General features: G+C 32.8%; 118 protein-coding genes, 1 tRNA gene, 1 pseudogene and 1 other annotated feature (1 of these 121 running past the window's edge). Of the genes and pseudogenes, 95 read left to right on the top strand and 25 right to left on the bottom strand.

The features are described from left to right. Positions 1–567: 567 nt before the first annotated feature. From polA to RYK07_RS00030, 6 genes are all read left to right on the top strand, one after another. Positions 568–3,222 (top strand): DNA polymerase I, encoded by a 2,655-nt coding sequence (gene polA, locus RYK07_RS00005; protein ID WP_314851934.1) that lies wholly within the window; start codon positions 568–570, stop codon positions 3,220–3,222. Between the two features lie 29 nt (positions 3,223–3,251). Then, entirely contained in the window at positions 3,252–4,358 is a 1,107-nt protein-coding gene (proB, locus tag RYK07_RS00010) for a glutamate 5-kinase (RefSeq protein ID WP_314851810.1), read from the top strand. Between the two features lie 10 nt (positions 4,359–4,368). Then, positions 4,369–5,616 (top strand): glutamate-5-semialdehyde dehydrogenase, encoded by a 1,248-nt coding sequence (locus tag RYK07_RS00015; RefSeq protein ID WP_314851935.1) that lies wholly within the window; start codon positions 4,369–4,371, stop codon positions 5,614–5,616. Further along, positions 5,617–6,414 carry a pyrroline-5-carboxylate reductase gene (gene proC, locus RYK07_RS00020; protein ID WP_314851811.1) on the top strand — a complete coding sequence of 266 codons (798 nt, stop codon included), beginning with the start codon at positions 5,617–5,619 and terminating at the stop codon, positions 6,412–6,414. A gap of 192 nt (positions 6,415–6,606) precedes the next feature. Beyond that, entirely contained in the window at positions 6,607–8,457 is a 1,851-nt protein-coding gene (typA, locus tag RYK07_RS00025; protein ID WP_314851812.1) for a translational GTPase TypA, read from the top strand. 289 nt (positions 8,458–8,746) lie between these two features. Continuing rightward, a complete protein-coding gene (locus RYK07_RS00030; protein WP_314851814.1) occupies positions 8,747–9,430 on the top strand; it encodes a hypothetical protein in 684 nt (227 codons plus the stop codon). 37 nt (positions 9,431–9,467) lie between these two features. Here the strand turns inward: RYK07_RS00030 and nrdI are convergent, their stop codons facing one another. Beyond that, positions 9,468–9,932, bottom strand: coding sequence for a class Ib ribonucleoside-diphosphate reductase assembly flavoprotein NrdI (nrdI, locus tag RYK07_RS00035; RefSeq protein ID WP_314851815.1), 465 nt, complete (start codon positions 9,930–9,932; stop codon positions 9,468–9,470). 190 nt (positions 9,933–10,122) lie between these two features. On the opposite strand from nrdI, the gene RYK07_RS00040 reads away from it, so the two are divergent. The 7 genes from RYK07_RS00040 (at position 10,123) to RYK07_RS00070 (ending at position 18,250) form a co-directional block, all read left to right on the top strand. After that, complete coding sequence (locus RYK07_RS00040) at positions 10,123–11,700, top strand: peptide chain release factor 3 (protein ID WP_314851816.1); 1,578 nt, start codon at positions 10,123–10,125, stop codon at positions 11,698–11,700. Between the two features lie 134 nt (positions 11,701–11,834). Beyond that, positions 11,835–12,326 (top strand): Cys-tRNA(Pro) deacylase, encoded by a 492-nt coding sequence (gene ybaK, locus RYK07_RS00045; RefSeq protein WP_314851817.1) that lies wholly within the window; start codon positions 11,835–11,837, stop codon positions 12,324–12,326. A 13-nt stretch (positions 12,327–12,339) separates the two neighbouring features. Continuing rightward, entirely contained in the window at positions 12,340–13,128 is a 789-nt protein-coding gene (locus RYK07_RS00050) for a YutD family protein (protein ID WP_314851818.1), read from the top strand. 2 nt (positions 13,129–13,130) lie between these two features. Continuing rightward, complete coding sequence (locus RYK07_RS00055) at positions 13,131–13,910, top strand: TIGR01457 family HAD-type hydrolase (protein WP_314851819.1); 780 nt, start codon at positions 13,131–13,133, stop codon at positions 13,908–13,910. Positions 13,911–13,912: 2 nt separating this feature from the next. Continuing rightward, positions 13,913–14,542, top strand: coding sequence for a TIGR01906 family membrane protein (locus RYK07_RS00060; protein WP_314851820.1), 630 nt, complete (start codon positions 13,913–13,915; stop codon positions 14,540–14,542). Positions 14,543–14,694: 152 nt separating this feature from the next. Further along, complete coding sequence (pgfS, locus tag RYK07_RS00065; protein WP_314851821.1) at positions 14,695–15,636, top strand: glycosyltransferase PgfS; 942 nt, start codon at positions 14,695–14,697, stop codon at positions 15,634–15,636. After that, positions 15,629–18,250, top strand: a complete 2,622-nt coding sequence (locus RYK07_RS00070) for a YfhO family protein (protein ID WP_314851823.1) — start codon at positions 15,629–15,631, stop codon at positions 18,248–18,250. The genes pgfS and RYK07_RS00070 overlap by 8 nt, the downstream gene beginning before the upstream one ends. 161 nt (positions 18,251–18,411) lie before the next feature. On the opposite strand, the gene RYK07_RS00075 is transcribed toward RYK07_RS00070, so the two are convergent. The 3 genes from RYK07_RS00075 to RYK07_RS00085 all read right to left on the bottom strand — a co-directional run bounded on the left by RYK07_RS00075 (position 18,412) and on the right by RYK07_RS00085 (position 20,260). Next, positions 18,412–18,831 (bottom strand): thioredoxin family protein, encoded by a 420-nt coding sequence (locus RYK07_RS00075; RefSeq protein ID WP_399546127.1) that lies wholly within the window; start codon positions 18,829–18,831, stop codon positions 18,412–18,414. Between the two features lie 265 nt (positions 18,832–19,096). Next, entirely contained in the window at positions 19,097–19,354 is a 258-nt protein-coding gene (locus RYK07_RS00080) for a hypothetical protein (protein ID WP_314349040.1), read from the bottom strand. Positions 19,355–19,627: 273 nt separating this feature from the next. Further along, positions 19,628–20,260: a thioredoxin domain-containing protein gene (locus tag RYK07_RS00085; RefSeq protein ID WP_314851825.1), complete on the bottom strand. Its 633-nt coding sequence runs from the start codon at positions 20,258–20,260 to the stop codon at positions 19,628–19,630. Positions 20,261–20,599: 339 nt separating this feature from the next. Here RYK07_RS00085 and RYK07_RS00090 point away from each other — a divergent pair, with 339 nt between their 5' ends. The 4 genes from RYK07_RS00090 to RYK07_RS00105 all read left to right on the top strand — a co-directional run bounded on the left by RYK07_RS00090 (position 20,600) and on the right by RYK07_RS00105 (position 23,610). Continuing rightward, positions 20,600–21,283, top strand: a complete 684-nt coding sequence (locus RYK07_RS00090) for a 5-bromo-4-chloroindolyl phosphate hydrolysis family protein (RefSeq protein ID WP_314851826.1) — start codon at positions 20,600–20,602, stop codon at positions 21,281–21,283. A 12-nt stretch (positions 21,284–21,295) separates the two neighbouring features. Next, complete coding sequence (locus RYK07_RS00095) at positions 21,296–22,489, top strand: toxic anion resistance protein (protein ID WP_314851827.1); 1,194 nt, start codon at positions 21,296–21,298, stop codon at positions 22,487–22,489. 147 nt (positions 22,490–22,636) lie between these two features. Next, entirely contained in the window at positions 22,637–23,152 is a 516-nt protein-coding gene (locus tag RYK07_RS00100; protein WP_314851828.1) for a DUF6115 domain-containing protein, read from the top strand. An 11-nt stretch (positions 23,153–23,163) separates the two neighbouring features. Beyond that, positions 23,164–23,610 (top strand): hypothetical protein, encoded by a 447-nt coding sequence (locus RYK07_RS00105; RefSeq protein WP_314851829.1) that lies wholly within the window; start codon positions 23,164–23,166, stop codon positions 23,608–23,610. A gap of 54 nt (positions 23,611–23,664) precedes the next feature. Here the strand turns inward: RYK07_RS00105 and RYK07_RS00110 are convergent, their stop codons facing one another. Next, positions 23,665–24,567: a TDT family transporter gene (locus RYK07_RS00110; protein WP_314851830.1), complete on the bottom strand. Its 903-nt coding sequence runs from the start codon at positions 24,565–24,567 to the stop codon at positions 23,665–23,667. A 297-nt stretch (positions 24,568–24,864) separates the two neighbouring features. Between RYK07_RS00110 and RYK07_RS00115 the strand changes: the two genes are divergently transcribed. From RYK07_RS00115 to RYK07_RS00140, 6 genes are all read left to right on the top strand, one after another. Next, complete coding sequence (locus RYK07_RS00115) at positions 24,865–27,012, top strand: penicillin-binding protein 2 (protein ID WP_314851831.1); 2,148 nt, start codon at positions 24,865–24,867, stop codon at positions 27,010–27,012. An 89-nt stretch (positions 27,013–27,101) separates the two neighbouring features. Further along, positions 27,102–27,641: an NUDIX hydrolase gene (locus RYK07_RS00120; protein WP_314851832.1), complete on the top strand. Its 540-nt coding sequence runs from the start codon at positions 27,102–27,104 to the stop codon at positions 27,639–27,641. An 8-nt stretch (positions 27,642–27,649) separates the two neighbouring features. After that, positions 27,650–27,859, top strand: coding sequence for a hypothetical protein (locus RYK07_RS00125; protein WP_006702989.1), 210 nt, complete (start codon positions 27,650–27,652; stop codon positions 27,857–27,859). A 346-nt stretch (positions 27,860–28,205) separates the two neighbouring features. Beyond that, positions 28,206–29,255, top strand: coding sequence for a phenylalanine--tRNA ligase subunit alpha (pheS, locus tag RYK07_RS00130; protein WP_314851833.1), 1,050 nt, complete (start codon positions 28,206–28,208; stop codon positions 29,253–29,255). A 12-nt stretch (positions 29,256–29,267) separates the two neighbouring features. Further along, on the top strand, positions 29,268–31,688 hold the full coding sequence (pheT, locus tag RYK07_RS00135; protein ID WP_314851834.1) for a phenylalanine--tRNA ligase subunit beta: 2,421 nt from the start codon (positions 29,268–29,270) through the stop codon (positions 31,686–31,688). A 333-nt stretch (positions 31,689–32,021) separates the two neighbouring features. Then, the gene (locus RYK07_RS00140) at positions 32,022–32,909 is read left to right on the top strand and encodes a PD-(D/E)XK nuclease family transposase (RefSeq protein WP_314851835.1); all 888 of its coding nucleotides are present in this window, start codon (positions 32,022–32,024) and stop codon (positions 32,907–32,909) included. Positions 32,910–32,995: 86 nt separating this feature from the next. Here RYK07_RS00140 and RYK07_RS00145 read toward each other — a convergent pair whose 3' ends face one another. Beyond that, positions 32,996–34,192, bottom strand: coding sequence for an O-antigen ligase (locus RYK07_RS00145; protein ID WP_314851836.1), 1,197 nt, complete (start codon positions 34,190–34,192; stop codon positions 32,996–32,998). Positions 34,193–34,421: 229 nt separating this feature from the next. Between RYK07_RS00145 and gorA the strand changes: the two genes are divergently transcribed. From gorA to RYK07_RS00160, 3 genes are all read left to right on the top strand, one after another. Further along, positions 34,422–35,771: a glutathione-disulfide reductase gene (gorA, locus tag RYK07_RS00150; RefSeq protein ID WP_314851838.1), complete on the top strand. Its 1,350-nt coding sequence runs from the start codon at positions 34,422–34,424 to the stop codon at positions 35,769–35,771. 128 nt (positions 35,772–35,899) lie between these two features. Beyond that, a complete protein-coding gene (locus RYK07_RS00155) occupies positions 35,900–36,601 on the top strand; it encodes a YjjG family noncanonical pyrimidine nucleotidase (RefSeq protein WP_314851839.1) in 702 nt (233 codons plus the stop codon). A gap of 138 nt (positions 36,602–36,739) precedes the next feature. Beyond that, positions 36,740–37,120 carry a VOC family protein gene (locus RYK07_RS00160; protein ID WP_314851840.1) on the top strand — a complete coding sequence of 127 codons (381 nt, stop codon included), beginning with the start codon at positions 36,740–36,742 and terminating at the stop codon, positions 37,118–37,120. Positions 37,121–37,301: 181 nt separating this feature from the next. Here RYK07_RS00160 and RYK07_RS00165 read toward each other — a convergent pair. Together RYK07_RS00165 and RYK07_RS00170 are read right to left on the bottom strand one after the other, a co-directional pair. Further along, a tRNA-Leu gene (locus tag RYK07_RS00165) sits at positions 37,302–37,384 on the bottom strand. A gap of 62 nt (positions 37,385–37,446) precedes the next feature. Next, positions 37,447–37,893 carry a SprT family protein gene (locus tag RYK07_RS00170; RefSeq protein WP_314851841.1) on the bottom strand — a complete coding sequence of 149 codons (447 nt, stop codon included), beginning with the start codon at positions 37,891–37,893 and terminating at the stop codon, positions 37,447–37,449. A gap of 130 nt (positions 37,894–38,023) precedes the next feature. On the opposite strand from RYK07_RS00170, the gene trkA reads away from it, so the two are divergent. The 4 genes from trkA (at position 38,024) to RYK07_RS00190 (ending at position 42,841) form a co-directional block, all read left to right on the top strand. After that, the gene (gene trkA, locus RYK07_RS00175; RefSeq protein WP_314851842.1) at positions 38,024–39,376 is read left to right on the top strand and encodes a Trk system potassium transporter TrkA; all 1,353 of its coding nucleotides are present in this window, start codon (positions 38,024–38,026) and stop codon (positions 39,374–39,376) included. Between the two features lie 12 nt (positions 39,377–39,388). Continuing rightward, entirely contained in the window at positions 39,389–40,855 is a 1,467-nt protein-coding gene (locus tag RYK07_RS00180; protein WP_314851843.1) for a TrkH family potassium uptake protein, read from the top strand. 11 nt (positions 40,856–40,866) lie between these two features. Continuing rightward, positions 40,867–41,784: a DMT family transporter gene (locus tag RYK07_RS00185; protein WP_314851844.1), complete on the top strand. Its 918-nt coding sequence runs from the start codon at positions 40,867–40,869 to the stop codon at positions 41,782–41,784. Between the two features lie 115 nt (positions 41,785–41,899). Further along, a complete protein-coding gene (locus RYK07_RS00190) occupies positions 41,900–42,841 on the top strand; it encodes a DUF1002 domain-containing protein (protein WP_314851846.1) in 942 nt (313 codons plus the stop codon). Between the two features lie 47 nt (positions 42,842–42,888). Here the strand turns inward: RYK07_RS00190 and RYK07_RS00195 are convergent, their stop codons facing one another. The 3 genes from RYK07_RS00195 to RYK07_RS00205 form a co-directional block, all read right to left on the bottom strand. Further along, positions 42,889–43,716, bottom strand: a complete 828-nt coding sequence (locus RYK07_RS00195) for a zinc ribbon domain-containing protein (protein WP_314851847.1) — start codon at positions 43,714–43,716, stop codon at positions 42,889–42,891. Positions 43,717–44,052: 336 nt separating this feature from the next. Next, positions 44,053–44,445, bottom strand: coding sequence for a cytidine deaminase (gene cdd, locus RYK07_RS00200; RefSeq protein ID WP_314851848.1), 393 nt, complete (start codon positions 44,443–44,445; stop codon positions 44,053–44,055). A 21-nt stretch (positions 44,446–44,466) separates the two neighbouring features. After that, entirely contained in the window at positions 44,467–44,844 is a 378-nt protein-coding gene (locus RYK07_RS00205; RefSeq protein ID WP_314680770.1) for a VOC family protein, read from the bottom strand. A gap of 240 nt (positions 44,845–45,084) precedes the next feature. Between RYK07_RS00205 and RYK07_RS00210 the strand changes: the two genes are divergently transcribed. Then, the gene (locus RYK07_RS00210) at positions 45,085–46,461 is read left to right on the top strand and encodes an aspartate kinase (protein WP_314851849.1); all 1,377 of its coding nucleotides are present in this window, start codon (positions 45,085–45,087) and stop codon (positions 46,459–46,461) included. A gap of 301 nt (positions 46,462–46,762) precedes the next feature. Here RYK07_RS00210 and RYK07_RS00215 read toward each other — a convergent pair whose 3' ends face one another. Then, positions 46,763–48,628, bottom strand: a complete 1,866-nt coding sequence (locus tag RYK07_RS00215) for a heavy metal translocating P-type ATPase (protein WP_314851850.1) — start codon at positions 48,626–48,628, stop codon at positions 46,763–46,765. A 221-nt stretch (positions 48,629–48,849) separates the two neighbouring features. Between RYK07_RS00215 and pepF the strand changes: the two genes are divergently transcribed. The 3 genes from pepF to RYK07_RS00230 all read left to right on the top strand — a co-directional run bounded on the left by pepF (position 48,850) and on the right by RYK07_RS00230 (position 53,100). Beyond that, positions 48,850–50,655 carry an oligoendopeptidase F gene (gene pepF, locus RYK07_RS00220; protein WP_314851851.1) on the top strand — a complete coding sequence of 602 codons (1,806 nt, stop codon included), beginning with the start codon at positions 48,850–48,852 and terminating at the stop codon, positions 50,653–50,655. Positions 50,656–50,888: 233 nt separating this feature from the next. Continuing rightward, positions 50,889–51,791 carry a magnesium transporter CorA family protein gene (locus RYK07_RS00225; protein ID WP_314851853.1) on the top strand — a complete coding sequence of 301 codons (903 nt, stop codon included), beginning with the start codon at positions 50,889–50,891 and terminating at the stop codon, positions 51,789–51,791. A gap of 406 nt (positions 51,792–52,197) precedes the next feature. Continuing rightward, positions 52,198–53,100: a magnesium transporter CorA family protein gene (locus RYK07_RS00230; protein WP_314851854.1), complete on the top strand. Its 903-nt coding sequence runs from the start codon at positions 52,198–52,200 to the stop codon at positions 53,098–53,100. A 250-nt stretch (positions 53,101–53,350) separates the two neighbouring features. Here the strand turns inward: RYK07_RS00230 and rnhC are convergent, their stop codons facing one another. From rnhC to RYK07_RS00245, 3 genes are all read right to left on the bottom strand, one after another. Next, positions 53,351–54,265, bottom strand: a complete 915-nt coding sequence (gene rnhC, locus RYK07_RS00235) for a ribonuclease HIII (RefSeq protein ID WP_314851855.1) — start codon at positions 54,263–54,265, stop codon at positions 53,351–53,353. 49 nt (positions 54,266–54,314) lie between these two features. Continuing rightward, positions 54,315–55,001 carry a DsbA family protein gene (locus RYK07_RS00240; protein WP_314851856.1) on the bottom strand — a complete coding sequence of 229 codons (687 nt, stop codon included), beginning with the start codon at positions 54,999–55,001 and terminating at the stop codon, positions 54,315–54,317. An 80-nt stretch (positions 55,002–55,081) separates the two neighbouring features. Further along, complete coding sequence (locus tag RYK07_RS00245; protein ID WP_314851857.1) at positions 55,082–55,672, bottom strand: CYTH domain-containing protein; 591 nt, start codon at positions 55,670–55,672, stop codon at positions 55,082–55,084. Positions 55,673–55,831: 159 nt separating this feature from the next. On the opposite strand from RYK07_RS00245, the gene RYK07_RS00250 reads away from it, so the two are divergent. The 3 genes from RYK07_RS00250 to RYK07_RS00260 are packed head-to-tail and all read left to right on the top strand — an operon-like array spanning position 55,832 to position 58,253. Then, the gene (locus RYK07_RS00250; RefSeq protein WP_314112395.1) at positions 55,832–56,494 is read left to right on the top strand and encodes a GTP pyrophosphokinase family protein; all 663 of its coding nucleotides are present in this window, start codon (positions 55,832–55,834) and stop codon (positions 56,492–56,494) included. 40 nt (positions 56,495–56,534) lie between these two features. Continuing rightward, on the top strand, positions 56,535–57,350 hold the full coding sequence (locus tag RYK07_RS00255; protein ID WP_314851858.1) for an NAD kinase: 816 nt from the start codon (positions 56,535–56,537) through the stop codon (positions 57,348–57,350). A gap of 12 nt (positions 57,351–57,362) precedes the next feature. Further along, on the top strand, positions 57,363–58,253 hold the full coding sequence (locus RYK07_RS00260) for an RluA family pseudouridine synthase (protein WP_314851859.1): 891 nt from the start codon (positions 57,363–57,365) through the stop codon (positions 58,251–58,253). Positions 58,254–58,581: 328 nt separating this feature from the next. Here the strand turns inward: RYK07_RS00260 and RYK07_RS00265 are convergent, their stop codons facing one another. Further along, positions 58,582–59,517 (bottom strand): Rpn family recombination-promoting nuclease/putative transposase, encoded by a 936-nt coding sequence (locus tag RYK07_RS00265; protein WP_314851860.1) that lies wholly within the window; start codon positions 59,515–59,517, stop codon positions 58,582–58,584. Between the two features lie 182 nt (positions 59,518–59,699). Further along, positions 59,700–61,055, bottom strand: a complete 1,356-nt coding sequence (locus tag RYK07_RS00270; protein WP_314851861.1) for an N-acetylmuramoyl-L-alanine amidase — start codon at positions 61,053–61,055, stop codon at positions 59,700–59,702. Between the two features lie 149 nt (positions 61,056–61,204). Between RYK07_RS00270 and mgtE the strand changes: the two genes are divergently transcribed. Further along, the gene (gene mgtE / locus RYK07_RS00275) at positions 61,205–62,572 is read left to right on the top strand and encodes a magnesium transporter (RefSeq protein WP_314851862.1); all 1,368 of its coding nucleotides are present in this window, start codon (positions 61,205–61,207) and stop codon (positions 62,570–62,572) included. A 44-nt stretch (positions 62,573–62,616) separates the two neighbouring features. Here the strand turns inward: mgtE and RYK07_RS00280 are convergent, their stop codons facing one another. Next, complete coding sequence (locus RYK07_RS00280) at positions 62,617–63,243, bottom strand: DUF6287 domain-containing protein (RefSeq protein WP_314851863.1); 627 nt, start codon at positions 63,241–63,243, stop codon at positions 62,617–62,619. Between the two features lie 142 nt (positions 63,244–63,385). Continuing rightward, positions 63,386–63,508: a sequence feature (ribosomal protein L20 leader region), on the top strand. Positions 63,509–63,551: 43 nt separating this feature from the next. Between RYK07_RS00280 and infC the strand changes: the two genes are divergently transcribed. The 35 genes and pseudogenes from infC (at position 63,552) to RYK07_RS00455 (ending at position 87,929) form a co-directional block, all read left to right on the top strand. After that, positions 63,552–64,055: a translation initiation factor IF-3 gene (infC, locus tag RYK07_RS00285; protein ID WP_006702953.1), complete on the top strand. Its 504-nt coding sequence runs from the start codon at positions 63,552–63,554 to the stop codon at positions 64,053–64,055. A gap of 22 nt (positions 64,056–64,077) precedes the next feature. Beyond that, complete coding sequence (rpmI, locus tag RYK07_RS00290; RefSeq protein WP_005605917.1) at positions 64,078–64,278, top strand: 50S ribosomal protein L35; 201 nt, start codon at positions 64,078–64,080, stop codon at positions 64,276–64,278. Positions 64,279–64,347: 69 nt separating this feature from the next. Next, positions 64,348–64,707, top strand: coding sequence for a 50S ribosomal protein L20 (gene rplT, locus RYK07_RS00295; RefSeq protein ID WP_006702952.1), 360 nt, complete (start codon positions 64,348–64,350; stop codon positions 64,705–64,707). A 123-nt stretch (positions 64,708–64,830) separates the two neighbouring features. Continuing rightward, a complete protein-coding gene (gene rplM, locus RYK07_RS00300; RefSeq protein WP_006702951.1) occupies positions 64,831–65,274 on the top strand; it encodes a 50S ribosomal protein L13 in 444 nt (147 codons plus the stop codon). Between the two features lie 13 nt (positions 65,275–65,287). Then, the gene (gene rpsI / locus RYK07_RS00305) at positions 65,288–65,680 is read left to right on the top strand and encodes a 30S ribosomal protein S9 (RefSeq protein ID WP_006702950.1); all 393 of its coding nucleotides are present in this window, start codon (positions 65,288–65,290) and stop codon (positions 65,678–65,680) included. Positions 65,681–66,079: 399 nt separating this feature from the next. Then, positions 66,080–66,520, top strand: a complete 441-nt coding sequence (locus RYK07_RS00310) for a hypothetical protein (protein WP_314851864.1) — start codon at positions 66,080–66,082, stop codon at positions 66,518–66,520. 11 nt (positions 66,521–66,531) lie between these two features. After that, positions 66,532–67,005: an SMI1/KNR4 family protein gene (locus RYK07_RS00315; protein WP_314851865.1), complete on the top strand. Its 474-nt coding sequence runs from the start codon at positions 66,532–66,534 to the stop codon at positions 67,003–67,005. Positions 67,006–67,093: 88 nt separating this feature from the next. Next, positions 67,094–67,429, top strand: a complete 336-nt coding sequence (locus RYK07_RS00320) for a hypothetical protein (protein WP_314851866.1) — start codon at positions 67,094–67,096, stop codon at positions 67,427–67,429. A gap of 41 nt (positions 67,430–67,470) precedes the next feature. Then, a complete protein-coding gene (locus RYK07_RS00325; RefSeq protein WP_314851867.1) occupies positions 67,471–67,872 on the top strand; it encodes a hypothetical protein in 402 nt (133 codons plus the stop codon). A 514-nt stretch (positions 67,873–68,386) separates the two neighbouring features. After that, positions 68,387–68,842, top strand: coding sequence for an SMI1/KNR4 family protein (locus RYK07_RS00330; RefSeq protein WP_314851868.1), 456 nt, complete (start codon positions 68,387–68,389; stop codon positions 68,840–68,842). A gap of 77 nt (positions 68,843–68,919) precedes the next feature. Further along, entirely contained in the window at positions 68,920–69,405 is a 486-nt protein-coding gene (locus tag RYK07_RS00335; RefSeq protein ID WP_314851869.1) for an immunity protein YezG family protein, read from the top strand. Positions 69,406–69,573: 168 nt separating this feature from the next. Continuing rightward, positions 69,574–69,699: an HNH endonuclease gene (locus tag RYK07_RS00340; RefSeq protein WP_314851870.1), complete on the top strand. Its 126-nt coding sequence runs from the start codon at positions 69,574–69,576 to the stop codon at positions 69,697–69,699. Between the two features lie 7 nt (positions 69,700–69,706). Next, the gene (locus RYK07_RS00345; protein ID WP_314851871.1) at positions 69,707–70,186 is read left to right on the top strand and encodes a DUF6985 domain-containing protein; all 480 of its coding nucleotides are present in this window, start codon (positions 69,707–69,709) and stop codon (positions 70,184–70,186) included. Between the two features lie 104 nt (positions 70,187–70,290). Further along, entirely contained in the window at positions 70,291–70,734 is a 444-nt protein-coding gene (locus tag RYK07_RS00350; RefSeq protein ID WP_314851872.1) for a hypothetical protein, read from the top strand. Between the two features lie 11 nt (positions 70,735–70,745). Next, a pseudogene (locus RYK07_RS00355) lies at positions 70,746–71,219 on the top strand (SMI1/KNR4 family protein). An 81-nt stretch (positions 71,220–71,300) separates the two neighbouring features. Further along, positions 71,301–71,645: a hypothetical protein gene (locus tag RYK07_RS00360; protein WP_314851873.1), complete on the top strand. Its 345-nt coding sequence runs from the start codon at positions 71,301–71,303 to the stop codon at positions 71,643–71,645. Between the two features lie 159 nt (positions 71,646–71,804). Beyond that, the gene (locus RYK07_RS00365) at positions 71,805–72,215 is read left to right on the top strand and encodes an immunity protein YezG family protein (RefSeq protein WP_314851874.1); all 411 of its coding nucleotides are present in this window, start codon (positions 71,805–71,807) and stop codon (positions 72,213–72,215) included. A gap of 238 nt (positions 72,216–72,453) precedes the next feature. Further along, positions 72,454–72,876, top strand: a complete 423-nt coding sequence (locus RYK07_RS00370) for an SMI1/KNR4 family protein (RefSeq protein WP_314851875.1) — start codon at positions 72,454–72,456, stop codon at positions 72,874–72,876. A 68-nt stretch (positions 72,877–72,944) separates the two neighbouring features. After that, on the top strand, positions 72,945–73,355 hold the full coding sequence (locus RYK07_RS00375; RefSeq protein ID WP_314851876.1) for an SMI1/KNR4 family protein: 411 nt from the start codon (positions 72,945–72,947) through the stop codon (positions 73,353–73,355). 65 nt (positions 73,356–73,420) lie between these two features. After that, on the top strand, positions 73,421–73,900 hold the full coding sequence (locus RYK07_RS00380; protein ID WP_314851936.1) for an Imm6 family immunity protein: 480 nt from the start codon (positions 73,421–73,423) through the stop codon (positions 73,898–73,900). Between the two features lie 30 nt (positions 73,901–73,930). Continuing rightward, positions 73,931–74,596, top strand: coding sequence for a PoNe immunity protein domain-containing protein (locus RYK07_RS00385; RefSeq protein WP_314851877.1), 666 nt, complete (start codon positions 73,931–73,933; stop codon positions 74,594–74,596). 21 nt (positions 74,597–74,617) lie between these two features. Continuing rightward, on the top strand, positions 74,618–75,277 hold the full coding sequence (locus RYK07_RS00390) for a PoNe immunity protein domain-containing protein (RefSeq protein ID WP_314851878.1): 660 nt from the start codon (positions 74,618–74,620) through the stop codon (positions 75,275–75,277). Positions 75,278–75,298: 21 nt separating this feature from the next. After that, positions 75,299–75,964, top strand: a complete 666-nt coding sequence (locus RYK07_RS00395) for a PoNe immunity protein domain-containing protein (RefSeq protein ID WP_314851879.1) — start codon at positions 75,299–75,301, stop codon at positions 75,962–75,964. A 98-nt stretch (positions 75,965–76,062) separates the two neighbouring features. Then, positions 76,063–76,602 (top strand): T6SS immunity protein Tdi1 domain-containing protein, encoded by a 540-nt coding sequence (locus tag RYK07_RS00400; protein WP_314851937.1) that lies wholly within the window; start codon positions 76,063–76,065, stop codon positions 76,600–76,602. 94 nt (positions 76,603–76,696) lie between these two features. After that, positions 76,697–77,152 carry a DUF4274 domain-containing protein gene (locus RYK07_RS00405; protein ID WP_314851880.1) on the top strand — a complete coding sequence of 152 codons (456 nt, stop codon included), beginning with the start codon at positions 76,697–76,699 and terminating at the stop codon, positions 77,150–77,152. A gap of 676 nt (positions 77,153–77,828) precedes the next feature. Continuing rightward, positions 77,829–78,890, top strand: a complete 1,062-nt coding sequence (locus RYK07_RS00410) for a DNA/RNA non-specific endonuclease (RefSeq protein ID WP_314851881.1) — start codon at positions 77,829–77,831, stop codon at positions 78,888–78,890. A 452-nt stretch (positions 78,891–79,342) separates the two neighbouring features. Next, positions 79,343–80,146: a hypothetical protein gene (locus tag RYK07_RS00415; protein ID WP_314851882.1), complete on the top strand. Its 804-nt coding sequence runs from the start codon at positions 79,343–79,345 to the stop codon at positions 80,144–80,146. Next, on the top strand, positions 80,130–80,474 hold the full coding sequence (locus tag RYK07_RS00420; RefSeq protein WP_314851883.1) for a hypothetical protein: 345 nt from the start codon (positions 80,130–80,132) through the stop codon (positions 80,472–80,474). Before RYK07_RS00415 ends, RYK07_RS00420 begins: the two co-directional genes overlap by 17 nt. A 271-nt stretch (positions 80,475–80,745) precedes the next feature. Next, on the top strand, positions 80,746–80,943 hold the full coding sequence (locus RYK07_RS00425; protein ID WP_314851884.1) for a hypothetical protein: 198 nt from the start codon (positions 80,746–80,748) through the stop codon (positions 80,941–80,943). An 814-nt stretch (positions 80,944–81,757) separates the two neighbouring features. Then, positions 81,758–83,938, top strand: coding sequence for a PTS transporter subunit IIBC (locus RYK07_RS00430; RefSeq protein WP_314851885.1), 2,181 nt, complete (start codon positions 81,758–81,760; stop codon positions 83,936–83,938). A 50-nt stretch (positions 83,939–83,988) separates the two neighbouring features. After that, positions 83,989–84,804, top strand: a complete 816-nt coding sequence (locus tag RYK07_RS00435; protein ID WP_314851886.1) for an endonuclease/exonuclease/phosphatase family protein — start codon at positions 83,989–83,991, stop codon at positions 84,802–84,804. A gap of 178 nt (positions 84,805–84,982) precedes the next feature. Further along, positions 84,983–85,618 (top strand): hypothetical protein, encoded by a 636-nt coding sequence (locus RYK07_RS00440; RefSeq protein WP_314851887.1) that lies wholly within the window; start codon positions 84,983–84,985, stop codon positions 85,616–85,618. Positions 85,619–85,692: 74 nt separating this feature from the next. Beyond that, complete coding sequence (locus RYK07_RS00445) at positions 85,693–86,223, top strand: DUF4865 family protein (protein WP_314851888.1); 531 nt, start codon at positions 85,693–85,695, stop codon at positions 86,221–86,223. Between the two features lie 18 nt (positions 86,224–86,241). Beyond that, the gene (gene yghU, locus RYK07_RS00450; protein ID WP_314851889.1) at positions 86,242–87,030 is read left to right on the top strand and encodes a glutathione-dependent disulfide-bond oxidoreductase; all 789 of its coding nucleotides are present in this window, start codon (positions 86,242–86,244) and stop codon (positions 87,028–87,030) included. A 140-nt stretch (positions 87,031–87,170) separates the two neighbouring features. After that, positions 87,171–87,929 (top strand): TraX family protein, encoded by a 759-nt coding sequence (locus RYK07_RS00455; RefSeq protein WP_314851891.1) that lies wholly within the window; start codon positions 87,171–87,173, stop codon positions 87,927–87,929. A gap of 97 nt (positions 87,930–88,026) precedes the next feature. Here the strand turns inward: RYK07_RS00455 and RYK07_RS00460 are convergent, their stop codons facing one another. From RYK07_RS00460 to RYK07_RS00470, 3 genes are all read right to left on the bottom strand, one after another. Then, positions 88,027–88,224: a CsbD family protein gene (locus tag RYK07_RS00460; RefSeq protein ID WP_314851892.1), complete on the bottom strand. Its 198-nt coding sequence runs from the start codon at positions 88,222–88,224 to the stop codon at positions 88,027–88,029. Between the two features lie 142 nt (positions 88,225–88,366). Next, positions 88,367–88,996, bottom strand: coding sequence for a DUF421 domain-containing protein (locus RYK07_RS00465; protein ID WP_399546148.1), 630 nt, complete (start codon positions 88,994–88,996; stop codon positions 88,367–88,369). Then, the gene (locus tag RYK07_RS00470) at positions 88,996–89,448 is read right to left on the bottom strand and encodes a DUF3290 family protein (protein WP_314851893.1); all 453 of its coding nucleotides are present in this window, start codon (positions 89,446–89,448) and stop codon (positions 88,996–88,998) included. The genes RYK07_RS00465 and RYK07_RS00470 overlap by 1 nt, the downstream gene beginning before the upstream one ends. Before the next feature lie 155 nt (positions 89,449–89,603). Here RYK07_RS00470 and RYK07_RS00475 point away from each other — a divergent pair, with 155 nt between their 5' ends. The 12 genes from RYK07_RS00475 (at position 89,604) to RYK07_RS00530 (ending at position 101,331) form a co-directional block, all read left to right on the top strand. Further along, positions 89,604–89,930, top strand: coding sequence for a hypothetical protein (locus RYK07_RS00475; RefSeq protein WP_314851894.1), 327 nt, complete (start codon positions 89,604–89,606; stop codon positions 89,928–89,930). 146 nt (positions 89,931–90,076) lie between these two features. Continuing rightward, positions 90,077–91,081, top strand: coding sequence for a hypothetical protein (locus tag RYK07_RS00480; protein ID WP_314851895.1), 1,005 nt, complete (start codon positions 90,077–90,079; stop codon positions 91,079–91,081). A 59-nt stretch (positions 91,082–91,140) separates the two neighbouring features. Further along, entirely contained in the window at positions 91,141–92,334 is a 1,194-nt protein-coding gene (locus RYK07_RS00485; RefSeq protein WP_314851896.1) for a protein kinase family protein, read from the top strand. Positions 92,335–92,506: 172 nt separating this feature from the next. Then, positions 92,507–92,710, top strand: a complete 204-nt coding sequence (locus RYK07_RS00490) for a hypothetical protein (RefSeq protein ID WP_314851897.1) — start codon at positions 92,507–92,509, stop codon at positions 92,708–92,710. 40 nt (positions 92,711–92,750) lie between these two features. Continuing rightward, positions 92,751–94,241, top strand: a complete 1,491-nt coding sequence (locus RYK07_RS00495) for a Sau3AI family type II restriction endonuclease (RefSeq protein WP_314851898.1) — start codon at positions 92,751–92,753, stop codon at positions 94,239–94,241. A gap of 74 nt (positions 94,242–94,315) precedes the next feature. Then, positions 94,316–95,644 (top strand): DNA (cytosine-5-)-methyltransferase, encoded by a 1,329-nt coding sequence (dcm, locus tag RYK07_RS00500; protein WP_314851899.1) that lies wholly within the window; start codon positions 94,316–94,318, stop codon positions 95,642–95,644. A gap of 4 nt (positions 95,645–95,648) precedes the next feature. Beyond that, a complete protein-coding gene (locus RYK07_RS00505) occupies positions 95,649–96,002 on the top strand; it encodes a PH domain-containing protein (RefSeq protein ID WP_314851900.1) in 354 nt (117 codons plus the stop codon). Positions 96,003–96,294: 292 nt separating this feature from the next. Continuing rightward, complete coding sequence (locus RYK07_RS00510; RefSeq protein WP_006702918.1) at positions 96,295–97,653, top strand: FAD-dependent oxidoreductase; 1,359 nt, start codon at positions 96,295–96,297, stop codon at positions 97,651–97,653. Between the two features lie 433 nt (positions 97,654–98,086). Next, complete coding sequence (locus RYK07_RS00515) at positions 98,087–99,334, top strand: FtsW/RodA/SpoVE family cell cycle protein (RefSeq protein ID WP_020991312.1); 1,248 nt, start codon at positions 98,087–98,089, stop codon at positions 99,332–99,334. Positions 99,335–99,346: 12 nt separating this feature from the next. Next, positions 99,347–99,712 (top strand): arsenate reductase family protein, encoded by a 366-nt coding sequence (locus RYK07_RS00520; RefSeq protein ID WP_314851901.1) that lies wholly within the window; start codon positions 99,347–99,349, stop codon positions 99,710–99,712. Then, positions 99,705–100,082: a glycine cleavage system protein H gene (locus RYK07_RS00525; protein WP_314851902.1), complete on the top strand. Its 378-nt coding sequence runs from the start codon at positions 99,705–99,707 to the stop codon at positions 100,080–100,082. Before RYK07_RS00520 ends, RYK07_RS00525 begins: the two co-directional genes overlap by 8 nt. Beyond that, on the top strand, positions 100,072–101,331 hold the full coding sequence (locus tag RYK07_RS00530) for a peptidoglycan bridge formation glycyltransferase FemA/FemB family protein (RefSeq protein ID WP_314851903.1): 1,260 nt from the start codon (positions 100,072–100,074) through the stop codon (positions 101,329–101,331). The genes RYK07_RS00525 and RYK07_RS00530 overlap by 11 nt, the downstream gene beginning before the upstream one ends. 256 nt (positions 101,332–101,587) lie before the next feature. Here RYK07_RS00530 and RYK07_RS00535 read toward each other — a convergent pair whose 3' ends face one another. Beyond that, positions 101,588–102,328, bottom strand: coding sequence for a gamma-glutamyl-gamma-aminobutyrate hydrolase family protein (locus RYK07_RS00535; protein ID WP_314851904.1), 741 nt, complete (start codon positions 102,326–102,328; stop codon positions 101,588–101,590). 222 nt (positions 102,329–102,550) lie between these two features. Between RYK07_RS00535 and sufC the strand changes: the two genes are divergently transcribed. The 7 genes from sufC (at position 102,551) to RYK07_RS00570 (ending at position 109,603) form a co-directional block, all read left to right on the top strand. Next, on the top strand, positions 102,551–103,321 hold the full coding sequence (gene sufC, locus RYK07_RS00540; RefSeq protein ID WP_006702912.1) for a Fe-S cluster assembly ATPase SufC: 771 nt from the start codon (positions 102,551–102,553) through the stop codon (positions 103,319–103,321). 10 nt (positions 103,322–103,331) lie between these two features. Further along, entirely contained in the window at positions 103,332–104,624 is a 1,293-nt protein-coding gene (sufD, locus tag RYK07_RS00545) for a Fe-S cluster assembly protein SufD (RefSeq protein WP_314851905.1), read from the top strand. Then, positions 104,611–105,846 (top strand): cysteine desulfurase, encoded by a 1,236-nt coding sequence (locus RYK07_RS00550; protein WP_314851906.1) that lies wholly within the window; start codon positions 104,611–104,613, stop codon positions 105,844–105,846. The genes sufD and RYK07_RS00550 overlap by 14 nt, the downstream gene beginning before the upstream one ends. Continuing rightward, a complete protein-coding gene (gene sufU, locus RYK07_RS00555; RefSeq protein WP_314851907.1) occupies positions 105,833–106,282 on the top strand; it encodes a Fe-S cluster assembly sulfur transfer protein SufU in 450 nt (149 codons plus the stop codon). The genes RYK07_RS00550 and sufU overlap by 14 nt, the downstream gene beginning before the upstream one ends. 2 nt (positions 106,283–106,284) lie before the next feature. After that, positions 106,285–107,679: a Fe-S cluster assembly protein SufB gene (gene sufB / locus RYK07_RS00560; RefSeq protein WP_006702908.1), complete on the top strand. Its 1,395-nt coding sequence runs from the start codon at positions 106,285–106,287 to the stop codon at positions 107,677–107,679. A gap of 306 nt (positions 107,680–107,985) precedes the next feature. Next, a complete protein-coding gene (locus RYK07_RS00565) occupies positions 107,986–108,957 on the top strand; it encodes an Abi family protein (protein ID WP_314255985.1) in 972 nt (323 codons plus the stop codon). A gap of 127 nt (positions 108,958–109,084) precedes the next feature. Then, positions 109,085–109,603 (top strand): cysteine hydrolase family protein, encoded by a 519-nt coding sequence (locus tag RYK07_RS00570; protein ID WP_006702906.1) that lies wholly within the window; start codon positions 109,085–109,087, stop codon positions 109,601–109,603. Positions 109,604–109,631: 28 nt separating this feature from the next. Here RYK07_RS00570 and RYK07_RS00575 read toward each other — a convergent pair whose 3' ends face one another. Continuing rightward, entirely contained in the window at positions 109,632–110,720 is a 1,089-nt protein-coding gene (locus RYK07_RS00575; protein ID WP_314255982.1) for an endonuclease/exonuclease/phosphatase family protein, read from the bottom strand. Between the two features lie 149 nt (positions 110,721–110,869). Between RYK07_RS00575 and RYK07_RS00580 the strand changes: the two genes are divergently transcribed. Next, on the top strand, positions 110,870–111,343 hold the full coding sequence (locus RYK07_RS00580) for an S-ribosylhomocysteine lyase (protein ID WP_314851908.1): 474 nt from the start codon (positions 110,870–110,872) through the stop codon (positions 111,341–111,343). Positions 111,344–111,639: 296 nt separating this feature from the next. On the opposite strand, the gene yidC is transcribed toward RYK07_RS00580, so the two are convergent. Together yidC and RYK07_RS00590 are read right to left on the bottom strand one after the other, a co-directional pair. Further along, a complete protein-coding gene (yidC, locus tag RYK07_RS00585) occupies positions 111,640–112,584 on the bottom strand; it encodes a membrane protein insertase YidC (RefSeq protein ID WP_006702903.1) in 945 nt (314 codons plus the stop codon). A 111-nt stretch (positions 112,585–112,695) separates the two neighbouring features. Beyond that, positions 112,696–112,974 carry an acylphosphatase gene (locus RYK07_RS00590; protein ID WP_006702902.1) on the bottom strand — a complete coding sequence of 93 codons (279 nt, stop codon included), beginning with the start codon at positions 112,972–112,974 and terminating at the stop codon, positions 112,696–112,698. 108 nt (positions 112,975–113,082) lie between these two features. On the opposite strand from RYK07_RS00590, the gene RYK07_RS00595 reads away from it, so the two are divergent. Together RYK07_RS00595 and RYK07_RS00600 are read left to right on the top strand one after the other, a co-directional pair. Continuing rightward, positions 113,083–113,382 (top strand): DUF1033 family protein, encoded by a 300-nt coding sequence (locus tag RYK07_RS00595; RefSeq protein WP_314851910.1) that lies wholly within the window; start codon positions 113,083–113,085, stop codon positions 113,380–113,382. Between the two features lies 1 nt (position 113,383). Next, on the top strand, positions 113,384–115,343 hold the 5' portion of the coding sequence (locus RYK07_RS00600; protein ID WP_314255976.1) for a DNA translocase FtsK. It continues 410 nt past the right edge of the window; the window shows 1,960 of its 2,370 coding nt (coding positions 1–1,960); it begins with the start codon at positions 113,384–113,386; its stop codon lies beyond the right edge, outside the window.

The following is a 115,343-nucleotide window of genomic DNA, read 5'->3' on the forward strand; positions in this document are numbered from 1 at the left end:
TAAAGGCTTAATTTGGTGTTAAATTTGATTCACCAACAGAATTTGTCGATGAGCCATTGTTTCATGCTTTTTTTGGCGTAAACAGAAACCCTAGACTAAACTTTTCAAATGTAGCAACGTCGCAAGCAGCCTCGCTTTAGCGAGTCTCATTGCTAAAATTTGAGCCTAAGGTCTCAAATTTTCCGGTAAAAGAATCTGGTAAACCAGTTTCTTTTACTACTGCTACGGGAAAAGTTTAGGCTAGGGTTTCTGTTATGGAGTTTAAGTTCATTGATAAATTTACGTTTTAAAAAATTTTATCGGAATTGAAAAGAGGCCAAGAAGATTTAAAAGCAAGAAGTAAAAATTTTTTTGTAGTGAAAGTAATGGAAGCCATGGTTGGCTTCCATTACAGGTAAAAATCGAGACCAAGGCTCGATTTTTAGCCAAGAGACCGCAAGGTCTACTGGCGACCACATAAACAAAAAATATTTTTGCTTCTTGCTGTTATTACGCATAGGCTATCAATGCAAATTTTTATAAAAATATGGTACACTGAAAATAACATTGTGAAGAATTGAGGAGCCTATCGTGAAACAAAAATTATTACTAGTAGATGGCAGCAGCTTAGCCTTTCGTGCCTTTTACTCAATCTTAGATCTAAACCGATTCAAAAATCAAAACGGATTACATACAAACGCATTATATTCATTCCACCGAATGTTTAAAACAATCTTAGAACAAGAAAATCCTACCCATGTATTAGTAGCTTGGGACGCAGGAAAAACAACTTTCCGTACAGAAATGTATGCAGAATACAAAGGTGGTAGAGCAAAAACACCATCAGAATTCAAAGAACAAATGCCATACTTTAACGTCTTATTAGACGCATGGGGAATCCCACATTATCGCTTAAACCAATACGAAGCCGACGACATTATCGGAACATTAGCCCATCAAGCAGCCAAAGAAGGCTTTGAAGTAGTTGTCTTATCCGGAGACAAAGACTTAATTCAATTAGCGACTCCAGAAATTACCGTTAAAATAACAACAAAAGGAGTGAGCGAATTAGTCGAATATACTCCTGCATTTATCAACGAAAAATATGGACTAACACCAGAACAAATTATCGACATGAAAGGACTAATGGGCGACTCATCAGATAATTACCCAGGAGTTACAAAAGTTGGTGAAAAAACTGCCATTAAATTACTTCAAGAATACGGAAGTGTAGAAGGCATTTATGAACATGTCGAAGAAATGAAAAAAAGTAAGCTTAAAGACAATTTAATTCAAGATAAAGAATTAGCTTTTTTAAGTAAAACTTTAGCACGAATCGACATCAACTCCCCATTAGAAATTACTGTAGCAGATACAATTCGAAAAGAAGAAAATCTTGAAGAACTAATAGCCTTTTATAAAGAAATGAGTTTCCAATCATTCCAAAAAGATTTACTCAATAAAAATGGCGGACAAGTTGTTCAGGAAGAAAGTATAGAACGCCCAAATGTTCAATGGATTGAAACGATTACGGAAAAAGAATTGCAAGATACAACAACTCTTCATTTTGAAACATTTGATAACAACTATCATGTTGCGCCAGTCTTGGCAGTAGCATTCGGTAATGAGAAACAAGTGTATGTTACTTCTATTGATTCAGCTGTTCAGTCTGAAGCGTTCAAACAATGGTTAGCAGATGAAACAATTGAGAAAAGTATGTTTGATACGAAAGCGATGAAAGTATTCGCAAACCGCTTTGGTTTAACAGTAGCAGGTGCAAAATACGATGTTTCTCTATTAGCTTATCTAGTGGATGCCAATGAAATCGTAAATGAGATTTATGATGTAGCGAAACGATTTGGTATTTCAATCTTGAAGACTGATGAAGAAGTATATGGTAAAGGCGTTAAAATTAAAGTTCCGGAAGAAAAAGAAGTATTTTGGAATCATTTAGCTGCTAAAATTTATGTATTAGCATCTTCTCCAAAACGTTTATTAAAACAATTAGAGGAAAATGAACAAATTCATCTCTATTGGGAAATGGAATTACCGTTGAGTGATATTTTAGCTCGTATGGAAATTCAAGGCATTCATGTTAATCAAAATCGATTGATCGAAATGGGTCAACAGTTTGAAGAACGATTAAAAGAAATTGAACAAACGATTTATGAATTAGCCGGCGAAGAATTTAATATTAATTCTCCAAAACAGTTGGGTGTTATTTTATTTGAAAAAATGAATTTACCAGTGATTAAGAAAACAAAAACAGGTTATTCAACAGCAGTCGATGTATTAGAAAAATTAGCTGCACAAGCTCCAATTGTTGAGTCTATTTTAGAATATCGCCAACTAGCAAAATTAAATTCAACTTATGTAGAAGGTTTACAAACTTTTATCAGTGAAGATGGCAAAATTCATACACGTTTTGTACAGAACTTGACGCAAACAGGTCGCTTAAGTTCTCAAGATCCGAACTTACAAAATATTCCAATTCGTACAGAAGAAGGTCGTCAAGTTCGTTCAGCATTTTTACCAAGTAAACCAGATTGGAAGATTTTATCAAGTGACTATTCTCAAATTGAATTACGTGTATTAGCGCATATGGCAAATGACGTTCATATGATTGAAGCGTTTAAAAATAATATGGATATTCATACGAATACAGCGATGCGTGTATTTGGAATCCAAAATCCTGAAGAAGTGACAAGTAGTATGAGAAGACAGGCAAAAGCTGTTAACTTTGGAATTGTATATGGAATTAGTGATTATGGACTCTCTCAAAATCTGAATATTCCTCGTAAAAAAGCAAAAGAATTTATTGATCGTTATTTAGAAGAGTTTAAAGGCGTTAAAGACTACATGGAAACGATCGTAGCGGAAGCTCGTCAAAAAGATTATGTGGAGACATTATTCCATCGTCGTCGTTATTTACCAGAAATTCATGCAAGTAATTTTAATATTCGTTCATTTGCAGAAAGAACAGCGATGAATTCACCGATTCAAGGAACAGCTGCAGATATTTTGAAAGTAGCAATGATTGAATTAGATCGAGAAATGCAAGAAAGAAATTTCCAAGCAAAATTATTATTACAAGTACACGATGAATTAATTTTTGAAGTTCCAGAAGAAGAAGTTGAAAGTTTACGAAGCTTAGTCGAAGAAGTGATGGAAAATGCTGTAAGCTTATCCGTGCCACTAAAAGCAGATAGTAATATTGGCAATAACTGGTATGAAGCAAAATAGGTTGATTATTTAGTAGAAAGGAAAACAGAATGAAGCATAAAAGAATTGTGTTTAAAGTAGGAACAAGTTCATTAACAAATCCTGATGGAAGCTTGTCACGTGCAAAAGTGAAAGCTATTACGCAACAATTAGCAGCCTTGCATGAAGAAGGACATGAATTAATTTTAGTTTCTTCTGGGGCAATTGCTGCAGGCTTCTCTTCGTTAGGATTTAAAAAACGCCCAACAAAGATTGCCGATAAACAAGCTTCTGCTGCAGTAGGACAAGGCTTATTATTAGAAGAATATACGTCTAATTTATTAATGAAAGGTATTGTTTCTGCACAAATTTTATTAACGCAAGATGATTTTGTGGATAAACGTCGTTACAATAATGCTCATCAAGCATTATCTGTATTATTAACACGTCATGCAATTCCAGTTATTAATGAAAATGATACAGTTTCAATTGAGGAATTAAAAGTGGGCGATAATGATACATTAAGTGCGCAAGTAGCTGCAATGGTACAAGCAGATTTATTAGTTTTATTAACAGATGTTGATGGCGTATATAATGACAACCCTTCGAAAAATCCAGATGCAAAACGATTTGATACGATTGATGAAATTACGAAAGAATTAGTCGAAATGGCTGGAGGAGCTGGTTCTAGTAATGGAACTGGCGGAATGTATACGAAAATTAAAGCAGCAACGATTGCGACAATGGCTGGTGTTCCTGTTTATATTTGTTCATCTTTAAAAGAACAAGCATTAATTGAAGCTGCTCACCAAACAGTGGATGGAACTTATTTTACAGCGCAAGAAAAAGTTATGAAAACTCATAAACAATGGCTTGCTTTATATGCAAAAAGTAAAGGAAAATTAGTTGTAGATGCTGGAGCAAAACAAGCTTTACAAGAAGAAGGAAAGAGCTTATTAATCTCAGGTGTAAAAGCAGTTGAGGGAGAGTTTTATGAATCCGAAATTGTGACAGTTGTCGATGAACAGTATCAAGTGATTGGAAAAGGACAAACTCGTCTAAGTAAATACGCTATTGCACAACAATTATCGAAAAATAATCGCAAAGGAATTGTGATTCATCGAGATGATTGGATGACGATTTCTGGAGAGTTAGAATTATTAGAACAAGAATTTTAAGGAGGCATGTATATTGACGACACAACAATTGTTAGAAACGGTGAATCGTTTTAAAAAAGAAATCAATATTGCTTCAACAGAGTCCAAAAATGAAGCACTAGAAGCAATGGCTCTTTCATTATTAGAAGATACAGATGCTATTTTAAAAGCGAATGCATTAGACTTGGAAAAAGCAAAAGGACATATCTCAGAAGTAATGTTGGATCGTTTGAGATTAGATGAAGCTAGAATTCAAGCAATGGCTGAAGGCATTCGTCAAGTAGCTCAATTACCAGATCCAGTTGGAGAAGTCATTGAAGAAACAGTCGGTGCACAAAATATTCAAATTAAGAAAAAGAGAGTACCATTTGGTGTGATTGGAATTATTTATGAAAGCAGACCTAATGTGACGTCTGATGCAGTAGCATTATCGATTAAGAGTGGAAATGCAGTCGTATTGAGAGGTGGGAAGGAAGCTTATCAAAGTGCTTTTGCGATTGTGACAGCCTTGAAAAAGGGATTAGCTAAAACATCAATTTCTCCAGAATGTATTCAATTAGTGAGTGATACAAGTAGGGAAAGTGCGATGGCATTAATGAAAGCAAAAGGCTTTATTGATGTGTTAATTCCTCGTGGTGGAGCTGGATTAATTCGTGCAGTCATTGAAAATGCCATTGTTCCAGTTATAGAAACAGGTACAGGAATTGTGCATATTTATATTGATAAAGATGCAGATTTAGCTAAAGCGATAAAGATTGTAGAAAATGCTAAAATGAGTCGTCCATCTGTATGTAATGCGATGGAAGTTTGTGTGGTTCATGAAGCGATTGCGCCTCAATTTTTACTGTTATTAAAAGAAACATTAGTGGATAATCATATTCCAGCAGTTGAATTAAGAGTTGATGAAAAAGCAGCTCAATACATCTCAGGAGTGAAAGCTCAAGAAAAAGATTTTGACACAGAGTTTTCTGATTATATTATGGCTGTAAAAGTCGTTAGTTCGATTGAAGAAGCAGTCGATCATATTGAAACGCACAGTACTCATCATTCTGATGCAATTATTTCAGAATCAAATGATGCGATTGAATACTTTACAACAAGAGTAGATAGTGCAGCCGTTTATGTCAATGCCTCTACAAGATTTACCGATGGTGGAGAATTTGGCTTAGGATGTGAAATGGGTATTTCTACTCAAAAATTACATGCTAGAGGACCAATGGGCTTAAAAGAAATGACAACTTATAAATACATTGTGTATGGAGAAGGTCAGGTGAGATAAATGAAAACCATTGGAATCATTGGTTTAGGAAATATGGGAAGCGTCATTGCGACCATTGCTGCAAAATATGAAACTTATCCAGTATTACTTGCGAACCGTACTCATGAAAAGGCAGTGAAGTTAGCAGAAATATTAGAAGCTAAAGCAGTCACTAATAGAGAAGTCTTTGAACAAGCTAATGTGATTTTTCTAGGAGTAAAACCAAATCAAATTCAAGCGTTATTAGAAGAAAACAAGAATATTTTAGAGCGACGAGAGTCCATTCTATTAATTAGTATGGCTGCAGGAGTGACTTTAGAACAGTTACAATCAATGACAGATATTCGTCATCGTTGGATTCGTATGATGCCAAATACACCATTAGAAGTAGCAGAAGGTGTGATTAGTTTTTCTCTGGGAGAAAAAGCATCTTTACAAGATAAAGAAGTCTTTGTTTCATTATTGCAATCAGCTGGAACAGTAGTTGAATTACCGGAAGCTCAAATAGATGCTGCTACAGCATTAGCAGGTTGTGGACCAGCTTTTGTTTATATTTTTATTGAAGCATTAGCAGAAGCAGGAGTGAGTATGGGCTTATCTAGAGAAGTTGCGTTGCAATTAGCGACTCAAACAGTAAAAGGATCTGCAAGTATGGTTGGTGAAACGAAGGAGCATCCAGCTATTTTAAAAGAAAAAGTTTGTAGCCCAGGAGGCTCAACAATCGCTGGAGTAATTTCATTAGAACAAACAGGATTTAGATCAAGTGTCATCGAGGCTACTAGACGTGCCAAAGAAAGAACAGAAGAATTAGGACAATGAAGAAGTGAACATGAACTCAATTTTTACTGATGTGAAAAAAATCATACAAATGTATGGGTTAAATAATCATATGAATTGAGTTTGTGAGATTTTTGTAGTATAATTTCTGAGTTGAAAAGAGGTTTGAGTGATGGAAATTCCCTTTTTAAGCGTATTCCATCACTTTCATTTTGTTACAAATTGGAGGAAAACATGAAATTAAGAAATGATATTCGTAATATTGCCATTATCGCTCACGTTGACCATGGTAAAACAACATTAGTAGACGAATTATTAAAACAATCAGAAACATTAGATGCACGTACAGAATTATCAGAACGTGCAATGGACTCAAACGATATTGAACGTGAACGTGGTATTACGATTTTAGCGAAAAATACTGCTGTTCAATATAAAGGGACTCGTATTAACATCATGGATACACCAGGACACGCGGACTTCGGTGGAGAAGTAGAACGTATCATGAAAATGGTAGACGGTGTAGTTTTAGTTGTAGATGCTTATGAAGGAACAATGCCTCAAACACGTTTCGTATTGAAAAAAGCATTGGAGCAACATTTAACACCAATCGTAGTAGTGAATAAAATTGACCGAGATGCTGCTCGCCCAGAAGAAGTGGTCGATGAAGTATTAGAATTATTTATCGAATTAGGAGCAGATGATGATCAATTAGAATTCCCAGTTGTTTATGCTTCAGCATTAAACGGAACTTCTAGTATGTCAGATAATCCTGCAGATCAAGAACAAACAATGGATTATTTATTCGATACAATTATCGAACATATTCCTGCGCCAATTGATAATTCAGATGAGCCACTACAATTCCAAGTATCATTATTAGACTATAATGATTATGTAGGACGTATTGGTATCGGTCGTGTATTCCGTGGAACTGTAAAAGTTGGTGACCAAGTATCTCTATTAAAATTAGATGGAACTAAGAAAAACTTCCGTGTTACAAAATTATTTGGTTTCTTCGGATTAAATCGTTTAGAAATCAATGAAGCAAAAGCGGGGGACTTAATCGCTGTTTCAGGAATGGAAGATATCTTCGTTGGAGAAACTGTAACACCAGTAGATGCACAAGAATCATTACCTGTTTTACACATTGATGAACCAACATTACAAATGACATTCTTGACAAATAACTCACCATTTGCTGGACGTGAAGGAAAATACGTAACAGCACGTAAAATCGAAGAACGTTTAATGCGTGAATTACAAACAGACGTATCTTTAAAAGTAGAACCAACAGATTCACCAGATGCATGGATTGTATCAGGACGTGGAGAATTACACTTATCAATCTTAATCGAAAATATGCGTCGTGAAGGATACGAATTACAAGTATCTCGTCCAGAAGTAATTATTAAAGAAATTGATGGTGTAAAATGCGAACCATTTGAACGTGTACAAATTGATACTCCAGAAGAATATATGGGTTCAATTATTGAATCATTAAGTAACCGTAAAGGTGAAATGCAAGATATGCAACATAGTGAAAATGGACAAGTTCGTATCGTATTCTTAGTACCAGCTCGTGGATTATTAGGATATACAACTGAGTTCTTATCAATGACTCGTGGATACGGAATTATGAACCACACATTCGATCAATATTTACCATATATTTCTGCAAATATTGGCGGACGTAGAAATGGTGCATTAGTTTCTACAGATACTGGTAAATCAACAACTTACGGAATTATGGGTGTTGAAGACCGTGGAGTAATCTTCACTGAACCAGGTACAGAAATTTATGAAGGAATGATTGTTGGGGAACACTCTCGTGAAAATGACTTAGCGGTTAACATCACGAAAGCAAAACAACAAACAAATATTCGTTCAGCAACGAAAGACCAAACTTCTGTGATTAAAACACCGAAGAAATTATCATTAGAAGAATCATTAGAATTCTTATCAGATGATGAATATTGCGAAATCACACCAGAAACGATTCGTTTAAGAAAACAAATCTTAAACAAAGGTGAGCGTGAAAAAGCAAATAAACGTAAAAAACAAGCAGAAGCTGAAAATAACTAATATTTATACTATATAGAAACTGACTTTGCTAATAGTAGCTACGGCGCAAGCAGCCTTCTTGATACGAGGCTCATTGCTTAAGCTATTATGCAAAGTCTTTTCTATTTTAAACGTATTATTATAAGAGTACGAATATAAATTGACTTTGCTAATAGTAGTTATGAATGCAAGCAAGCTTACAAAAGTGAGTCTCATTGCTAAAGCTATTATGCAAGGTCTTTTTTTTCTAGATTTCTTTTCAATCTTTCCTTAGAGGCGTATAATAAGGGCTACTAAAGGGGAGAAGTGTATGAAAGAAGTAGATTTGTATCAAACATTTGTAGATGCGGAAAAATTTTATTATGACAAGTTTTGGTTAGGAATTATTGGAGTAGCTTTAATACTATTCTTTTTGTTGGTGATGGTTTTATATGCGAATAAAAAGCAAAAGATTATTAGTTTTCTATTAGTAATGTTTTTAATTATTCCAACGGGTATTTATTTAGGGAGAAATTTTGTACAGTATCATTCTACAATTCAGTGGATGAGTCAACTTACTCCAGCTGTACGTGATTATGTACGAAAACCATTTTCAAAAGAACAGTATTCTGTTTTTGAACAGGAAAGTTATCGTGGGAAGAATAATCCGAATCAATATCCGGAACAATTGTACGAAAAGACTCAACTACAAGAAGAAGTTGTTTATCTTGGAAAAGATAGAAATTTTATTTATGTTAAAATTAGGAGTGACTCTTATAAAGTATCGAAAGATTTATTAGAAATACGAGATACAGTTTCTTCTTCTAGTAGAATTGCTACACAGTATGTTCTAAAGGATGATAGATTTAAACAAGAAGGATTTGTAAATAAATCAGCTATTTTCTTAGAAAAAATTGTAATTCCAAAAGAATTAGAGGATTTAGAAGTAGATGCTTCAATCGCTAATGTTTTAAAATCCAGTACTAAAAAGATGGGATCATGGACGATTTCATAAAGAATACAAAAAGAGACGAGTAAAATCGTCTCTTTTGTTATAGTATATTCAATTTTTCAAGTATCATTTGTCCAATTCGTTCGATATCTCTTTGAGTGCCACGTAATTCGAATTCATCTAATACAGGGAAGTTGAATCGCTCAGAATATTGACGAGCAGTTAAACAAAATTGTTTGTTAAAGTTTCGATTTCCGCTACCGACAATTCCGAAACATTTTTTGTAATTTTCATTATAGGCAAGAAAATCTCCAAGAGGATTGGTTAGAATTTCAGTGTAGCCTGTGTCTACACCATTTCCACCTTCTAAATAGGTTGGAAGAAAGGCAATAGTAGGATGTTCTACTTCAAAAAACTCTGTATCATCACGAATTAAATCTTTAACATTAATGAGTTCGATTTTTAAAGAGGATTGTTGAAATTTAAAATACTCCACTAATTTTGTAACAAAACTATGAGTATTTCCTGTTAAACTAATATATGCAATTGTTAATGATTGATCCATAAAATCCCTCCTTGATGTAAGTATGATAGCACAAAAAAGCTATAAAACCAATGGAGGTTAGAATAGAATTAAAAAGAGTTTTTATTTTTTGAAATGTGAAAAATGCATAAGACCTTGCTTTTCAAAAACTGTAAAATCAGCTATAATACTAAAGAAACGTTTAGAAAAATATAGAAGTGGAGATTTATACATGTCAAATCAATTAGCTGCAGAAGTTTCTTCACGTAAGACTTTTGCCATTATTTCTCACCCGGATGCGGGTAAAACAACGATTACTGAACAATTATTATTATATGGTGGAGCGATTCGTCAAGCAGGTACTGTTAAAGGGAAAAAGACTGGTAAATTTGCAAAATCAGACTGGATGGAAATTGAAAAACAACGTGGGATTTCTGTAACGAGTTCTGTAATGCAAGTCGAATATGATGGAAATCATATTAATATTGTGGATACACCAGGGCACGAAGATTTCTCTGAAGATACGTATCGTACATTAATGGCAGTAGACAGTGCGGTCATGGTTATTGATAGTGCTAAAGGGATTGAGCCACAAACAAAGAAATTATTCGAAGTTTGTAGTATGCGTGGGATTCCAATTTTTACATTTATTAATAAATTAGACCGTGATGGACGTGAACCATTAGAGTTGATTGCAGAATTAGAAGAAGTATTAGGCATTGATGCTTATCCAATGAACTGGCCAATGGGGATGGGAAAAACATTTTTAGGGCTATACGATATTTATAACAAGCGTGTAGAATTAATGCATCCCGAAGAAAATGGAGATAATGACTTCTTACCATTGAATGAAGATGGAGAAGTGGAAGGTGATTATGCTTTCAAACAATCGACTTTATATGAACAAGCGATTGAAGATGCTCAATTATTATTAGAAGCAGGAAATGACTTTAGTGAAGAAGCCATTGCAAAAGGAAAATTAACACCGGTATTCTTTGGTTCTGCCTTAACAGGATTTGGTGTCCAAACATTTTTAGATGCCTTTGTGGATTTTGCACCAAGTCCTTCAGCTAAGAAAACAGAATCTGGAGATAAAGTTGAACCATTAGAAGAACAATTTAGTGGATTTATTTTCAAAATTCAAGCAAATATGAATCCAGCTCACCGAGATCGTATTGCCTTTGTAAGAATTTGTTCTGGGGAATTTACTCCAGGGATGGATATTACTGTCAATCGTTCTCAAAAGAAAATGAAATTATCTCATACAACACAATTTATGGCAGATGCTCGTGAAACGGTAAAAGCCGCAGTTGCAGGAGATATTATCGGTTTATACGATACAGGAAATTTCCAAATTGGAGATACGATTTATAGTGGAAAACAAGCGATTCAATTTGAACCACTTCCACAATTTACACCGGAATTATTCAATAAAGTAGCTGCTAAAAATGTGATGAAGCAAAAATCATTCCATAAAGGAATTGAACAGTTAGTGCAAGAAGGAGCTATCCAATTATATAAAACTTATCACACAGGGGAATATATTCTTGGAGCTGTTGGTCAACTACAATTTGAAGTATTCCAATATCGTTTAATGAATGAATATAATGCGGAAGTTGTGATGACACCAATTGGCAGTAAAATTGCTCGTTGGATTGATGAAGCAGACTTAGATCCAAATATGTCTTCAAGTCGTAACTTATTATGTCGAGATAGATTCGATCAACCAGTATTCTTGTTTGAAAATCAATTTGCCTTGAATTGGTTTAAAGACAAACATCCATCGATTGAATTAAAATCATTATTCTAATTAAAATAGCCGTAGAGGAAGAACGAGAATGTTTCTTTCTCTACGGTTTTCTTTCGTGTAAGCAATGTTTTAGGGAAATCTAACTGATTTTCAAGTGAAAATATGATACACTAATGCAGTAGGAGTTGGATATAATGAAAAAGAAAGCAAATATAAAAACAAATGCCATTCGTATGGTAGAACGTCAAAAAGTTCAATATCAAATTTTTGAATATGAATGGGATGAAGAGCATTTAGATGCCGTTCATGTGAGTGAACAAATGGGCATTTCAGTAGATCAAGTATACAAAACAATTGTATTACATGGAGATAAAACAGGTTATTTAGTAGCTTGTGTTGCAGCTGATCATGAATTGAATTTGAAGGCTTTAGCAAAAACATCTAAAAATAAAAAAGTTGAGCTAATCCCAGTATCTCAATTAGAAGGTTTGACTGGATACATTCGAGGTGGATGTTCACCTGTCGGAATGAAAAAAAGTTTTCCAACTTATATTGACTTACGTGCTAAAGAACAAGAGACGATTCGAGTTTCAGCAGGTAAGAGAGGAATCCAAATGGAATTAACACCAGAAGATTTACAAAAATTAACTAGAGCAGAATGGTTTGATAATCTAGAAAATCAATAAGAAAGGAATTTATATGAGCGAAGTAAAAGAAGAAACAACTGTAACAGAATTAAATGAAGTTTTAGAAGAAATTGTCGCACCACAAGAACAGGAAGTGGAACGTGTTGTATTTTGGGTAGACGAAACTCATGTGAAAATTAAAGAAGTACATTATGAAATTGTTGAAGACTATCGTGAAGGCTTTGAATTAGATGCCTTTAATGCGCGTTATCAAGATATTTTTGAAAAATATGAGTACATTGTTGGTGACTGGGGACATGAAAAATTACGTCTAAAAGGATTTTATGAATCAAAAAATAGACTAGCAACTCCAGATAAGGATATTGCATTCTTACAAGATTATATTTACGAATTTTGTAATTTTGGTTGTCGTTATTTTGTATTAAAGAGAGATCCAAATGTAAAACCAGTTGTTCTAGAAGATGAAGGAATTCCAAAACGTCCAAAAAATAAACAACAAAAAAGAAATAATAAGCGTTTCAATAATGAACGAGTGGAAGACAAGAACTTTAAAGGAAATTCGCAAAAAAATAATCGTTTTACATCTAAAAAACGTAATTTTGATATGAAAGAAGCATCAAAACAAGATTTTGGACTGAAAGAAATGACGCATAAAGAAAGTTTGCATATGGATACGCAATCTTCTCAACAACCAGTGAAATCTAAACGTCAAGGACGTAATTTTTCAATGAAAGAAGTCGATCAAACAAAATTTCAAAAAAATGTACCAATGAAACAAAAAAATAATCATCCTAATAAGAGATTTGATATTCGAGAAAAACCACAAAAAAGAGGGAAATAAGCATGTATAAAGCATATTTTATTGATTTAGATGGAACGATGTACAAAGGAAAAGAACGTATTCCAACGGCAGAAGAATTTATTCGTCGCCTGCAAAAAGCCAATATTCCATTTTTATTTGTAACAAATAATGCTACAAAAACGCCACAACAAGTCGCTGATAATTTAAGAGAGAATTATGGAGTAGAAGTGACTAAAAATGAAGTATATACAAGTGGAGTCGCAGCTATGGACTTTTTAGAAAGTCAAAACTTTGGTAAAAAATTAATGATTGTCGGAGAAGAAGCACTGAAAACTCAAGCGGTGGAAAGAGGCTATGAACTTGTAGGGGAAAATCCAGATGTCGTATTACAATCGCTAAATCGTGATACAACTTATGCTGAATTAGAAGCTGCCACTTTAGCGATTCGTTCGGGTGCAAAATTTGTTGTAACGAATATCGACTCTAATCTTCCAAGTGAAAAAGGATTTATTCCAGGATCAGGCTCTATTACAGCATTTTTAAAAATGTCAACACAACAAGAGCCAATTGTAATGGGGAAACCAAGTAGTATTATTATGGAATCAGCTTTAAACTATTTGAATCAACAATATCCAGAGCAACATTTTACAAAAGAAGATATTGCAATGGTTGGAGATAACTACCAAACAGATATTCAAGCTGGAATTCAGTATGGAATGGATACATTAATGGTTTTAACAGGATTCTCTACAAGAGAAGATTTAGAAGGAGTAGCACAACCTACGCATCTAGTGAATAATTTAAGTGAGTGGAAGGTATAAGAATGTCTACAACCATAAAAAGATGGAGTTTTTCGATTGTCTTAGCATTGTTCTTATTGAGTACAGCAATTACCTTTGTCATCTTTTTTGAGCCACTATTTCGAGGTGTTATTTTATTATTTGGCTTAGAACAGCATAGTGGAATTTCTACAGCAAAATTAATGGAGAATTATCATGTATTGATATCGTATTTAACAAGACCTTGGATTAAGGAATTAGTCATGCCAGATTTTCCGAGTTCTCCTCAAGGATTATTTCACTTTGAAGAAGTGAAACGTTTATTTATGATTAATTTCGGTATTGCAGTGATTTCTACGATTGTTTCACTTGTTTTGATAAGAAGGTTGAAAAAAGAAAGAAAATTATTTCTATTACTTACTCCGTTAAAAGGAATATTATATGCAACACTGTTATTTGTCGTATGTTTAGTGAGCTTTTTCGATGTAATTTTTGTAAAATTCCATGAATTATTTTTCCATAATTCAGCATGGATATTTGATCCAAAATTAGATCCAATTATCGAAGTATTGCCAGAAGAATTTTTTATGATTTGCTTTTTAATCGTATTTCTATGGCTTGTCTTTGGGATTATTGGGATACAGAGATGGATTAAAAAACAGGAACAGATGTAAATAAAACTATAAAATTTCGTGATTATCTATCGTTTAGAGGTAACTTTAAGCGATAGGTATTTTTTTACACTTCTTTTACACTTTTCTCATACTCAAAAAAATTAAAACATGGTATGATAACGAGGAAGAGAATAATGACCGAGGGAGAAAGTATGAAAATATCAGTAGTGATTCCTTTTTATAATGAGGAAAGAATGATTGAAAAAATGTACAGTGAATTAGTTCATGTACTAAATCAACAAACAACAGAAGAATTTGAAATTATTTTAATTGATGATGGAAGTAAAGATAAAACTTTTGAAAAAATATTAGAAATTGCCAAAAATGATGAGAGAGTTCGCTATTTGAGTTTTAGCCGTAATTTTGGGAAAGAAGCTGGGACGATTGCTGGATTACAATACGCAACGGGCGAAGCCGTTATTTTAATGGATGGGGATTTACAGCATCCACCTGCACTTGTTCCTCAAATGATCGAAGCGTACCTGGAAGGATATGATGTCGTAAGTGGCCGTAGAACAAGAACGGGTGAAAGCCAATTTCGTACTTTTCTAGCGAATCGTTTTTATAAATTAGCCAATCGACTAATGGATACACCTTTAACGGATGGAATTTCTGAGTTTCGCTTATTTAGTCGAAAAGCAGTACGAGCGATTTTATCATTGAATGAATATAATCGTTTTTCAAAAGGGCTTTTCTCATGGATTGGGTTCAAGGAAAAAGTCATTGAATATGAAAATCATGTTCGTGAAATAGGAGAAACAAAATACTCCTTAAAATTTTCATGGAATTATGCCATTCAAGGGATTTTATCATTTAATGATAAACCATTACGTGCGTGTATTAATTTGGGATTAGGTTGTTTATTAATATCTGTGCTATATATCGTGTGGATGTTTATTAAATATATGATTGATCCAAGTTCCTTAGTGAGTGGCTATTTTACAACGATTTTTGCAGTTGTCTTACTAGGGGGAATTCAGTTAATCTCTATTGGAGTTTTAGGAGAATATATCGGGAAAATTTATTATGAAGTAAAAAAACGTCCTCATTATTTAGTGGATAAAACGAATTTTGAGGAGGAGAAAGATGAGTAAAAAGAAAGTAGTTTACTTAACGAGTTTTTTCCTACCAATTGGTATTATGCTTGTTTCGTGGATTATTAATGGATTCTTCCCATTTGGTGCAAAATCACTAATGGCAGTAGATTTTAATGCGCAATATATTGGTTTATATGCTTATTTGAAACATTTCTTCTTAAATGGGGATTGGAATAGCTTTTTCTATTCCTTTTCAAAATCCATTGGAGGAGGAATGCTGGGTATTTGGGGATTTAATTTAATTAGTCCGTTTAATGTATTGTATTTCTTCTTTTCAGAACAAAATTTTCAATGGGCAGTTATGTTAACCATTGGTCTTCGATATGGAGTAATGGGGCTTACTTGGACACATTTTTTTGTGAAGCGATATAATGGTTTAGAAAAAAATCCAGCATTTCTTCCTATGTTTGGAAGTTTATATGCTTTGAATGGATTTAATGTTAGTTATCAAATGAATCCTATTTTTTATGATGGGATGATTATGTTACCACTTGTACTAATGGGTGTAGAAGAAGTTTTGGATAGAATAGGTGCCAAACGCTATGTCCTATTGTTAGCTTTAGCTTTATTACTGCATTTTTACATGGGATATATGATTTGTATTTTTGTAGTTATCTATGCATTGTTTTATTTATTCAAATCAAAAGATAGAACGTTTAAACAAGGGTTTATTCAATTGCTTCAACTAGGCTTATATTCTATTTTAGCAGTTGGTTTAGTAGCCTTTATTATTATTCCAATTTTGATGAGCTTAGTTTCTACTAAAGGTGGACTTGAAAGTAAATTATTATTTGAATGGAAATTACAAATTGATCCTTTTGATATTTTTTCTAAATTATTTTTAGGAGCATTTGATAATTCTTCTTGGCCAGCAGGTCCAAATTTACCGAATATTTATGTGGGAACACTAGGAATGATCGGAACAGTTTATTATTTCTTAAGTTCTAACATTCAAAAAAGAGAAAAAATAGCCTCTTTAGGTGTCTTAATTGTTTTTATTCTATCTTGTGTTCATGAATTTACAAGTAAATTATGGCATATGGGACAAAATCCTGCAGGTTTCTTCTATCGATTTTCTTGGATTATGGCATTTTTCTTAGTTTATTTAGCTTATTTATCCTTAAGAGAAGTCGAGCAATTAAATTGGAAAAAATCATTAATAGTTGCTGGAGTCATGATTTTAATTTTCATTTTAGTGATGACAAGACAGTATTCCTTCTTAATTGTTCCACAAAAAATTGCGACATTGGCATTGATTTTTGTGATGTTATCTATTTTAGTGTGGCCACAAATTCATAAAAGATGGGCCTTTTTGGCAGCAGTAACTGCAATTGAATTAATGATGAATGCAACGATTGTTCAATCGAGAGTAGGGTATACGGATGCGTATAAATATCAAGATGCTGTAAAACAATTACAAACAGCAGTAGCTCCAATTCGCCCAAATGATAAAGAATTTTATCGTATTCATGGAAGCTTCCATTTAAGTAAAAATGATCCATTTATGGCGGATTATCCTGGAATGTCTGTGTTTAGTTCTAATTTGGAAAATTCAACAAGAGATTTATTTGAACAATTAGGAAATAACGGGATTAATGCGACCACTTATTATTATGGAACACCATTAAGTGATGCATTATTCAGTTTAAAATATTGGATGACGCCTAAACCGGTCTATACGAAGGATTATCCAGATACAAGTAAAATGTATGTGTTTGGAAAATATGCGACTCGTTTAGATATTACAGAAAATACTCCTGTAGTTTATGAAGAGGAGAGAACAGAAGTATTTCAAATTCCACAAACTCTTCCAATAGCATTTGGAGTAAATGAAAAATTAGCTTCATTAGAATTAAGAATGAATCAACCGATTCAAAACTATAATAAAATTACAGCAGCTCAATTAGGAGAAGATGTTAAATATTTGGAGATGTTAGCAGCAAATGAAATTACAACTGATAATTTTTTAGCAATTGAAAGAGCAGAGACGTATCAAAGAATTGATTCTTCAAAACCAGCTAGCATAACATACCGTTTTACTCCTCAAACAGATGAAGAGTATTGGGTCACTTTACCAACACGCTTCTCAAGAAATGATAAAAATAATATTAAGATGTATCTCAATGGAGAGGAATATCACTTCTTAAATAATTATCAAGCGACTCAATTAGTGAATATTGCTTCGCAGTCCCAAGGAAAATCTATTGAATTTAAGATTGAAGTGAATACAGATGAAGAATATACTTTTACGGGTGTTAGATTAGCAAAAACTTATCGTTCAGTTGCAAATAAATTTATTCAAGAACGCCAAAATCAAGCGATTCAATTAACTCATTGGGATAACTCTCATATTCGTGGAACAGTTACGATTACAGATGATAGTACTGTTATGTTTACTTCGATTCCATACGATAAAGGTTGGATTGTAAAAGTCGATGGAAAAGTCGTGGAAACAAGAAAAATTTGGAATAGTTTACTAGGTTTTGCGATTACGAATGGGGAACATACGATTGAATTAAGCTTTATTCCAGAAGGATGGAAGATAGGAGTAGGGATTTCTATCGTATCATTTATTGTATTACTTGGGTTGATTTATAAGAAATGGATTTAATGTTTAGAATAAGACTTTAATATATGTAGCAATGGACGCCAGCAGCTTCGCAAAGCGAATCTCATGGCTAAACTTTGAGCCAAGGTCTCAAAGTTTCCAGTAAAAGAAGCCACAATGATTTGTGGCTTCTTTTACGTATGCTACTAATATAAGTCTTTTCTTTACTTATGGTTCTTAAAAAATTCTTTTAAATCATTTAGGCTGATATCGCTACTGTTTGATAAAGTTTCTTGTAATTGACCGTCTTTAAAGACTAATAAAGTAGGAATAGAATCAATATGATACTGTTCTGCAAACTTCGCTAATTCATCCGTCTTATTTTCCGTATCAATATAATAAATTGTAGCATTAATACTTCTTGCAGCCTTTCTTAATTTTGGAGCAAATTCCCTACAATACGGACAAGTTTCACGTCCAACATAAACAAAACGAATCTGTCTCTTTAGATCTTTCATTTCTTCTTGAATCCTTGTATTATCTAGCTCTACAAAATGACGTGTTGCTTGAACATACTCACTGTAACGATAAACCAAAGAGTTATCATTTGAAATAAGAATACGAGGATTAACGAAACATAACATTATAACAATACCAATATAGGATGCAATCAATTTTTTTCGTGGACTCCAAGTTTTAAAGAAATGATCTTTTAGGAATAGAAAATAATATCCAGATGCTACAAGAAATTGTAAAAAAATCCATAGTAGTGAAAATTCACTAACGAAATAATTAAATATCATATAAGCTAAAAGAATAATTAAGAATATACAATCACCTTTTGTAAAAAATTTAATCTTAGGCATCATGCCCAACTCCTTTTACTATTGAATACATGAATCCTATCATTTAAAAGAAATGCATGAGGATTAATGATACAATCATGATACAACTCCAAATGAATAATACAATCATTTTTCCTTTTTGATTCCAAGTTTTAGGGATAAGATCTTTTTTTAATATGAAATAACATCCTGCTGTTGCAAGAGCTTGAAAAAAGAGCAATAGTGAGGAAGATTTGCTAGTAAAAAAACTGTATATCAGGCAACCTAAAAGAACAATGACAAATAACCAATCTCCCTTTGTTAAATATTTAACTTTTGACATTACATCCACACCCTTTACTATTTTATAATTAAAGTATAGCACTATTCCCTAAAAATGAAAGAGCTTTCTTATGTTTTATGAAAATTTTATTAGTGAAAAATAGTTTAGTAACGAGAAAAAAAGAAAAAAATTTTGTACTAGCAGTAATAAAATCTGATATATCAGATTTTATTAGAGGGAAATTTGAGACCCTAGGCTCAAATTTTAGCCATGAGATTCGCATTACGAAGCTACTGGCGTCCTTGCTAGCTACAAAATTTTTTTCTTTAATAATTATTTGTGGCTCTTTAAAAATTCTTTGAGGTCGTTTAGGTTGATATCGCTACTGTTTGATAAAGTCTCTTGTAATTGACCATCTTTAAAGACTAATAAAGTAGGTATAGAATCAATATGATATTGTTCTGCAAACTTTGTTAATTCATCCGTTTTATTTTCCGTATCAATATAATAAATTCTAGCATTAATACTTTTTGCAGCCTCTTTTAATTTTGGAGCAAATTCCCTACAATACGGACAAGTTTCACGTCCAACATAAACAAAACGAATCTGTTTCTTCTGAGCATTCATGTCATTCTGAATAGTAGAATTATCTAGTTGAACAAAATGATTTGTTGCTTGCACATATTCAGTTGTTCGGTAAATCCAAGAGTTATTTTTAGAAATAAATAATGGAGGAGCGATTAAAAGAATCATTAAGCAAATAGCAATTATGTTCTTTGCTAGAGTAGAAAATTTATCACTTAGAGGCGATTTAGTTACTAAATAGTAAGCTCCTGTTGCTATGACAAATTCATAGAGAATCCAAAGTAAGGAATTTCCACTAATAAAATAATGAAATAGCAAAAAACAAATAAGAAGAATTGAAAACAATTTGTCATCTTTCGTCAAAGACTTAATCTTACACATTAAAACCAACTCCTTTATTATTTTATACCTAGATTATAATATAAAACTCTTTTTTTGAAAAACGTTTTTATAAAAGGAGAGAATAAAAATATTAAAGAAAAAATTTTGTACTAGCAGTAATAAAATCTGACACATTAGATTTTATTAGAGGAAAATTTGAGACCAAGGCTCAAATTTTAGCCAAGAGACCCGTAAGGGGCTACTGGCGTCCTTTGCTACTACAAAATTTTTTTCTTTAATATTTTGTACTGGAAAACATGAAATCATACTTTTGTCCCATTGTAGTGGGACGAGAATATGCTATAATTTTCCTAAGAGAGTTGATAAAGGAGAAGTCTTATGAAGAAACATATTATTCAAGCTATTAAGCTATTTTTCTTTGTAGCAGTCAGTTCAAGAGTTTTTGTAAGAATGCATAGTTCTGCAGAAATGTTTTTATTTCTTTTATTATGCTATGGCATATTTTTCTATGTACTATTCCGAAAAGAAATGAATCCACCAAATTGGAAAACATACCTACATAAGGAAAAAGAATTCCAAGGTCCATCAGAGAAGCAACAAGAGATTTATGAAAAGGCAGGTTTATCAGAAAGTGATGTTGTCTTCTTTAGAGAGAAAATGAATCGAGCAAAAACTCAAATTCAACAAATTGAGGCTTATACAAAACAAAATAATAAAATCGAAGCCATTGCCAATCGCTACCAACTATTAACGATTTTAAAAGATTACTTTAAGGAAATTGTCCAACATCCAGAACGCTTGCATGCCGTTGATAAGTTTTTAAATACGTATTTACCAGGCTTAGAAGAAATTATGGGAAAATATATTGAAATAGAGAAACATATTTCTAAAACTCAAGAAACTTATCAAGTGCTAGATCAAACAATGGAATTATTAGATGATTGTTGTCTTCAAGTGGAAGCAGACTATCAAAAATTCCAAGCACAAGATTTTAGTGATTTAAATTTAGAAAGAGAACATTTTCAAAAACAATCTCAAAAAGAAGAATTTGAAGACTTTTAGGAGGAAATATAGATGACAGATAAAACTTCAACAGTAGAAGATTTAATTCAAAATCCATTTGGGGAACAAGTGAGTGTAACACCATTATCAGAAGTGTCTCACGATTTTCCAGCAACACAAACAGAAGCAAGTCCGAAGAAATTAATTGATACATTGGATGAAAAACATCAAGAACAAGCTCGTGCATTAGCGAAGCAAATTGATGAAACAAATTTACAAGCGATTATTAGTTATGGGGCTGCAGCTCAAAAACAATTAGGAGAATTTTCTCACCAAATGCTTTCTCATGTGCAAGCAAAAGATACTGGAGAAATTGGGGATATTTTAAACGACTTAATGGAGCGTTTAAATGAAACTGACCCAAATGATTTAGTAGCTGAAAATCAAGGATTCTTCCAAAAATTCTTTGGAAAAATTAAGAAGAGTATTTATGAAATGCAAGCTAAATATCAAGAAGTTGGATCTCAAGTTGATAAAATTGCGATTCGTTTAGACCATGAAAAAAATGGCTTGTTAAACGACAATTTATCATTGGAACAATTATATCAACGTAATAAAGATTTCTTTGATGCTTTAAATATTTATATTGCGGCTGGAGAATTAAAATTAGCGGAATTACAAGAAACATTAATTCCTGAAGCTTTAGAAAAAGCACGTGTAACAGGTGACCAAATGGATGTACAAGTTGTAAATGACTTAGAACAATTTTTAGATCGTCTAGAAAAAAGAAATCATGATTTAAAATTAACGAGACAAATGACGATTCAACAAGCACCGCAAATTCGTTTAATTCAAAATACAAACCAGGCATTAGCTGAAAAAATTCAATCATCCATTACTACAACAATTCCGTTATGGAAAAACCAAATTGCCATTGCAATGACATTATTACGTCAAAAAGATGCTGTAACGGCACAAAGACAAGTGTCAGAAACAACAAATCAATTAATTCAAAAAAATTCAGAAATGTTGAAAATTTCTACAATTGAAACAGCCCGTGAAAATGAACGAGGTATTATTGATTTAGAAACATTACAAAAAACTCAAAAAGACTTAATTGAAACATTAGAAGAAACATTGAAGATTCAACAAGAAGGTAGAGCAAGAAGAAGAAAAGCAGAAGTTGAATTAACAAATATGGAAGAGGATTTACGTCAAAAATTATTAGTGTTAAGTCATAAAGAAAAACAAATTCATCAAGATTAATTTGTGAAAATGTGGAACATTTTTCTTATTTTCATAGGATTTATGATTCAGTAGTAAAGATGTAATCTGCTTGTAATAAAATAAACTTGCGATTTTTTCAAACATTATTTACAATAGAGATAAATAAATTTTTTATGAGGTGAGAAAATGCACGTTTGGATCGTAGTAGTAGCATTATTAGCTTTAGCAGTATTTTTCTTATTCATTTCATTGTTCTTAAAAGACAATCAATATGAAGATGAATTAGATGAATTAAGTGAAGGCTTATTAGAATTAAATAGAGAAGTGTATTCTTTAAAGAAAAAAATTCAAGAGTTGGAAGGAACACCAATTTATCGTGCTCCTGTAGAGCATGCTCCTCAACCTGAACAGGAATTTACATTTATTCCACAACCAGTAGTTGAGCCAGAACCAACTTTCACTCCAAGATTTGAAGAAAAAGAAGAGGAAGTTCAACCAGTATTTGAACCACAACCAACATTTACTGAGCCAACTTTTTCACAGCATGAAGAAGAGGAAGATTTACACAGCATTACTCGTAAACATATCCTAACTTTATTTAGTCATGGTGCTTCTTATGAAGAAATTGCTGAACAATTAAATGTTCCAGTTTCAACTGTTCAATTAGTAATTGATAGCTATTTTGAATCAGGATCACATTAAGGAGGGGTAATATGAGTAAAACAAAATTTCGCTCTTTAGGTGTAGGTTTCCTTTTATCAGCAATTTTCTTAGCTTTAGCAACTGTGGCATGGCCATTTGTTCCTGAATCATTTAAAAGTCAATTAGATAGTGTTCATTTACCATTAGTAACAGACACTGTGAAAACGACTGAAGAAACAACAGCAGCTACAACTCAAGCTACACAGACAACTGAAACAACTACTAAAACAACTGCTAAAGTTGCAGATAAACCTGTAACGATTACAGTTGAAAGTGGAGAAGTTTCAAGTGATGTTGCTCGTAAATTAAAAGAAGCAGGAGTTATCACTGATTCTAAAGCATTTGTAGATTATTTATTAGAAAATAATATTGCAGAAAATATTTTGGCAGGAACATTTGAAATCCAACCAAATAGTAGTTTTGAAGAAATTGCTCGTACAATTGGAGCTTTACGTTAATCTATAAAAATAAGAGGTAGACACTTGAAAATAGTGTTTACCTCTTTTCTTGTTTTAGGTTGAAGATTTTCTCATCCAGATTAGATAACTAAATAAGACGAAGATTAAGATTGTTAAGCTAATGAGTATTTCAATCGTAACGAATAAATTCAATAGAGAAATTTGTAAAATTCCTTGAGCCATTTTCAGTGAAGTTGCTGTAACAATGGTTGGGAATGTTAAAGCTGAAAATGCGGGTTGAAATCCTTGTTTTAAAATTTGCGGTAAGCGACTCAAGACTAAAAAGAAAAATATTTGAGATGAGATGATCATCAAGATGATAGAGTATGTTAATAATTGATGTCCACCTACACGTACGAGTGAAGCTAGTAGTAAGGAAAATGGAGCACAATAAATTCCTTCTTGTCCTAATAATTCAACTGGTAGTGGTTTTTTCTTCAAATCTAGATAAATGCGTGGATATAAATAAAACGTTAAGATAAAGCCGAAAATAATCGTTGCATAGGCAATTTCAATGATTCCTACAACAGGATAAGTGAGTGCTGCTACTGCAATACCGACATATAATACTGTCCAAGATGGTGTTGCGTAAATTTTTTCTTTAGATTTCAATAATAGAATCGTAAAATAAGTAATTAGTCCAATATCTAATAGGAATGAGAACCACCAAAGAACTTGTGCTAAGAGAGGTACACTTGGAATTGTACGTAATAAATAAGTAGATAAAATCATTCCTGCCATAGGGAAAGTAGCCATTCCAGATAAAACAGGTGGTTTCTTTAATTCTTTCGTAGAATTTTGCCAATCGAATAAATGGGAAATCAAGAAGATAATCCATAATCCTAATCCAAGTACACTAAACACATGGGATAATTCAGGTAAGGTGTCTGAGATAAGATTTCCAGCGCCTGCTAACCCAAGAAGGCAACCAGAAAATGCTAAAGGTAACTTTTTCATAAAATCCTCCAATAATCTTTTTGAGAAAAGTATAACATAAAAATGAATGAAGGAAAATTTAAATTTGAAAGGGGTTTAATAAACTGCTTAAAATTTGCACTTAATTAAGTTTAAATAATTTTAAATTCTGATAGAAATAGTACGAAACTAAACTTAAATTATGCTATAATAGAGCAGTGAATATTAAAAGATGGATGTGAATACATGATTAACAAAAGAAAGAATCGTCCTATAAAGAAAAAATCACATATTCCATTTCGATTAAATTTATTATTTTTTATCGTGTTTTTTTCATTTATGGCATTAATCGGACGATTAGCGTATGTTCAATTAGTCAAAGGAGATGACTTCATCGCCTTAGTGAAACGTACAGAAACTTCTACTGCAAAAAAAGCAGTTCCAAGGGGTTCTATCTATGATAGTAAAGGAAAAGTTTTAGTAGGAAATAAACCAAAATTAGCCGTTAATTTCACTCGTTCGTCAGATGCTACAACAGCGAGTATGTTGGAAACCGCTAAAAAATTAACGGAGTTTATTACAGTAGATACTAGTAAATTAAGAGAGAGAGATTTAAAAGATTATTGGTTTGCAACTCATCCGGAGGAAGCTAGTAAGCTATTAACGGCAGAAGAGAAAAAGAAAGCATCCAAAGAAGGCTTATCGAATAGTAAGACTTATGAGATGCAGTTAGATCATATTACAGAAGAACAAATCAATTATTCTGATAGTGAAAAACAAGCAATTGCTATTTTTACGAAGATGAATAGTGCTTATGCCTTATCAACCGTTACGATTAAAAATGATTCTGTAACAGAACAAGAAGTTGCTCGAATTAGTGAACGTCTTGGAGAGTTAAAAGGGATTGACATTGATTCAGATTGGGATCGTGAATACCCAATGGGAGATATGTTGAAGACAATTCTAGGTTCTGTATCTTCTGAAACAACAGGTTTACCTTCTGATAGAGTGCGTTCTTTATTAACTCTAGGGTATTCATTAAATGATCGTGTAGGTACAAGTTATTTAGAAGAACAATATGAATCAGTTTTAAGTGGAACAAAAACAGTGGTTCAAAGCCAAACGAATAATCGTGGAGAAGTGGTTAACCACGAAGAACGTTATGGTGGAAAAGCTGGTTCCAATTTAGTGATGACAATCGATACGGATTTTCAAAAGAAATTGGAAGATATTGTTACTAAAGCTGTAGAAGGATTATCAGATGCCACTGCAGACCGAGTGTATGTTGTTGCAATGAATCCAAAATCCGGAGATGTTTTAGGAATTACTGGTAAAAAGAAAAAATATAATGAAAATTATCAAGTAACTGGAATTGAAGATGATGCCTTAGGAGCTATTAATGGTGCCTTTGGGATGGGGTCAGCTGTAAAAGCGGCAACAGTTATTTCTGGATATATGGATGGAGTTATTACAAGAGAAGATAATACGCTTGTCGATGAACCAATTGAGTTTGAAGCTTCTGAACCGAAAAGTTCTGTATTCAACCGTAATGGTAGTATTCCTTTAACAGATTTAGATGCGATTGAACGTTCTTCAAACGTTTATATGATTAAGTTAGCCATGAGAATGGGCGGACAATATGAGTATAAAAAAGGTGGAAAATTAAATATTAATCTTAACGTATTTGATAAATTACGTGAGTATTATGCTCAATTTGGTTTAGGGGTACGTACTGGAATTGATTTACCTAATGAAGGAAAAGGATATAATGGTGGTACAGGTGCTGCCTTCTCTGCACTGGACTTTGCGTTCGGTCAGTTTGACTTATATACGCCATTACAATTAGCTCAATATATGGCTACTATTGCCAATGGTGGAACACGTATTGCACCTCGTTTAGTAAAAGAAATTCATTCAACAGGTAAAGATGGAGGAATTGGTGATTTAGAGACAGTTGTTCCAACAAAAATTATGAATTCTCTCCAAGTAGAAGCAGGATTAATTGATCATATTAAAGAGGGATTATATCGTGTAACGCATGGAGCAAACGGAACTTCAGCTTATACGTTTAGAAATTATACGCCTTCTGTTTCTGGTAAAACAGGTACAGTAGAAGCGTTCTACGATGGACCATTACCACAATTTAAACAAAAGGAAGTAGAAAATTCTACATTTGCTTCTTATGCACCTTCTGATAATCCAGAAATTGTTGTATCAGTTGTAGCACCATATTTTTCAAATGGAATTCCTGACGATTTTGCAGCCGGAATTACAAAACAAGTGTATGATGCATACTTCCATCAAGAAAGTTCAACTTCATCAACAAATTCTACAATTGCTAATGGACAAACAAATGCTCAAGCAGGAAATCGTTCAGCGCAACAAGCTGCAAATGCACAAGTCCAACAAAATAGTCAAGCAGCAACAGTAAGACAACAACAAAATGCTACTGTTCCGGTAGCTCCAGTAAGAAGACAAGGACAATAATGGTAAAAAAGGACTTTTGAATTTTCAAAAGCCTTTTTTTATTGCTAAATTGAATAGACAAGATATAATAGTATTAAGGAGGCTTATTTATGAATGATTTTACAGAAGTAACCGTACAAAAAGAAGTGAAATACCAAGGTGGTATTTTTACAGTTGAACACCATGTAGTATCTCTTCCAAATGGTAAACAATCAACAAGAGATATTGTTTTACATAATGGAGCAGTAGCAGTTCTTGTTGTTCATGAAGGAAAGATTTTATTAGTTCGTCAATATCGTAAAGCCATTGAAGCTCATACATTAGAAATTCCAGCTGGTAAATTAGACCACGATGGAGAAAGCCCATTAGAAGCAGCCAAAAGAGAGTTAGAAGAAGAGGCACAATTAAGTGCAAATGAATGGAAAAAAGTAGTTGATTTAGTACCAACTCCTGGATATTGTAATGAAAAGATTCATTTGTATGAAGCAAAGGGAATTCAGCATTTAGAGAATGCTGCACCATTAGATGAAGATGAATTTGTTTCAATTGAGTGGATTCCAGTGGAAGAACTGATTCAAAAAATCCATAACGGAGAAATTACTGATGCAAAAACGATTATTGCTGTTCAATATGCAGCATTGCATCAATAGGAGAAAATATGTCGAAAGAACCATTATTAACACGAAAAGCTTTGAGAGAACATGTAGTAGAGCAAAAAAGGTCTCAAAATAGTGAAGAGATTGAATGGAATGATTCACCAGTTCCTAAAAAGCCTTTTTTAGAAAGATATAATCGCTTTTTAACGATTTGGATGATTGCGATGATTGTACTCATTATTGTAGCAATTGGTGTTCAAATCTTCTTATAATGGATTGTTGTGCTGAATGCTAGGTTAGGGCTAGACAATTCATAAGAGCTTTGATAAAATAACACATATATTTAAAGACATTGATGGAAAAGGGTTATAGAAATTTTCATTATTAGGGAGAAAGGTCAGCGACTGAAAGCCTTTCATGAAAATCTACAGCTTTTCACTTCCGAAGTCGCCATTGGGATTCGATAGATGAATAATGGATCGGTTCGTTACCGTTAATAACGCCGAGTGCCTGCAATGCAGGAATGAGGGTGGTACCGCGATAAATTTCGTCCCTTACAATTTTTAGGAATTGTAAGGGACTTTTTGTTTATGAAAATGATTTATAGGAGGAAATAAAATGAATTTAGCAGAAATGAAACAACAATTTGATGCGATTCGTCAAGATGTATTAGCTGCATTAGAAACAGTTCAAACGTTAAAAGAAGTTGAGCAAATTCGTGTGCAACAATTAGGAAAAAAAGGACCTATTACAGAAGTTCTAAAAAATATTAAAAATATCGTTCCAGAAGAACGTCCACAAGTAGGAGCGTTAGCAAACGAATTACGTAGTATAATTGAAGAAAAAATTACAAGTATTAAAGCTGACTTAGAAGCAAAAGCATTGGTGGAATCTTTACGTAAAGAAACAATCGATGTTACAATGCCAGGTCGTCCAATGACAGTCGGTACAAAACACGTATTAAGTCACGTGAGTGATGAAGTAGAAGATTTCTTCATTGGATTAGGATACCAAGTAGTAGAAGGTCCAGAAGTAGAATCAGATCACTATAACTTCGAAATGATGAACTTACCAAAAGATCATCCAGCTCGTGATATGCAAGATACATTTTATATTACACCAGAGTATTTATTACGTACGCAAACTTCACCAGTTCAAGCACGAACAATGGAAAAACATGATTTTTCTAAAGGGCCATTAAAAATGATTAGTCCAGGACGTGTATTTAGACGTGATAATGATGATGCAACTCACTCACATCAATTCTATCAGATTGAAGGATTAGTAATTGATAAACATATTACAATGGCGGACTTAAAAGGGACATTAGCTGCATTTGCCAAAGAATTATTTGGTCAAGAACGTGAAGTTCGTTTACGTCCAAGTTACTTCCCATTTACAGAACCTTCTTTAGAAGTAGATATTAGCTGTTTCAAATGCGGTGGACAAGGCTGTTCAATTTGTAAAGGAACAGGTTGGATTGAAATTTTAGGTTCAGGGATGGTTCATCCAAACGTATTAGAAGCTGCTGGAGTAGATTCAAGCGTTTATGGTGGATTTGCCTTTGGATTAGGACAAGACCGTATTGCAATGTTGAAATATGGAATCGAAGATATTCGTTCACTTTATACGAATGATGTTCGTTTCTTAAATCAATTTACGAAGTAAGGAGAAGAGAATATGAAATTATCGTATGAATGGTTAAATGAATATTTAGATTTAAGTTCAATTACTCCTCAAGAATTAGGGGAAAAAATGTCACGTACTGGGATTGAGGTAGATAGTGTATCTGTTCCAGGTGAAGGACTAAGTGGTTTAGTCGTAGGTCGTGCATTAGAAGTAGTGGATCATCCAGATTCAGATCATTTACATGTCGTAACCGTAGATGTTGCTGAAGAAGAACCATTACAAATCGTTTGTGGTGCACCAAATATTGCTAAAGGACAAAAAATTATCGTAGCGACTCATGGAGCACGTATTGCTGGTGGTCATAAAATTAAACGTGGAAAATTAAGAGGAGTAGAGTCTCAAGGGATGATTTGTTCTCTTCAAGAATTAGGGCTTCCTTCTTCATTAGTACCAAAAGAATATGAGCAAGGCATTTACGTATTTGAAGATGATGCGATTAAAGTTGGAATGGATGCTGTTAAAGCATTAGCATTAGATAGTGCGATTGTGGAATTAGACATTACAGCGAACCGTGCAGATGCTTTAAGTATGAGAGGTTCTGTTCATGAAATTGGTGCTATTTATAATTTAGAAAATACATTAACACCAGATGAATTTTTAGAAGGTGGGTCGTCTTCATTAGAATCATGGATGACAGTATCGGTTGAAGATGAAGTAGATGCTCCAGCTTATCATTTACAAATTATTAAAAATGTGACCGTAAAACCAAGTCCACAATGGATGCAAAATCGATTAATCGCTGCAGGTGTTCGTCCAATTAATAACATCGTCGACGTTACAAACTATGTTTTAATGGAATATGGACAACCGTTACATGCATTTGACTATGATCGTTTAAATTCAAAACAAATTCATGTTCGTCGTGCAAAAGATGGAGAAACATTAGTAACATTAGATGGTGTTGAGCGTACATTAAGTAATGAAATTGTCATTACAGATGGAGAAAAACCAGTTGCCTTAGCTGGTGTAATGGGCGGATTAGATTCAGAAATTATTGAAACTACAACAACTGTTGCATTAGAATCAGCATTATTTGATCCAAAATCTATTCGTTTAGCTTCTCAAAAACATAATTTAAGAAGTGAATCAAGCAGCCGTTTTGAAAAAGGAATTAATAAAGCGACTATTTTACAAGCTGGTAAGAGAGCTGCAGCATTAATTGCTGAATTAGGAGATGGTGAACTAGTTGAAGGAGTAGCTTCTGCTCAATCACTAACATTAGAGTTACCAGTAGTTTCTATTTCATTAGAACGCTTAAACCATGTTTTAGGAACTAGCCTTTCAACAGAAGAGGTATTACAAGTATTTAAACAATTAGCTTATCCAACAAAAGAAGAACAAGGAGTATTCCATGTAACAGTTCCTGCGTGGAGATTTGATATTTCGATTGAAGCAGATTTAGTCGAAGAAGTTGGACGTATTTATGGATATGATAAAATACCTTCAACATTACCGACAACTGCAAGTACTCAAGGTGGATTAAATGAGAAACAACGTTTTGTTCGTTGGACACGTCAATTTATGCAAGGAGCAGGTTTATCACAAGCTTATTCTTATGCATTAACAACTCCTGAAAAATCTCATTGGTTTACAGTAGAAGAAAGACCAAGTATTCGTTTAGATTTACCAATGAGTGAAGAGAGAAGTGAATTAAGACAATCAATGCTACCAAGCTTACTTGAAGCATTACAATATAATGTCGCTCGTTCTCAACAAAATGTTCGTTTATTTGAAGTTGGGAAAGTATTCTCTATTGGTAATAATGGTTCTGAAGATTTCCAAGAAAGAGAAGTTATCGGAGCTGCAGTAACAGGAGAATGGGGACATGCTTCATGGCAATCACCAGCACAACCTGTTGATTTCTTCGCATTAAAAGGAGTATTAGAAGCTTATTTTGCAGAATTAAACTGTAATGATCGTATTCGTTTTGTTGCAACAGATGCAATTCAACAATTACATCCAGGACAAACAGCTTATATTTATTTAGGCGAAGAATTAGTTGGATTTATTGGAAAAATTCATCCAGTGATTCAAAAAGAATTAGATTTATCGGATACATTTGTATTTGAATTATTAGTGGAACCTTTATTAGTTGAAGGATTACAAGAACGTGTGATTCAATCTGTACCAAAATTCCCATCAATGACACGTGATATTGCGTTATTAGTTCCTGTTACAATGGCACATGCAACATTAGAGTCAGTGATTAAAAAAAATGCAGGTCAATATTTACAATCAGTTACTTTATTTGATGTATATAAAGGGGAACATGTACAAGAAGGTTACCAATCATTAGCTTATTCGATTCGTTTCTTAAATAAGGAAGCTACTTTACAAGAGGAAGAAATTAAACAAGCAATGGATCGTATCCAAACAGCCTTAGTTGCATTAGAGGATGTAACCATTCGTTAAGGCGCTACGGAATAAAAGAATTTCCTTACGTAGTAAGGTCGCCAGCAGCCTCGCTCTGCGAGTCTCATGGCTAAAATTCGAGCCTCGGTCTCGAATTTTTCCTACAAAAAAAGCCAGAAATTTTCTGGCTTTTTTTGTTTTTACTACGAAGGAAATTCTTTTATTCCTTCGCTTGTAACGTTGAAAGAAAGAACTTTCTTTGTCTGTGTCTTTAATTTTCTTTAAATAAAAAAATATTTTTCCGCCTTTTTTTCGTATATATAAGTGAAGTGTAATTTCTAGTGAAAAGTCAATGGAAGATACTTTCAAACAATAGAGAGAGGATGAAATTATATGAAAGAGAGAATTGAAGGTGCAAGACCAATGATGGATTTAATGGCAAAGAAGATATTTAGTAATACGGAAATTACTACGCAATTTATACGAGACATATTTGATTTACCTGTCGAACAAGTAAAAATTTTAGAAAGTACACAAATACACGAGTTTTATTTGGATGAATTTCCATTTTCCACCCATATTGATGTTTTGGCAGAATTGGATGATCAAACACAAATTATTATTGAAATACAATTAGCTCTACAAATTGACTTTATCAAGCGTTTGTGTTTATATTTATGTGAACAAGTTTCTAAAAATATGAATACGCATAAAAAAGATGGCACACAAACCTATCATCTCGCAAAGGAAATGATTCCAGTATATGCCATTGCGATTACACAGGAACGATATTTTGAAGATGATCGAATGTATCATTCATTTAGCTTAAGAGATGATGATTCTTACGAAGAATTAAAAGTATATTTTAAAGGAATCAAAGAAAAGCGTAACTTAATGCGTATGGCATTTTTAGAATTAGATAAATATGATCCAACTAAAATAAAACATTATAGAAAAGTTCGATGGATTGAGTTTTTTGGTAACAAACCTTATACACAAAATCCAGAGGCAATACTAGAAACAGCAGATATGATTATGAATCGAACCGGCTGGACAGAGGAGGAACGAACGATGTATGATGATCGAACAAGAAAATTAGATGGCTACTATGCCCATTTAGAGTATGTCGCAGAAGAAAAAGAACTAGCAAGAATGGAAGGTATATCAGAAGGTGCCATTACAACTATTGTTAGCTTAATCAAAGATGGAATCCTCACAATTGAAAGTGGGGCAAAGAGATTAAACATGTCAGAATCAGAATTAACTTCGTACTTATCATAAAAATAAAAAGTTGTTACATCCTTATTAGTAGATAAGGAGTAACAACTTTTTTTGTCAAACAAGCAAAGAAAATTTTTATTCGTTCTTTATTCATGCGGTATGTCAATCGTTTCGTTTCTTTCCCACATTGGGATGCTGCACATTACAACTAGGAAAATGAAAGCTGATTGAATCCAAAATAGTGCTAAGTCGAAAATTCCGTGAACCGCAACAACGACTAAAAATGAAACATATAATCCAACAATTGGACGTTTTTGAGGTTGACGATTCATTTCAATCAAACTACGAACAGGTTTGATACTAGCAATCGCTAATAATAAAGTACCAATATATCCATAACTTAAAATCGTATCAATATAGATACTATGTGCATGTTCATGATAAATGGCACCGATTCGTTGATAGCTATGCATATACGTTAATGGCCCTTCACCGAAAAATGGATTTTGTTTGAAAAGCGTGAATCCTGCATTCCAAATGGAAATACGTTCATCCATGGACGAATCTAATGTTCCCATTCGAACTCCAATATCATTTGAAAATAGGAAGAATAGTCCAATAATAAAGACGCCAACACTTAACCAAAATGCTCGAGAACTTTTAATCGTTGTAAATAAATAGATAATAGCCCCGCAAATAATGGCTGGGAAAGCTGTTCTATTTTGAGTAAAGTTCAATCCGAATAAATTGATAAAACAAGCGATAATACAGATGACTTTCCATTTCCAATTTTTGGTCGTTGTGAAAAGGTAAAAACCAATCATAATACAGAAACAACAAATGATTCCGTAATAATTTGGATTAAAGAATGTAACCTCAGCACGATTTTGATGCCAGACTTGCATATTTGGTGCTAAAAATGCGTAGTTAAATTTATGAACAATTTCAAAATGTTCTAAAAAGGCAAATAGCGCTGCAAATATACTTCCTAATAATATCGTCTGTAATACAATGTGGAAAAAGTCTTGATTAATCCGTTTCTGGTAATAAACAAAGAATATGGCAAACCATAAAAATAAAATGGAAGCTGCAACTCCTAGTAAATTTCCACTAACTGCTGAGATAATTGTGCTATAGGTAATAAACGTTAATAACACGGGATAATTCAGTAGTTGTCTTAAAATACGTTTCATTTTTCCTGTGAAAATTAACAGGATAAAATAAAACAAGAACAATGATAAAAACAAGTAAAACGGCAAGAAGATGCTGACAATCATTAAATAGAGTGCCAAATCTTGGTTTGGGAATCGCTTGATCTTATCAAGGATATACATTAGTTTCATAATAATTCCTTTCTAAAAATGAGAATGCTCTCAAATGAATGGTATGATATCTGACTTATTTTACCATTTTTCATTGAAATGGGAAACATTTTTAAGCAGATTATAACTTTTCTCATAAAAAACATAGGCACGTGAGCAACATAGAAGACAAAAAACTTATGATAATGATATGATATTTGTAAATTAAATCGTATAGATATTTTAAATAAAGATGAAAGAGGGAAAAAACATGAGAGAATACGATATTATTGCAATTGGTGGAGGAAGCGGCGGTAGTGCTACGATGAATCGTGCAGCCATGCATGGAGCAAAAGCAGCCGTTATTGAAGGAAATATCATTGGGGGAACTTGTGTAAATGTTGGGTGTGTTCCTAAAAAAGTAATGTGGTATGGAGCTTTAGTTTCAGAAACACTTAAAAATTATGCATCAGATTATGGATATACAATTGGAGAAACTTCATTTGATTTCAAAAAATTAAGAAAAAATCGTCAAGCGTATATTGAACGTTCACGTCAAGCATTTTCAAATAACTTCAATAGAAATGGAATTGACTATATTGAAGGATATGCTCGTTTTGTAGATAAAAATACAGTAGAAGTAAATGGTGAACTGATTCGTGCAAAACATATTGTCATCGCAACAGGTTCATATGCTTTTGTTCCAAATGTTCCAGGTAGTGAACTTGGTGGAACTTCTGATGATGTATTTGCATGGGAAGAATTACCAGAATCAGTATCAATTATTGGTGCAGGATATATTGCTGTTGAATTAGCAGGAGTTTTACATGGATTAGGAGTAAAAACTGACTTATTCGTTCGTAAAGGTGGACCGTTAAGAGGATTTGACCAAGGTATTGTTGAAGTGTTAGTGGAAGAAATGAAGAAAAATGGTCAACCATTACATACACATAAAGTTCCTCAAAAATTAGAAAAATTAGACAATGGAGATATTCAAATTCATTTTGAAGATGGTACAACTCATACAAGTCAAAAAGTTATTTGGGCAGTTGGACGTAAAGCGAATGTTAGCCAATTAAATTTAGAAGCAGCAGGAGTGGCTTTAAATGAACGTGGATTTATTCAAGTAGATGAATATCAAAATACTACAACACCTGGTATTTATGCACTAGGGGATGTTTCTGGTGAAAAAGAATTAACACCAGTAGCGGTTAAAGCGGGTAGAACATTATCAGAACGTTTATTCAATGGAAAAACAGATGCAAAAATGGATTATGAATTAATTCCAACAGTTGTATTCTCTCATCCAGCGATTGGATCTATTGGTTTAAGTCAAGAACAAGCGGAAGCAAAATATGGTGCTGAAAATATTAAAGTATATGAATCAAACTTTGCAGGAATGTATTCAGCCATTACAGTTCACCGTCAAATGACAAAATTAAAATTAATTACATTAGGTGAAGAAGAAAAAATTATTGGCTTACACGGAATTGGTGAAGGCGTTGATGAAATGATTCAAGGTTTCGCAGTTGCGCTTAAAATGGGAGCTACAAAAGCAGATTTTGATGCGACAGTAGCAATTCACCCAACAGCTTCAGAAGAATTTGTAACAATGAGATAAGAACAATTTAAAAGATAAGGATGCTTTTGTTTCGGCAAAGGTATCCTTTTTTGTTTACATGATATTAGTTGAAGAATGAAGGAATTGAGTGTATGATAAATTGTCATAAGATTTTAGGAGGAAAAAAAGTGAAAAAATACCAATATTTAATTTTTGATTTAGATAATACAATTTTTGATTTTTGGGGAGCAGAAGACTATGCTTTATCTCGTATTAGCCAAGAAGATGGATTAGAATGGACTCCAGAAGTTTTAGAAGTTTACCGTACAATGAATAAAGGCTTATGGGAACAATATGAGCAAGGAGAGATTTCTCAAACTTATTTGAATGAAGAAAGATTTGTTCGTTGGTTTGCATATTATGGAATTCAGGTAAATGGAAGTGTTTGTGAGAAAAAATTCCGTCACTATTTAGCAGAAGCGAATACGATGATGCCAGAAGCATTAGACATTATTCATGAATTAAAGAAAGACTTTGTCATGGTTGCAGCTACAAATGGAATTGAAGAAACTCAATTACTACGTTTGAAAACAGCTGGCTTAGAAAACTTCTTTGAAAAGTTATTTATTTCTGAAGTAGTGGGATATCGTAAGCCAAGTAAAGAGTTTTTTGAAGCTGTAGTAGAGCAAACTGAAGGAATGACGATTGAGAACGCCTTGATGATTGGGGATAGTTTTAAGGCGGATATTTATGGAGCGAGTCGTGTTGGAATGGATACTTGTTGGTATATGGAAAATCCAGAACGACCAACTGAACCTGAGGAATTGTTGGCTGTAGAGCCAACATATCAGATTGGGCATTTATCCGAACTGAGAGAGTTTATTTATTAAAGGATTTAGTTATAGTAGCATTAGGACGCAAGCAGCCACCTGGCGGTGTCTCATTGCTGTTACTATGAGAATCCTTGGGTTCGGTCATATATATAGGGACGTATAGAATGTTAATGGATTTTTTGGGAGAGGATAAGAATGGATCATATTGAATTATATGTAAGTAATTTACAGAAGACAAAATTATTTTATTCTAAATTTTTAGTTCAATTAGGATTTGAATTGTTTCAAGAATGGGAAGAGGGATTTTCTTATAAAAAAGGACAATTTTATATCGTATTTGTTCAAGTCAAAGAAAAATATCAATCAACTAACTACCATCGTTGTCATGTAGGATTAAATCATCTGGCGTTTTCTTGCTCTGATAAAAAGATTATTTCAAATATAAGAGAACAATTGATAGAAGAGAATGTAGAATTATTATATGATGAAAAATATCCATATGCTGGTGGGAAAAATCACTATGCATTATATTTTGAAGATCCTGATAGAATAAAAGTTGAGATTGTATATCATTAGTAATTTATTTTTTAATGGATTTGTCTATAGTAGCATTAGGATGGCAGCAGCCCTGCGGTCTCTCATTGCTGTTACTATGAAAATCCTTATATCAGTCATCTGATAGAATATCAAACTACAAAACAAAAGGGATAAAATCACGTTCTATGAAACGATGATTTTATCCCTTTTCTATATTTTATGCGGCCGGCGGGACTTGAACCCGCACAGGTATACACCCACTGCCCCCTCAAGACAGCGCGTCTGCCATTCCGCCACGACCGCTCAATGTATGTAATCGTATCAAAGTTTTCCTTAGAATGCAAGTGTTAAAAATCGATGAAGGTTTACGGCTTTTCCTTTGAATCCAATACTAAACTTCCACGGCATCTACCACAACGGAATTTATTGGTATCAATTTTTCTCATACGGTGAAAAGTAGCCCCGCAAGACTTGCAAGAATAAACGTATCGATAAGGTTCCATTCGTTCTACAAAACGGAGCCCCTCAACTTCTCGTAAGAGCATTTTAAAATCTCTATCTTGGTGTCGATAACCTTTTCCTTCTTGATGTAAGTGATAATGACATAATTCATGTTTAATAACGCCAATTAAGACTTCTTTACCTAGAATCGTTTCAACTTTAGGATTAATCTCAATGTTTCCTGTTTTCAAAATATAACGTCCACCAGTTGATTTTAAACGAGCATTATAAGTGATTTGATGGCGAAACTCTTTATGAAAGTATTTTTTTGAAATTTCTTGACATAATTGTTGTAAGCCTAATTCTTTCATTTACATCCATTCCTTTATTTTAATGTATCCATTGTAATATAAGAGAGGAGATTATTGCAATTCATTGACGTTCTTCTATTATAAGAGTAAAATGACACTCGGAAGATTTTAAAGACCTGGAGGAAAATGTGTGAAAATAGTAATTGTTGGTGGAGGTAAGGTCGGCGAAGTACTTTGCCGTGAACTAACTTCAGAAGCAAATGATATTGTTTTAATTGATAAAAACCCAGTCATTGTAGAAAGAATGATGAATAAATTTGATATCATGGGAATTGTTGGAAACGGCGCAAGTTATGATATTCAACAAGAAGCAGGAGTTGCGAATGCAGATATCTTTCTTGCTGTATCAGAAATGGATGAAATTAATATTATTGCAGCCATTTTAGCAAAACAAATTGGAGCGGAATATACAGTAGCTCGTGTTCGAAATCCAGAATATTCTCAACAATTGAATTTTGTTAGAGAAAGTTTAGGAATTTCCTTATTAATTAATCCGGAATTATCAGCAGCACGTGATATTTTTAAAATTTTTAAATATCCATCTGCTTTAAGTGTGGAAAGTTTTGCAAGTAATCGCGTAAGTCTGATTGAGTTGGAAATTCAAGACCATTCACCATTAATTGGATTAAGCTTGAAAGACTTCAGAAATCGATTCGGAACTATTTTAGTTTGTGCAATTCAACGTGATTCTGAAGTATTTATTCCAAGTGGGGATTCTTTTATTCAAAAAGGTGACCGTATCCATATCACAGGAGCATATGAAGATATTTCTACCTTCTTAAAAATTACAAATTATATTACCAAACAAGTCCGTTCTAGTTTAATTGTTGGTGGAGGAAAAATTGCTTACTATTTATTAGATATGTTAAAAACGACTAAAATCCATCCAAAACTGATTGAAGTCAATGAAGAACGTGCGAAATTCTTAAGTGAACAATTTCCAAATGCAACAATCATTCATGCAGATGGAACAGATCATGATGTATTGGAAGAAGAAATGTTGACAAATTATGATGCCTTCGTTTCATTAACAGGAATTGACGAAGAAAACTTAATTTTATCAGTATTTGCTAAACACCGTGGAGTTCGAAAAGTTATTACTAAAATGAGCCGTACTGGTATTTTAAAAGTATTAAAAAATGTCGACCCACAATCTATTATTACGCCAAAACAAATTGTTGCGAATGAAATTGTTCAATTTGTTCGTGCTCGTGCGAATACAAAAGGATCAAATGTAGAGGCCTTATATCGTGTAGCCGATAATCAAGTAGAAGCATTACAATTCCGTATTGAAAGAAATAGTCGTGTTTGTGGCATTCCTTTATCAAAATTAAAAACAAAATCGAATTTATTAATTGCCTTTATCGTTCGTGGGGAAAAATTAATTTATCCGGATGGAAATGACCAATTAGAACCACATGATAGAGTAATCGTCGTAACAACTCAGAAAAACTTCGATGATATTATCGATATTTTGGAATAGGAGTTGATGATTTTGCAAAGAAGAACAGTATGTTATTTGGTAGGAAAAATTTTACAAGTAGAAGCTTTATTATTACTTCTACCATTAATCGTTAGTTTGATTTATCGTGAAAGCCTCCATCAACTGTTAAGTTATGCTGGAACGATTGCTTTGTTAGTAGTTATCGGGACACTTTGTACACTAGCAAAGCCTAAAAATATGAAAATCATGCCACGAGACGGAATTGTAACGGTAGCGTTAAGTTGGATATTATTATCATTTTTTGGTGGTTTACCATTTGTATTTGCAGGAGAGATTCCTAATGTAGCAGATGCATTTTTTGAGACGGCAAGTGGTTTTACAACAACTGGATCAAGTATTTTAAGTGATTTGTCTATTTTAGGATATTCTTCCTTATTTTGGCGCAGCTTTACCCATTTAGTTGGTGGAATGGGAGTTCTAGTATTTGCGTTAGCGATTTTACCAAGTACAGGATCTGATTCCGTCCAGTTGATGCGTGCAGAAGTTCCCGGACCAGTTTTTGGAAAATTAGTATCAAAATTAGCAAAAACTGCCAGAATTTTATATGCAATTTATTTAGTGATGACTGCGATATTAGTCATTATTTTGATGCTTGTTAAAGTTCCGTTATTTGATGCCTTATTATTATCATTCGGGACTGCTGGAACTGGTGGATTTGCGATTAACAATGCAGGATTTGCCATTTATCAAAATCCTGAGATGGTTGAGTGGATTATCGGTGTTGGGATGATGCTATTCGGTGTGAACTTTAACTTATATTATTTCTTATTATTAGGATCGATTCGAGAAGTATTGACGGATGAAGAAGGACGTTCTTATATTGGAATTATTGCATTTGCATCTGTCGCTATTTTTGCTTCATTAAGTATCGTTCAATCACAATTGGATGTTCCATTCAGAAGTGTATTCTTCACAGTTTCATCGATTATTACAACAACTGGATATTCTACAGCTGATTTTGGGTTGTGGGGTGTATTTCCTCAAGTAGTGTTATTACTGTTAATGTTTATTGGTGGATGTGCTGGTTCTACTGCTGGGGGAATTAAAGTTTCTCGTGTCGTAATTTATTTCAAAAATGCCATCGCAGAAATTAAAAAAATGGGACAACCACGTCGAGTGATTATGTCGAAGTTTAACGGAAAAGTAGTTGACGATAAAATGTCGAGTGGAATTGCGAATTACTTATTAGTATACGTGGCTGTATTTTTGGTATTGTTAATTTCTGTTTCTATTGAAGCACCTGACTTTTTAACAGCATTTTCAAGTGTTGCAGCGACTTTTAATAATATTGGTCCTGGTTTAGGAGAAGTGGGACCAACAAGTAATTTCTCTATGTATTCTGATTTTAATACGATTTTATTATCTCTTGGAATGATTGCTGGACGTTTAGAGATTTATCCAATGATTTTATTATTCTCTACCACTTCACTAGGAGCGTTCTTCATTTCTGAAAAATAGGGGGGATCGTTTTGAATCAATTAGTAAAGGGAAGAATTTACACATTAATTGGAGCCATTTCGTGGGGATTATCTGGAGCCTGTGGTCAATATTTGATGAATGATTCAGCAGTTTCTCCTATTTATTTAACAGCATTACGAATGATGATTGCAGGTTTAGTTTTAACTTTATTTGCATTTTGGAAACAACCAAAACAATTTCGTGAAGTAGTGAAGTCTCCCAAAATAATGGGAAGAATGTTGTTCTTTGGAATTTTTGGATTGATGTTATGTCAATTAACGTATTTATTTGCCATTCATACGTCCAATGCGGGAACGGCGACTGTACTGCAATATACTTGTCCGATTTTAATTGTCATTTATGTGAGTATAAAAGAGAAGACAGTACCAACGGTAATGGAATTTGTTGCAATATTTTGTGCGTTAGTTGGTACGTTTGTTATTGCAACTCATGGGAATCCATTTAACTTATCCCTTAGTCCAGCAGGATTATTTTGGGGAATTATTTCTGCATTTACCTATGTATTATATACTTTGTTGCCAGGTAAATTAATTCAGCAATGGGGAAGTTTAGTTGTAACAGGATTAGGACTATTATCTGGTGGAATTTTATTTTATATCGGAAGTGCTAGTTGGCAATATACGATTCAATGGAAACCTTACACTTTATTTGCATTTATTGGTATTATTGGGATAGGAACTATTTTTGCCTATACATTGTATTTAGAAGGAGTTTCACTCATTGGACCTGTTCAAGGGAGTTTATTGGCTTCTGCTGAACCAATTTCTTCGGTATTTTTCTCGATCATTTTATTAGGAGAAATATTTCAAGTAATAGATGTTGTGGGAATCGTACTAATCTTAATAGCCGTTTATCTCATTACAATGAAAGAACAATTGCAAGAAAAACATATGAAAATAAACCATTAGCCTATACCTCTGTGAAGTAGATTCGCAGAGGTATTTTTAGTAAATTCTTAATAAAAATCTCCACAATTTTTCAAAGAAATAGAGTAAGATAGAAAAGTCAAAGGAGGTTAATGACATGAAAAAAATAGTTCGCCCTATAGTGGTGGCTACGATGCTATTAGGACTTGTTTCTCAGCAAGTTTATGCAATTGATACAACAGCCATTAATGAGAAATGGGGGAAACCAACCGTTGTTTATGGTGGAGGATTAAATGATCAACAAATTAAAGAAACATCTAAATTACTAGGAATTAAAGATGAAAATACAGTTACAACAACAAAAGCTACAGGAGAAGATTTAGTGAAGTATTTAGGTGCAGGAGAAGCAAATACTTCAGTAATGATTTCATCGGTGATGGTTCAAAAGAGAAATAAAGGAGAAGGGGTAAAAGTTCATATTGCTACTCCGAAAAATATTACGCTTGTTACTTCTGAACAATATGCTAATGCTGCCATTACAGCAGGGGTAGCTGATGCAGAAATTGAAGTAGCGGCTGTCTCGAAAGTAACTGGTGAATCTGCTTTAACAGGTGTATATAAAGCTTTTGAAGCAAATGGTGTTGTATTAGACGGAAAACGTACAGCCGTTGCACAACAAGAATTAGAATTAACCAATCAAATTGCTCAAGAACAATCGAAAGAAAAAGGCTTTGATGCTGCAAAATTAGACCAGGCTATGATTGATATTAAGAAATCTCTTGCTGAAATTAAAGAAAAACAAGGTCAAGTAGCTACAAAAGAAGATGTTGAAAGAATTGTTAACGAAGCATTGAAAAAATATGGATTAGATAAAGTCATTAGTCCAACTCAAGTGAATAATATTATTCAGTTTGCCTTAAGTTATCAACAAACAAGTGCGATTGATTCCAAACAAGTCTTAGAACAATTAAATTCATTATCCAATACAGTAAAAGGAAAGATTGGTCAATTAGTAGATCAAGCGAATCGTGAAGGTTGGTTGGATAAAATCGTGGCATTTTTTAAAGAAATATTTAATGCTATTTTTAGTTCAAAATAGAGTGCAACAAAAAAGTCCATAGAGCGAATCTATGGACTTTTTACTGTTTAAAATAAAATAAATAATAAACTTAGAACAATAATTAATTGAATACATAAACCAATTAAAGCGATGTATGGCGTATCTAAACGAGTATCATTTTGTTCTTGAGCAATTGAAATTACAAACGTTACGATAAATGTAAACAAATGTAATGTAAAGAAGAATAAAATAACGACTAATAACGCAATTGGAGATACAAATGTCATAAATGCTGTAATGACTAATAAAATAATCGCTAGAGCATTCATAGATTCATATTGTGTTAACCAATAATGGAATACATGTTGTCGTTTTAAGAAAATATGTTTCACACCAAAAGCAATGACTGGGAATCCAAAATAAAATACCGCATAGAATAATAGTAGTTTTAAGAAAACTAAAATATAATTTGGTGTTACTGTTAAGCTAGGTAAAATGGAAATATCCGCTAGTAATTGATATTGAGACAAAACAGCTCGAATACCGTGAGTAGTAATATAAGCTGATAATAACGTCGATACAATAATCATAATGTAACCAAATAATCGACTGTTTTGACGTTTTCTTGAATAATTGTTCGTTGGGTGGATTAGTTTTCCAAAGAAAAAGCTAAAGAAACGAGTAATTCTTCTCCAAAAACTTGAATAAATGGCTTGGTTATTTTTAATACGATATTCTTGATCACTTCTGTTTTCTACAGGATTTGGTTGAGTATTTTTATTTTCTTCATCAAATAAAGATGTTTGAATCGTTGTTGAATTTTCATCTAATTGTTCTTCTTGAATAGTGCCACAGAAAGGACATAATGTTTCTTTCTCATCGATTAATTCGTGGCAGAAAGGGCATTGTTTCACGTAAATTCTCCTTTATCAATCATAATTGATTATCTCTGTTGTATTGTATCATAGAATGCAAGTGGACAAAAGAAAAAGGACTAGAAATCTCTAATCCTTTTATAGTGGCATATACATAATATATGTGTCATGGTGTTCACATCACACATGAACAAACAGCTACATCCGGTAGTGTGCAAGCACATCTGTTCCACTTGACTTAGCAGACTTCTTTGTCTGCTTGTCGCCTCATCGCATAGATAATATTATAACAGACAAGAGAGTTGCTGTCACGCAAAAATATTAAACATCCAAAAATTTTCAATATAAAAAGCACCTTAAAAGGTGCTAAGTTGATTACATTTCAGTAAATGCTAGTGGAACTAAATCACGTAAAATCGTTTCTTTTAATTCCCCTTTATTATTAGAAAGGTAAATTGGTGTATCAGCAGGGCATAGTTCTACTAATACTTGACGGCATAAGCAACATGGAGGTAAGAAGTAATCTGTTTTACCAGCTACAACAAGCATTTCCACATCTTCTTTTTGATAGCCTTTTGTTATTCCAGTGAATAAAGCTGTACGTTCTGCACAGTTTGTTGCTCCAAAAGAAACATTTTCCACATTAACTCCAGTAATCACTGTTCCATCTTTATATAAAATTGCACAACCTACTGGGAAGTTAGAGTAGGGACAGTATGAATGTTCCAATGCGTTTTTTGCATGTACATATAATTCTTCAGGTTTCATAAAAGTTCTCCTTAAATGGGATTATTTTTCACGAATAATTTCGATTTTGTATCCATCTGGATCTTTTACAAAATAGTAGTTTGCTGGATTTCCAGGTAGACCTTTTAATTCTGTTACATCATAGCCTTTAGCTACATGTTCAGCATGTAATCCTTCTAAATCAGCGCTACTAATCGCAATATGACCGTAACCATCTCCGATTTCGTATCCTGGATGTCCATAATTATACGTTAATTCTAATTCGTAATCGTCACCTTCAAAAGCTAAATAAACGATTGTAAATTTGTGTTCTGGGAAATCTTTACGACGAGTTTCTTTAAATCCAAATGCTTCTTGGTAGAAAGCTAAACTCTCTTCTAAGTTTTTAACACGAACACAAGTGTGTAACATTTTTGGCATAGTGGTCTCTCCTTTTATTGTTTTTGTCTTACTAGCATAATGGATTATAGGCTTTATTGCAAGAAATATGCAACTTAAAGGTGTGCAGAGTAAAATATGATGTGTAACCTAAAATGTAAACACTTGTATATAAAATAAATACACTTTTTGATGAAAATCGAGTAAAAATAATTGCAGTTCAAAAAAGAATTTGCTATTCTGTTACCATTATGAAAAGAATCATCTAAATGAGGTGTCAAAGTGAAAGTAATTAAATTTGGCGGAAGTTCATTAGCCAACAGTCAACAAATTAAAAAAGTATTTCAAATTGTACAAGCAGATAGTGACAGAAGAATTGTCGTTGTATCTGCACCAGGGAAACGTCATTCAGACGATGAGAAAGTAACGGACTTATTAATTCAATTAGCGACTTCTCATATTGAAGGACAATACAATGAAGCTATTTTAGAAGTAATTTTAGAACGTTATCAAGAAATTTATGATGAATTACAATTAAACTCAGATGTAATGGATAAAATTCGTCAACATTTTGCAGAGTTAAAAGAAAGTACATTAGAACCTGCTTATTTAATTGATGCGTATAAAGCAAGTGGAGAAGACAATAATGCAAAATTAATTGCAGACTACTTTACAAAAGAAGGCTTACCAGCAAAATATATTAGCCCTAAAGAAGCGAATTTATTCGTTAGCGATACTCCAGGAAATGCTCAAGTATTAGAAGAAGCGTATAAAGAATTAGAATACTTACAATTAGAAAAAGATATTATTGTATTCCCAGGATTCTTTGGAGTTACAAAAGATGGAAAAGTTGTGACATTCTCTCGAGGTGGATCAGATATTACAGGGTCAATTTTAGCGAATGCAGTTTCAGCTGAAGAGTATGAAAACTTTACAGATGTGGATGCAATCTTTGTAGCAAGTCCAAAACTAGTTCATAAACCCCTTGGAATCGATGTGTTATCGTATACAGAAATGCGTGAGTTATCTTATGCAGGATTTTCAGTGTTCCATACTGAAGCGTTATTACCAGCCATTAAAAAAGGAATTCCAGTTCATGTATGTAATACGAATAATCCTTCTGCAAAAGGAACTTATATTATGAAAGGGAAAGTCAACTCTCCTTCTATTATTTCTGGTATTGCAAGTTCATCAGGTTTCGTTAGTGTTTATATTCAAAAATATTTAATGAATCATGAAATTGGATTTTTAAGAAAAACATTACAATTATTCGAAGATGAAGGAGTAAGTGTAGAACATATTCCAACAGGGATTGATGATGCAACAATTATTATTCGTGGAGAAGATGCGACTGATGAAGTATTAGATCGTATTGTTTATCGTCTGAAAGCAGAATTAAATGCGGATGAAGCGTACTATGAACGTGGATTATGTTTAATTATGTTAGTAGGTGAAGGAATGGTTAGCATGGTTGGTACAACTGCTCGTGTTGCTAGCACATTAGCCCGTGAACAAATTAATATTGAATTATACAACCAAGGGGTATCCGAAGTTTCTATGATGTTTGGTATTAGAGAAGAGTACGAACAACGTGCCATTCAAGCATTATATGACGAGTTCTTTGGTGAAGAAGTAGAATACGAAGTTTTGGATAAATAGTAAATTAAACAATAAATTATATATGACTTTCTAATGTAGCAATGGACGGTAGCAGCCTCGCAAAGCGAGTCTCATACTCACGCTACATTGGAAAGTATTTTTTATTTTTCAGATTGTGATTGACTTCTAAGGGTATTAATACTTTTGTAAATAAAAATAAATGACTCATAATAGTAGCAAAAGTACTAGAAGCCGAGTGGCTTCTAGTACAGGAAATTTCGAGACCTTAGGCTCGAAATTTAGCAATGAGACAGCTTTGCTGGCTGCTTGCGTCCTAGCTACTATTATGAGTCATATTTTTTTATAGTTTTTTAAGTAAACGTAATCCGTTTAAAATTACTAAGATGGTGCTTCCTTCGTGTCCGATAACGCCTAAAGGTAAGTTAATGAATTGGAAGACATTCGCTAAAATTAAAATCGTGATTACTGATAATGAGAACACAATGTTTTGTAAAATAATGTTCTTCATTTTTTTAGATAACTCGTGACCATATTTAATTAATGATAAATTATTTTTCAATAATACAATATCACTTGCTTCAATTGCTAAAGCAGTACCTTCACCAATGGCAATCCCAACGGTTGCATTTGCAAGAGCAGGAGCGTCATTAATACCATCTCCAACCATGGCTACAGAAACACCTTTATCAGATAAATTCTTAACATAAGTTGCTTTATCTTCAGGTAAACAGTTTGCTTGATAATCAGAGATTTCTAAGTGTTTTGCTACAGCTTCGGCAGTTGATTCTGAATCACCAGTCATCATAATGGTTTGAATATTTTCTTTGTTAAAGTAGTGTAATACAGATTGGCTACTTTCTTTAATTTCATCTGTAATGGCATAGAAACCAATGAATTGTCCATTTTTCTCGATTGCTAAAACAATTTCACCTTGTTCTAAGTGTCTTTCAATGTCAGAAGCTAATGCTGTGTGTTGTTTCCAGTCTTCATCAATCCAAGCTAATTTACCAATTTTCCAAGTTGAACCTTGAGCTGTTGCAACTAATCCATTTCCAATCACTTCTTCAAAGCTGTCGAAAGTAATAGAATCTGAATTTTTGTAAGCTTGTGTATAAGTTGTAATTGATTTTCCTAATGGATGAGTTGAACGAATTTCCATTTCATACATCATTGCATGAACTTCTTCTTCGTTTTCATTTACAATTACTGCATGTTGAACAGTTGGTTTTCCTTTTGTTAATGTACCTGTTTTATCTAAAACAATAGATTGAATAGAAGATAATTGTTCTAAAGATTCTCCACCTTTTAATAAAATCCCTTGTTTTGCTGCATTAGATAAACTTGCTAAAATAGCAGGGCTAGCAGATGCAACTAAGGCACATGGTGACATTACTGTTAATAAAATCATTCCTCTATAGAAAGATTCTTGCCATGACCATTGGAATCCGAAGTAGAAGAATGCAATCGCTAATGGTACGAATACTAATACAAATTTTACATATTGATCTTCGATTTTGTTTAAGAAGCTACTTGTTTTTGTTTCTTGTTCTTGAGCTTCTTCTACTAATCGAATGATAGAAGCCATCACAGTTTCATCTGCATTTTTATGTACAGTTGCTGTACAAGATTGATGTAAATTAATACTTCCTGCAAAAATTTCTTCGCCCACTTTTTTGTTAGCTGGAAGTGGTTCACCATTAATCATACTTTCATCGAATAAGCTTTCACCATCTGTTAGAATAGCGTCCATTGGAACAGCTTCCCCTTTTTTAATGAAAATTATATCATCAATAACTAAATCTTCAACGTCTACTGTTTCATAGTGACCATCACGAATACGTGTCGCTGTTTTTGGTTGTAAGTTTAATAATTCTGTCATTGATTTTTGACTTTTTGCCATTGCATATTCTTCAAGAGCTCCACTTAATGAGAAAATAAAAATTAATAAAGCTCCTTCTAACCAGTAACCAATAATTGAAGCACCGATTGCCGCTAATACCATTAATAAGTCAACATTTAAATGTTGTTCTTGGAAAGTTTCTTGAATTCCTTCAACGGCTGAGTGGAATCCACCAACTAAGAACGCTGCCAAGTAGCAAATCACAGATACTAGATTCAATCCGTGGAAGCTAGCAGCTAGTCCTAAAATAATTAATGTTCCGCAAGTAATTGTATAACGAATTTGTTTTTGTTCTAAAATATTCATAATTTTTTTCACCTCATGTTTTATTTGTTGAATACATCATAACATAATTTTTTCTAGATTAGAATGATTCTAAACTAGATGAGAGTGAAATTCATTCTCAATTAGCTTATTGAGAATGAGAGAAGATAAGAAAGTCTTAATTTTTAAGGATTTTCCCTTTATAAATTTAAAAATTCATAGTAGAATGGTTTCATATCTTAAAAATGAAGGTGGGAGAACAAATGAGTGATAAAAAACCATTAACTCGTGAAGAAGTTCCTGTAGAATTAACATGGGACTTAACATTAATCTATCCAGATAATTCTGGTTTCGAAGCTGATTTAGCTTTTGTATCAGAAAAAATTCCAGTAATTGCTGCAAGTAAAGAAACAGCTTTACAATCTGGAGAAAATTTATATAACTACTTATTATTATCGAATCAAGTAGAAGAAAAAATTGAAACAGCTTATGTGTATTCACACTTGAAAGCTGACCAAGATACTACAAATGATGAAAATCAAGTATTAAACCAACGTGCTTTCTCAGTATATGTTGAAGTGTCAGGTGCAACATCATGGTTTGAACCAGCTATCTTAGAAAAATCAGATGAAGAATTTGAAAACTTCTTTAAAGAAGAACCACGTTTAGAAGAATTCCGTGTTGCATTAGAAGCGGCTCGTATTCAAAAAGGTCACGTATTATCAGATCGTGAAGAAGCATTATTATCAAAAGCGAATGAAGTTTTCTCTGGACCAGGAAAAACATTTAACTTCTTAAATAATGCGGATATTAAATTTGGAACAGTTAAGAATGAAAAAGGGGAAGAAGTGGAATTAACTCACGGAAACTATACTACATTCTTAGAATCAACAAATGCTGAAGTTCGTAAAAATGCATTTGAAACAAAATATAAACCATATATTCAATTTAAAAATACATTTGCTAGCACACTAGGTTCAGAAGTGAAAGCTCATAATTTTAAAGCATTAGCTCGCAACTATGAATCAAGTCGTCAAGCTGCATTAGCTTCTAACCAAGTTCCTGAAGAAGTATTTGATGCTTTAGTAAAAGTAGTCAATGAAAAATTACCATTATTACACCGTTATATTGCTTTACAACAAAAAGCTCTAGGATTAGATGAATTACATATGTATGATATGTATGTTCCAATTACTGGTGAAGCTCCAATTACTTACAATTACGAAGATGCTTCTAAAGCTACTTTTGAAGCATTAAAACCATTAGGGGAAGAATACCAAGATATTCTTAAACAAGCTTATGATCAACGTTGGATTGATGTTGCTGAAAATGTTGGTAAACGTAGTGGTGGTTATTCATCAGGTGGTTATGCAACTGCGCCATATATTTTATTAAACTGGCATGATGATTTAAGCAACTTCTTTACATTAGTACATGAATTAGGACATAGTGCTCATAGTTACTTCACTCGTCATAATCAACCATATCAATATGGGGATTATTCAATTTTCTTAGCGGAAATTGCTTCAACAACGAATGAAAACTTATTAACAGACTACTTATTGAAGAAACATACGGATAAAGAGAGTCAAAAATATATTTTAAATAATTATTTAAATCGTTTTAAATCTACTATTTTCCGTCAAACTCAATTTGCTGAATTTGAGCATCAAATTCATGTCGCAGATCAAAATGGTGAGCCATTAACTCAAGCGGCTATTTCTGAAATCTATGCAAATATTAATAAAAAATATTATGCAAATGTCATTCAAGATGAGCAAATTGCTTATGAGTGGGCTCGTATTCCTCACTTCTATATGAATTACTATGTATATCAATATGCAACTGGTATGGCTGCTGCAACTGCTTTAGCAGATAAGATTTTACATGGTACTCCTGAAGATTTAGAGGCTTACTTAAACTACTTACGTGCTGGACGTAGCGATAAACCAATTGAGGTTATGAAAAAAGCGGGTGTAGATATGACGCAAACTCAATATCTATATGATGCGATGAATGTATTCGAACAACGACTAGAACAATTAGAAGCGTTGATGAACGAAGAGTAACATAATATAAATAGACTTTCCTGATATAGCAGTATTAGGACGCTAGCAGACAGCTTTGCTGTCTCATAGCTAAAATTTGAGCCTAAGGTCTCAAATTTCCCTGCGATAGAATCTGTTTTACAGATTCTATTGCTCATACTGCTATGGAAAGTCTTTTTTTATTTATACTATTTGTTATTTCTCTTTATTTAAAATATAATAAATGGTATAAAAATATTTTAAAGGAGAAGGTTATGGCAGTAGTAAATTTTGGAAATTCTTGTTCGTGGATTAATATAAATTCAGATTTAATTAGTGAGTATTCATCTATCTATGAAACGTATGAAATTGATAGTGAAATGTTGGAGTACGCCCTTGATGAACATGAGCGTGCTCATATTGAATACGATCGACGTAAAGAAACATTGATTGTTATTTACAATGTGATTAAGCAATCATTAAATTCAAATCAATACGAAACAATTCCTATGACATTTATTGTACGTAAAAATCAAATTATTACGATTACAAACCATCATAATGAATATATTGTTCAAGCAATGAAAGAGGAATTAAAAGAAAGACCAGATATATCTCTGTTTACATTTTTATTTTCTAGTTTGTTTATGATTACGGAATATTATTTCCCAAAAATTGAAAAATTAAAAAAAGAACAAGAGTTATTAAGTCAAATGTTACGACAAAAAACAACAAAGGAAGATTTGTTTGCCTTATCGGATTTGGAAATTGGTAGTGTGTATTTAGTTTCAGCTACTAAACAAAATGCGATTGTATTGGAGCAATTAAAAACTCAATCTGTATTTAAAGTTTTAGATGATGTAGAAAAAGAAGAGTTAGAAGATAGTTTAATTGAAGCAAAGCAGCTAGTGGAAATGACTTCGATTAATCTTCAAATTTTGCATCAATTATCGGGTACATATAATAATGTTTTGAATAATAATTTGAATGATACGATGAAATTATTAACCGTTATTTCTATTCTTTTAACGGTTCCGGATATTGTGACGGGATTTTTTGGAATGAATGTGCAAATTCCTTTTACAGAACATTCTCATGGTTGGGGAATTGTATTAGGAATTATTATAGCAATTTGGATACTAGTCAGTGTGAGATTGTCTCGTCTTATAAAAAAGTAGAGGGCGTGGAAATTGAGTTTTTGGTATAGTAGTACTAAGACGGCAGCAGACCTTCGGTCTCATGCCTAAAATTTGAGCCTAGGTCTCAAATTTTCTTGCAATAGAATCTGTAGTCAGATTCTATTGCTCGTACTACTATAAAAACTCATTTCCACTTGAAACGAAAATTATGAGAGTGCGTATGATAAAGTAAGTTTTTTGTACAGTAGAATTAGGACGCCAGAAACCCTGCGGTCTCATGGTTCATACTACTATAAAATATCATTTCCACTTGGAACGAAAATTATGAGAGAGAATATAAAAACTCATTTTTACTTGTGTTGTGTGTAATTTTTTTCAGTTTAGTTATTAGTATCAACCTTTTAAATTATGATACACTTACGTAGATTAATGGAGGGAGATATTTATGGTTGAAAAGAATTTTGGGCACTCATGTGCATGGATTAATATTAACTCAGAGGAGATTAATGATTATTCTACAATTTATCAAACGTATCAAATTGATAAAGAAATGGTGGAGTATGCTCTTGATGAAAATGAAAGAGCACATATTGAATATTGTCGTCCAAAAGAAACATTAGTAGTGATTTATAATGTCATTAAACAAACGAAGAGAGAGAATCGATATGAGACCGTTCCAATGACTTTTATTGTTCGAAAGGATCAAATTATTACGATTTCGAACCGACATAATGAGTATATTGTAGAGGCGATGAGAAAAGAATTGGAAGATAGACCGAATATGTCTCTGTTTACATTTTTATTTTCAAGTTTAATGATGATTACTGAAAATTATTTTCCAAAGATTGAAAGTTTAAAGAAAGAGCAAGAGTTAGTGAGTCTAAAATTGCGACATAAAACTACGAAGAAAAATTTATTTGCTTTGTCTGACTTAGAGATTGGGAGTGTTTATTTAGTTTCAGCAACAAAGCAAAATGCGATTGTATTGGAACAATTGAAGAATCAGAGTTTATTTAAGAAATTAGAATTTGCAGAAGAAGAAAAATTAGAGAATAGTTTAATTGAAGCGAAACAGCTAGTAGAGATGACTTCGATTAATCTTCAGATTTTGCAGCAATTATCGGGTACTTATAATAATGTGTTGAATAATAATTTGAATGATACAATGAAATTGTTAACAATTATTTCAATTTTATTAACGATTCCGAATATTGTAACGGGATTTTTTGGAATGAATATTACGGTTCCTTTAACGGGTCTTGCGCATGGTTGGGGAATTGTATTAGGGATTATTGTGACAGTTATTGTCATTGCAAGTGTCGTCTTGTCACGTTTTATTAAAAAGTAAAAGGAGTAGAATTGAGTTTTTATAGTAGTACGAGTAGTAGAATCTGTTGTGACAGATTCTACTACAAGAAAATTTGAGACTACAGGCTCAAATTTTAGCCAAGAGACCCGTAAGGGGCTACTGGCGTCTTAGTACTACTATATCAAAGAAACTCTTTTCTTATATATAACGAAAAATATTAGAAAACAAATAAAAATAGGCGTATAATTAGGTGTTTGAACTTGATTGTACGCCTTTGTTCGTTATGAGATTATTTTGCTAAATCAATAGCTTTTTGAGTGTTGGCAAAGTGTAATTTGGCAACTTTTCTTAAACCTTCCATACCTTCTTGTTTTAAAATTTTACTCGCTAATTCATCTACTGCAGCGTTAGCACCAGAGAGTAGAGGATATCCATATTCTTTCGATAATGTTTTTAATCCTTCTAAAAATGCATCTCTAGCAATCATAGAAGCTGCAGCTACTGCGATATGGTGGCTTTCACCTTTTGTTTTAAAATAAGTAATTGGTTTAAGTGGTGCAGATTGATCTCCTAAATAACGATAATAGTTTGATGGAGAACAAAATTCATCAATTAATACAGCTTGAAGCAAATCAGCATTGATTTGTTGGTATAATCGTTTGATGGCTTGATTATGAAGTAGTGCTTTCATTTCATTTAGATTTTTTGTTTGCTGTACTTCATTATATTTTTCAGGCCAAAGTGTAAGTAATTTGTATGGAACTAATTCTTTAATTTTTGGAACGATTTCTTGAATTTGAGCGTCTGTTAAATTTTTTGAGTCTTTAACACCTAGTATTTGCAATTCTTTAATAAGATTTTCAGGTACAAAAGCACAAGCCACGGTTAATGGCCCAAAGTAACTTCCTGTTCCAACTTCATCACTACCAATGACACCCCAGTTTGAAAAGCCTTCTGGAAGTCCATTTGTTTCAACTTTTGCTTTCTTTGTACTTGTTGAAGCTGTTAAATCATGTTTTTGAACAAATGCATCCACATTAGTTCCTTGTAAAACAACTTTTCCAGAATGGTAAGCTGTAACCGTTAAAGAAGGAAGTTTTAATTGATAATGTGCATGAGGGGGGATTTGATAGATAGCATCTTGATAAATTTCACCCAATTGTTGGATTGTTTGTTCATCTAATAATAAAACGGTTGTTGCCATAAATAACCTCCAATGAATAAAAAGAGACTGAAATTCAGTCTCTTATAGTTTAATGTACCATTTTAACCACGCAGCAAGGTTGATGCTTTTGTGTTTTTTTAGGGCATTTATCTATTGCATGATATAGATTTTCACAGACATGTTCAATCATATCTGCAGAAATGTTTTCATGTAAGATAACTCCAAATTGTTGATTTAAATTATCAAAAATAACAAGAGAAGGGTTTGATTCGACCATCATTTCTTGTGCAATTTGTTGATCTCTTTCATATTCTTGATGAACGAGTTTACTAGATTTATCTTCGTAAAACATTTTTTCATCAAGTCCAATGGTTTGAATAATTTCCTGTAATAATTCAGGAGTGTATTCTTTATGAAGAAGATGTAGTTGTGTTTGTAATTCCATTAAAAAGGCTCTACCTAATTTTTTCCCTTGTAAAAGGGCAGCCTTATAAGATAGGGAAGCATCATAGATTTTTGTATAGATTTCGTTTCGTAAGTCAATATTCTTGTCATTTAATTGATTATTTTTCATATATTGCGTTACTGATCTAAAATTATGAAAAGGTATGAAATGAACGTGTACTTTATATGGAGTTCGTTCAATAAACTTCATCACTTCTTGTTCACAATGATAACATTGTCTTCCAATAGGATTAATAAATAAGTAACAGTCAAAAATTCTCTCAGTAGATAATGGACTAGTATGAATACGACTCAGTTCACTATTCTTCACTTCTAACTAGATCTCCTTTCGTTGATTTGTATCTTTATTGTATCAGAAAACTGAAAAAAATCTGAATAAAAAGCCTTGAATTAGCCAATATTTTTAAAAGCTTGTAAAGCTCGTCTAATTTTACTAATTGGTTTTTGTGGAGTAATACCATGACGATTTAAAATTTCTAAGAAAATTTCTTTTCCTTCTTCTAAATCTTCAACTTCCATTTCAATTTCATAATCTGTTTGACCAGCATAGTGACTTTCATCTAATACTAGTAAATAACCAGGTTTTAATATACCTTCTAATCGATGGGTTGTTAAAGTAGCAGTGGGAGAGATATTGGATAATTCAATTCCTTGTTCTTCAAGTGCTAGCTTAATACTAGTAGGAAGTAAGAAAATATCTTCTTCCACCCACCATTGTAATTGTTCTGTAGGTAATTCTTCTGTAATCTCAATAACTTCGCAGTCTGATTGAGGAAGTTTTAATGTGATTTCTCCTGTTTTTTGTCCTTCAATAAGACGAATACGTAGAGCAGAACGATTATTTTCTAATTGTTGGTGACAATCATAATATTGATTCGTTTGCGTAATATCTTTCGTGAAAATAGATTGAAATTCTTCTTTTAAAGCTTCATATTGCTCTTTTGTTAGAAGATTTTTATATTCTTTTTCTAAATGGGCCATGTTTTTACCTCTTTCTATTACAAAGCTTTTTCTACTTTAGCTTAAAATAATGTGAATTACAAATAATAACCATTGAAGAGTTTAAGAATATCAAAATTCTTTTAGAGTCAGTAAAAAATATGCTATGATAGGAGGGATGAGATTAAAGTAGGTGAGTAAATGGAAGAAAAATATTTACCAAATGTTGAAGATTGGGATGCTTTTTTAGCACCTTATAATCAAGCAATTGAAGAATTAAAAATTAAATTAAAAGGCATTCGCCTTCAATATCGCCAAAAAGGAAAACATGCACCGATTGAATTTATTACAGGTCGTGTGAAGACTCCGGAAAGTATTCGTGAAAAAATGCAAGTGAGAAAAATTTTGACCGAAGACTTTTTAGAAGGAGTTCAAGATATTGCTGGATTACGAATTATGTGTCAATTCGTAGAAGATATTTTTGAAGTTGTACGATTACTTCGTCAACGAAATGACTTTACAATTATTATTGAACGTGATTATATCCATCAAAAGAAAGCAAGTGGTTATCGTTCATACCATGTCGTTTTAGAATATCCTGTTCAAAGAATTGAAGGGGAAGAAAAAATTTTAGTTGAAATTCAAATTCGTACATTAGCGATGAATTTCTGGGCAACGATTGAACATTCTTTAAACTATAAGTATAAAGGAGAATTTCCAGAAATTATCCATGAACGTTTAGAAAGAGCAGCAGAAGCGGCCTTCTTATTAGATGAAGAAATGTCGCAAATTCGAGAAGAAATTCAAGAAGCACAATATATTTTCTCAACAAATAAAGAAAATCAACGTAAAAGAAAATCATAAGTGTTCTTGTTGAAAAATAAGGAGAGGGTGAAGTGAATAGATGAAAGTAGGGTTATATTATAATCAATCAGAAAAAAGCCAAAAAGTAGCAGAAGAATTTTTGAATTTATGTTGCCATAAGGAATTTGAACGAGATGATGAAAATCCGGATGTTGTTATTACAATTGGTGGAGATGGAACTTTACTAGGTGCTGTCCACCATTACAAATCACAACTAGAACATATTCGCTTTGCAGCTATTCATACAGGTCATCTAGGTTTTTATACCGATTGGCGTGATTTTCAAGCAGGTGAATTAATTGAAAGTTTGAAGCATGATCAAGGAGAAAGTGTGAGTTATCCTCTATTAGATGTAACTTTAGAAAAAGCTGATGGTACTATTGATTATCATATTGCTTTGAATGAAGCGACTTTACGTAAAGTAAATGGGACACTTGTATGCGAAGTGTTGATTAATGGAGAATTATTTGAGAATTTTAGAGGAGATGGCGTTTGTGTTTCAACTCCAACCGGTTCAACTGGAGTGAATAAGTCATTAGGAGGAGCTATTGTTCATCCGAGAGCAGAAGTGATGCAAATGACAGAAATGGCTTCTATTAATAATCGTGTTTACCGTACATTAAGTTCTCCAATGATTTTTGCACCAGAAGAAGTGTTAACTTTATTACCGCATAGTGAAAATGGAATGGTACTATCGATGGATCATTTAACATATGATGCGAATGATATTGTTAAAGCACATTTGCATATTAGTAAAAAACGTGTTTCATTTGTACGATATCGTCATACACATTTTTGGGATAGAGTAGAAAACTCCTTTATTGGAGCAAGAGAAATAGATTTAGAAGAAAGATAATGAGGGAAATCATTGAATTTAACATGGACTTATCCGTATTCATCACCCATGATGATGCGTAGTTTTTTACAAGAAAAGGGAATTACAAAAACATTTTTAGCCCATGTCAAACGAAATGGGAAATTACTTGTAAATGGTCGAGAAGAAATTGTTCTAAAGACTTTAGTGCCTGGAGATGTATTGACGATGGTGATTCCTCCAGAAGGAGAGCATGAAACCGTTGTTCCGAGTCATATTCCTTTGGATATTTTATTCGAGGATGACTATTTGTTAATTGTGAACAAGCCACAAGGAACAGCTTCGATACCATCACAATTACATCCAGACCAATCAATGGCGAATCGTGTAAAAGGTTATTTACAAACGAAGAGAACCCAAGATTGTGTGACTCATGTTGTAACGAGATTAGACCGTGATACAACGGGAGTGATGATGTTTGCCAAGCATCGTGTGGTTCATGCATGGATGGATCAGGCGCTTCGAAATAAAACGATTCAAAAAACGTATCATGCGATTGTGACGAAACAGGATGTTTTAAAAGAACATGATTTGATTGATGCACCGATTGGACGAACGGATGATTCGATTATTAATCGTTGTGTGAGACCGGATGGGAAGCCGTCTTTAACGGAGTATTGGTTAGAAGAAACGTATCAGCATAGTCAATTGGTGAAGATTCGTCTGCATACGGGGCGTACGCATCAGATTCGTGTGCATTTTAGTTGGTTAGGTTGTCCGTTGTTAGGGGACGATTTATATGGTGGCGAGAAGATTGAGCCTCTGGTAAGGCAGGCGCTTCATTGTAGTCAGCTGTATTTTGTTCATCCGATGACGGGGGAGCATATGTGTGTGAAGGCTCCGTTGCCGAAGGACATGGCGGAGTGGATAGAGAAAGATAGATAAATATTTTAGATATAAATAGGAACTTTCCTATAGTACTAGGACGCCAGTAGACCTTCGGTCTCTTGGCTAAAATTTGAGCCTAAGGTCTCAAATTTTCCTGTAATAAAAGCCGCTTTGCTTTTATTACTCGTACTATGGGAAAGTTATTTTTATCTTCAGGGGGAAGGGAGGAAGAATACGTACAAAAATGGGGTTTTCTATGGTACTAGGATGCTAGAAGCCAGCTATGCTGTCTTATCGTACTATGGGAAAGTTTGATTGTTCGACAAATTCTTTATTTCCGTATCAAAAAAGACGACCGAAGTCGTCTTGAAATATCCTTATTCTGTTATTCGTCAGCAGACATACATTCATCTAATTCTATTACGGAAATGCTCAATTGTTTTGCGCCTTCTTCTTTAGAAAGAAGACCATCTTTAATCAAACTGATAATCATCATTTTCTTTCCTTGTTCGATACCTTCTACTTTACCTTCTGCTCTGCCTTCTGTTACCCCTTCCATCCTTGCATCTTTCTTTTCTTTTTCTATAGTAGCTAAAAAACTTGAATATGCCTGAAGATATCGTGTTCTTTCATCGTACATTTCTCGTTCCTCCTTTGCCCAGTCTACACGACTCACAATTCGATCCGCTTGTTCTAATATTTTTTCAGGACTTTGTGTATATGGTTGATTCCCAAAAAACTCAATCCATCGTACTTTATTGTATTCTTGTATCTTATCTTTATTATACTTCTCTAATTCTAAAAATGCCATTAAAGCTAAGTCTTGTTCTTCTTCAAATCCTTTAAAATAGACTTTCAATTCATCATTTGTATTTTTTTCTTTGAAGCAGAATACGTGAACCATTTTATCGTCCTTAAAATACCTTTTTTGAGTGATGGCAATGGTGTACACTGGTAACAATTCTTCTGCGATTTTATGGGTTTCTACTCCAACTTTTTTATGTTTATCTGCATTTTTAGTCACTTGATTACATAGATATAACCATAAACGCTTAATAAAGTCAAATTGATAAGCTACTTGGATTTCAATTATCACTTGTGTACCATCATTTAATTCGGCTAATACATCAATACTGGTGACATAAGTTTTTATATCTTCAAATTGATGACTGTGTATTTGAGTTCCATCAAGTATTTTTACATGATGGACAGGTAAGTCTAGAATGTCCCTTATAAACTGTGCTGTTATTTCAGGATTACTGAAAACTTTCTTTGCCATTAAATCCATCATTGGCCTTGCATCTTTGATACGTTCTACCATTTTTATCATCCCTTAATTTTATTTTGAAGTAGAATAGTAATGAAGTATTCTATCTTCATCTTCTAGATACGAAAAAAAGAGCGAAAAATATTTTTTTTTATGGTAACTTTTTTAAATTTGTTGAATAAGAGTCCTTACATTAATAAACCCGAGAACGCTAGATTGCTTTCTCGGGTTTTGTCTTAGTTGTTATAATATTGTTGGATTCCTTGAACGATACCGTCTACTAATTTTTGTTGATATTCTTTTGTACGGATTTTTTGGGATTCTTTTGAATCGTCCATGTATCCTAATTCTAATAAAACAGCAGGTTTGTTCGTTTCACGTAATACAGCAAAACTCTTCGCTAATAATCCAGCATCTTTTGCTTGAGTCGTTGCTAAAACAGATTGGTGAATATATGAACCAAGTTTATAACTATATTTCAAGCGAGTTGGATTATCATGCCATTTTTTATTAATGACAGAAGGAATATTTCCAGTTGGTAAGTACGTATAGGTTTGAATACCATCTTCACCACTGTCTAGTCCGTGACCTGTTGCATTAAAGTGAATGCTAATAAACATATCCGCATTTGTTTCATTCGACATTCTAGAGCGTTCAGTAATGAAATCAAGATAAACATCGCTTGAACGACTCATAATAACTTTGTAACCAAGTGATTCTAGTTTTGTTTTTAATTGTTGAGAAACTTGAAGATTTAAGTCTTTTTCCTTTAATCCTAAATATTGAGCACCAGGATCTTTACCTCCGTGACCAGGGTCTAAGAAGATGACTTTTTGATAGTTGTTAGTAGCAAATGGTAATTCATCCGAAGATTTTTCTTCTTTAATTTCTTTAATCCATGCACCGTTTCCTTTAAAGCTATGAAGAGCACCATTAATTAAATGAGAACCTGTTACATATACACCATTTTCATCTAGATAGAACCATGCTTGATAATTAGAATCATAAATCCATTCTTTTTTCGCCATGTATCCACCTGATTTTAAGTAATAATCATCTTTCCAAGTGTTTTGAGCATAGCGTCCACTAGAAGTTAGATAAAACCATGATTGATAGGTTGGATCAAAGACCCATTCATTTTCAGCCATTGCACCTGAAGATTTTAAATAGTATTCATCTTTCCATTGATTGGCTAACATAATTCCTTGAGGGTTAAAGACATACCATCTTTGATTGATAGACATCCATTCGTTTAGAGCTAAAATTCCAGAGGACTTTGCATAATACCAATGATTGTTTTGATAAATCCATTCATTATTAGCCATCTTTCCATCTTTATGGAAGTAGTAGGAATTCCAAACTGTATTTTTTAACATAACACCTTGTTCATTATAGTAATACCAATGATTGCCAACTTGTTTCCATTGATTTTTGATCACTTCCTCTTTTGGAGGTGTAGGTACTTCAGTATTCTTTTTATTTTCTTTTTGCTCTTGTTGTGGAGCATTAGTAGTTTCTTGTGCAAAAATTGGAGTTGAAGCACAGAGGCAAGTCCCAATTAGTAAAGTTGATAAGAAAATTTTCTTTTTCATAATGCATCTCCTAATCTTTTATTTGATATCAGTGTAGCAAAATCACTAAATAAAATCTATGAAAATATAAAGGTTCATATTGTCATTATCACATAATAAAAGGTATAATCATTTTATGTAAAAAAATAATGATTAATAGAGGTGATTCGATGTCTGAAATGGCTTATGAATTTGATGAAATTTTAGAACAAATTCATCATACGTTAAAAACAGATGATAAGCAGCAATTTAAAGAAATCTTTTTAGAAAACCATACTTATGACCAAGCACAAATTTACTTGTCGTTAAGTGAGGAACAACGTCAATTGGTGTATCAATATCTGTCGCCAGAAGACATGGCACCTGTATTTGAAATTATTGAAGAAGATGTTGAAGATGTGGAAGAATATCTTCGAGAAATGGATGAGCGTTATGCAGCAAGAATGTTAGCAGAAATGTATGCTGATAATGCGGTAGATATTTTGCAACAAGTACAGGAAGATGAAGTAAGAAAATATTTGCGCATGATGCCTCATAAAACTTCTAACGAAATTCGTAACTTATTAAATTATGAAGATGATACAGCTGGAGCGATGATGACAACAGAAATTATCGCCATTCATGAAAGTCAAACTGTTGGAAGTGCCATGACAACTGTTAAGAAAATGGCAGAAGAAGCAGAAACGATTTATTATGTGTATGTAGTAGATGAAAAAAACCGATTAAAAGGGGTATTAACTCTTAAGGATTTAATCGTTCATAAAGAAGATGTGAAAATTAGCGAAATTATGGTGGATCGTGTCGTTTCTGTAGAAGTGCAAGAATCACAAGAGGCAGTAGCAAAAATGATTCGAGACTATGACTTCTTAGCCATTCCGGTTATTGATGAAGAAGAAAAGTTAATTGGGATTATTACAGTCGATGATGCCATTGACGTTATTGATGAAGAAGCAACAAGTGACTACTCTGGTTTAGCAGGGGTAGACGTAGATGAACAATCTGTGAACCCATTTATTGCAGCGTCAAAACGTTTGCCATGGTTAATTAGTTTATTATTCTTAGGATTAACAACGGCAGCCTTATTAAGTCGCTATGAAGGAATAATCGGACAAGCTAGTATACTTTCTATTTTCATTACATTAATTACAGGTACAGCAGGGAATGCGGGAACACAATCTTTAGCGGTAGCGGTTCGTAAGATTGGTTTAAACGAAGATGAGTCTGTTTTCGTAAAAACGATATTGTCAGAAGTTGCAACAGGGATTATTAGTGGGATTGCGACAGGCTTGATTATTTTTATCGTAGTAGGTTTATGGCAAGGAAACTGGATTTTAGGTGGAATCATTGGAGTGTCAATGTTCTTTGCGATTACAGTAGCAACGATTGCCGGAAGTTTAATTCCATTATTAATTGACTCTATGGGATTTGATCCTTCATTTGCGAGTGGTTTATTCATTACTACAGTGAGTGACTTAACGAGTGTATTTGTATATTTCACGATTGCAAGCATGTTTCTTGAGAAATTTTTAGGAAATTAACAATAAAAATGGCTCCACCCAAAAAAGGTCGAGCCATTTTTTAATTATTCAGAAACTTTATAATACATTGCTTTTTTCAGTGCGTCTGAAGTTAGGGCAGATTGAGTACCAAATAAACGATCTTTTGTTGTATCAGAAGTATCCTTATTTCCTTCAATCAATCCATAAGTAACAACTTGATTTTTAGGAACAAAGGTCATAATGGCACTTCCAACAGTTGGTTGATTTTCTAATGGAGAAAAAATCCAATTAAGTAAACCATCTTGATATTGTGTTTGTGTTGGTTGCACTTTATAAGTAGATTCTTTAACAGAAACTGTTCCATTTTCGTGGAAAGTTAATTCTTGACCATAGTCATTTCTCCACGTTCCTTTAATGCTTGAAAGATTTCCTGTTTTAATTTCTTCTATATTCATTGAAGTAGAAGCAACTGTAGTTTTATTTTGAACAGTAGCTTTCTTAGCTTCTTGAGTAGTTGTTTCTTGTTTTGTTTCAGAAGCTACTTTAGTTGTAGTAGGTTGTTCTTTAGTCGATGTTGCTTTTGTAGATGAGGTTGTCGTTGTAGAAACAGTTGTTTGCGTAGTTGTTGATTCAGTAGGTTTAGAAGTTTGACTCTTACAAGCTGTTAAAACAAATAAACTAGATAATAAAACTAAATACTGTTTTTTCATAAAATTTCCTCCCTTAAGTACTTATATTATAGAACAAATTGCATAAAAAAACGATGAACTTTAAAGAGATTTAAAAAATATAAATAATTTTGTAGAAAACTGTTGACAAGAGAAGAGGATTACTGTAAACTACAGGAGTTGAGAAAACAAGCAGAAGCATCCCGCTTCTCGCCTAAGTTGACTGAAGTCCTTGGGCCGATAGTAATGTTTATTTAATGAAGACATTGGCAGCGGGGATATTTTGTTCTCGTTGCTTTTTTGCTTTTTTCTCTCAAAAATTTTGGAGGTGAACAATCATAGCAAAAGATATGATGGTCAATGATGGAATTCGAGCTCGTGAATTACGTGTAATTGACAATAACGGTGAACAAATTGGTGTTCAAACAAAAAACGATGCATTGCGTTTAGCAGAACAAGCTGGACTAGATTTAGTTTTAGTTTCGCCAAATGCAAAACCACCAGTTGCTCGAATTATGGATTATGGTAAGTATCGCTTTGAGCAACAAAAGAAAGAACGTGAAGCTCGTAAAAATCAAAAAGTCATCAATATCAAAGAAGTGCGTCTAAGCCCTACAATCGATGAAAACGACTTTAATACGAAATTGAAAGCAGCACAAAAGTTTCTTGAAAAAGGTGACAAAGTGAAAGCTACAATCCGCTTTAAAGGCCGTGCCATTACTCATAAAGAGATTGGACAAAAGGTTTTAGAACGTTTGGCAGAACAAGTTAGTGAACTTGCAACTGTCGAACAAAAGGCAAAAATGGACGGACGAAGCATGTTCTTGATGTTAGCGCCCAAAAATGACAAGTAAAAAGTAACAGGAGGAAAGTCTCATGCCAAAACAAAAAACACACCGTGGTTCAGCTAAACGTTTCAAACGTACAGGTGGTGGAGGATTAAAACGTTCACAAGCCTTCACAAGCCACCGTTTCCATGGTAAAACTAAGAAACAACGTCGTCACTTGCGTAAACAAACAATGGTTCACGCTACTGACATCAAACGTATTAAACAACAATTAAGTCAAATGCGTTAATTCAGCACGCAAAACTATTACATTTTCTAGACAGTCGCAAGAGACTGAAAGACCAAGGAGGAATTAATTATGCCACGTGTTAAAGGTGGAACAGTTACTCGTCGTCGTCGTAACCGTGTTTTAAAATTAGCTAAAGGTTACTACGGAGCGAAATCAAAATTATTTAAAACAGCTAAACAAGCAGTCATGAAATCATACATGTATGCTTACCGTGACCGTCGTCAAAAGAAACGTGACTTCCGTAAATTATGGATCGCACGTATCAATGCGGCAGCTCGCTTAAACGGATTAAGCTACAGCAAATTAATGCACGGCTTAAAATTAGCTGGTATCGAAATGAACCGCAAAATGTTAGCTGACTTAGCAGTTAACGATGCAGCAGCATTCACTGTTTTAGCTGAACAAGCTAAATCAGCATTAGCTAAATAATTATCTGAGAGATTTTTTACAGTTAGTAAAGGAATCACTCGATATTCCAATAAGATAAACCACCATTGAGCCCCGTTAAACTCAATGTGAAGAAATACCAAGAAGAATTTGGAGGAAATAATCGTGCGTACAACATTTATGGCAAAAGCTAGCACTACTGAACGTAACTGGGTTGTAATCGACGCTACTGATGTACCATTAGGACGTCTTTCAGCTGTTGCTGCAAGCATTTTACGTGGAAAAAACAAACCAACATTTACACCTAACGTTGACACAGGTGATTTCGTAATCATCATCAACGCTGATAAAGTAGCTTTAACAGGTAAAAAAGCATCTGATAAAGTTTACTATCACCACTCAAACCACCCAGGTGGATTGACTGCTCGTACAGCTGGTGAATTACGTGCAAACAACTCTCGTAAATTAGTTGAATTATCAATCAAAGGCATGTTACCTAAAAACTCTTTAGGTCGTCGTCAATTTACTAAATTACATGTTTACGGTGGAGCTGAACATCCACATGCTGCACAACAACCAGTAGCAGTAGACATCCAATCACTAATTTAAGGAGGAAAAAGCATTGGCTCAAGCACAATACCGCGGCACTGGACGCCGTAAAAACTCAACTGCCCGTGTTATCTTAGTACCAGGGACAGGTAAAATTACTATTAACAAAAAATCAATCGAAGAATACATTCCATTTGCTTACTTACACGAAGTAATCAAACAACCTTTAAACATTACTGAAACAATCGGAACTTACGATGTATTAGTAAACGTTAATGGTGGTGGATTCACTGGTCAATCAGGAGCTATCCGTCATGGTATCGCTCGTGCATTATTAACAGTTGATCCTGATTTCCGTGGCGCTTTAAAAGCTGCTGGTTTATTAACTCGTGATCCTCGTATGAAAGAACGTAAAAAACCAGGTCTTAAAAAAGCTCGTAAAGCTAGCCAGTTCTCAAAACGTTAATATTTTATATATCAACATTTCAACACTCTGTGGTTATACCACAGGGTGTTTTTTGCGTATATGAGTATAGAAATTGACTTTTCCGGTTGTAGCAATGGACGCCAGAAGACCTGCGGTCTCTTGGCCAAAAATTGAGCCTGTAGTCTCAATTTTTCCAGTACTAGAATCCGATGGGACGGCTTCTAGTACTTGTGCACGTGGAAAAGTCATTTCTATTTTGGAGTGAGGTTATGGGAGGGCGTTTAGGAGAGTGAACTTTCTAAAGATTTCTTAATCTCAAAATACTTTCTTATAGTTTCATTATTCTAATTTTAATTGAACAGGTTAGTGTTTTTCCGTATAATTAGGTTTAAATTACAAATATTTGTTGAATAAATCAGATATTAAAGAGGTGAAAAAATGACTTTTGAAGATAAATTTATGGAAGTTCAAATTGGCATGATTTCGTTAGCAATGGAATATGTCCAAAATCAAGCAGAAAAAGTATATATTTATGCAATAGCAGACAGTTTGTATAGTTTTAAGCCATTTTATAAAATTAATGGTATTGTAATTGGAATGGAAGAAGTTAATGAAGTTGTGACAAAAAAAGTAGATGATTCTGATAATATGGCATTTTCTTTATTGAAATATGGAACTGAAGATATGCAGAAATTGCAGGAGGTTTGCCAAGAATATAATCGTGAACATCCGACTGAGATGTGGTTGATTTATGATGCACAGAAAAATACCCTTAATAGTCGCTATAGCTATGAAGGGCGTTATGAGAAGGATGAAGAATTGCTTCCACGTTTAGAGTTTGAAAAATGGTTTGAGGAAGTAAAAAGTAAGGAACTGTAGGAGAATAAGATATGTACCAACAAAATCAATCAATTATCTATCCCTTGCTAACTGATGCGCTCTTATTGGAAAGAGAAGTAGTGTGGAGAGTTAAACTGCCTGATGATTATAAGGAATTTATAAAGAAAGAGAATGGAGTCATTCCCTCAAAAAGGTATTTTCATTTTGAGCATAATGAGAAAGTAATTGATCGTTTTTTAGCTATACTAGCTATTTCAGGAGAGAAGACAGAAGAGGATTACGATATAGGAGTTGTGAGTACGCAATTGGAAGGTCGTATTGTATTTGATGAAGATAATGTTGGAATGCAACTAATCCCTATAGCTGCATTATTTGGTGGTGATTTTGTTTGTCTAAATTATGTCGAGGATTCCGAAAATCCAAGCATTTGTATCTGGTATCATGAAGAGTCCTATGAGCTGGAGCCTGCTATAGAGTTTTTAGCTAACAACTTCACAGAGTTTTTAGCAATGCTACAGGATTAGCTATATTATGGATATTAATTTAACGCGAAGCAAATAAACGATTAAATGACTGCTTAACGTAGGAATTCTCAGATGAAAGGATGATACAATGGTAGAATATGAAAAACATAATTTAATAGTAAATAGTAAAGTTATAAAATGTTTTGAATTTGAAATCCGAAATGTAATTGAACATGGTGATGAATTTATTGTTTTATTGGAGATTCCTTTTGATAATGAGAGTGAAAAGAATAACATTTTAAGGATTGATGCGAGTGGAAATGTAGTTTGGGAGATAAATAATAGTGGATACAGTAATAATAGTTATCCCTTTGAACAGATGACTTTGGGAGATGGCTGGCTTTATGCAACTGATTTTTATGCCAGAAGGTTAAAAGTTGATATAAAAACGGGAAAAATAGTTGATATGGCTATATCAAAATAATAGAAGTTTGAGAATTTCAGAAATATGTGGAGGGCTTATAAATGAGCGAAGCTTACTTGCCTACAAGAGATAGTTTGGGTTATCAGAATGTCAAACAAGCTTTAGAGAAAATTTTTTCGATTGATCTTGATACGATTAAGATTAATGGAGGAGATGATGAAAATTTTAATTTTCCGTTCATGTATAATGGTTATCATATGACAATAGGTATTTCATCAACCGGTAAAAATACGCAATTGGAAGCAGGAAAGGGTGGCTTATTTAACATTTGGTTCGCTCAAACGGATGAACAGAGATTTTCAATCAATTTTTTATCCAAGGTTATTGATGATAAGAGTATAAGAAGAGTGTATGGCTGTGATGAAGAATCAGTCGAACGGACTTTGAATATATTGAAAGACTTTCTAAATTCAGATAAAGCGGAAGTTCTATTGAAGAATTGAATCTATGTCTAGATTTCATCACGGGATTTGTGAAATCGAAATTAGATCAAATAGATATTAATTTATCTCCAGAAGATTTACAGTTGAGGTCAAAAAACTTCAAAGAATTTTGAATGGTCTACAAAGTAAAGGACTACCTTTGTGTCAAAACCAAGATGCAACTCAGAAACTATAGAAACGTTTTGACAATAAATTAGATTGAGGTATTAAAAATGGATGTAACAAAATTAAATAAACTATCCTATATTTATATTCTGAAAGCAATGCTGAAGCTGTGATCTAGTTAAGTCTATTAATAGTGAAGATAAACTCTTTATCTTGCTTGATAATTATAACTGGGATAAAGGTTTTGAAGGAAGAATCAAAGATTTCTTTAAAGCTGGTGATACTGGATTAGGTAATACTTGGTATCATCATTAAGATGGTAAGACTCTTCAAGAGGTGGATAGTGCTATTTATAGACGTTTTACTCATAGAGGTGGCATCTCAATTCTGAATTTAGGAGGTAAATAAAATGGTATTAACTATAGACTCATTTGGTCATGCGGAAGAAGAAGATATCAAACTTTTAGAAAAACGATTTGATATCAAACTTCCAGTGGACTACAAAGAATTTTTAGTTACACAAAATGGAGGAAGGAATTTATCCTATAAATTTGAAAATTCAATAAAGATCAATCAAATAGATGAAGTTATCAATATTGATACTATGTTTGGTATAAATACGGGAATTAAAAATGCTGATATAGAGCAGTGGACAGAAGAATATCGGAATGATATTTTTGAACATTCCATTATTATTGGTGACACTATTCAGCACGGATTTCTAATATTTTGGCAAAGTGATGATGAGAATGAAGGCCTATATTATTACGACGATACGTATCAATTAGAAGCCTCAAATGATGAAAATAACGCCTATTTTTTAGCTAAGACATTTTCAGAATTTATGGATTTAATACAGAACTAAGAGCATAATTGAGGGAATTATCTGAATAGATGTTCCCTTAAATTTTCATTAGAATTGAAGAGGAGTTACCAACGAAAATGACAGTTGAGAAGCAAATTCAAGATAAAATATATGAATTAATAAATAATGTTAATAAGACCATTCCTGTTGATTGGGATGAAATTTATATAAATTCTGAAATGTCGGAAACTGGTGGGAATGTATATTTTTTCTTCAAATTACCAGATAATGATAAATTATTTTATAGCTTATTAATTCCTGATGATTTTAAAGTTGAGGAGAAGACTTTTGAAAAAATGGATTATCAGAATTATGTTTTAGCAAGAGAACTATGGAATATTTTTGAAAATAATCATATTGAGGTATGGAAAAATGCAAGTTTTATTTATAAAAATAATAAACTTAGCAGACATTTTGATTATGTTGATTGGAATGCTTCACAATTTGGACCAACTGATCGTATAAACTATTTCAGGTATAAATACATGAAAGTTGCACCAAAAGATAATATTCAAGAACAACTTTTTCAAGAAATGGAAAAGTATCAAAGCAAATTTTTATAAAATTTTCAAGGTTAGAAAAAATTAGTCATATTTATTAAGTTTTTTTCAAAAGTAATCGATTTAAAATTAATATACAGATACTGGTATAATTGAGAAATAAGTTCCTGGAAAGTATTTGAATCAGTAAAGAAAAGAGATTACAAAACTTCGGAAATAAGGGAAGCTCACTTGGATGAATTAAATGATATGGAAACAATGCAATTAGTTCCATCTGTTGTTAATAGTAAATTTGAACATCTAGGTGGGATAGCTGAAGTTAAAAAAACTATTTGTTTTATAGAAAGAAAGGTTTAAAAAAACAATGCAAATAAATCATAAAACTTTTGGTAAAATAAAATTCAATTACGGTTGGACAAAAGATATTTCTCTAGATATTTTCAATAAGCACCATATTTTGGAAATCAATATTGATGCGGATGAAGATGCTGAATTTGAAACTAATCAGGAAAAAGCTTATAGATTTTTCAATAATCACTTAGATGAAATAGTAAAAGAGGCAGATTCGGCAATTATATCATATTACAATCGTGAAATATCAGATATTGTTTCAAGTTACACGAATAATAACGAAAAGAAATATTTTTTAGATATCATTGGAGATAAAGATAAAATTTATTCTTTGTTGCAACCTAAACAAATCATGTTTCCTTTAACATTTGATGAAAATATTGAAGAGTTTGGTTTTTTATGTGAGTGTGATTGGGATAAAGAAAATGGCATAGGAATAAAATTTGTTAATGGCGAATTGTCTGAAATTGGTTATCAGGATATACTCCTATAAGTATATATTTTCTTATAATTATTTGTAGTTTTGAAGTTAATTATAAGATTGATGGTGAACCAAAATCTGAAATAATAAAAAGTATAAATAGAAGGAGACGAAAGATGAATAAATTCGAAGATAAATTTATGGAAGTTCAAGTTGGCATGATTTCGTTAGCAATGGAGTATGTCCAAAATCAAGCAGAAAAAGTATATATCTATGCGATAGCGGACAGTTTGTATAGTTTTAAGCCATTTTATAAAATTAATGGTATTGTAATTGGAATGGAAGAAGTTAATGAAGTTGTGACAAAAAAAGTAGATGATTCTGATAATATGGCATTTTCTTTATTGAAATATGGAACTGAAGATATGCAGAAATTGCAGGAGGTTTGCCAAGAATATAATCGTGAACATCCGACTGAGATGTGGTTGATTTATGATGCACAGAAAAATACCCTTAATAGTCGCTATAGCTATGAAGGGCGTTATGAGAAGGATGAAGAATTGCTTCCACGTTTAGAGTTTGAAAAATGGTTTGAGGAAGTAAAAAGTGAGGAACTGTAGGAGAATAAGATATGTATAAACAAGATCAATCAATTATTTATCCTTTGCCAACTGATGCGCTATTATAGGAAAGAGAAGTGGCGTGGAGAGTTAAACTGCCTGATGATTATAAGGAATTTATAAAGAGAAAAAATGGTTTTTGCCCTTCTAAAAATTTATTTTCTTTAACAAATAGGTCCTTTTTGATTGAGCGATTCTTGAGTATATTAGAAAACACAAAAGACAAACCACTTGGCATGTATGACATTGATGTTGTAATGTCCGAACTGGATGAAAGATTGTTTGTCCATGAAGATATTTTGGGATTTGAGTTGATTCCCATAGTAGCATTGTATGGTGGAGATTTTCTTTGTCTAAACTATTTGGAGGATACTGAAAATCCGAGTATTTGTATTTGGTATCACGAAGAGTCCTACGAGTTAGAGCCAGCTATAGAGTTAGTAGCTATTAACTTTACAGAGTTTTTAGTTATGCTACAGGATTAGCTATGTGTGGTGTAGTAGAATTCGTGATTGATAGAGTTCCTAAGATAAATTGAGCATTAAAGAATCGAGGAGTAAATAATAATGAAAGAAATACCATCAAAAAAAGATGATATGTTAGAAATTTATGAAGACAATGGTAAGTATATTTTAAAGTATCCGACTTTCAATATCACCTTGCCAGAGGTTTCTAAAGAAATCCCTAAAGAAGCAGTGGATAGCTATTTAGCAGGAGAACATAATGGTGAAGAATTAATTAATTATGCTAATTTCGGATTTTGGGAATCAAAAATTAGTCAAGAAGATGCTAACATACAATTTTTAAGAGATAATCCAGAATTTCTTCTTATTGATACAGATAGAAAGAGAGCCTATTTCTCCGAAAAAGAATTTGAAGAATTGTTGAAAAAAGCTCATATGGAAAGCTGAACTAAATGTTGTTCTGCCTAAGAAAGTTTCAGTAAGGATAGATACTGTTTTTGAAAAAGATTCTATATCAGTCAGACTAAAAATGTTTAACGTACGTTCTCAAATTGAAGGAGAGCCACTTAGAATTAAGTAGATAAGAAATAAATCAGGGGATTAAAAATGTTTGAAAATCAATTAAGTCAATTGTTTAATGATATAGCAAATAATGTAAATCGTATTATTCCAGTAACTTGGAATGATTTATACTTTAATGTTGAGTTAAAGGAAGGGGACGGAGAAGTTTTATTTTATTTTAATACGAAAGAAAATCCTGAAAAATATATTTTCTCACATGATATGCCAGTAATTTATGACATTCCATTTTCTGAATATATGGACACCTTTAATCAATTAATGAGCATTTCTAGAAACATTTTAGAGGTTTTAGAAGATAATAATCAACCTGAATGGTATGCAATGGTTTTAATAGTGAAATCTCGGAAACAATTAAAGGTTGAGTTTGATTATACTGATTGGTTTGCTAGTCCGTTTACCTCGAATCAAAGGCTGTCTTTTTTTAAATATAAATAGTTAGGAGAAGAACCTGAAAATAATGATTTACTTCAACTTTTTAAAGAAATGGAAGAATATCAAAACAAAAGTTAAACATCTTTGATGAACGCTTGAAAGACCTAGAGTATTTCCCATATGACCTTCTAGTCCAAGAAAACTAGGGGGGGATGGGGTTCTAACCAGTTTTAATTGAAAAGGGGAATATCTTCACCTATAGTAACTTTAAAATCGACCATAGCATAGGAGGCATCAGTAGATGTTTGGAAAAATAAAATCAAATCCCTCTCATCAGTTCCATCCACTTACCAAGGATGAAATTAAAAACAGCGAATCAAAGTTAGGAATAATATTTCCGAAATTACTTAGAAAATTTTATTTAGAGATTGGCCATGGTTTTATTGGAAGTGAAGTAGGTAACATCAATCGAATTATGGATCCAGAGTCTGTTTTGGACTTTAGATTGAGACAAAATGATTTTGAATTTTATCCGGATATTGAAATATATGATGAATTTGAAGAAGATAAAATGATTTTCTTTGAAGCAAATGAATCTGTCCTGATATCTATTGGCTTCGGTTCAGATAATAGTGGAAAGATTTATTATTATGATGAAGAGATATCCAAAAATCTTGGGGAATTTTTAGAAAAATTGTTAGAGGACGATACTTTTTATTATTAATTTTTCTAACTTCGAAGATTTTCTAGATAAGTAGATGTGCTATTTTCAAAAAGGAATGAAGTAAGAATATGAAGTGGTTGAATTATAAAGGTAGTTCTATAGATATAATAGAAAGTGTGGAGCATAGATTACAAATTACTCTACCAGAGGATTATAAACAATTTGTTTTAAAATATGATGGTGGTTATCCTAATCCTAATCATTTTAAGGTAGATGGGAAGGTAGAAATTTTCAATAATTTGATTAGCCTAGATGAGAATGAATACAATAATATATATGAAATTCTTGAAGATTTACAAGATAGAATCGGCGACCAACTAATTCCATTTGCAGAAGATGGGTTTGGAAATTTATTATGTTTTGATTATTCAGCTAATAAAAACATCGTCTTTTGGGATCATGAAAAGAACTATGGTGATTTTAAAGAGTTACCCCTTGTTTGTTTCAGTTTTTCTAGTCTAATTGAGAATCTTTTTTAAGATGTATAGTAGTAAATGACCATTGTTGAGTATATAAGTATGAAAATTGGAAGGAAATCGTGAGTATGAATCACCATAACGCATTATTTAAATTAGGAATAGCTACATGGTTATCTAAGTCAATGCAGGAAAGTCAGTTTTATAACAAGATTGAAGAGCTTCTTGAAGAATGCTGGAAATGGGTAGAGAATCATGAGGTATCTGCAGATGTCCTCTATTCCCTTCTTGATGATGGAACTGATTTCGGAGGGGCTTTAATTTATATGCAAGTGGATGAACCAAAATATGAATCAAAGTGGAACTGTATTTTTGAAGCAGGTGCTTCTATAGCATCATTAGCTTATAAGTTAGAAGGGAAAAAATATATACCTGCATTACTAGAAGAAATTGATTCAGCCCAACAAGAAGAATTCTTTAGTGAGCAATTGGAAAACATTCTTGGAAGTAAAATCCAACACCTAGATGACTTTAAAAACTATTTATTAGATGACAACGAAAAGAACAAAGAAAAGATACTAAAGAAACTATCTGATATATTAGACTAGCTGTGAGATAAGAAAAAAAGGAGTGCATACATGTTAAGAGACAAACATAAAGATTATGCGTATTTTGAAAAACGTTTGAATCGGTTACAAAAACGTTTAAGAGAAGCTGTCGAGATGACAGATGAAATTTCGGAGAAGTATTTGTTGTTCCATTATCAAGATTTGGTTTTGGATAATGAAGAACTAGTGAAACTTTCCTATTCTATAGGGGCTTCGAAAGAGGAGATTTTTCCCTATTATCAAGGTATTCTGTCTCATCTCAAAGTTATTGCTTCGCAGGGAGTCCCCTTTTATCGTGCAGTTGATGTCTTTGCCTTAGGAGTTCTTTATAGTGAGCGTAAGGAAGAGTTTCTGGATGATTTAAAGTCTATTTATGAGCAGATGGACCATACAGATGGTTTGATTGAATACTTTATGGTCTATCTATTCCATGATAAGATAGTTCCTTTCCACTCGATTTTAGAGTATCAAAATATGATTGAGGACAACTATGAGAGTGTAGCCAAGGCACAGGGGTTCTGGTATTATAGCCACTCGGATGCACCTTGGTATGGAATACATAAGTATGACAATAGAGGTTATGATGGCTACTGGAGTTTTGACACCGCCGCAACCTGTAAAATCAAAGGAATTTACGACGAACGCTTAAAAGACTTAGAGTATTTTCCATATGATTTGTTGGTGCAAGGAGAGTAGGTTGAGAAAAGGAGTTAACATATGATAAGAGATAGAATCAAAACTGAAGAATACTTTCAGGAAGCATTTGAATGGTATTCTGAAAGTTTGCGCAAGAAGTTGGAACGTTTTGATAAGGTAAAACCAGAAAATCTTTCGGATCATTTTCGATTTAGAGTTATTAATTATGAAGATTTATTAAGAGTTGGTTACTCTCTAGGAAAGGATATTCAGGAGCTCTTTCCTTATTATCAAGGAATCCTCTCCAACTTAAAAGAGGTCGCCTCGGAAGGAGTTCCTTTTGACTTGGCGGTTGATATATTTGCCTTAGGAGTTCTTTATAGTGAGCGTAAGGAAGAGTTTCTAGATGATTTAAAGGCTATTTATGAGCAGATGGACCACACAGATGGCTTGATTGAATACTACATGGTTTATCTATTCCATGACAAGATAGTTCCTTTTCATTCGATTTTAGAGTATCAAAATATGATTGAGGATGCTTATGAGAGTGTGGTTAAGGCACAGGGTTTCTGGTACTATAGCCACTCAGATGCTCCATGGTATAATAATCATACCAAAGATACTTATGTGGGCTACTGGAGTTTTGACACTGCCGCAACTTGTAAGATTAAAGGTATTTTTGACGAACGCTTGAAAGACCTAGAGTATTTTCCATATGATTTGTTGGTGCAAGGAGAGTAGGTTGAGAAAAGGAGTTAACATATGATAAGAGATAGAATCAAAACAGAGGAATACTTCCGAGAAGACAGAGAATTGTATCTAGGTTCGCTAAATAGGAGATTAGCAAAATATGATAAAATTAAACCAGAAAATAAAAGTGTTTATTTTCGAAATCTAGTAATTGATAATGAAACTTTATTTAAAATATGTTATTCTCTAGGGGATTCTGTTCAAACTCTTTTCCCCTATTATCAAGGGATTCTTTCTAATTTAAAGCTCATTGCCTCAGAGGGATTCCCATTTGACTTGGCAGTTAACATCTTTGCCCTGGGAGTGCTTTACAGTGAGCGCAAGGAAGAGTTTCTGGATGATTTGAAGGCTATTTATGAGCAGATGGATCACACAGATGGATTGATTGAATACTACATGGTTTATCTATTCCATGACAAGATAGTTCCTTTTCACTCGATTCTAGAGTATCAAAATATGATAGAGGACACTTATGAGAGTGTAGCCAAAGCGCAGGGTTTCTGGTACTATAGCCACTCGGATGAACCTTGGTATAATTCTCATCAATATGAACACTGTGGTTATTATGGCTACTGGAGTTTTGACACCGCCGCAACCTGCAAAATCAAAGGAATCTACGACGAGCGCTTGAAAGACCTAGAATATTTCCCATATGACCTTCTAGTCCAAGAAAACTAAGAAAACTGGGTTTCCACCAAGTTTTTATCGAACATGTAGTGTCCTTTTTCTTTCTACCTATCTAAATGTTTGATTTATTTATTAAAAAAGGAGTCTATATGTTAAAAGATTTTACAAGAGTGGCAACCTTGCCTCAAGAAGTAATAGAAAAGTATAAGAATCAAGTTCCAGAAGAGCTAGTTCAAATCTGGAAGGAAGACGGTCTGGGGACCTTTTTAGATGGTTATTTGAAGGTCATTAATCCAGATGAGTATCTTGAACTGGTTCAGGAGACCTATTTCAGAGGGGACATTTCCATACCTATTTTTGCGACAGCTTTTGGGGACATTATAACTTTGGAGAAGAAGAAATATTTGGGGATTATTAAATATAAAGATGGTACATTTGATATTTTTTTAGAAAATTTATCACATTTTATCAAGTTTCTACCTGACAAAAGTTTTACAGATGATTATTTTGACTTACCACTTTATCATGAGGCGGTAGAGAAATATGGTTTGCTTGACTATGCAGAGTGTTTTGGATTTGTGCCACTTTTGGTTTTAGGTGGCTTTAAAGACGTAAATCATCTGAATAAGGTAAAAATATATGAACATATTTTACTAATTACTCAATTAGCTGGGCCTATCGGAGATTAAAAGTGGTCATATTTTTGATAATCTAATCAAAATCAAGGTGTAACTCAGGAACTATGGGAATGTTTTTACAATAAATTAGTTTGAGGTATAAAAAATGGATGAAATAAAATTGAATAAACTATCATATATTTTATATTCTGAAAGCAATGATAAAGCTGTGGAACTAGTTAAGTCTATTAATAGTGAAGATGAACTCTTTGTCTTGCTAGATAATTATAACTGGAATAATGGTTTTGAAGTGCCAGAGGCAATTATTACTCATCCTAATTGTACTCTCTCTGTTGCCTTATTAGCTTTTCATCGAGCAGACGGTATACAATATTTACTTGAAGGAGAGGCTGTTTTTGCAAATCGTTTATCGAAATCCTGGGAAGATTTTATAAAGGAAGTTTATAATAAAATTTTGAAAAAGAAATATCCCAATGGAAGTATCTCTTTTCAGCCTGAAATAACAAAAATTCAAAAGTTCAAATTAAATAAGTTAACTCCTAATCTCGATCCGATTATTTTAGACGGAGTTTTAGGAAAAGATTTACATATTCGTCTTTAAAAATAAGAATAACAATATGATACTCTTGACAGTCGCTATAGCTATGAAGGGTGTTGTGATAAGAATGAAGAATTGCTTCCACGTCTAGTGTTTAAAAAATGGTTTGAGGAAGTTAAAGAAAATCAGCTATAATGCTTTTAATATTATGAAAATATTCTAAAATACACAACAAAGTGAAGTTTCAGGGATAGCAGTGCAACCCGAAGAGACGAAGACTCAACCTGATTTTTACTTCCAATATTTAGTACATTTTAAAATTGACAAGTCAATAAAGTCAAGTTATGGGCTACGTAGTGGCTAAAAATCCACTGAAGATAAGTACATTAAATAGTTGTGTGGATAGTTTTCAATAATCAGTACAACAGTATTTCGACACTCTGTGGTTAAACCACAGTTTTTTTGTATACGGCATAGAAATTGACTTTTCTAAATGTAGCAATGGACGCCAGTAGCCCTGCGGTCTCTTGGCTATTCGTGTTATGGGGAAAAGTCATTTTTATTTTGGCTTGATTTTATGAGAGAACGTCTAGGAGATTAACTTTTCCAAAGATTTCTTAATCTCAAAAATGTTCTCGTATAGATTGAGAATTCTAATTTTTGTTGAGTAGGATATTCTTTTTCAGTATAATGAGATTTAAATCACAAATATTTATTGGATAAAAAGGAGGTTATTTATATGAAGAGATTACTTTCTCTTACGTTTACGGTACTGTCTATGATTACACTTGTTGGATGTTCGGGTACTAAAGAGCAAACAAAGGTACCAGTTGAAAAAGTAGAGCAGCAACAAGCCAAATTTGATGAAAAGTTATTTAAAGAAGCTGGTTTATTACCATTTAAAAATGAAAAACAACTAGTACTTGAGGAGTTAGATTCATTATCACGTGCAAAAGGTGCTCATATACAACTCAAGAATAGTGATGAACCAACAGAAAAAAGAAATTCTAAGTTGACGTATGATCCAGTGGGATGGCACAACTATAAATTTTATTATGGTGATGGAACAAAAGAGGCATGGTTGATGAGTAGAGGACATTTAGTCGGATATCAGTTTAGTGGGCTGAATGATGAAAAAAGAAATTTAGTTCCGATGACTAACTGGCTAAATTCTGGAAATTATACCGGAATAGATGATTCTAATGAGAATAGTATGATTTTTTATGAAAATAAATTGGATTCTTGGCTCGCTACTCATCCTAATTACTATCTCGATTATAAAGTAACACCAATTTATCAAGATGATGAATTAATTCCAAGACAGATTGAACTACAATATGTTGGTATAGATAAAAATGGAAGTCTTTTAGAAATCAAATTAGGTGGTACTAAGGAGAAGGTAGATCAATTTTCTGTAACTCATGTTGTTTTAGATAATGTTTCAGCTAATGCAGAGATTAATTATTTAGATGGAAGTGCAACAAATACAGTTGAAAGTCAAAAAGAAAGAGAAGAGAAAGAAAAAGTAGAAAGGGAAAAAGCAGAGAAGGAAGCAGAAGAAAAGGCTAAAAAAGAGGCAGAAGAAAAGGCTAAAAAAGAAGAAGAAAGAGCTCAAAGAGAAGAACAAGAGAGAGCTAAAAAAGAAGAACAGGAAAGAGTTCAAAAAGAAAATCAACAAAAATCAAATGTTGGGTCATCTAATGCATATGGATATTTCAAAGATTCTAATGGTAGATGGCACAGACCGAATGGTAAGTATGCTTCTAAGAAGGAAATTAGAGAAGCAGGCTTAGAATGGTAATAGATATGAAAGACAAAAAAAGTTAAATGAAGAACCCCCAAAAAGTCTAACTTTTTGGGGGCTCTTCACAGTGAGTGAAAAACAATTTTAAAGAAATAAAAAAGCGGCTCTTCTCTATGGTGAGACAGTGCCGCAGACTGCTGAAAGACATTTTGAAAGTTTTCGGTTGTCAATCATACCACCGAATGTTAGAACTAATATTGGATACCGAAAAATACAAGACCAAATTCTCAAAGTATTCAATAAGTGATTCCCTTGAATAGGAGTACAGAGCAATCACTTTGACTTCAAGAATAATTTGGTTTTAAAAAAAGATATCCAACGTTTGTAGTCTAACAAAGGAAGAAATACTTGTCAATTTGTAAAGACACTTGTGTGGCTATTGTAAATGGTTTACGGAATTGCTTATATACGATAAAATTAAAATGAAATTTAATAGGAAAGGAACCGTTATGAAATTATTTAAACAACAAACAAAATTAGTATATGCCACAACATTCTTTTTAATCATTATTTCAATTATTGAATCATTATTTAATTTTAAGTTATTACCGTACTTAAGAATCGTCGATCGTATCGTTTTTACGATGCTCTTATTTTTCTTTGCAGATAGTTTCTACTCTAGTAATAATAAAAAGAAATTTCTGTTACACTTATTTATAATGAGTGTGGTCATGCCCATTGTCATTTTAATAAATCAAAAAATTTTTAGTTTGCTAACATGGTTTGGTTTTAATGATATGGGGGCTACATTCTTTAGAACGTTTGAATGGCTCATTTATAAAAATATCTTCACTACATTATTTATCATTGGTTTATTAAATTATGGTTGGGATTTTCTAGTCGATGCTTATAAACATAAATCAGTATCTTCATTTTTTAAAGGAATAGGAATGATTTTAACACCTATTCTTATAACGATTCCATTATTTGAAATAGGAATGACATTTGGACGGGTAAGAGCTTTTCCACCAATGTTAGAAGATATAGCTTCATTCATTTTTATAATAACACCTAGTCTTTTAACAGTCGGAGGTGGAGCCGCAGTAGTATTATTAGGTTGGTTGTTTTATATCTTTAGAGAAAAAAGAAAGATTCAAGCTATAATTTTATTGATTTTTAGTATACTTATTTTTCTCTTATATCCATCTAGATTTGACTGGATGAGGGTATTTGCAATCATTCCGTTATATTACTATAATCGTATCATGTTAAATCAAGAAGGGGGAATGGAAGAGCATGATTCAACAGTTTAAAAGACTGACCCGTGAACAGAAAGGGAATACAATTTCCGTTTTTTTAGTTTCAGCATTGATTACGATGTTTTTTGCTAGAATTCATATATTAAAAGATGGTGATTTTGATTTTACTATTTTAGGATGGATGAAAGTCCATTTCTGGAGTATTATTCCTGCCTTTATTAGTGTTTGGATATTGAAATGGAAAAAACTAGAATTGATAAAGGGGAATTTCATCGTTAAAGGATTATTGAATTGGTTTCTAACGATAGTCGCTACGATAGTAATAGAACTTTCCTTTGTACTTATTTTCTATTTATTTATCTACCTGTTATATAGTTTTTAATGGAAGAATAAGGAGTCAAAAAATTTAAAGACGTAGAATAAAGTAAGTACTTTACATTTAGTAGAGTACTTTTTTATTAAAGAAATGGAGAAGGTAATTTGTTATTATTTCCAAATATTTGGAAATAATATGTTTAGGAGCTTAAATATTTCAGGAAATAAAAGGACGTTTCGTGTGAATTTATGAAGTGACAGTTAAGAGATTGACTTCTTTAATTAAGAAATACTAGAATTACGTTGTACGATAAGAGAATGAAGAGAGGAATGCTAAAATGAATTTAGAACAATATTTAGGAAAAGATATTCGAGTTACATTTGTGGATGGTCATGTTTTAGAAGGACATTGTCATACTTTTACTGGAAGACTAGATACTGAAGATGAATTATACGATGAGATTACAATTGAGACCGATAAACATCCCTACGTTGGATTTAATGAAACTAGGATTAAATGTATTGAAGTGATTTAGTGCTTTAAAGTTATTTTTGTCATATGGCATTTTGAAACTAAAAATTTTCTTCAGAAAAGTCTGATTATTGGAGTATAATGAAGGAGAACAGTGATGTTAGACTGTAAGTTTAGTTCGACCAATGAGTTCATATTTTCGAAAGTGAGAAAAGATATGCTTCAAAATTTTAAACTATTAAACTCAGAGCAAAAATTAATTTTATGTTCGAACCTCGTGGTTTCTGCAATTATAACGATGATGTTAGCCTTTTTTATGAATCCAGGAGGTGATTTCTCAATTTTATTTTGGATAAAAAATTACCTATGGAGTGTTTTGCCCGCATTTATAAATGTATTTGTATGGAATCATTATAAAATTCAATTAACGAATAAGAATTTTTTCTTTAAATTTCTCATTAGTTGGGTTCTAGTTCTTATAACAACTATTATCATGAAAGTGATTCTTCTTTTGATTCTAGTAATAATCGTTTATTTCGTGACTTATGGTCGGGATATTATGTAAGGATGAATGCTTTTCGTAATAAAAATCCAATGAAATTAATACTGAATTATTAGTTTTATTAATAGATGAGAATACCAAATGAAATAAAACACGCCATTTTATGTCATAATGGCGTGTTTATTTATGATAAGATTGGTTTGTTCAAAAATTGAAGAAACAAGTAACTGAATATTTCTGTAGTTAGGCTGCTTGAAAATTGTTAACAATTGATAGAATTATTTTATAAAATGCTTTACAAAAAAAACTAAAATGTTATAATGCTTGTATAGGTAATGCAAACGTTTGCCTAAATTAAAAAATAAAGGAGATTTGAATGATGAAAGATACATTCAAAAATATCTTGTCTTTCGAGTTTTGGCAAAAATTCGGAAAGGCTTTGATGGTGGTTATCGCTGTTATGCCGGCTGCTGGTTTGATGATTTCAATCGGTAAGTCACTAGTTATGATTAATCCAACATTTGCACCACTTGTAATCACAGGTGGAATTCTTGAGCAAATTGGTTGGGGGGTAATCGGTAACCTTCATATTTTGTTCGCCCTAGCGATTGGAGGAAGCTGGGCTAAAGAACGTGCTGGTGGTGCTTTTGCCGCTGGACTTGCCTTCATTTTAATTAATCGTATCACTGGTACTATCTTTGGAGTATCAGGGGCTATGTTGAAAGATCCTGAAGCAATGGTATCAACTCTCTTTGGAGGTTCAATTAAAGTTGCTGATTATTTCATCAGTGTTATGGAAGCTCCAGCATTGAACATGGGTGTATTCGTAGGAATTATCTCTGGTTTTGTAGGGGCTACTGCTTTCAACAAATACTACAATTTCCGTAAACTTCCTGATGCACTTTCATTCTTTAACGGGAAACGTTTTGTACCATTTGTAGTGATTCTTCGTTCAGCAATTGCTGCAATCGTACTTTCTATTTTATGGCCACTTGTGCAAACTGGTATCAATAATTTTGGTATCTGGATTGCTAACTCACAAGAAAATGCTCCAATCCTTGCACCATTCTTATATGGTACTTTGGAACGTTTGCTATTGCCATTCGGTCTTCACCATATGTTAACAATCCCAATGAACTATACAGCTCTTGGTGGTACTTATGAAATTTTAACAGGTGCAGCTAAAGGTACTCAAGTATTTGGACAAGACCCACTATGGCTTGCATGGATTACAGACCTTGTAAACCTTAAAGGTACAGATGCAAGTCACTACCAACAATTATTAAATACTGTTCATCCAGCTCGTTTTAAAGTTGGACAAATGATTGGTTCATTCGGTATCTTAATGGGTGTGATTGCTGCTATCTATCGTAATGTTGATAGTGACAAGAAACATAAATATAAAGGTATGATGATTGCAACAGCTCTAGCAACATTCTTAACAGGGGTTACTGAGCCAATCGAATACATGTTTATGTTTATCGCAACACCTTTATATCTTGTTTATTCACTAGTTCAAGGTGCAGCATTTGCTATGGCTGACGTAGTGAACTTACGTATGCACTCATTTGGTTCAATCGAGTTCTTAACTCGTACACCAATTGCGATTAGCGCTGGTATCGGTATGGATATCATTAACTTCATTTGGGTAACAGTTCTATTTGCAGTAATTATGTACTTTATCGCAAACTTCATGATTCAAAAATTCAACTATGCAACTCCAGGACGTAACGGAAACTACGAAACTGCTGAAGCTTCAGAAGAATCTAGTAGTGAAGTGAAAGTTGCAGAAGGTTCTCAAGCTGTAAACATTATTAACCTTCTTGGTGGACGTGCAAACATCGTTGATGTGGATGCATGTATGACTCGTCTTCGTGTAACTGTAAAAGACGCTGATAAAGTCGGTGATGCAGAGCAATGGAAAGCAGAAGGAGCTATGGGTCTTGTTATGAAAGGCCAAGGAGTTCAAGCTATCTACGGTCCAAAAGCCGACGTATTGAAATCTGATATCCAAGATATCCTTGATTCAGGGGAAGTTATTCCTGAAACTCTTCCAACTCAAATGACGGAAGCACAACAAAATGCTGTTCAATACAAAGGTCTAACTGAGGAAGTTTACTCAGTAGCAGATGGTGAAGTAATTGCATTAGAACAAGTAAAAGATCCAGTATTCTCTCAAAAAATGATGGGGGATGGATTTGCAGTAGAACCAGAAAATGGAAACATTGTTTCTCCAGTTTCAGGTACTGTTTCAAGTGTCTTCCCTACAAAACATGCTCTTGGTCTTGTGACTGAAGCAGGTCTTGAAGTACTTGTTCACATTGGATTAGACACAGTAAGTCTTGAAGGAAAACCATTTACCGTTCATGTTGCTGAAGGACAAAAAGTTGCAGCAGGTGATTTACTTGTTACAGCTGACTTGGATGCAATTCGTGCAGCAGGTCGTGAAACTTCAACAATTGTTGTCTTTACAAATGCTGATGCGATTCATTCAGTTAAATTAGAACAAACAGGTACTCTTGCAGCTAACACAGTAGTTGCTAAAGTAGAATTATAATAGTCTTGAGGTTGGAATCTTTTTCCAACCTCTTATTTTAGGAGAAAAATATGAAATTTTTAACACTGAATACTCATAGCTGGATGGAGAAAGAAGCAGAAGAAAAATTCAATCTTTTACTTCAAGATATTCTGGACAAGAATTATGATTTGATTTGTTTTCAAGAAGTCAATCAGGAAATCACTTCACCAGAGGTAAAAGTTGATGACTTCTACAAAGCTTTGCCATCAGCAGAACCAATTCACCAAGATCACTATGTTAGACTTTTGGTAGAAAAATTAGCTGAAAGTGGCAGAAATTATTACTGGACTTGGTCTTATAATCATATCGGTTATGATCGCTACCATGAAGGGGTAGCAATCTTATCTAAAACACCAATTGAAGCCAGAGAAGTTTTGGTATCAGACGTGGATGATCCAACAGACTATCATACTCGTCGAGTTGCCTTGGCTGAAACGGTAGTGGATGGTAAGGAACTTGCAGTGGCTAGTGTGCACCTTTCTTGGTGGGATAAAGGTTTCCAAGAAGAATGGGCACGTTTTGAAGCTGTCTTGAAGAAATTAAACAAACCGCTTTTACTAGCTGGAGATTTTAACAATCCAGCCGGTCAAGAAGGTTACCAAGCTATTTTAGCGAGTCCATTAGGTTTACAAGATGCATTTGAAGTAGCTAAAGAGAAAAGTGGTAGCTATACCGTTCCACCAGAAATTGATGGATGGAAGGGAAATACAGAACCACTCCGCATTGACTATGTATTTACCACTAAAGAGTTAGAGGTAGAAAATCTACATGTCGTTTTTGACGGGAATCATAGTCCTCAAGTGAGTGACCACTTTGGATTAAACGCTCAGTTAAATTGGAAATAACAGTACGAAAAAGGTTAGGAAAGAATCTTAACCTTTTTTACATTCCTAGATATTGATATGTGAGCTTAATTAGGATTAACGAAGGATAGAGTGGGGATATGTTGTAAAACTTCATAATGGTTTACTAGAAACTTATTATCCGGTAAAATAACGTTATTCTATAAAGTGAGGTATAAAGATGATAAAGAATTTTTTACAATTAACACGTAAACAACAAATCATTACAATTGTAGTTTATACAGTGATTGCAGCTATTACAATGTATCTTGGGTATAAACAAAGTCAAGCCCCTGTTGTGACTACGAACTCTCTTACAGGATTCCAAAGTGCTCAATTACCTTCAGCACCGGATAATTCAATTTTAGGGTGGTTAAATTTCCATAAAATTGGATTAGTATTTGCTCCTGTTAGTGTTTTGATTCTTGATTATTTTAAAATTTATTTAATTCGAAAAGGATTTATTCTAAAAACACTACTCAGTGCAGGTTTAATTTTACTATTTACATTTTTATTACAAGTCGCTTTAGCTATTGTTTTTGGAATTGTTGTACTTGCCATTGCTCTTGGAATTCTTTTCAATGAATTTGGATCAGGTTCTGGAAGCTATAGTAGTGGTGGGGATTATTCTGCACCCTCTAATAACAACAATGATGCTTTCAATGCTGAACAAGCTAGACTAGCAAGTGAACAAGATGCGGAACGCAGAAGACAACAAGACATTGATCGTTATGAAAAAGCAGCTTATGAATATCAAAGCCGTGGCTTAAATCGTGCTGCAGATGAAATGAATCAAAGAGCGAATAATTTGAAATAAGCATAAATTGAGACTTTTTGATGTAGGAACCAGTATACTACAGATAAAAGTCTTTTTTAGAAAGGAAAAATAATATGATATCAATGCAATATAAAATAAAATTACCAGATTCGTTTGACATGAACATCATTAGAGAACGAGTTCGAGAAAATGGATATAAAATGGACGGCTTCAAAGATTTACTCTTTAAAGCGTATCTTATTTCTGTAGAAAATAGTAAAAATGACATCAAAAAAGAATATGCTCCATTATATTTATGGAAAGATTCAGAAGGAATGAATCAATTTATATGGGATGGATTTTATGATAATATTCTGAAGTCATTTGGATGGCAAACTATTTCTACAGGAATTCCATTAGCATTTGAGAAAAAGGAAAACATTAATAGCAGTCGTTATTGTGTAGAAATAACAAGAGAAATCTCAGAATCCACTCAAATGGAACGATTAAGTTTTTCAACTACCTTTGAACATAGTACGAGTCAATTATTAGTTTATAATCCAGAAAAATGGCAATGTAAGGAATATTATTTCTTTGAAGAACTTCCAGAACAAATGGAAGGTACAAATATTTATGAAATTTTACATTTATCATTAGAACAGTAAAATTAAAGGAGAATGAATATGAGCAATTATGAATTACCACGTGTGTGGAGTGCTGCAGACAGTAACCAAGGAAAATTTTCAGGAATAAATCGTCCAACTGCTGGAAGTCGTTTTGAACAAGTATTACCAAAAGGGGAGAAACCTTTCCAATTATATTCTCTAGGAACTCCAAATGGTGTAAAAGTGACAATTTTATTAGAAGAATTATTAGCATTAGGAATTAAAGAAGCAGACTATGACTTATATAAAATCTCTATTATGGATGGAGAACAGTTCGGAACTGGCTTTGTAGAAGTAAATCCAAACTCAAAAATTCCAGCCTTATTAGATCAATCAGGAAAAACAAATATTAGAGTCTTTGAATCAGCGAATATTTTATTATACCTTGCAGAGAAATTTGAACAGTTTCTTCCAAAAGAATTTGAAAAACGTACAGAAGTATTAAATTGGCTATTTTGGCAAGCAGGATCTGCACCATTTGTAGGTGGAGGATTTGGACACTTCTTTAATTATGCTCCAGAAAAAATTGAATATGCGATTAATCGATTTACAATGGAAACAAAACGTCAATTAGACTTGTTAGACAAAGAATTGGCAACAAGACCTTATATTGCAGGCGAAGAGTACACGATTGCGGATATTGCGATTTGGTCTTGGTATGGACGCATAGTATTAGATAAACTATACCAAAATTCAGCAGAGTTTTTAGATGCAGCTAGCTATACACACTTAGTGGAGTGGGCAAAACGAATTGAAAGTAGACCAGCTGTTCAAAAAGGATTAGAAGTGGAATATAAGAGTTTATAGTTCGTAGTTTAAGAGAAAAAATTAGAAAAGGAATTAGGTCCTATCTACTGGCTTAATTCCTTTTTTTGTTTCAAAAAACATTTACTTATCCCAAATTAACTGTTATCATTCAACTATTATCTTAATAAAAAGGAGAAATTATGAAAAGTTTTATACATCGTTCAAAATTAATATATTTTGCAATTTTCTTAATGATATTCGATAGTTTTCGACCATTACTATTTAGTTTGGATACTTCACTTTATTTGTCAATTGTAGGTCGCATTGTTTATCCTATTTTGTTATTTTTATTTGCAGATAGTTTCTACCATGCAACTAATAAAAAGAAAATAATGATTGGATTACTCCTATTGAGTTGGTTGCTATCTCTTGGATATGTTCTGATTAATCATTTTATTGTACCGATAGGATGGCAAAGTTATAAAAATATCTTTACGACATTACTAATTGTTGCTATGTTCAATGTTGGAACTGATTATTTAAGAAAGTATCGTAAACAATTAGGAAGGAAAAATTATATTCTACGGTTCCAAGGAATAGGAATGATTTTATTACCTTTTATTCTATCGTTTTTAGTATTTGAAATTGGAATGTTCTTTTTGAAACCAACGTTTTCGAAAGCTATTGTGTATTATATCGTGGGAGCAGTAATGTTAATGTTACCAAGTCTCTTTGTAGTTCATACTGGAGTAATGATGGTAATATTAGGTTGGTTATTTTATATTTTTAGAAAAAGAAGAGGAATTCAATATTTATTAATCCTTGTTTACAGTATCTTTAGTTTTCTTTTACATCCATATAGCCTTCAATGGACGATGGTATTCTCAATTATTGCGATTCATTTCATTCATCGAGAAAAGAAAGAAAAAACAAATCCAACTTCAGATATTTCTGAATAAAGTATCATTATATGTTCATGATTGAAACATTAAATTCATAAAAAACACGCTCAGTTTTAAATTGAGCGTGTTTTGATTTGTAAAGATTTAATCGTTATTAATCTTTTTTAAAGATGTTTTTAACACCTTCAATAGCGCCTTCAACAGCATCTTTTGCATCTTCAGCAACTTCTTTTACTTTAGAAACTACTTGTTCAGTAGCTCCTTCAGATTCAAGTTTTTTGTCGCCAGTTAATTTACCTAATCCTTCTTTGATAGAACCAGCAACTTGGTTTAATTTTTCTTCTGCTGACATGAGATTACCTCCATTTATTAGATTTTACCTAATTCAAAGAAGAGTAATCATCATTAAACTAGATAGTAACTAAAGTATATAAATTATGATTTCTAAAAGCAAATTAAATGCTCAGTCAATTTATTGAGCATCCATTTAATGATTAATAAGTCACGACATTAATTTGACCTTTGTCATATTCAGCAATGAAAATATCTGCTACATTATCAAAGCCTTCTTTTTGTAATTCTTCGATTAACCATTCTTCAGATTTACCAATTGTTTCTAAAATTTCTGTTTGAACAACACCGTCTGTAATAATTGGATATTTAGGATTTTCATCGCCCATTCTTACAACAATAAATTGTCCATTTTGTTCAATCACAGCTCTTTTTACATCTTTTAATTGGAATACACCTTGAGAACGTAATTTAAGAGCTACATCTGCAGCAGATAAACCTTTAGAACGACAAGCTTCTGAGTCTAATTTTCCATTTTTAATAATCAATACAGGTTTACCGTCAATTAATTGCTTAATAACTGCAACATTTGTATTTAACCATTTCAATAGTAAGATTAAAATAGTCCAAATAATTAAAATAACAACATACTGAAGAATTGAAATCGAACTATTGTAAATAATCCCACCAATAATCCCCCCGAGAACATAATTTTGTATTTGGTCTACTGCAGAATTAGGTGCTAAATTTCCTTTACCAGTTAAATTAATAACAAATACTAAAGAAATAAGACCTAAAGCTAACTTAATCGCAAGTGTAATAAAAAAGCTCATTATTTTTTAACCTCCACAAGTTCAACATCTGATTTATATAACTCCATCTTCTCTAATAAATAACTATCTTTATTAGAGCCACTTAAAGCACGATAAAATTGATCTCCAACTTTGATAATAACTCCATCAGTCGTAGAAGAAGTATTGACATAAATCTTTTCTTTATCAACCCCTAATTCTTTTGAAACAATTTCAATAAAGTTCAAAGAGTTACGGAATTGATTATTTGAAGATTGATTACTTTGTAAATTAGAAATCCCTATCAAAACAATCGCTACTAAAGTTAAAATTGAAATAATTGATAATTCACGAAACTTACTACCACGTTTATCTTGATAAGCTTTAAAAGCAAAAAATGCAGTGATAAGAATCAGTAATGCAGAAAGAATAACCATTACCCAATCTTGCTGACTGATTTGATTTAACACATATTCATATGAATAAAATTTCATAAAGAACCTCCTTTTTTTGAATGAATTTATTATAAGACATTTATGATATAAGGACAATGTTTTTAGATTATTGGAGGCGTTTTATGAATAAATCTTTACTCATAAAAAGAAATTATGTATACTTTTGTTAAAATTCAAGAAAGAGTGAAACAGAGATGAAAGAAAAACAATCATTAACACTAAAGCAGAAGATATTGGTGGCTATCGTATTTTTAGTTTCTGCATTAGCAACATCGGAAATGGCTCATCTATATATTGAAAAAAACGGAGAATACGAATATTCCATTTTTAGATGGATAATAGTACATCAATGGAGCATCGTCCCTGCTGTTGGAAGTGTCTGGTTATTAAATTGGAAAAAAATTGAACTCATCAAACAAAATTTTTATATTAAAGTATTGCTAAACTGGATTCTCATACTAGCACTGACTTATATTTTAGAAATCGTTGCACTTCTTGTTCTATTAATATTTATTCTTTAAATCTATTAAGGATAGCTTATCAGGAAAAATAAAATAGATTAATCAAAGTACTTTACGTTCAGTAGAGTACTTTTTTGTTAGGGAAATGTGGAAGGTTTAATGCTATACTATGAGTACGAAATGAAAAGATGGGAAGGAGGAAAATAATGAGTGATTTTATTAGTTTTCTAAGTGATTGGTCAAGATTTTTTATTGACATTTTAAGAGATAAATATCTGAAAAGAAAGAAAATTTCAATTGAATCGGTTGAAATCTTCAATAGTAGAAAAACAAAATCTAAAAAGGATTCTTCAAAAGAGTATTTTTCAAATTTAATCTATAATGAATTAAAGTTAAAAAGTGTTAAGAAAGAAGTGATATCTTCTATTGTTTTGAAGAATATAAGTAAAATTCCAAATGATTATTATGATATACAATATGATGCTGGAATTAATAATTATAATCAGAAATATTTGCTATTGGCATATAATAATGGAAATCTAGAAGGCGTATCAAATGAGGTTAAAATAACAGTAAATACCATAGAAGACTCTACTCTGAAGGAACAAACCGTTGAAAAATTTACTATTGCACCACAAACATTGTTACCAGGAGAGGTGAGAAGTACTTCTATAATCAATCTCCAGAGTTATGTTTCAATATTTAAGGAAAATAGTAAATTAAAACATCTTGCGATTAAAGCAGAAAGTTTAAATGGAGAACTATCCACAGTGTATGCTAGTTATAATATTGATGATGAGAAATTTTATACTAGATTAGGGGCTATTTCGAAGAAGAAGGATTATGATGTTGTATTATTTGATTTAAGACAATGTAATGATGAAAAAGAAGTACTTTGTTCTAAAATTATCAAAGGTATTTCTGATTTATGTTTTGCTGTTTTTGTAGATGAAAATTGTATTCTATCCTATAAAATAATGTTGAAAAGCGGAAAAAGAAAAATAAAAAATAACGATACTTACACTTTAAATATCAGGATTCCATTTTATAAACAAGAAAATACAACTTTATATGGAGATTTATATCAATTTGTCTTAGAAAACAATAAGGATTTTGAAGAATTTAATTACAAGTATGATATTATTAAACATCTTAAAAAAAGTATTGTTTTTAATAAATATGAGGAATTTCTACTAATAAAAGAAAAATAATTAAAAAAGATAGTGATATGTAATTTACAGTTACTTAATAAGGTTAGGAGGAAAAATTATTGATTAATATAGGAAATAATACAAAACTATTAAATGCTTATCACAATATTGAAAGAGATTATCTACAGTATTTTCAAAGAGAGTTTGAAATAGATTATGAGAATATTTATAAGGATATGTTTGATGAAAATTTATGTTTATTATGTTCTGCTCTTCACTATAGGTTAATTGAAAATCTAAGACTTTTAAATGACAGTATCAATGGGGGAAAACACTTTTGGGCTGCATCTAGTAGGGCTTTAATAAATGTTATAAGCTTGTCTTTTAAATTTGTAAATACATTAAAAAATGCTGGTGAGAATATTTATATTGATGAATATTACGATGAAATTTTAAAAAAATGTAGAACTTTTTTATCCTCATCTGGTGGAAGTGCTGTTCCTTCAGACATGGAAGTAATTAATATTTATTATGATATTCCAATTTTTATAGCAGGTGATTTTATTGAAATATCTAGTCAGTCTTCATATAAAACTCAACTAAAGGAAATTGGAAAGGGTTCCTATGCGAAAGTGTTCAGATTTTTTGATAAAAATTATAATAAATATTTTGCACTAAAACGTGCAAATAAAAACATTTCTGAAAAAGATTTGGAGAGATTTTATTTAGAGTTTAAAGTAATGAAAGAGCTAAAATCTCCATATATTCTTGAAGTTTATTCTATGGATGAAACTAAGAATGAATATATTATGGAATATGCTGATTGTTCAATTTTTGACTTTATTCAAGCGAACAATCAAAAAATTAGCTTTGAAGAGAGAAGGAATCTATGTATTCAAGTTATTAAAGGATTTGAATATTTAAGTGAAAAGCAAATACTTCATAGAGATATTTCACCAAAAAATATTTTAATTAAAGAATACGAAGATGTCAGGATAATAAAGATTTCAGATTTTGGAATTGTAAAAATAAATGATAGTGTATTGACTTCAGAGAATACAGAAATCAGAGGAGCATTTAATGATTTTACTGGATTACAGCATGTAGGATTTAAAAATTACAACTTTTACTATGAAGGTTTTGCTATATGTAAGTTGCTATATTTCATTTTAACAGGGAAATATAGGTCAATGGATAAATTTGATTACTCTAATTTAAAAGAATTTATGAATAAGGGAAATAATCCTGTTGATTTTGAGAGATTTGAAAATATTGCAGAATTAAAAGAGTATTTTTACAAAATTAATAAATAATGAATTAGAAAAAAATTATGGTGTTTTACTAAATCAGAGATTAATTCCGTAAAAGAATAATTTCTAATATTACTGAGTACTTTACATTTCGTAGAGTACTTTTTTGTTGGGGAAATATTAAAGCATTAATGCTATACTATGAGTACAAAATAAAAAGATTGGAAGTAGAAAAATGGAATTTTTAGAAACAAAAAGATCTATTGAAGAAATGATGCAAAAAGATTATAAAACTTTCGTAACAGCATTAATTAGTATCGAAAAAGACATCAACAATCAAGAGGCATTAGACATGATGTATCAAAAATTTATGAACATAGATGAAATGCATTTATTGAATGATGAATTTGATGAGACGATTGAAGTAGTAAGTGTTTAAGATAAATTGATAGTAAATAGTATTAATAGAGGAATAGTATATGACACAAAACCTGTTTAATTATGATAATTCAAATATTGAAGAAGTTCTTCATTATTCAAATCAAATTTTAAATCGTAAGTTTTCAGATATTCTAGAAGAATACGATGATGCAACTTATAAAACTTATAAAGATTTGAAAAATAGAACACCTAATCAATATGAAAATAAAGAAATTAAAGCAACTTCTAAAGGAAAATATGGGAATTACATAGAAAGATATTATTATGGTTATATTCCTAATAGTGACCCTGAAGCAGATTTTTCAAAGATTGGTGTAGAGTTAAAAGTTACCCCATTTAAAATTAATAAGGACGGTTCGATAGTTGCGAAAGAACGTCTAGTCTTAACAATTTTAAATTATATGGAAGAAAATCTAGAGGACTTTTATGGAACTCATCTGTGGAAGAAATGTTCTAAAATTTTATTGTTATTTTATAATGGATTAATTCCTGAACAAACATTGTTTGATTATATGATTGAGAAAGTTTTTCTTTTCGAATGGTTTGAAGAAGATATGGAAGTTATTAAGGAAGATTACGAACGAATAACAAAAAAAATAAAAGAAGGAAGAGCTCATGAACTCTCTGAATCTGATGGAAATTATTTGTCGACTTGTACAAAAGGAGCAGGAAAAGGAAAAGATTGGAGAACTCAACCTTTTAGTGATGAACCAGCTAAGCAAAGAGCTTGGGAATTAAAGTCTAGTTATATGACTTTTTTAATTAATAATCGTATTTTTAACCATCATGAACAAGAAAGTGTACTTGCTACGTTAAAAGGAACGAAAAAAACTTTTACTCAATTGATTGTTGAAAAAATAATGACTTACAAAGGATACGCAGAAAAAGATTTATATCAATTATTTGAAGTCAATCAAAGAGCAAAAGGGAAAAATAGTTTATTAATTCGAAAAATGATTGGATTGACGGGAGATATTAACCAAACTCAAGAATTTCAAAAAGCAAATATGAATCTTCGAGTGATTAGAGTGGATAAAAATAATTTACCAAAAGAAGACTCCCCATTTAAAAATTACCAGTTCTGTGAATTAGTAGAAAATAATGACTGGGAAGAATCTCATGTGTATAAGGAAATATGTAATAAACGATTTATGTTTGTTATCTTTAAAGAATCAGAAAATGGAGAATATCTATTAGATAATGTTAAGTTTTGGGGATTTCCAGATAGATTAATGGATGAAGCAAAAAGAGTTTGGGAAGAAACAAGAACTTTAATTAGTAATGGAATTCAGTTAACCATTACTAATAAGGGTGTTTCTACTAATTTTCCTCAAAGTCAAATTAATCCTTATATCTTTACGAAAATTCATGCAACGAATACGTATTATGAAATTGAAAAAGGTCAGTTTATTGGTAAAGGTAAATTATCTGATACAGATGTGCTTCCTGACGGAAGAAGAATTACAAAGCATTCATTTTGGATGCCTAAAAAATTTATTCAAGAAGTTTTAAATGGAAAATGGGATTAGCAAATTAGTTGATCAAATGATGGAATCATGGTATACTTTGCTAAGAAAATCAGGGAAAAATGAAAGAGGTTATCATGTCAAAATATAAAGTATTTTCAATGTTTGATGGTGTTGGAGGATTTGTAGTTGGACTAAATGCTGCAAATAAATCCCTAGGTAAAGATATTTTTGAAGTTACAGACACGAATCAATTTGAACCAAGTAGAAAATCTCAAGATGCATTTGAAGTGGGAGTATATAATTATCCAGAAATTAGTCATAGTAATGAAGACATCATGATTGCTTCTGAAAAATATTTTTCAGATATGAAATCAAAAGGTGTGAATATGATTGTTGGAGGATTTCCTTGCCAAGATTATTCAGTTGCTAGAAGTAAAAAGCATGAAAAGGGAATTGAAGGTAAAAAAGGAGTTCTTTTCTGGGAAATTATTCGTGCTGTAAAACAGATTCAACCAGATTATCTCATTTTAGAAAATGTGGATCGCTTGTTAAAATCACCTTCTAAACAAAGAGGGCGTGATTTTGCAATTATGTTAGGAGCCTTTAATCAATTAGGATATATTGTTGAATGGCGTGTCATTAATGCAGCTGATTACGGTGCTTCTCAAAGAAGAAGACGAGTATTTTTCTTTATTTACAAAACAGATTCAGAATTTGCAACAAAACATATTATTGCTGATAATACGGCAGAAAGTTTTGAACAGTATATTTTTGAACAAGGTTTATTTGCAAGACAATTTCCTGTAGAAAAAGAAGCAAATAAAAAGAGAATTTATTCGAATCATTTGAGTGAAGAAGATGTTCATTCTGATGAATATATTGTAGATATTTCTAATCATTTTACTGGTCAAGTTTGGAATAACGGAATTATGAAAGATGGATTCTATTACACTGTAGATACTGTTCCCAAATATGAAAAAGCAAAAACTTTAGGGGAAGTAGTCGAAGAAGCGAAACAGTATTATGTTGAGCAATTTGGTGAAAAGGCTTATGAAGAATATATTGATCAATATATGATTAAGGACGAGGAAAGGATAAAAAAATTCCAATATCTAAGAGGTCCAAAAAAAATTGAGCGTACAAGTTCAGAAGGATTTAAATATACTTTTTCAGAAGGCGGAATGAGTGAAACAGATGAGTTATCATTACCTGGTAGAACTATGTTAACAAGTGAAGGTAGTGTGAATCGTTCAACTCACTTCCTAAAATATGGTGATGGTTTTAGATTGTTAACACCAATCGAAGCAGAATTATTACAGGATTTCCCTTGTGATTGGACTAAATATAAATCATTATCAGATGGAACAGTTGTAGAAGTTGCCGACAGAATGCGTTATTTCTTTATGGGGAATGCGCTAGTGACATCTATTGTAGAAAGAATTGCTTTAGGAATGGAGAACTAAAAGGATGACTAATTTAAGTTGGATATTTTATAAAGAAATTCCAGTGCCGCATGATGTTCAGGAGTTATTAATTAATGGTGAAGTAGCAGAACGAGCATTTAGAACCGTTCGTGATGTGGCGATTTTTACGAACAAGCGATTAATTGTTAAGGATGTTCAAGGATTAACTGGAAATAAGGTGGAGATTTATTCTTTACCCTATAGTTCTGTTCATATGTGGTCTACTGAAAATGCCGGAATGTTAGATTTCACTTCAGAAGTAGAATTATGGACAAGGGCAGGTAATATTAAGATTCAATTGAAGAGAGATATTAATATTCTCACCTTTGAACGTTTACTCGCTGAATATATTTTGTAAAATGATTTACCGTGGATGAATATTGTCCACGGTATTTTTATTTAAAAGAACGTAAGCGACTTTTGCAAAGAGATACTCAGATATTTTTGACGCTTTTATAACCTTAAAAATCCTTTTCTTGTCTATAAAAAATGTTATAACATATGAAACACTTACAGGCTTAAAAATAAATTAAAAAAATTATTAAAAAAGTAAGCTAAAAGTTTGCATTTTATCGAAAAATTGTATACGATATCACTTGTAGATGAGAATCATTCTTATTTATTATGAAAACATAGGAGGCTAACATAAAATGAAAGTTGTAGTAGTTGGATGTACTCATGCGGGTACTGCTGCAGTAAAAACAATTTTAAATGATAACCCAGGCGCACAAGTCGTAGTATATGAAAGAAATGACAATGTATCATTCTTATCATGCGGTATTGCGTTATACGTAGGAGGAGTTGTTAAAGACCCTCAAGGCTTATTCTATTCTAGTCCAGAAGAATTAGCTTCATTAGGAGCAGAAGTTCATATGGAACACGATGTAACAAGCATCGATACAAAAGGTAAATCTTTAACTGTTAAAGATTTAAAATCAGGAGAAGAAAAAACAGAAACTTTTGATAAATTAGTTTTAACAACTGGTTCTTGGCCAATTCTTCCTCCAATTCCAGGACGTGAATTAGAAAACGTTCAATTATGTAAAAACTATAACCAAGCTAAAGAAATCTTTGCTAAGAAAACTGACAAGAAGAAAATCGTTGTTGTCGGTGGTGGATACATTGGTATCGAATTAGTAGAAGCATTTGCTTTAGAAGGTAAAGAAGTAACATTAGTTGACGGATTAGACCGTATCTTAAACAAATACTTAGACCCAGAATTCACTGATATCTTAGAAGAAGACTTACGTGAACGTGGTGTTCAAGTTCGCTTAAACGAAATGGTTAAATCATTCGAAGGTGAAAACGGAGTTGTAAACAAAGTTGTAACTTCAGGTGGCGAATACGAAGCTGACATGGTTATCTTATGTGTAGGTTTCCGTCCAAACAACGACTTAGTTAAAGACCAATTAGAAACAATGCCTAACGGTGCTATCATCGTTAACGACTACATGGAAACATCTGTTAAAGATGTATTTGCAGCTGGAGATAGCTGTGCTGTTAACTACAATCCTAACGGAGGACACGCATACATTCCATTAGCAACAAACGCTGTACGTATGGGTGCTTTAGTTGGTAAAAACATTAACGGACACAAAGTTAAATACCGTGGAACACAATCTACATCAGGATTACACTTATTCGGATGGAACATTGGTTCAACAGGTGTAAACGTAGGTAGCGCACCTCACTTTGGTTTAGATGTACGTTCTGTATACGTGGTAGATAATCACCGTCCAGAATTCATGCCAACATACGAAAAAATCTACATGAAATTAGTTTACGAAGTAGGTACAAACCGTATCGTAGGTGGACAAGTAATGTCTAAATACGACTGTACAGCTTCTGCAAACACATTGTCATTAGCAATCCAAAACAAAATGACAATCGAAGACTTAGCATACGTAGACTTCTTCTTCCAACCAGTATTCGACCGTCCATGGAACTATTTAAACATCTTAGGACAAGCTGCAGTAGAACAAGAACGTGTATTAGCTGAAGGCAAATAATTCAATTAAAAGATGAAACAAAAACGACAAGTATCCCAAAGACACTTGTCGTTTTTTTGCGTTTTTATCTCCTGACAAATCGGTTTTACAGTTGAAGAACCATTATAACCGCACTTCAAATCAAGGAGAGTGAATAGAAACAGAAAAAATTTTCATAGTAGCAATCATATAAACCACAAGAGAGTGGTTTATATGATTAGGAAAAATTGAGACCAAGGCTCAATTTTTAGCCATGAAACCCAAAAGGGTTTGCTGGCGTCCGGCTACAATGAAAATTATTTTCTGTTTCTATTCACGAGTATTCTCTAAAAAAGAATAAAGAGTAGGATTGAATTAGCATTTCTGTTCGTTTCTATGTTACAATAAGTACGTTATATTCCTACAAGAATATAGAACTCAGACATTAGATACAATAACAGAAAAGGAGTTACCAATGAAAAGGAAAATTATGTACGATGAACAAGATTCCCGCATCGATTACGGAATCATCCTACCCGTCTTATTACTAGCATTAATCAGCATAGCGACATTACTATCAACCACCTATATCCAAGTAGCACACGGATCCCTCAGAACCGTCTTCATGCAATTTGCTTGGTACGTAGTCGGCACAATCGCTATTATTGTTATCATGCAATTTGACTCAGAACAACTATGGAAACTAACCACCCTGAGTTACATCATAGGACTCATACTCCTAGTAGCCGTCCTATTCCTCTACGACAGAGGAACCGCAGCCGCAACCGGTGCGAAAAGTTGGTTCAGAATCGCAAGCTTCTCATTCCAACCATCCGAAATCGTAAAAATCTTCTACATCCTGATGCTCGCAAAAGTAGCGACCCATCATAACATGTTAACGAAGTACCGTACAAAAAGTACCGACTGGTATTTATTCGGAAAGCTAATCGCATATGCATTACCAGCGTTATTACTCGTTATTCTACAAAACGACTTAGGAACAACCTTAGTATTCTTAATGATTCTTGGCGGCGTTATGATTATGTCAGGAATTAGCTGGAAAATTTTATTACCATTAATTTTAACAGCCATTTTAATCGGTTCATTACTCATCTACCTAGTAGTGTATAACCGACAATTATTATTAAATATTGGATTCAAAAATTATCAATTCGGCCGTATCGATTCATGGTTAGATCCATATCGTGACCAAGGTGGAGCAGGATTCCAATTATTCCAAAGCTTGAAAGCTATCGGTTCAGGGAAAATGTTCGGTAAAGGATATGGACACTCAGAAGTTTACGTTCCTGTTCGTGAATCAGACTTAATTTTTGCGACAATCGGTGAAAACTTCGGATTCCTAGGAGGAACATTCTTAATTACCGTGTATTTCATTTTAATTTATCAAATGATTCGTGTATGTTTTGATACAAAAAATGAGTTTTATTCTTATATTGCAACGGGAGTAATTATGATGATTTTATTCCACGTTGTAGAAAATATCGGAATGACGATTGGGTTATTACCATTAACGGGGATTCCATTACCATTCATTTCTCAAGGGGGATCTTCTCTATTAGGAAATATGATGGGGATTGGGTTAATGATGTCGATGAGATACCACTTCAAGAGTAATATTTTTGGAGAAGATGAGGATCCATTTAACCAACAAACAAGACAACAACAACAATTACCAGAAGAATTTTTAAAAGCAAGAGCGTAAGGGAGAACAAACATGATTATTTATAGCCATCCAAAATGTACAACTTGTAAGAAAGCCTTAAAATGGTTAGAGCTACACAATATTCCATTTGAAGTAAAAGATATTCGTGAAGATCATCCAACTTCAGAAGAATTACAAGTCTTATTTGAAAGAAGTGCATTACCACTAACAAAAGTATTCAACACTAGTGGAGAATTATATCGTAAATTGGGATTAAAAGATGTCATTAAAACAATGGAAACTTCTAAAGCGATGGAATTATTAGCCAGTGATGGAATGTTAATTAAACGACCATTATTAGTATCAGATAAAGCAGTATTTTTCGGTTTTAAAGAAGAACAATATGAACAATTATTGAAAGGTGAATCAAATGATTAAATATAGTGAAAATGGATTATGGATTAAACAAGAAGATAATCGTTATACAGTAGGCATTTCTCCAAAAGGTCAAGATGATATTGGAGATGTTAGTTTTGTAGAATTATTCAACCAAGAAACTTTAACAACAGAAGATTCATTTATGAGTGTGGAAGCAGCAAAAGCTGTTACAGAATTTGTCAGTCCATTATCAGGAAAAGTAGTTGCTTGGCATACAGAATTAGAAGATAATCCTGAAATGTTAAACCAAGTGGATACAGCTGTGAACTGGATTTATACATTAGAAGAAGTGGATGAAGCAGCATTTGCGAGCTTATTAGATAAAGATTTACCAATCGTTTGTGAGAAGAAAGAAGGGTGTGAAAACTAGAATGCAAGTACAAATGATTTCAGCAGAAACTTTTGAACAACGTCAAGAAAGTTTTGAGTGTGCCAATTTTTTACAAACAAGACAAATGGCAGAAGTTCATGAGCAACGTAGTGTATTTGAAGAAGTATTCTTTATTGCTTGGACAGAAGGAGACGAATGGATTGCGCAAGGTTTAGTAGGAATCCGTAGACGTTTTAGATTTTTCAAAGAAGCCGTAATGATTCAAGGTCCATTATTTGAAGAAGATAAAATTGCCCAACTTCCTCAAATGTTAGAAAGTTTAGAAGAATTCTTGAAAGAACAAGGCATTGCCAGAGTAGAAATGAATCCATATATGATGAATAAAGTGATTAATGAATCTTTAGAAGTCGTAGAAGAGTGTCGTTATCCAGAATTATTAGCAAATTTTGAAAAAACTGGATATGACCGTTTCTTAGATTTAGATGGTCGAGCAGTTATGGGGCAATTGTTTAGAAAAGACTTATCAGAATATGAAGATAGCGAAGCGATTTATAAAGATTATTCGAATTCATTAAAACGTGACTTACGTAAAGCGGTAGAATCTCATATTACGATTCGTGAATTAGAATTAGATGATTTAGAAATTTTCTACTCTATTTTAAGTGAAACTTCTGTTAGAAAAGGATTCCGAGTACAAGATTTCAGTTATTTCCAACAAATGAAAGAAGCTTTCCAAGATCAAGTGAAATACATGGTTGCTTTCTTAGATGTTGAAGCTTATAAAGCTTATTATCATGAAAGAATTGAATTCTTTACGAATCGAGTGGAAGAGTTGGAAAAAGAATTAGCAGTCCGTGAAGAAGAAGGAAAACATGTGAAGAAAACACGTGGATTGATTACAGATGCAAAAGATCAATTAGCGAGTTATCAAAAACGTAAAAAGACTTTTGAAGCATTAGATATTCATAATCCTATGTTAGCTTTATCAGGATACTTATTTATGTGTTATGGGGATGAAGTGATTTCAGTATTTGGTGGTTCTCATGAAGAATACTTAAACTTTGGAGGTTCAAGCTTATTGAACTGGGAAATGATGAAATATGCGAAAGACAATGGATTTAAGTATTATAATTTCTATGGAACGATTGAAACGAACCAAGCGAACCAAAATGAAGGAAACTTTAACTTCAAACGTCAATTTGGAGGAAGACTCGTACAACCAGTCGGTAACTTCACAAAAACACTAAGTCCAGTATTAGGGTTTATTGCGAAATTTAAGAAGATATAACAATCTACAGAAATAGCCTTTTCTGTGAAGTAGCAAAAAGGACGGTAGCAGCCTTGCTTTGAAAGTCTCATACCTAAAATTCGAGCCAAGGTCTCGAATTTTCCAGTAACAAAAGCCACTTTTTAGTGGCTTTTATTACTTTTGCTACGGAGAAAAGTCTATTTCTTCCGATTTTAACGATATACAAAAAGAGAAAACGTATGAGACAGTGAACTGCCATACATTTTCTCTTTATTTGCGTCCTAAATACTACATGTTAGAAAAGTCTTTTCTCTCTTACGTATTGTACAAAATGGTTGAACAATTCTTGCATTCCTTCGTAATCGTTCACCATTGTTTCTGGATGACCTTGTAATGCTAGTACATATTGTCCTTCTTCATTTGATTCAAAAGCTTCAATTAATCCATCTGAACTCCAAGCAACAGCTTTGAAGTTTGGAGCAAGTTCTTTAACTGCTTGATGATGATACGAATTAATCGCTGTATTTGTTCCAAATATTTTAGATAATTCACTACCTTCTGCTATTTCAATCGTATGAGTAGCAGTAGAAGGCATTGTTTTTTGAACATGTAAAATCGTTGATTCTGGATATTGCGATTGAATGTCTTGATATAAAGTACCTCCAAAAGCAACATTTAAAATTTGAATACCTCTACAGATGGCAAGAATTGGTTTACGTTGACGATAAGCTTCTTCAATTAGCGCAAGTTCATACGCATCTCTTACTGGATAAGTTCTTCCTAAGTTAATATGAGGTTCTTCTCCATATAAAAGAGGTGAAACATCTTGCCCTCCTGATAAAACTAATGCGTCAACTCTTGAAATATATTCGTGAGCTGTTTCTTGAGAAACAATCGGTAAGATTACTGGAATGGCTTTTGCTCTTTCTAAACCAGTAACAAAACCGTTAGGTGCATAAGATAGGATATAGGTATCATGTTCAGTATTATCTTGACGATGATTCCCTGAAATTCCTATTAAAGGATATTGTTGCATCTATTTTTCCCCTTTCGCATTGTAAGTAGTTTATATGATACTCCATTTTCATGAAAATGAAAAGTTTTTTATGTGAAAATAAGTGAAAAACTTACAATAGAAGATATGAATTCGAAACGTTATCTTTTGATAATCGTTCTCATTTAAGATAAAATATTCTTAATGTGACAGATAAATAATTCTGTTATATGATTGAGGATTTATTTTGAAAGGGGCTTAATAATGGCAACATTAGAAATTAAAAATTTACATGTGTCAATTGAAGATAAAGAAATTTTAAAAGGTGTTAATTTAACCATCAATACTGGAGAAATCCATGCAGTTATGGGACCGAATGGAACAGGAAAATCAACTCTTTCTGCAGCGATTATGGGACATCCAAGTTATGAAGTGACAGAAGGAGAAATCTTATTAGATGGAGAAAACGTTCTTGAAATGGAAGTAGATGAACGTGCTCGTGCAGGTCTATTTTTAGCAATGCAATATCCAAGTGAAATTGCTGGAGTAACAAATGCAGAATTTATGCGTTCAGCCATTAATGCTCGTCGTGATGAAGACAATAAAATGGGTGTTCGTGAGTTCATCAAAAAATTAGATGAGAAAATGGCGATTTTAGATATGCCAGAAGAAATGGCAGAACGTTACTTGAATGAAGGATTCTCTGGTGGAGAAAAGAAACGTAATGAAATTCTTCAATTAATGATGATTGAGCCAAGTTTTGCTATTTTAGATGAAATCGACTCAGGGTTAGATATTGATGCGCTTAAAGTTGTTTCTCGTGGTGTGAATGCCATGCGTGGGGAAAACTTTGGATCATTAATTATTACTCACTACCAACGTTTATTAAACTATATTGAACCAGATGTTGTTCATATTATGATGGACGGACGTGTTGTAATGACTGGAGATGCTGCATTAGCAAAACGTCTAGAAGCAGAAGGATATAAAGGAATTAGTGAAGAATTAGGAATTTCTTTAGAACATCAAGAATAGGAGAAAGAGAATGGCAGAGAAATTAACCGTAACACCAGAACAACTGACTTCATTCTCACTTCTAAAGAATGAACCAGATTGGTTTTTAGACATTCGTTTAAAAGCATTGGAATTAGCGAAACAATTACCATTACCATTTATTGAGCGTGTAAAATTCCATCGCTGGAATTTATTCCAAAGTGAAATTGGAGAAGCAAACTCACTCATTACAGAATTAGAAAAAGACATTCCAAGTGCAGTAGGAAGTGCAAAAATTGTTCAATTAGGAGCAGTTTCTTACTGGGAAGAGATGAATGTTGAAACAGCGATGCAAGATGTATTAGTAATGGATTTATTTGAAGCATTACAACAATATCCAGAATTAGTGAAACCATACTATATGACAAAAGCTGTACCAGTGGATGAGGATAGCTTAACAGCGTATCATGCAGCAATGGTTAATTCAGGAATTTTTATTTATGTTCCTAAAAATGTTGTATTAGAAGATATTATTGAATCTCATTTCGTACAAAATAATACAGTAGACGAAGCATTTGTTAAACACGTATTAATTGTTGCAGAAGAAAATAGTTCACTCGCTTATGTGGAACGTTTTGAAAGTATTGGAGATCGTAAAAATACTGCAAATATCATTGTAGAAGTGATTGCAAAAGAGGGAGCAAAAGTTCATTTTGCAGCGGTTGATACATTAGGACAACCAACGGATGCCTATATTAACCGTCGTGGTTACTTAGAAAAAGATGCGACGATTGAATGGGCATTAGGGATTATGAATGACGGAAATGTAATCGCAGACTTCGATAGTGAATTACGTGGAGTAGGTTCTACTGCAAAAGTAAATGTGGTTGCCATCTCAACTGGTAAACAAGTTCAAGGAATTGATACAAGAGTGACAAACTATGCAAACCACTCAGTAGGACATATTTTACAACATGGGGTTATTCTTGATAAATCAACATTAACATTCAATGGAATTGGTCATATTATTAAAGGAGCAAAATTCGCAGATGCGCAACAAGAAAGCCGTGTATTAATGCTTTCTGAAGGCGGACGTGGAGATGCAAACCCAATTTTATTAATTGATGAAAATGAAGTAACAGCAGGACATGCGGCAAGTGTGGGACAAGTGGATGATGAACAATTATTCTACTTAACAAGCCGTGGAATTAGCCAAGCTGAAGCGAAACGTTTAGTCATTCGTGGATTCTTAGGTTCTGTTATTAGTGCAATTCCAGCACAAAATACACAAAAAGAATTAGTAGAAATGATTGATCAAAAGTTGGCGAAAAATGATGAACGTTAATCAAATTAGAAAAGATTTTCCAATTTTAACTAGAACCGTTAATGATGAACCGTTAGTGTATTTGGATAATGCCGCTACAACGCAAAAGCCTGAAAGTGTGATTCGTTGTATAGAAGAATATTATCGTCATTATAATGCGAATATTCATCGTGGCGTTCATACACTAGCCCAACTAGCTACAGATGCCTATGAAGCGAGTCGTCAAAAGGTGCAAGCCTTTATTCATGCTTCTTCGATAAAGGAAGTATTGTTTACAAGAGGAACAACGACGGGATTAAATTGGGTAGCGCAAGGTTTTGCCAAATATCGATTGCATGAAGGAGACGAGATTTGGATTAGTAAAACGGAGCATCATTCTAATTTTGTTCCATGGCAACAATTAGCACTTCAAACAGGAGCTAGTTTAAACTTCCTTCCATTAACTGAGGAAGGGGAGCTAGATGTACAAGCTACAAAAGAAGTTTTAACGAATAAAGCAAAAATCGTTTCAATTGCGCATGCTTCAAATGTCTTAGGAACCATTCAGCCAATTAAAGCATTAGCACAAATCGTCCATGAAGTTGGAGGAGTATTGGTTGTCGATGGAGCTCAAGCAGCACCGCATATGAAAATAGATGTACAAGATTTGGATTGCGACTTTTATGCGTTTAGTGGTCATAAAATGTTAGCTCCAACAGGTATTGGCGTTTTATATGGGAAGCAAGCACTATTAGAAGAAATGCAACCCATTGAATTTGGTGGAGAAATGATTGATTTCGTGTATGACACAGAAAGTACATGGAATGAACTTCCATGGAAATTTGAAGCAGGCACACCTAATATTGCCGGTGGAATTGCTCTAGGAGCAGCGATTGATTACTTAGAACAAATTGGAATGGATCATATTCATGCCCATGAACAACAATTAGTAGCGTATGTTTATGACAAATTAACAAAAATGGAAGGTGTGACCGTTCATGGTCCAACGGATGTTTCAAGAAGAAGTGGCGTGATTTCATTTACAATGGATGGTATTCATCCTCACGATTTAGCGACAGCCTTAGATATGGAAGGCGTAGCGATTCGTGCAGGACATCATTGTGCGCAACCGTTAATGAGAGATTTATGTGTTTCTTCGACTGCTCGTATTAGTTTTTATATTTATAATACAATGGAAGAAGCTGAATTTTTCATAGAAGCATTACAAAAAGTAAAGGAGTTTTTCTCAGATGGCTTTATCTAAATTAGATCAATTATATCGTCAAGTGATTTTAGACCATTCGAATTTTCCTCGTCATAAAGGAATTCAAACTGAAAAAAAGGCTGAAGTTATCGAGTTGAATAATCCGACTTGTGGCGATGTATTGCAGTTACAATTAGAATTATCAGATGATGGTCATATTACGAGTGCTCGATTTGATGGACAAGGTTGTTCGATTAGTATGGCGAGTGCCAGTATGATGTGTGATATTTTAGAAGGAAAAACTTTACCAGAAGCTTTGGAATTAGCAGATGATTTTTCAAAATTAGTGCAAGGTCAAAGTGTGAATGAAGATCGATTAGAAGATGCTGCCTTACTAAGTGGAGTTTCTAAATTCCCAGCACGTATCAAATGTGCAACCTTAGCATGGAAAGCATTAGAAAAAGCAGTTGAACAGAAAAATAAGAAAGGAATTTAAAAATGAGTGGAGTTCCAGAATTAGAAGATTACAAGTATGGCTTTCATGAAGATGTAACGCCCGTATTTGATAGTGGAGTTGGATTAAGCGAAGAAGTGGTTCGTACGATTTCAAAAATGAAAAACGAACCAGAATGGATGCTTGAATTCCGACTAAAATCTTTAAAAGCATTTGAAAAAATGCCAATGCAAACATGGGGAGCAGATTTATCAGATATTGATTTTGATGCAATTACCTATTTCAAACGTGCGAGTGATAAACCAGCTCGTTCTTGGGATGATGTTCCTGAGAAAATCAAAGATACATTTGAAAAAATTGGGATTCCAGAAGCAGAACGTGCCTATTTAGCAGGGGCATCTGCACAGTTCGAGTCAGAAGTGGTGTATCACAATATGAAAGAAGAATTCGATAAACTAGGAATTGTCTTCACCGATACAGACTCAGCATTAAAAGAATACCCAGAATTATTCGAAAAATATTTTGCAAAATTAGTACCACCAACAGACAATAAATTAGCAGCATTAAACTCAGCAGTATGGTCAGGAGGAACGTTTATTTACGTGCCAAAAGGCGTAAAATGTGATGTTCCACTTCAAACCTATTTCCGTATTAATGACCAAAATATGGGACAATTTGAACGTACATTAATTATTGTAGATGAAGGCGCAAGTGTACACTATGTAGAAGGATGTACTGCACCGACTTATTCGTCTAACAGCTTACATGCTGCGATTGTAGAAATCTTTGTAGAAGAAGGTGGATACTGTCGTTATACAACGATTCAAAACTGGTCTGACAATGTCTACAATCTTGTAACAAAACGTGCTCGTGCAGCAGCTCATGGAACAGTTGAATGGATCGACGGAAACTTAGGAGCGAAAACAACAATGAAATATCCTTCTGTATTTTTAGAAGGGCCTTATGCAAAAGGGACAATGTTATCCATTGCCTTTGCTGGAGAAGGTCAACACCAAGATACAGGGGCAAAAATGATTCATAATGCACCTCATACTTCTAGTTCGATTGTTTCAAAATCAATCGCAAAAGATGGCGGTGTTGTAAACTATCGTGGACAAGTAACCTTTAGTAAGAAATCTGATTATTCAATTTCTCATATCGAATGTGACACGATTATTATGGACGATTTATCGAAATCAGATACAATTCCATTTAACGAAATTCATAATGATAAAGTCGCTTTAGAACATGAAGCAAAAGTATCAAAAATTTCTGAAGAACAATTATTCTACTTAATGAGTAGAGGAATTAGTGAATCTGAAGCAACAGAGATGATTGTCATGGGATTCGTTGAACCATTTACAAAAGAACTTCCAATGGAATATGCAGTTGAATTAAACCGATTAATTGCTTATGAGATGGAAGGTAGTGTGGGATAAAACCCTAGCAAGTGCTAGAAACGTTGATATAACAACGTTTTTAGGCTTGCTTTTTTGTTTGTTTTTTGAATTTTGTCATAGATTTTGTCATAGATTGCTAAAATCCTAAATGTTTTGCAAAATTCTATTGAAAAAAATAAAATCTGGTCTTATTATTTAGGTGTAAAAGATATGAGTAATGAAACATAGGATTTGACAATAGAGCAATTTACTTGTAGAATATGTTTATTATTAATGGGGGGACGTAGTGACGTCCAAAAAAGGCTACAAGTGAAAACTTGTAGCCTTTTTGTGTTAGGAGGGTATATGAAAAAGCCATTTAGAACTTTAGAAGAACAAATTGAAATTCTTAAAAATAGAGGGTTGGATATAAGAGACGAAAATTTCTCTAAATTAATTTTACATCGGTATAGTTATTATGACATCGTCAATGGATATAAGTCTTATTTTATAGATAAAAATTTAGAAGAGGAAACATTTTTATCAGGAGTTACACTTGAAGATTTATTCTCTTTATATTTATTTGATTCTAATCTTAGAGATTTAACGTTAAGTACAATTCAAAAAATTGAACATGTGTTAAGAAGTATTACTTCCTATAGAATTGCAGAATCTTATGGTTCTGAAGAAGTAAACTATTTGTGTCGTGAAAATTATAATTTAGGTCATAAGTTTGATAAAAAATATGAATTAGATAAATTGTTTTATAAATTTGAAAAGATATTACAGGATGATATTCATCCTTATAAACATTATAGAGAAAAATATAAAAACTGTCCTCCTTGGATTTTATTAAAAGGTACTAGTTTAGGAAATCTCATTGTATTTATTAGATTGCAAAAGAAAGAAATAAAAGAAAAGATTATAGCAGATTTTTTTCTAAGAGATATTAATGAAATTACTGAAAAAGAAAAAAATTTTTTTATGGATTCATTATATTTGATATTAGAGTTTAGAAATAGAGCAGCCCATGGTAATAGAATTTATAATTTTAAACCACAAAGAAGAAAAATTAATTTTGTAAAATATATTCATGAAAGAATAGGCATAAATGAAGAAATGTATGCCTCAGGAATAGGGAGTAATGATTGGAATGCAATTATAGTATTTTTATCCTTTATTCAAGATGATACGCTTTCCATATTTTTAGAAAAACTTGTTCATTGTCTTAATAGAATGGATGTAAAATCTGACTTTAGTAAAAATGTTGTGAGACATGGAATGGGATTATTAGATACAATGATTGGAGAAACTGAAACAACTCTCGAAAGAACATAAATATATTATCCGAAATGACTCTTGTTGAGAATAATAGTTTACTAATTTTTGTTTAATGTAAATTGAGGTAAAATTGATATTGTCGCTATGTAACTATAATATATAAGAATGTTATAAAGGAGAACAAATGAAAGCACTAATTGTATTAGATTGTCAAAAAGGCATGTTAGAACGTGGAAATTTTGACGAGTTAAGAAAAAACATTTTAACATTACAAAACATTTTTAAGCAAAATGGAGATATTATTATTAATACGAGACATATTGATAATGATGAAAATAGCATTATTTACAATGGAAATGAAAGTGGAAGTTTAGATGAAGAATTGTCAGTTTTAGCAGACTATATTATTGAAAAAGAAAGTCCAAATATTTTTCAATGTAAAGATTTGACGGAGATTTTATTGAAGCATCAAATTAAAGAAGTTGTGATTACAGGATTAAATGCGGAATATTGTTGTTTATTTTCTGCTATTATTGCTTCAGATAGAGGTTATAAAGTAACTTATATTGAAGATGCAACTGCCAGTGTGAATAATGGGGAAACGTATGAAATGAAGGATTTAGATATTGTTGACTTCATTGGTTGTATATTAGATTGGTCAGGGCAAGTAGAAGTATTGTACCTTGATGAATTTGAAAAATAAAAAAATAGCGCATTATAGCGCTATTTTTTTATTTTAATGTAAAACTCATTGAAACTGGGTTGTGATCGGAATGTTGGAATTCTAAGTCATGTGCTTGGACATGATTGAATTGTACATTGTCTGAAATAATGAATCCATCGACTAATGTTACAAAAGTTCTTCCTTTTTGGTATCCTTCATCTAATGCACGAGCTGAAGGAATTTTTTGTTGTGCTAATCCTTGAGTGGCTAATGTAAAATGCTTTGAAAGATTTTCTACTGGGAATGGGTGAGTCCAAGTTTGTGGTTCATCAGATGTTTGGAAGACTTCCGGACTTTTTCCAAGTAAAATATCATGATTAAAGTCACCACCGACAATAACATAGTTTCCTTTTTCATATTCACTTTCCATATAATGGAATAGCTTTTCTAACTGGCTTTTTCCAATTGTTGGATCTTTTGTATATGCAGATAAGTGAATATTGATTAATGCTAATTGTTTCTGATTTGACACGGGTAAGTAACTAACAGTAAAAGCTCTGTCTAAATCGAAAAATTTATTAAAGTTCGTTTCAATTGGTAAACTATATCGTTGGCTCGATTGAATCGTATATTTGGACATCGTTAGGAGTCCAGAAGTTGCTTTTCCAATTGGGTCTAATATTGGATAAAATAAATACGGTGAATCATAGTTTTGTCCAAATACCCAATTTTGCTTCTCAAAAGCCTGAGTGATGAATTCTACTTCATCCACATGTTGGGAACGATCTCCATCCGTGTCTATTTCTTGAAATAGAGCAATATCTGGTTGAATCATTTGAATAGCATTTTGGATTCCTTGCATATTGTCTAATACAGTTTCTCGATTGTAAGCTCTTGAATATTTCCCGCCATCCATAAAGAAGCTATAATCTTGAGGATAGGCTCCATATCCAATATTAAAAGAGGATATGGTATACTCTTTTCCAGTATTGAGAGATTGATCGGTATGGCTTGTAACTGATAAAGTCAGATTATCTTCTAAACGATAATAAGCCGTATAACCATAAATAAAATAGCCAATAATCAAACTGATAAAAATAATTATAGGACTTAAAAAATAAAATAGTTTTCGTCTGAATGCTGTTTTTCTTTTCATAATAAATTCCTTTTACTGTCAATAATTTCTTTATAGATTATAGCACGATAATTTAAAACTACATAAAGGAATGAATTTCATTTCATTGACAGTGCTTTCTATTTTGGTGTATAGTGGCTCTGTTATACAGATTACTAGGAGGTTTTGTTATGGCAGAAGTAGAAAGTTTTACATTAGATCATAATAAAGTGATTGCACCTTATGTGCGTAAAATTACAGAAGAAGTTGGAGAAAAAGGAGATCGTATTACGAATTTCGATATTCGTTTCTTACAACCAAATAAGCAAGAAATGCCAACAGGGGTCATTCATACATTTGAACATTTATTAGCGGATTTATTAAGAGATCGAGTAGATGGAATTATTGATATTTCTCCATTTGGATGCCGTACAGGATTCCATTTAATTACATGGGGAACACCAAGTGCAGAAACAATTGCTGTTGCGCTAAAAGCAACATTAGAACAAATTGTTCATGAAATTCGTTTTGAAGATATTCAAGGAATTTCAGCAGTACAATGTGGAAATTATAAAGACCATTCATTATTCGGTGCAAAAGAATACGCAAAACAAGTATTAGAACAAGGAATCAGCATCGACCCATTCGAAAGAAAAGTTATTTAATAGACGGAACAATTGTCGTGAAGTAAGGAAGGAGACTTCTAACTTCACGTTTTTTATATTTAGAGGTTTGAAAACTATTTTTTATTCCACCTATTTCTATGAAGATGAGTATTTATTTATAAAAAGGATAAAATAAAAAGGTCTTTTCTTTAATAGCATGGGTAATATTATCTGCAAAAGCAGATAATATTACAGGTAAATTCGAGACCAAGGCTCGAATTTTAGCCAAGAGACAGCGTAGCTGGCTACTGGCGTCCTAATGCTATTAAGTAAGGAAAGACCTTTTTATGAATGTGTTATTTTCGATTTTGTTTTCCACTGTTTTTTCCTGTTGATGTGCGGTTTCTTTGCGCAAATGTTTGTTGAGCAGGTGAAACAGTTGTATTATTAGGATTCTTAACAGTGTTAGTTGTATCTGGTAAGATAACTGAATTTCCTTGTGCCTCTAATTCAGCATCGATTTCAGCTTTTACTTTTGGACGAATGAATTGGTTTTGAATCCAAGTTTGTAAAATAGCTGTTAATCCAGAAGTGAAGAAGTAAATCCCAATCCCTGCAGCTGTACCAACCGTGAACATTAGCATCATGACTGGCATCAAAAATAGTGTAGCTTTTGCTTGAGCCTTTTGCGTTTCATCCATATATAATTGGCTAATATATCCTTGGATTAAATAAATAACGGCAGTTGCAATCGCAATTGGTAAATACGTACTACCTAATGAAACTCCCATAAATGAACTATTTGAAATTTCAGGAGAGTATAAAATTGCATTATATAAAGCACTATAGACTGGCATTGTGACTAATACTGGAAGACATCCAGAAGCAACCCCACCTGTTAATGAAACATTATTTAAACGATAAATATCCATTGTATATTGTTGAACTTCCATACGTTGTTCTGGTGTTGGGTTATCCCCATAACGTTCGTTCATTTTATCAATATATGGTTTTAATAATGCCATTTTTTCTTGGTTCATTAACATTGTTTTCATTTGTTTAAACATAGTAGGCATTAAAATAATACGAACTACAATTGAAACAATCATAATAGAAATGACATAGTTTCCACCGATTGCTGAAGCAATCCAGTTTAAAATGGTTTGAGTTGGTACTGCTAAATAATCATACACAATTCCATACGGTTGATTAGTGGCTTTGTCGATTTGTACACATCCAGAAAGGAATAGTACAAGTAAGCTCGATAGAGCTGCTAATTGAACTTTTTTTGTTAATTTCATGAATCACATTCCTTTATTTTTTTCTGTTAAACACAATCATTTTACTTTATATTGAATAGAATAGCAATGAAAATCAGTCGTATGTGGCTCTCTCTCTTTTATTTTTTATCATTAATAATAAATTGAGAATCCTTTATAAATCGGTTCGTTTTCAATAATTTCTAATGTTGATGAACGGATTTTTGCATACGGAGATGGGGGAGAGGTTTTTACTCGGTCTACAAAAGCATAGGCTCTCTCCGGGGTATCCTGGACAATGATTTCAACGGAAGCATCGATTTTATTTTTTACCATTCCGTTTATCTGTAATTGGTCTGCTAAACGTTTTGTATAAAAACGAAATCCAACTCCTTGAACAAGTCCCCAAACTCTTAGACGTAAAGTAATCATTTGAATTCCTCCTTTTTAACTATCCTATCAAAAATATATGAATTTTCAATGGATGAAGATAACAAGTTTTGAAAAAGTCTGGTATACTGTTCAAGAGAGGTGATAGATATGTATTGTGTTATCCAAACAAAAGGGGTCGATGAACCTTGGTGGGTGATGGACGACTGGAAAGAGATGATTGTTTTAGAAGAATTTTGTTCCACTCTAGAAGAAGCAAAAGAACTTTATAAACAATTAGTAGAAACATATACAGCTAAATATCAAATGAAACGTGAGAAACATTTTTCTTGCGCATTTTGGGATGAGAATGAATGTGAATATTGTGAGTCCTGTGAGGATTGTTTGCAAATCTATTATGGTGTATTGATTTTAACACCAGAAGGAAAACTATATTCAGAAGGAGAGTAAAGTGGCTAAGCAAGAACAAAAGAGAAAAAGAAAATCTACAAAAAAGAAGACTGAGTCTACAATATCCATTGAAATTGTGATGGCGATATTGATTCTAATTCAATTGTTAGCCATTTTTAAATTAGGATTTTTAGGACGATTTTTTGCCAATAGTATTCGTTTTTTTGTTGGAGATTTATTTATATATGCGGGGATTGTTGGAATACTCGCTTCAATAGGAGTTTTATTCCGTGGAAGAATACATTCTATTCCGAAAAAATGGATTGGAGTCGCTACATGTCTTTTGATTGCGATTTTTCTTTGGGTAGAAGTGGCTGTATTTAGTAATCATGTTCAAGAAGGCGGTCAGTTATTTAAAGAAATGATGGCTCGTTATGCGATTGATTTTAAAGCAAATGCTATCGAACAAAATTTAGGTTCCGGAATGATTGGAGCATTATTTTATACGATTACTTATTTCTTAGTTTCTCAATGGGGAACTTATTTGACGATTTTCGTACTATTTATGATTGCCATATTCGTAGCATTTGAAATTCACTTAAGAGATGTTTTCGAAGTTTTAAGAAATTGGACAGCCCAAGTAAAACATCAGTTAGAAGAAAATAAAGCGGAAAAAGCTTCTCAAGTTCGTGAAACTAAACCAGAAGTGATTGAAGCAAAACCAAAAGAAGTAAAAGAAAAGAAACCTTCCTTAATAGGCAAGATGAAAAACTTTGTTTTTGATGAAGAGGAAGAAGAGGATGAGTTTGAAGAAATTTATCCAGAAGTAACACCACCACCTGTTACAAAACCAGTTGTAGAAGAAGAGGTTGTTCAACCGAAAAGAGAAGAACCAACTTCTTTTAATCCTTTTGTCGAACCAACAGAAGTAGAGGAAGATACGGAAGATTTAGAAGACTTTGTCATTAATGGAGGAACTGATGATTCAGATTATCAATTGCCACCATTAACATTATTAAATCCAATTCCACCATCTGATCAATCAGATGAGAAGATGATTGTTGAGAAGAATCTTAAAATTTTAGAAAGAACGTTTGAAAGTTTTGGAGTAGAGGCAAAAGTCATGCCAAATCCATTAGTAGGTCCTGCTGTAACTAAATTTGAAATTAAGCCTGCTATTGGAGTGAAGGTTAGCAAAATTGTGAATTTAAGTGATGATATTGCTTTAGCTCTTGCTGCAAAAGATATCCGTATTGAAGCGCCAATTCCTGGAAAACCTTATGTAGGAATTGAAGTTCCAAATAGTAAAACAAGTTTTGTGGCTTTCAGTGATGTGATTCAAGCAGCTCTTCAATCACCAAAACCATTGGATGTGCCTCTAGGAAGAGACATTTCTGGAAATGTTCGATTATGCGATATTTCTAAAATGCCTCACTTATTAATTGCTGGTTCAACGGGTAGTGGTAAGTCCGTTTGTATTAATGGGATTATTACAAGTATTTTGATGAAGACAAAACCGCATGAAGTTAAATTAATGATGATTGACCCTAAAATGGTAGAGTTAAATGGCTATAATGGAATTCCTCATTTATTAACGCCTGTTGTAACGAATCCAAGAAAAGCAGCGCAAGCTTTGAAAAAGGTTGTGACTGAAATGGAAAAACGTTATGAAATGTTTGCCGCAATGGGAATGAAAAATATCGATGGTTATAATGCTCATGTCGCTTCTTATAATGCGGAAACTGGAGAAGATAATCCATTACTTCCATATATTGTAGTGATTGTGGATGAGTTAGCAGACTTAATGATGGTTGCAAGTAACGAAGTCGAAGATGCAATTATTCGTTTAGCGCAAATGGCTCGTGCAGCGGGAATTCATATGATTTTAGCAACGCAACGTCCATCTGTTGATGTTATTACGGGAATTATTAAAGCAAATGTTCCTTCAAGAATTGCTTTTGCAGTATCCAGTGGTACAGATTCTCGTACGATTATTGATTCAAGTGGTGCTGAAAAATTAC

The organism is uncultured Granulicatella sp., from assembly GCF_963528315.1.
Classification (GTDB): Bacteria; Bacillota; Bacilli; order Lactobacillales; family Aerococcaceae; genus Granulicatella.

Bases quoted from the DNA above. Each gene is read 5' to 3' on its own strand.
- proB (WP_314851810.1), top strand. From the start codon at position 3,252: ATGAAGCATAAAAGAATTGTGTTTAAAGTAGGAACAAGTTCATTAACA.
- proC (WP_314851811.1), top strand. From the start codon at position 5,617: ATGAAAACCATTGGAATCATTGGTTTAGGAAATATGGGAAGCGTCATT.
- typA (WP_314851812.1), top strand. From the start codon at position 6,607: ATGAAATTAAGAAATGATATTCGTAATATTGCCATTATCGCTCACGTT.
- RYK07_RS00030 (WP_314851814.1), top strand. From the start codon at position 8,747: ATGAAAGAAGTAGATTTGTATCAAACATTTGTAGATGCGGAAAAATTT.
- nrdI (WP_314851815.1), bottom strand. From the start codon at position 9,932: ATGGATCAATCATTAACAATTGCATATATTAGTTTAACAGGAAATACT.
- RYK07_RS00040 (WP_314851816.1), top strand. From the start codon at position 10,123: ATGTCAAATCAATTAGCTGCAGAAGTTTCTTCACGTAAGACTTTTGCC.
- ybaK (WP_314851817.1), top strand. From the start codon at position 11,835: ATGAAAAAGAAAGCAAATATAAAAACAAATGCCATTCGTATGGTAGAA.
- RYK07_RS00050 (WP_314851818.1), top strand. From the start codon at position 12,340: ATGAGCGAAGTAAAAGAAGAAACAACTGTAACAGAATTAAATGAAGTT.
- RYK07_RS00055 (WP_314851819.1), top strand. From the start codon at position 13,131: ATGTATAAAGCATATTTTATTGATTTAGATGGAACGATGTACAAAGGA.
- RYK07_RS00060 (WP_314851820.1), top strand. From the start codon at position 13,913: ATGTCTACAACCATAAAAAGATGGAGTTTTTCGATTGTCTTAGCATTG.
- pgfS (WP_314851821.1), top strand. From the start codon at position 14,695: ATGAAAATATCAGTAGTGATTCCTTTTTATAATGAGGAAAGAATGATT.
- RYK07_RS00070 (WP_314851823.1), top strand. From the start codon at position 15,629: ATGAGTAAAAAGAAAGTAGTTTACTTAACGAGTTTTTTCCTACCAATT.
- RYK07_RS00075 (WP_399546127.1), bottom strand. From the start codon at position 18,831: ATGTTATGTTTCGTTAATCCTCGTATTCTTATTTCAAATGATAACTCT.
- RYK07_RS00080 (WP_314349040.1), bottom strand. From the start codon at position 19,354: ATGTCAAAAGTTAAATATTTAACAAAGGGAGATTGGTTATTTGTCATT.
- RYK07_RS00085 (WP_314851825.1), bottom strand. From the start codon at position 20,260: ATGTGTAAGATTAAGTCTTTGACGAAAGATGACAAATTGTTTTCAATT.
- RYK07_RS00090 (WP_314851826.1), top strand. From the start codon at position 20,600: ATGAAGAAACATATTATTCAAGCTATTAAGCTATTTTTCTTTGTAGCA.
- RYK07_RS00095 (WP_314851827.1), top strand. From the start codon at position 21,296: ATGACAGATAAAACTTCAACAGTAGAAGATTTAATTCAAAATCCATTT.
- RYK07_RS00100 (WP_314851828.1), top strand. From the start codon at position 22,637: ATGCACGTTTGGATCGTAGTAGTAGCATTATTAGCTTTAGCAGTATTT.
- RYK07_RS00105 (WP_314851829.1), top strand. From the start codon at position 23,164: ATGAGTAAAACAAAATTTCGCTCTTTAGGTGTAGGTTTCCTTTTATCA.
- RYK07_RS00110 (WP_314851830.1), bottom strand. From the start codon at position 24,567: ATGAAAAAGTTACCTTTAGCATTTTCTGGTTGCCTTCTTGGGTTAGCA.
- RYK07_RS00115 (WP_314851831.1), top strand. From the start codon at position 24,865: ATGGCATTAATCGGACGATTAGCGTATGTTCAATTAGTCAAAGGAGAT.
- RYK07_RS00120 (WP_314851832.1), top strand. From the start codon at position 27,102: ATGAATGATTTTACAGAAGTAACCGTACAAAAAGAAGTGAAATACCAA.
- RYK07_RS00125 (WP_006702989.1), top strand. From the start codon at position 27,650: ATGTCGAAAGAACCATTATTAACACGAAAAGCTTTGAGAGAACATGTA.
- pheS (WP_314851833.1), top strand. From the start codon at position 28,206: ATGAATTTAGCAGAAATGAAACAACAATTTGATGCGATTCGTCAAGAT.
- pheT (WP_314851834.1), top strand. From the start codon at position 29,268: ATGAAATTATCGTATGAATGGTTAAATGAATATTTAGATTTAAGTTCA.
- RYK07_RS00140 (WP_314851835.1), top strand. From the start codon at position 32,022: ATGAAAGAGAGAATTGAAGGTGCAAGACCAATGATGGATTTAATGGCA.
- RYK07_RS00145 (WP_314851836.1), bottom strand. From the start codon at position 34,192: ATGAAACTAATGTATATCCTTGATAAGATCAAGCGATTCCCAAACCAA.
- gorA (WP_314851838.1), top strand. From the start codon at position 34,422: ATGAGAGAATACGATATTATTGCAATTGGTGGAGGAAGCGGCGGTAGT.
- RYK07_RS00160 (WP_314851840.1), top strand. From the start codon at position 36,740: ATGGATCATATTGAATTATATGTAAGTAATTTACAGAAGACAAAATTA.
- RYK07_RS00170 (WP_314851841.1), bottom strand. From the start codon at position 37,893: ATGAAAGAATTAGGCTTACAACAATTATGTCAAGAAATTTCAAAAAAA.
- RYK07_RS00190 (WP_314851846.1), top strand. From the start codon at position 41,900: ATGAAAAAAATAGTTCGCCCTATAGTGGTGGCTACGATGCTATTAGGA.
- cdd (WP_314851848.1), bottom strand. From the start codon at position 44,445: ATGAAACCTGAAGAATTATATGTACATGCAAAAAACGCATTGGAACAT.
- RYK07_RS00205 (WP_314680770.1), bottom strand. From the start codon at position 44,844: ATGCCAAAAATGTTACACACTTGTGTTCGTGTTAAAAACTTAGAAGAG.
- RYK07_RS00215 (WP_314851850.1), bottom strand. From the start codon at position 48,628: ATGAATATTTTAGAACAAAAACAAATTCGTTATACAATTACTTGCGGA.
- pepF (WP_314851851.1), top strand. From the start codon at position 48,850: ATGAGTGATAAAAAACCATTAACTCGTGAAGAAGTTCCTGTAGAATTA.
- RYK07_RS00225 (WP_314851853.1), top strand. From the start codon at position 50,889: ATGGCAGTAGTAAATTTTGGAAATTCTTGTTCGTGGATTAATATAAAT.
- RYK07_RS00230 (WP_314851854.1), top strand. From the start codon at position 52,198: ATGGTTGAAAAGAATTTTGGGCACTCATGTGCATGGATTAATATTAAC.
- rnhC (WP_314851855.1), bottom strand. From the start codon at position 54,265: ATGGCAACAACCGTTTTATTATTAGATGAACAAACAATCCAACAATTG.
- RYK07_RS00245 (WP_314851857.1), bottom strand. From the start codon at position 55,672: ATGGCCCATTTAGAAAAAGAATATAAAAATCTTCTAACAAAAGAGCAA.
- RYK07_RS00250 (WP_314112395.1), top strand. From the start codon at position 55,832: ATGGAAGAAAAATATTTACCAAATGTTGAAGATTGGGATGCTTTTTTA.
- RYK07_RS00255 (WP_314851858.1), top strand. From the start codon at position 56,535: ATGAAAGTAGGGTTATATTATAATCAATCAGAAAAAAGCCAAAAAGTA.
- RYK07_RS00265 (WP_314851860.1), bottom strand. From the start codon at position 59,517: ATGGTAGAACGTATCAAAGATGCAAGGCCAATGATGGATTTAATGGCA.
- RYK07_RS00270 (WP_314851861.1), bottom strand. From the start codon at position 61,055: ATGAAAAAGAAAATTTTCTTATCAACTTTACTAATTGGGACTTGCCTC.
- mgtE (WP_314851862.1), top strand. From the start codon at position 61,205: ATGTCTGAAATGGCTTATGAATTTGATGAAATTTTAGAACAAATTCAT.
- RYK07_RS00280 (WP_314851863.1), bottom strand. From the start codon at position 63,243: ATGAAAAAACAGTATTTAGTTTTATTATCTAGTTTATTTGTTTTAACA.
- infC (WP_006702953.1), top strand. From the start codon at position 63,552: ATGATGGTCAATGATGGAATTCGAGCTCGTGAATTACGTGTAATTGAC.
- rpmI (WP_005605917.1), top strand. From the start codon at position 64,078: ATGCCAAAACAAAAAACACACCGTGGTTCAGCTAAACGTTTCAAACGT.
- rplT (WP_006702952.1), top strand. From the start codon at position 64,348: ATGCCACGTGTTAAAGGTGGAACAGTTACTCGTCGTCGTCGTAACCGT.
- RYK07_RS00310 (WP_314851864.1), top strand. From the start codon at position 66,080: ATGACTTTTGAAGATAAATTTATGGAAGTTCAAATTGGCATGATTTCG.
- RYK07_RS00315 (WP_314851865.1), top strand. From the start codon at position 66,532: ATGTACCAACAAAATCAATCAATTATCTATCCCTTGCTAACTGATGCG.
- RYK07_RS00320 (WP_314851866.1), top strand. From the start codon at position 67,094: ATGGTAGAATATGAAAAACATAATTTAATAGTAAATAGTAAAGTTATA.
- RYK07_RS00325 (WP_314851867.1), top strand. From the start codon at position 67,471: ATGAGCGAAGCTTACTTGCCTACAAGAGATAGTTTGGGTTATCAGAAT.
- RYK07_RS00330 (WP_314851868.1), top strand. From the start codon at position 68,387: ATGGTATTAACTATAGACTCATTTGGTCATGCGGAAGAAGAAGATATC.
- RYK07_RS00335 (WP_314851869.1), top strand. From the start codon at position 68,920: ATGACAGTTGAGAAGCAAATTCAAGATAAAATATATGAATTAATAAAT.
- RYK07_RS00345 (WP_314851871.1), top strand. From the start codon at position 69,707: ATGCAAATAAATCATAAAACTTTTGGTAAAATAAAATTCAATTACGGT.
- RYK07_RS00350 (WP_314851872.1), top strand. From the start codon at position 70,291: ATGAATAAATTCGAAGATAAATTTATGGAAGTTCAAGTTGGCATGATT.
- RYK07_RS00360 (WP_314851873.1), top strand. From the start codon at position 71,301: ATGAAAGAAATACCATCAAAAAAAGATGATATGTTAGAAATTTATGAA.
- RYK07_RS00365 (WP_314851874.1), top strand. From the start codon at position 71,805: ATGTTTGAAAATCAATTAAGTCAATTGTTTAATGATATAGCAAATAAT.
- RYK07_RS00370 (WP_314851875.1), top strand. From the start codon at position 72,454: ATGTTTGGAAAAATAAAATCAAATCCCTCTCATCAGTTCCATCCACTT.
- RYK07_RS00375 (WP_314851876.1), top strand. From the start codon at position 72,945: ATGAAGTGGTTGAATTATAAAGGTAGTTCTATAGATATAATAGAAAGT.
- RYK07_RS00380 (WP_314851936.1), top strand. From the start codon at position 73,421: ATGAATCACCATAACGCATTATTTAAATTAGGAATAGCTACATGGTTA.
- RYK07_RS00385 (WP_314851877.1), top strand. From the start codon at position 73,931: ATGTTAAGAGACAAACATAAAGATTATGCGTATTTTGAAAAACGTTTG.
- RYK07_RS00390 (WP_314851878.1), top strand. From the start codon at position 74,618: ATGATAAGAGATAGAATCAAAACTGAAGAATACTTTCAGGAAGCATTT.
- RYK07_RS00395 (WP_314851879.1), top strand. From the start codon at position 75,299: ATGATAAGAGATAGAATCAAAACAGAGGAATACTTCCGAGAAGACAGA.
- RYK07_RS00400 (WP_314851937.1), top strand. From the start codon at position 76,063: ATGTTAAAAGATTTTACAAGAGTGGCAACCTTGCCTCAAGAAGTAATA.
- RYK07_RS00405 (WP_314851880.1), top strand. From the start codon at position 76,697: ATGGATGAAATAAAATTGAATAAACTATCATATATTTTATATTCTGAA.
- RYK07_RS00410 (WP_314851881.1), top strand. From the start codon at position 77,829: ATGAAGAGATTACTTTCTCTTACGTTTACGGTACTGTCTATGATTACA.
- RYK07_RS00415 (WP_314851882.1), top strand. From the start codon at position 79,343: ATGAAATTATTTAAACAACAAACAAAATTAGTATATGCCACAACATTC.
- RYK07_RS00420 (WP_314851883.1), top strand. From the start codon at position 80,130: ATGATTCAACAGTTTAAAAGACTGACCCGTGAACAGAAAGGGAATACA.
- RYK07_RS00425 (WP_314851884.1), top strand. From the start codon at position 80,746: ATGAATTTAGAACAATATTTAGGAAAAGATATTCGAGTTACATTTGTG.
- RYK07_RS00430 (WP_314851885.1), top strand. From the start codon at position 81,758: ATGATGAAAGATACATTCAAAAATATCTTGTCTTTCGAGTTTTGGCAA.
- RYK07_RS00435 (WP_314851886.1), top strand. From the start codon at position 83,989: ATGAAATTTTTAACACTGAATACTCATAGCTGGATGGAGAAAGAAGCA.
- RYK07_RS00440 (WP_314851887.1), top strand. From the start codon at position 84,983: ATGATAAAGAATTTTTTACAATTAACACGTAAACAACAAATCATTACA.
- RYK07_RS00445 (WP_314851888.1), top strand. From the start codon at position 85,693: ATGATATCAATGCAATATAAAATAAAATTACCAGATTCGTTTGACATG.
- yghU (WP_314851889.1), top strand. From the start codon at position 86,242: ATGAGCAATTATGAATTACCACGTGTGTGGAGTGCTGCAGACAGTAAC.
- RYK07_RS00455 (WP_314851891.1), top strand. From the start codon at position 87,171: ATGAAAAGTTTTATACATCGTTCAAAATTAATATATTTTGCAATTTTC.
- RYK07_RS00460 (WP_314851892.1), bottom strand. From the start codon at position 88,224: ATGTCAGCAGAAGAAAAATTAAACCAAGTTGCTGGTTCTATCAAAGAA.
- RYK07_RS00465 (WP_399546148.1), bottom strand. From the start codon at position 88,996: ATGAGCTTTTTTATTACACTTGCGATTAAGTTAGCTTTAGGTCTTATT.
- RYK07_RS00470 (WP_314851893.1), bottom strand. From the start codon at position 89,448: ATGAAATTTTATTCATATGAATATGTGTTAAATCAAATCAGTCAGCAA.
- RYK07_RS00475 (WP_314851894.1), top strand. From the start codon at position 89,604: ATGAAAGAAAAACAATCATTAACACTAAAGCAGAAGATATTGGTGGCT.
- RYK07_RS00480 (WP_314851895.1), top strand. From the start codon at position 90,077: ATGAGTGATTTTATTAGTTTTCTAAGTGATTGGTCAAGATTTTTTATT.
- RYK07_RS00490 (WP_314851897.1), top strand. From the start codon at position 92,507: ATGGAATTTTTAGAAACAAAAAGATCTATTGAAGAAATGATGCAAAAA.
- RYK07_RS00495 (WP_314851898.1), top strand. From the start codon at position 92,751: ATGACACAAAACCTGTTTAATTATGATAATTCAAATATTGAAGAAGTT.
- dcm (WP_314851899.1), top strand. From the start codon at position 94,316: ATGTCAAAATATAAAGTATTTTCAATGTTTGATGGTGTTGGAGGATTT.
- RYK07_RS00505 (WP_314851900.1), top strand. From the start codon at position 95,649: ATGACTAATTTAAGTTGGATATTTTATAAAGAAATTCCAGTGCCGCAT.
- RYK07_RS00510 (WP_006702918.1), top strand. From the start codon at position 96,295: ATGAAAGTTGTAGTAGTTGGATGTACTCATGCGGGTACTGCTGCAGTA.
- RYK07_RS00515 (WP_020991312.1), top strand. From the start codon at position 98,087: ATGAAAAGGAAAATTATGTACGATGAACAAGATTCCCGCATCGATTAC.
- RYK07_RS00520 (WP_314851901.1), top strand. From the start codon at position 99,347: ATGATTATTTATAGCCATCCAAAATGTACAACTTGTAAGAAAGCCTTA.
- RYK07_RS00525 (WP_314851902.1), top strand. From the start codon at position 99,705: ATGATTAAATATAGTGAAAATGGATTATGGATTAAACAAGAAGATAAT.
- RYK07_RS00535 (WP_314851904.1), bottom strand. From the start codon at position 102,328: ATGCAACAATATCCTTTAATAGGAATTTCAGGGAATCATCGTCAAGAT.
- sufC (WP_006702912.1), top strand. From the start codon at position 102,551: ATGGCAACATTAGAAATTAAAAATTTACATGTGTCAATTGAAGATAAA.
- sufD (WP_314851905.1), top strand. From the start codon at position 103,332: ATGGCAGAGAAATTAACCGTAACACCAGAACAACTGACTTCATTCTCA.
- RYK07_RS00550 (WP_314851906.1), top strand. From the start codon at position 104,611: ATGATGAACGTTAATCAAATTAGAAAAGATTTTCCAATTTTAACTAGA.
- sufU (WP_314851907.1), top strand. From the start codon at position 105,833: ATGGCTTTATCTAAATTAGATCAATTATATCGTCAAGTGATTTTAGAC.
- sufB (WP_006702908.1), top strand. From the start codon at position 106,285: ATGAGTGGAGTTCCAGAATTAGAAGATTACAAGTATGGCTTTCATGAA.
- RYK07_RS00565 (WP_314255985.1), top strand. From the start codon at position 107,986: ATGAAAAAGCCATTTAGAACTTTAGAAGAACAAATTGAAATTCTTAAA.
- RYK07_RS00570 (WP_006702906.1), top strand. From the start codon at position 109,085: ATGAAAGCACTAATTGTATTAGATTGTCAAAAAGGCATGTTAGAACGT.
- RYK07_RS00575 (WP_314255982.1), bottom strand. From the start codon at position 110,720: ATGAAAAGAAAAACAGCATTCAGACGAAAACTATTTTATTTTTTAAGT.
- RYK07_RS00580 (WP_314851908.1), top strand. From the start codon at position 110,870: ATGGCAGAAGTAGAAAGTTTTACATTAGATCATAATAAAGTGATTGCA.
- yidC (WP_006702903.1), bottom strand. From the start codon at position 112,584: ATGAAATTAACAAAAAAAGTTCAATTAGCAGCTCTATCGAGCTTACTT.
- RYK07_RS00590 (WP_006702902.1), bottom strand. From the start codon at position 112,974: ATGATTACTTTACGTCTAAGAGTTTGGGGACTTGTTCAAGGAGTTGGA.
- RYK07_RS00595 (WP_314851910.1), top strand. From the start codon at position 113,083: ATGTATTGTGTTATCCAAACAAAAGGGGTCGATGAACCTTGGTGGGTG.